General features: G+C 45.5%; 106 protein-coding genes (1 of these 106 cut by a window edge). 55 read left to right on the top strand and 51 right to left on the bottom strand.

Translation table 11 applies throughout. The features are described 5' to 3' along the window. Positions 1 to 1,002, top strand: the 3' portion of a protein-coding gene (locus tag Q0230_RS11640; RefSeq protein WP_298610236.1) for a benzoate/H(+) symporter BenE family transporter. It extends 162 nt beyond the left edge of the window; 1,002 of the gene's 1,164 nt are visible here — the last part of the coding sequence; the start codon falls outside the window, past its left edge; its stop codon occupies positions 1,000 to 1,002. A 1-nt stretch (position 1,003) separates the two neighbouring features. On the opposite strand, the gene Q0230_RS11635 is transcribed toward Q0230_RS11640, so the two are convergent. Beyond that, positions 1,004 to 2,167 carry a MalY/PatB family protein gene (locus Q0230_RS11635; protein WP_298610234.1) on the bottom strand — a complete coding sequence of 388 codons (1,164 nt, stop codon included), beginning with the start codon at positions 2,165 to 2,167 and terminating at the stop codon, positions 1,004 to 1,006. A gap of 150 nt (positions 2,168 to 2,317) precedes the next feature. Between Q0230_RS11635 and Q0230_RS11630 the strand changes: the two genes are divergently transcribed. Then, positions 2,318 to 2,539 (top strand): hypothetical protein, encoded by a 222-nt coding sequence (locus tag Q0230_RS11630; RefSeq protein ID WP_298610232.1) that lies wholly within the window; start codon positions 2,318 to 2,320, stop codon positions 2,537 to 2,539. A gap of 3 nt (positions 2,540 to 2,542) precedes the next feature. Here the strand turns inward: Q0230_RS11630 and Q0230_RS11625 are convergent, their stop codons facing one another. Genes Q0230_RS11625 through Q0230_RS11605 form a run of 5 tightly spaced genes read right to left on the bottom strand, consistent with a single transcriptional unit; the run spans position 2,543 to position 7,826 of the window. Then, positions 2,543 to 3,415 carry a DMT family transporter gene (locus tag Q0230_RS11625; protein ID WP_298610230.1) on the bottom strand — a complete coding sequence of 291 codons (873 nt, stop codon included), beginning with the start codon at positions 3,413 to 3,415 and terminating at the stop codon, positions 2,543 to 2,545. 15 nt (positions 3,416 to 3,430) lie between these two features. After that, entirely contained in the window at positions 3,431 to 4,858 is a 1,428-nt protein-coding gene (locus Q0230_RS11620) for an FAD-binding oxidoreductase (protein ID WP_298610228.1), read from the bottom strand. Between the two features lie 13 nt (positions 4,859 to 4,871). Then, complete coding sequence (choV, locus tag Q0230_RS11615) at positions 4,872 to 6,014, bottom strand: choline ABC transporter ATP-binding protein (protein WP_298610226.1); 1,143 nt, start codon at positions 6,012 to 6,014, stop codon at positions 4,872 to 4,874. Next, positions 6,015 to 6,866 carry a choline ABC transporter permease subunit gene (gene choW / locus Q0230_RS11610; protein WP_298610224.1) on the bottom strand — a complete coding sequence of 284 codons (852 nt, stop codon included), beginning with the start codon at positions 6,864 to 6,866 and terminating at the stop codon, positions 6,015 to 6,017. It lies immediately after the preceding gene. 15 nt (positions 6,867 to 6,881) lie between these two features. Further along, the gene (locus Q0230_RS11605; RefSeq protein ID WP_298610222.1) at positions 6,882 to 7,826 is read right to left on the bottom strand and encodes a choline ABC transporter substrate-binding protein; all 945 of its coding nucleotides are present in this window, start codon (positions 7,824 to 7,826) and stop codon (positions 6,882 to 6,884) included. Positions 7,827 to 7,953: 127 nt separating this feature from the next. On the opposite strand from Q0230_RS11605, the gene betB reads away from it, so the two are divergent. Then, a complete protein-coding gene (betB, locus tag Q0230_RS11600; RefSeq protein ID WP_298610220.1) occupies positions 7,954 to 9,420 on the top strand; it encodes a betaine-aldehyde dehydrogenase in 1,467 nt (488 codons plus the stop codon). A gap of 105 nt (positions 9,421 to 9,525) precedes the next feature. Here the strand turns inward: betB and Q0230_RS11595 are convergent, their stop codons facing one another. Together Q0230_RS11595 and Q0230_RS11590 are read right to left on the bottom strand one after the other, a co-directional pair. Further along, positions 9,526 to 10,983 (bottom strand): DegQ family serine endoprotease, encoded by a 1,458-nt coding sequence (locus tag Q0230_RS11595; RefSeq protein WP_298610218.1) that lies wholly within the window; start codon positions 10,981 to 10,983, stop codon positions 9,526 to 9,528. A 105-nt stretch (positions 10,984 to 11,088) separates the two neighbouring features. Beyond that, entirely contained in the window at positions 11,089 to 13,047 is a 1,959-nt protein-coding gene (locus tag Q0230_RS11590; RefSeq protein WP_298610216.1) for an alkaline phosphatase D family protein, read from the bottom strand. 109 nt (positions 13,048 to 13,156) lie between these two features. On the opposite strand from Q0230_RS11590, the gene Q0230_RS11585 reads away from it, so the two are divergent. Both Q0230_RS11585 and Q0230_RS11580 read left to right on the top strand, forming a co-directional pair. After that, positions 13,157 to 13,840 (top strand): winged helix-turn-helix domain-containing protein, encoded by a 684-nt coding sequence (locus tag Q0230_RS11585; protein ID WP_298610214.1) that lies wholly within the window; start codon positions 13,157 to 13,159, stop codon positions 13,838 to 13,840. Positions 13,841 to 13,904: 64 nt separating this feature from the next. Further along, the gene (locus Q0230_RS11580) at positions 13,905 to 15,221 is read left to right on the top strand and encodes an ATP-binding protein (protein WP_298610212.1); all 1,317 of its coding nucleotides are present in this window, start codon (positions 13,905 to 13,907) and stop codon (positions 15,219 to 15,221) included. A gap of 5 nt (positions 15,222 to 15,226) precedes the next feature. On the opposite strand, the gene Q0230_RS11575 is transcribed toward Q0230_RS11580, so the two are convergent. From Q0230_RS11575 to Q0230_RS11560, 4 genes are all read right to left on the bottom strand, one after another. Beyond that, complete coding sequence (locus Q0230_RS11575; RefSeq protein ID WP_298610210.1) at positions 15,227 to 15,490, bottom strand: helix-turn-helix transcriptional regulator; 264 nt, start codon at positions 15,488 to 15,490, stop codon at positions 15,227 to 15,229. A 117-nt stretch (positions 15,491 to 15,607) separates the two neighbouring features. After that, the gene (locus Q0230_RS11570) at positions 15,608 to 16,396 is read right to left on the bottom strand and encodes an autoinducer binding domain-containing protein (protein WP_298610208.1); all 789 of its coding nucleotides are present in this window, start codon (positions 16,394 to 16,396) and stop codon (positions 15,608 to 15,610) included. Between the two features lie 53 nt (positions 16,397 to 16,449). Continuing rightward, on the bottom strand, positions 16,450 to 17,130 hold the full coding sequence (locus tag Q0230_RS11565; RefSeq protein WP_298610206.1) for a methyltransferase domain-containing protein: 681 nt from the start codon (positions 17,128 to 17,130) through the stop codon (positions 16,450 to 16,452). A gap of 29 nt (positions 17,131 to 17,159) precedes the next feature. Next, a complete protein-coding gene (locus Q0230_RS11560; protein ID WP_298610205.1) occupies positions 17,160 to 17,723 on the bottom strand; it encodes a hypothetical protein in 564 nt (187 codons plus the stop codon). Between the two features lie 198 nt (positions 17,724 to 17,921). Between Q0230_RS11560 and Q0230_RS11555 the strand changes: the two genes are divergently transcribed. Continuing rightward, positions 17,922 to 18,320, top strand: coding sequence for a hypothetical protein (locus Q0230_RS11555; protein WP_298610203.1), 399 nt, complete (start codon positions 17,922 to 17,924; stop codon positions 18,318 to 18,320). A 1-nt stretch (position 18,321) separates the two neighbouring features. On the opposite strand, the gene Q0230_RS11550 is transcribed toward Q0230_RS11555, so the two are convergent. Then, positions 18,322 to 18,996 (bottom strand): M50 family metallopeptidase, encoded by a 675-nt coding sequence (locus Q0230_RS11550; RefSeq protein ID WP_298610201.1) that lies wholly within the window; start codon positions 18,994 to 18,996, stop codon positions 18,322 to 18,324. 182 nt (positions 18,997 to 19,178) lie between these two features. Between Q0230_RS11550 and Q0230_RS11545 the strand changes: the two genes are divergently transcribed. From Q0230_RS11545 to Q0230_RS11525, 5 genes are all read left to right on the top strand, one after another. Continuing rightward, the gene (locus tag Q0230_RS11545; RefSeq protein ID WP_298610199.1) at positions 19,179 to 19,598 is read left to right on the top strand and encodes a hypothetical protein; all 420 of its coding nucleotides are present in this window, start codon (positions 19,179 to 19,181) and stop codon (positions 19,596 to 19,598) included. Between the two features lie 29 nt (positions 19,599 to 19,627). Next, positions 19,628 to 20,764 (top strand): PHB depolymerase family esterase, encoded by a 1,137-nt coding sequence (locus Q0230_RS11540; RefSeq protein WP_298610197.1) that lies wholly within the window; start codon positions 19,628 to 19,630, stop codon positions 20,762 to 20,764. Between the two features lie 218 nt (positions 20,765 to 20,982). Next, the gene (locus Q0230_RS11535; protein WP_298610196.1) at positions 20,983 to 21,342 is read left to right on the top strand and encodes a lysozyme inhibitor LprI family protein; all 360 of its coding nucleotides are present in this window, start codon (positions 20,983 to 20,985) and stop codon (positions 21,340 to 21,342) included. Positions 21,343 to 21,507: 165 nt separating this feature from the next. After that, positions 21,508 to 23,283, top strand: a complete 1,776-nt coding sequence (locus tag Q0230_RS11530) for an N-acetylglutaminylglutamine amidotransferase (RefSeq protein ID WP_298610195.1) — start codon at positions 21,508 to 21,510, stop codon at positions 23,281 to 23,283. Between the two features lie 273 nt (positions 23,284 to 23,556). Beyond that, positions 23,557 to 24,273, top strand: a complete 717-nt coding sequence (locus Q0230_RS11525) for a hypothetical protein (RefSeq protein ID WP_298610194.1) — start codon at positions 23,557 to 23,559, stop codon at positions 24,271 to 24,273. A gap of 116 nt (positions 24,274 to 24,389) precedes the next feature. Here Q0230_RS11525 and Q0230_RS11520 read toward each other — a convergent pair whose 3' ends face one another. From Q0230_RS11520 to Q0230_RS11505, 4 genes are all read right to left on the bottom strand, one after another. Beyond that, complete coding sequence (locus tag Q0230_RS11520; RefSeq protein ID WP_298610193.1) at positions 24,390 to 24,842, bottom strand: DUF3291 domain-containing protein; 453 nt, start codon at positions 24,840 to 24,842, stop codon at positions 24,390 to 24,392. Next, positions 24,839 to 25,645, bottom strand: a complete 807-nt coding sequence (locus tag Q0230_RS11515) for an AraC family transcriptional regulator (RefSeq protein WP_298610192.1) — start codon at positions 25,643 to 25,645, stop codon at positions 24,839 to 24,841. The genes Q0230_RS11520 and Q0230_RS11515 overlap by 4 nt, the downstream gene beginning before the upstream one ends. Before the next feature lie 126 nt (positions 25,646 to 25,771). Continuing rightward, positions 25,772 to 26,572, bottom strand: a complete 801-nt coding sequence (locus Q0230_RS11510) for a TatD family hydrolase (protein ID WP_298610191.1) — start codon at positions 26,570 to 26,572, stop codon at positions 25,772 to 25,774. A gap of 316 nt (positions 26,573 to 26,888) precedes the next feature. After that, complete coding sequence (locus Q0230_RS11505; RefSeq protein WP_298610190.1) at positions 26,889 to 27,797, bottom strand: LysR family transcriptional regulator ArgP; 909 nt, start codon at positions 27,795 to 27,797, stop codon at positions 26,889 to 26,891. A 97-nt stretch (positions 27,798 to 27,894) separates the two neighbouring features. On the opposite strand from Q0230_RS11505, the gene Q0230_RS11500 reads away from it, so the two are divergent. Then, complete coding sequence (locus Q0230_RS11500; RefSeq protein ID WP_298610189.1) at positions 27,895 to 28,500, top strand: LysE/ArgO family amino acid transporter; 606 nt, start codon at positions 27,895 to 27,897, stop codon at positions 28,498 to 28,500. Between the two features lie 162 nt (positions 28,501 to 28,662). Here Q0230_RS11500 and Q0230_RS11495 read toward each other — a convergent pair whose 3' ends face one another. From Q0230_RS11495 to Q0230_RS11480, 4 genes are all read right to left on the bottom strand, one after another. Beyond that, positions 28,663 to 29,157, bottom strand: coding sequence for a hypothetical protein (locus Q0230_RS11495; protein WP_298610188.1), 495 nt, complete (start codon positions 29,155 to 29,157; stop codon positions 28,663 to 28,665). Beyond that, entirely contained in the window at positions 29,147 to 30,376 is a 1,230-nt protein-coding gene (locus Q0230_RS11490; protein ID WP_298610187.1) for a hypothetical protein, read from the bottom strand. The genes Q0230_RS11495 and Q0230_RS11490 overlap by 11 nt, the downstream gene beginning before the upstream one ends. 864 nt (positions 30,377 to 31,240) lie before the next feature. Then, positions 31,241 to 31,381, bottom strand: a complete 141-nt coding sequence (locus tag Q0230_RS11485) for a hypothetical protein (protein WP_298610185.1) — start codon at positions 31,379 to 31,381, stop codon at positions 31,241 to 31,243. Further along, positions 31,378 to 32,418, bottom strand: a complete 1,041-nt coding sequence (locus Q0230_RS11480; RefSeq protein ID WP_298610184.1) for a Mut7-C RNAse domain-containing protein — start codon at positions 32,416 to 32,418, stop codon at positions 31,378 to 31,380. Before Q0230_RS11480 ends, Q0230_RS11485 begins: the two co-directional genes overlap by 4 nt. 316 nt (positions 32,419 to 32,734) lie before the next feature. Between Q0230_RS11480 and Q0230_RS11475 the strand changes: the two genes are divergently transcribed. The 5 genes from Q0230_RS11475 to Q0230_RS11455 all read left to right on the top strand — a co-directional run bounded on the left by Q0230_RS11475 (position 32,735) and on the right by Q0230_RS11455 (position 37,208). Further along, positions 32,735 to 33,406, top strand: coding sequence for a DUF599 family protein (locus tag Q0230_RS11475; protein WP_298610182.1), 672 nt, complete (start codon positions 32,735 to 32,737; stop codon positions 33,404 to 33,406). Positions 33,407 to 33,510: 104 nt separating this feature from the next. Beyond that, complete coding sequence (gene aspA / locus Q0230_RS11470; RefSeq protein ID WP_298610180.1) at positions 33,511 to 34,911, top strand: aspartate ammonia-lyase; 1,401 nt, start codon at positions 33,511 to 33,513, stop codon at positions 34,909 to 34,911. A 154-nt stretch (positions 34,912 to 35,065) separates the two neighbouring features. Further along, complete coding sequence (locus Q0230_RS11465) at positions 35,066 to 35,428, top strand: hypothetical protein (protein WP_298610178.1); 363 nt, start codon at positions 35,066 to 35,068, stop codon at positions 35,426 to 35,428. A gap of 117 nt (positions 35,429 to 35,545) precedes the next feature. After that, complete coding sequence (locus Q0230_RS11460; RefSeq protein WP_298610176.1) at positions 35,546 to 35,875, top strand: hypothetical protein; 330 nt, start codon at positions 35,546 to 35,548, stop codon at positions 35,873 to 35,875. A gap of 133 nt (positions 35,876 to 36,008) precedes the next feature. Next, positions 36,009 to 37,208, top strand: coding sequence for an MFS transporter (locus Q0230_RS11455; RefSeq protein ID WP_298610174.1), 1,200 nt, complete (start codon positions 36,009 to 36,011; stop codon positions 37,206 to 37,208). Here the strand turns inward: Q0230_RS11455 and Q0230_RS11450 are convergent. The 3 genes from Q0230_RS11450 to Q0230_RS11440 all read right to left on the bottom strand — a co-directional run bounded on the left by Q0230_RS11450 (position 37,186) and on the right by Q0230_RS11440 (position 39,117). Continuing rightward, the gene (locus Q0230_RS11450) at positions 37,186 to 37,962 is read right to left on the bottom strand and encodes a DNA-binding domain-containing protein (RefSeq protein ID WP_298610173.1); all 777 of its coding nucleotides are present in this window, start codon (positions 37,960 to 37,962) and stop codon (positions 37,186 to 37,188) included. The genes Q0230_RS11455 and Q0230_RS11450 overlap by 23 nt on opposite strands. Next, positions 37,949 to 38,773: a DUF692 domain-containing protein gene (locus tag Q0230_RS11445; RefSeq protein ID WP_298610172.1), complete on the bottom strand. Its 825-nt coding sequence runs from the start codon at positions 38,771 to 38,773 to the stop codon at positions 37,949 to 37,951. The genes Q0230_RS11450 and Q0230_RS11445 overlap by 14 nt, the downstream gene beginning before the upstream one ends. An 86-nt stretch (positions 38,774 to 38,859) precedes the next feature. Further along, positions 38,860 to 39,117 carry a DUF2282 domain-containing protein gene (locus Q0230_RS11440; RefSeq protein WP_298610170.1) on the bottom strand — a complete coding sequence of 86 codons (258 nt, stop codon included), beginning with the start codon at positions 39,115 to 39,117 and terminating at the stop codon, positions 38,860 to 38,862. Positions 39,118 to 39,386: 269 nt separating this feature from the next. Here Q0230_RS11440 and Q0230_RS11435 point away from each other — a divergent pair, with 269 nt between their 5' ends. From Q0230_RS11435 to Q0230_RS11405, 7 genes are all read left to right on the top strand, one after another. Next, on the top strand, positions 39,387 to 41,018 hold the full coding sequence (locus Q0230_RS11435; protein ID WP_298610168.1) for an acyl-CoA synthetase: 1,632 nt from the start codon (positions 39,387 to 39,389) through the stop codon (positions 41,016 to 41,018). Positions 41,019 to 41,149: 131 nt separating this feature from the next. Beyond that, the gene (locus Q0230_RS11430) at positions 41,150 to 41,902 is read left to right on the top strand and encodes an electron transfer flavoprotein subunit beta/FixA family protein (protein WP_298610167.1); all 753 of its coding nucleotides are present in this window, start codon (positions 41,150 to 41,152) and stop codon (positions 41,900 to 41,902) included. A gap of 17 nt (positions 41,903 to 41,919) precedes the next feature. Continuing rightward, a complete protein-coding gene (locus Q0230_RS11425) occupies positions 41,920 to 42,846 on the top strand; it encodes an FAD-binding protein (RefSeq protein WP_298610166.1) in 927 nt (308 codons plus the stop codon). Between the two features lie 16 nt (positions 42,847 to 42,862). Beyond that, on the top strand, positions 42,863 to 44,527 hold the full coding sequence (locus Q0230_RS11420; RefSeq protein WP_298610165.1) for an electron transfer flavoprotein-ubiquinone oxidoreductase: 1,665 nt from the start codon (positions 42,863 to 42,865) through the stop codon (positions 44,525 to 44,527). 191 nt (positions 44,528 to 44,718) lie between these two features. Then, complete coding sequence (locus Q0230_RS11415; protein WP_298610163.1) at positions 44,719 to 46,362, top strand: long-chain-fatty-acid--CoA ligase; 1,644 nt, start codon at positions 44,719 to 44,721, stop codon at positions 46,360 to 46,362. An 18-nt stretch (positions 46,363 to 46,380) separates the two neighbouring features. Next, positions 46,381 to 48,138, top strand: a complete 1,758-nt coding sequence (locus Q0230_RS11410) for an acyl-CoA dehydrogenase (protein WP_298610162.1) — start codon at positions 46,381 to 46,383, stop codon at positions 48,136 to 48,138. Positions 48,139 to 48,147: 9 nt separating this feature from the next. Next, positions 48,148 to 48,561, top strand: coding sequence for a MaoC family dehydratase (locus Q0230_RS11405; protein ID WP_298610161.1), 414 nt, complete (start codon positions 48,148 to 48,150; stop codon positions 48,559 to 48,561). 49 nt (positions 48,562 to 48,610) lie between these two features. Here Q0230_RS11405 and Q0230_RS11400 read toward each other — a convergent pair whose 3' ends face one another. Next, on the bottom strand, positions 48,611 to 48,949 hold the full coding sequence (locus tag Q0230_RS11400) for a cystatin domain-containing protein (protein ID WP_298610160.1): 339 nt from the start codon (positions 48,947 to 48,949) through the stop codon (positions 48,611 to 48,613). 279 nt (positions 48,950 to 49,228) lie between these two features. On the opposite strand from Q0230_RS11400, the gene Q0230_RS11395 reads away from it, so the two are divergent. Then, positions 49,229 to 49,828: a Uma2 family endonuclease gene (locus Q0230_RS11395; RefSeq protein ID WP_298610159.1), complete on the top strand. Its 600-nt coding sequence runs from the start codon at positions 49,229 to 49,231 to the stop codon at positions 49,826 to 49,828. Between the two features lie 88 nt (positions 49,829 to 49,916). On the opposite strand, the gene Q0230_RS11390 is transcribed toward Q0230_RS11395, so the two are convergent. After that, positions 49,917 to 50,780: a LysR family transcriptional regulator gene (locus Q0230_RS11390; RefSeq protein WP_298610158.1), complete on the bottom strand. Its 864-nt coding sequence runs from the start codon at positions 50,778 to 50,780 to the stop codon at positions 49,917 to 49,919. 102 nt (positions 50,781 to 50,882) lie between these two features. On the opposite strand from Q0230_RS11390, the gene leuC reads away from it, so the two are divergent. The 8 genes from leuC (at position 50,883) to Q0230_RS11350 (ending at position 63,005) form a co-directional block, all read left to right on the top strand. Next, positions 50,883 to 52,286 (top strand): 3-isopropylmalate dehydratase large subunit, encoded by a 1,404-nt coding sequence (gene leuC / locus Q0230_RS11385; protein WP_298610157.1) that lies wholly within the window; start codon positions 50,883 to 50,885, stop codon positions 52,284 to 52,286. Positions 52,287 to 52,299: 13 nt separating this feature from the next. Beyond that, the gene (locus Q0230_RS11380) at positions 52,300 to 52,446 is read left to right on the top strand and encodes an entericidin A/B family lipoprotein (protein WP_298610156.1); all 147 of its coding nucleotides are present in this window, start codon (positions 52,300 to 52,302) and stop codon (positions 52,444 to 52,446) included. 11 nt (positions 52,447 to 52,457) lie between these two features. Continuing rightward, a complete protein-coding gene (gene leuD / locus Q0230_RS11375; RefSeq protein WP_298610155.1) occupies positions 52,458 to 53,096 on the top strand; it encodes a 3-isopropylmalate dehydratase small subunit in 639 nt (212 codons plus the stop codon). Positions 53,097 to 53,105: 9 nt separating this feature from the next. Then, positions 53,106 to 54,185, top strand: a complete 1,080-nt coding sequence (gene leuB / locus Q0230_RS11370) for a 3-isopropylmalate dehydrogenase (RefSeq protein ID WP_298610154.1) — start codon at positions 53,106 to 53,108, stop codon at positions 54,183 to 54,185. Between the two features lie 96 nt (positions 54,186 to 54,281). After that, positions 54,282 to 55,301 (top strand): aspartate-semialdehyde dehydrogenase, encoded by a 1,020-nt coding sequence (locus Q0230_RS11365; protein ID WP_298610153.1) that lies wholly within the window; start codon positions 54,282 to 54,284, stop codon positions 55,299 to 55,301. A 250-nt stretch (positions 55,302 to 55,551) separates the two neighbouring features. Further along, a complete protein-coding gene (locus Q0230_RS11360) occupies positions 55,552 to 59,154 on the top strand; it encodes a FimV/HubP family polar landmark protein (protein WP_298610152.1) in 3,603 nt (1,200 codons plus the stop codon). A gap of 62 nt (positions 59,155 to 59,216) precedes the next feature. After that, on the top strand, positions 59,217 to 60,002 hold the full coding sequence (truA, locus tag Q0230_RS11355; protein ID WP_298610151.1) for a tRNA pseudouridine(38-40) synthase TruA: 786 nt from the start codon (positions 59,217 to 59,219) through the stop codon (positions 60,000 to 60,002). Positions 60,003 to 60,245: 243 nt separating this feature from the next. Further along, entirely contained in the window at positions 60,246 to 63,005 is a 2,760-nt protein-coding gene (locus Q0230_RS11350) for an SdrD B-like domain-containing protein (RefSeq protein WP_298610150.1), read from the top strand. Between the two features lie 43 nt (positions 63,006 to 63,048). Here Q0230_RS11350 and Q0230_RS11345 read toward each other — a convergent pair whose 3' ends face one another. After that, complete coding sequence (locus Q0230_RS11345; protein ID WP_298610149.1) at positions 63,049 to 63,573, bottom strand: hypothetical protein; 525 nt, start codon at positions 63,571 to 63,573, stop codon at positions 63,049 to 63,051. Between the two features lie 163 nt (positions 63,574 to 63,736). Here Q0230_RS11345 and Q0230_RS11340 point away from each other — a divergent pair, with 163 nt between their 5' ends. Continuing rightward, entirely contained in the window at positions 63,737 to 64,264 is a 528-nt protein-coding gene (locus tag Q0230_RS11340; RefSeq protein ID WP_298610148.1) for an NUDIX hydrolase, read from the top strand. Positions 64,265 to 64,332: 68 nt separating this feature from the next. On the opposite strand, the gene lon is transcribed toward Q0230_RS11340, so the two are convergent. The 4 genes from lon to Q0230_RS11320 all read right to left on the bottom strand — a co-directional run bounded on the left by lon (position 64,333) and on the right by Q0230_RS11320 (position 68,809). Next, positions 64,333 to 66,708, bottom strand: coding sequence for an endopeptidase La (gene lon, locus Q0230_RS11335; protein WP_298610147.1), 2,376 nt, complete (start codon positions 66,706 to 66,708; stop codon positions 64,333 to 64,335). 3 nt (positions 66,709 to 66,711) lie between these two features. Further along, positions 66,712 to 67,116 carry an Hsp20/alpha crystallin family protein gene (locus Q0230_RS11330; RefSeq protein WP_298610146.1) on the bottom strand — a complete coding sequence of 135 codons (405 nt, stop codon included), beginning with the start codon at positions 67,114 to 67,116 and terminating at the stop codon, positions 66,712 to 66,714. A gap of 221 nt (positions 67,117 to 67,337) precedes the next feature. Then, positions 67,338 to 67,961, bottom strand: coding sequence for a hypothetical protein (locus Q0230_RS11325; RefSeq protein ID WP_298610145.1), 624 nt, complete (start codon positions 67,959 to 67,961; stop codon positions 67,338 to 67,340). Positions 67,962 to 68,323: 362 nt separating this feature from the next. Further along, complete coding sequence (locus Q0230_RS11320; RefSeq protein ID WP_298610144.1) at positions 68,324 to 68,809, bottom strand: hypothetical protein; 486 nt, start codon at positions 68,807 to 68,809, stop codon at positions 68,324 to 68,326. Between the two features lie 609 nt (positions 68,810 to 69,418). On the opposite strand from Q0230_RS11320, the gene Q0230_RS11315 reads away from it, so the two are divergent. Continuing rightward, on the top strand, positions 69,419 to 71,134 hold the full coding sequence (locus tag Q0230_RS11315; RefSeq protein WP_298610143.1) for a proline--tRNA ligase: 1,716 nt from the start codon (positions 69,419 to 69,421) through the stop codon (positions 71,132 to 71,134). Between the two features lie 19 nt (positions 71,135 to 71,153). Here Q0230_RS11315 and Q0230_RS11310 read toward each other — a convergent pair whose 3' ends face one another. Together Q0230_RS11310 and mobA are read right to left on the bottom strand one after the other, a co-directional pair. Then, positions 71,154 to 72,947, bottom strand: coding sequence for a bifunctional molybdopterin-guanine dinucleotide biosynthesis adaptor protein MobB/molybdopterin molybdotransferase MoeA (locus Q0230_RS11310; protein WP_298610142.1), 1,794 nt, complete (start codon positions 72,945 to 72,947; stop codon positions 71,154 to 71,156). Then, positions 72,944 to 73,540: a molybdenum cofactor guanylyltransferase MobA gene (gene mobA / locus Q0230_RS11305; RefSeq protein WP_298610141.1), complete on the bottom strand. Its 597-nt coding sequence runs from the start codon at positions 73,538 to 73,540 to the stop codon at positions 72,944 to 72,946. Before mobA ends, Q0230_RS11310 begins: the two co-directional genes overlap by 4 nt. Positions 73,541 to 73,741: 201 nt before the next feature. Here mobA and Q0230_RS11300 point away from each other — a divergent pair, with 201 nt between their 5' ends. From Q0230_RS11300 to Q0230_RS11250, 11 genes are all read left to right on the top strand, one after another. After that, positions 73,742 to 74,527: a BPSS1780 family membrane protein gene (locus Q0230_RS11300; RefSeq protein ID WP_298610140.1), complete on the top strand. Its 786-nt coding sequence runs from the start codon at positions 73,742 to 73,744 to the stop codon at positions 74,525 to 74,527. A gap of 165 nt (positions 74,528 to 74,692) precedes the next feature. Further along, complete coding sequence (locus tag Q0230_RS11295; protein WP_298610139.1) at positions 74,693 to 75,478, top strand: BPSS1780 family membrane protein; 786 nt, start codon at positions 74,693 to 74,695, stop codon at positions 75,476 to 75,478. 150 nt (positions 75,479 to 75,628) lie between these two features. Next, positions 75,629 to 76,090 carry a DoxX family protein gene (locus Q0230_RS11290; RefSeq protein WP_298610138.1) on the top strand — a complete coding sequence of 154 codons (462 nt, stop codon included), beginning with the start codon at positions 75,629 to 75,631 and terminating at the stop codon, positions 76,088 to 76,090. 47 nt (positions 76,091 to 76,137) lie between these two features. Beyond that, on the top strand, positions 76,138 to 76,587 hold the full coding sequence (locus Q0230_RS11285; protein ID WP_298610137.1) for a hypothetical protein: 450 nt from the start codon (positions 76,138 to 76,140) through the stop codon (positions 76,585 to 76,587). 322 nt (positions 76,588 to 76,909) lie between these two features. Next, positions 76,910 to 77,587, top strand: a complete 678-nt coding sequence (gene gfa, locus Q0230_RS11280) for an S-(hydroxymethyl)glutathione synthase (protein WP_298610136.1) — start codon at positions 76,910 to 76,912, stop codon at positions 77,585 to 77,587. Positions 77,588 to 77,814: 227 nt separating this feature from the next. Beyond that, positions 77,815 to 79,185 carry an efflux transporter outer membrane subunit gene (locus Q0230_RS11275; RefSeq protein ID WP_298610135.1) on the top strand — a complete coding sequence of 457 codons (1,371 nt, stop codon included), beginning with the start codon at positions 77,815 to 77,817 and terminating at the stop codon, positions 79,183 to 79,185. Between the two features lie 9 nt (positions 79,186 to 79,194). Then, a complete protein-coding gene (locus tag Q0230_RS11270) occupies positions 79,195 to 80,925 on the top strand; it encodes an efflux RND transporter periplasmic adaptor subunit (RefSeq protein WP_298610133.1) in 1,731 nt (576 codons plus the stop codon). Further along, a complete protein-coding gene (locus Q0230_RS11265; protein WP_298610132.1) occupies positions 80,922 to 81,644 on the top strand; it encodes an ABC transporter ATP-binding protein in 723 nt (240 codons plus the stop codon). The genes Q0230_RS11270 and Q0230_RS11265 overlap by 4 nt, the downstream gene beginning before the upstream one ends. Continuing rightward, entirely contained in the window at positions 81,631 to 82,842 is a 1,212-nt protein-coding gene (locus tag Q0230_RS11260) for an ABC transporter permease (RefSeq protein ID WP_298610131.1), read from the top strand. The genes Q0230_RS11265 and Q0230_RS11260 overlap by 14 nt, the downstream gene beginning before the upstream one ends. A gap of 271 nt (positions 82,843 to 83,113) precedes the next feature. Beyond that, on the top strand, positions 83,114 to 89,152 hold the full coding sequence (locus tag Q0230_RS11255) for an alpha-2-macroglobulin family protein (RefSeq protein ID WP_298610130.1): 6,039 nt from the start codon (positions 83,114 to 83,116) through the stop codon (positions 89,150 to 89,152). Positions 89,153 to 89,282: 130 nt separating this feature from the next. Beyond that, positions 89,283 to 89,846 carry a Uma2 family endonuclease gene (locus Q0230_RS11250; RefSeq protein ID WP_298610129.1) on the top strand — a complete coding sequence of 188 codons (564 nt, stop codon included), beginning with the start codon at positions 89,283 to 89,285 and terminating at the stop codon, positions 89,844 to 89,846. Between the two features lie 46 nt (positions 89,847 to 89,892). Here the strand turns inward: Q0230_RS11250 and Q0230_RS11245 are convergent, their stop codons facing one another. Then, complete coding sequence (locus Q0230_RS11245) at positions 89,893 to 90,435, bottom strand: hypothetical protein (RefSeq protein ID WP_298610128.1); 543 nt, start codon at positions 90,433 to 90,435, stop codon at positions 89,893 to 89,895. 43 nt (positions 90,436 to 90,478) lie between these two features. Further along, complete coding sequence (locus Q0230_RS11240; RefSeq protein ID WP_298610127.1) at positions 90,479 to 91,207, bottom strand: NUDIX domain-containing protein; 729 nt, start codon at positions 91,205 to 91,207, stop codon at positions 90,479 to 90,481. A 165-nt stretch (positions 91,208 to 91,372) separates the two neighbouring features. On the opposite strand from Q0230_RS11240, the gene Q0230_RS11235 reads away from it, so the two are divergent. Together Q0230_RS11235 and Q0230_RS11230 are read left to right on the top strand one after the other, a co-directional pair. Continuing rightward, the gene (locus tag Q0230_RS11235; RefSeq protein WP_298610126.1) at positions 91,373 to 92,383 is read left to right on the top strand and encodes an SPFH domain-containing protein; all 1,011 of its coding nucleotides are present in this window, start codon (positions 91,373 to 91,375) and stop codon (positions 92,381 to 92,383) included. A gap of 2 nt (positions 92,384 to 92,385) precedes the next feature. Further along, positions 92,386 to 93,324: a sugar kinase gene (locus Q0230_RS11230; protein ID WP_298610125.1), complete on the top strand. Its 939-nt coding sequence runs from the start codon at positions 92,386 to 92,388 to the stop codon at positions 93,322 to 93,324. Between the two features lie 33 nt (positions 93,325 to 93,357). On the opposite strand, the gene Q0230_RS11225 is transcribed toward Q0230_RS11230, so the two are convergent. Both Q0230_RS11225 and Q0230_RS11220 read right to left on the bottom strand, forming a co-directional pair. Beyond that, on the bottom strand, positions 93,358 to 93,777 hold the full coding sequence (locus tag Q0230_RS11225) for a PIN domain-containing protein (protein ID WP_298610124.1): 420 nt from the start codon (positions 93,775 to 93,777) through the stop codon (positions 93,358 to 93,360). After that, positions 93,764 to 93,985, bottom strand: coding sequence for a hypothetical protein (locus Q0230_RS11220; protein ID WP_298610123.1), 222 nt, complete (start codon positions 93,983 to 93,985; stop codon positions 93,764 to 93,766). Before Q0230_RS11220 ends, Q0230_RS11225 begins: the two co-directional genes overlap by 14 nt. A 142-nt stretch (positions 93,986 to 94,127) precedes the next feature. Here Q0230_RS11220 and Q0230_RS11215 point away from each other — a divergent pair, with 142 nt between their 5' ends. The 4 genes from Q0230_RS11215 to moaA all read left to right on the top strand — a co-directional run bounded on the left by Q0230_RS11215 (position 94,128) and on the right by moaA (position 97,380). Further along, positions 94,128 to 94,688: an NADAR family protein gene (locus tag Q0230_RS11215; protein WP_298610121.1), complete on the top strand. Its 561-nt coding sequence runs from the start codon at positions 94,128 to 94,130 to the stop codon at positions 94,686 to 94,688. After that, on the top strand, positions 94,685 to 95,302 hold the full coding sequence (gene pnuC / locus Q0230_RS11210; protein ID WP_298610120.1) for a nicotinamide riboside transporter PnuC: 618 nt from the start codon (positions 94,685 to 94,687) through the stop codon (positions 95,300 to 95,302). Before Q0230_RS11215 ends, pnuC begins: the two co-directional genes overlap by 4 nt. Next, positions 95,295 to 96,287 (top strand): AAA family ATPase, encoded by a 993-nt coding sequence (locus tag Q0230_RS11205; RefSeq protein WP_298610119.1) that lies wholly within the window; start codon positions 95,295 to 95,297, stop codon positions 96,285 to 96,287. The genes pnuC and Q0230_RS11205 overlap by 8 nt, the downstream gene beginning before the upstream one ends. Positions 96,288 to 96,384: 97 nt before the next feature. After that, positions 96,385 to 97,380, top strand: coding sequence for a GTP 3',8-cyclase MoaA (moaA, locus tag Q0230_RS11200; protein WP_298610118.1), 996 nt, complete (start codon positions 96,385 to 96,387; stop codon positions 97,378 to 97,380). Between the two features lie 20 nt (positions 97,381 to 97,400). On the opposite strand, the gene Q0230_RS11195 is transcribed toward moaA, so the two are convergent. Beyond that, a complete protein-coding gene (locus Q0230_RS11195; protein ID WP_298610117.1) occupies positions 97,401 to 97,718 on the bottom strand; it encodes a hypothetical protein in 318 nt (105 codons plus the stop codon). Between the two features lie 181 nt (positions 97,719 to 97,899). On the opposite strand from Q0230_RS11195, the gene Q0230_RS11190 reads away from it, so the two are divergent. Beyond that, the gene (locus tag Q0230_RS11190) at positions 97,900 to 98,964 is read left to right on the top strand and encodes an alkene reductase (RefSeq protein WP_298610116.1); all 1,065 of its coding nucleotides are present in this window, start codon (positions 97,900 to 97,902) and stop codon (positions 98,962 to 98,964) included. A 107-nt stretch (positions 98,965 to 99,071) separates the two neighbouring features. Here Q0230_RS11190 and Q0230_RS11185 read toward each other — a convergent pair whose 3' ends face one another. Genes Q0230_RS11185 through Q0230_RS11150 form a run of 8 tightly spaced genes read right to left on the bottom strand, consistent with a single transcriptional unit; the run spans position 99,072 to position 108,626 of the window. Continuing rightward, positions 99,072 to 99,488 carry a RidA family protein gene (locus Q0230_RS11185; RefSeq protein ID WP_298610115.1) on the bottom strand — a complete coding sequence of 139 codons (417 nt, stop codon included), beginning with the start codon at positions 99,486 to 99,488 and terminating at the stop codon, positions 99,072 to 99,074. Between the two features lie 21 nt (positions 99,489 to 99,509). Then, the gene (kynA, locus tag Q0230_RS11180) at positions 99,510 to 100,349 is read right to left on the bottom strand and encodes a tryptophan 2,3-dioxygenase (protein ID WP_298610114.1); all 840 of its coding nucleotides are present in this window, start codon (positions 100,347 to 100,349) and stop codon (positions 99,510 to 99,512) included. After that, the gene (kynU, locus tag Q0230_RS11175) at positions 100,346 to 103,165 is read right to left on the bottom strand and encodes a kynureninase (protein ID WP_298610113.1); all 2,820 of its coding nucleotides are present in this window, start codon (positions 103,163 to 103,165) and stop codon (positions 100,346 to 100,348) included. The genes kynA and kynU overlap by 4 nt, the downstream gene beginning before the upstream one ends. Further along, on the bottom strand, positions 103,165 to 104,331 hold the full coding sequence (locus Q0230_RS11170) for an acyl-CoA dehydrogenase family protein (protein ID WP_298610111.1): 1,167 nt from the start codon (positions 104,329 to 104,331) through the stop codon (positions 103,165 to 103,167). Before Q0230_RS11170 ends, kynU begins: the two co-directional genes overlap by 1 nt. Further along, entirely contained in the window at positions 104,332 to 105,144 is an 813-nt protein-coding gene (locus Q0230_RS11165; protein ID WP_298610110.1) for an enoyl-CoA hydratase family protein, read from the bottom strand. Further along, the gene (locus tag Q0230_RS11160; RefSeq protein WP_298610109.1) at positions 105,122 to 105,592 is read right to left on the bottom strand and encodes a MarR family winged helix-turn-helix transcriptional regulator; all 471 of its coding nucleotides are present in this window, start codon (positions 105,590 to 105,592) and stop codon (positions 105,122 to 105,124) included. Before Q0230_RS11160 ends, Q0230_RS11165 begins: the two co-directional genes overlap by 23 nt. Beyond that, on the bottom strand, positions 105,589 to 106,344 hold the full coding sequence (locus tag Q0230_RS11155) for an SDR family NAD(P)-dependent oxidoreductase (protein WP_298610108.1): 756 nt from the start codon (positions 106,342 to 106,344) through the stop codon (positions 105,589 to 105,591). The genes Q0230_RS11160 and Q0230_RS11155 overlap by 4 nt, the downstream gene beginning before the upstream one ends. Beyond that, entirely contained in the window at positions 106,341 to 108,626 is a 2,286-nt protein-coding gene (locus tag Q0230_RS11150; protein ID WP_298610107.1) for a bifunctional salicylyl-CoA 5-hydroxylase/oxidoreductase, read from the bottom strand. The genes Q0230_RS11155 and Q0230_RS11150 overlap by 4 nt, the downstream gene beginning before the upstream one ends. 161 nt (positions 108,627 to 108,787) lie before the next feature. Here Q0230_RS11150 and Q0230_RS11145 point away from each other — a divergent pair, with 161 nt between their 5' ends. Then, positions 108,788 to 109,594 (top strand): alpha/beta hydrolase, encoded by an 807-nt coding sequence (locus tag Q0230_RS11145; protein WP_298610106.1) that lies wholly within the window; start codon positions 108,788 to 108,790, stop codon positions 109,592 to 109,594. Here the strand turns inward: Q0230_RS11145 and Q0230_RS11140 are convergent. Both Q0230_RS11140 and Q0230_RS11135 read right to left on the bottom strand, forming a co-directional pair. Next, the gene (locus tag Q0230_RS11140) at positions 109,525 to 110,226 is read right to left on the bottom strand and encodes a class II aldolase/adducin family protein (protein ID WP_298610105.1); all 702 of its coding nucleotides are present in this window, start codon (positions 110,224 to 110,226) and stop codon (positions 109,525 to 109,527) included. The two genes, Q0230_RS11145 and Q0230_RS11140, sit on opposite strands and share 70 nt — an antisense overlap. Further along, entirely contained in the window at positions 110,216 to 110,767 is a 552-nt protein-coding gene (locus Q0230_RS11135) for a chorismate lyase (RefSeq protein WP_298610104.1), read from the bottom strand. The genes Q0230_RS11140 and Q0230_RS11135 overlap by 11 nt, the downstream gene beginning before the upstream one ends. 121 nt (positions 110,768 to 110,888) lie before the next feature. Between Q0230_RS11135 and Q0230_RS11130 the strand changes: the two genes are divergently transcribed. Then, the gene (locus Q0230_RS11130; protein WP_298610103.1) at positions 110,889 to 112,280 is read left to right on the top strand and encodes an FAD-binding oxidoreductase; all 1,392 of its coding nucleotides are present in this window, start codon (positions 110,889 to 110,891) and stop codon (positions 112,278 to 112,280) included. A 6-nt stretch (positions 112,281 to 112,286) separates the two neighbouring features. Here the strand turns inward: Q0230_RS11130 and Q0230_RS11125 are convergent, their stop codons facing one another. From Q0230_RS11125 to Q0230_RS11115, 3 genes are read right to left on the bottom strand one after another with little or no spacing between them, the layout of a single operon-like run. Continuing rightward, the gene (locus tag Q0230_RS11125) at positions 112,287 to 113,789 is read right to left on the bottom strand and encodes a DHA2 family efflux MFS transporter permease subunit (protein WP_298610102.1); all 1,503 of its coding nucleotides are present in this window, start codon (positions 113,787 to 113,789) and stop codon (positions 112,287 to 112,289) included. After that, entirely contained in the window at positions 113,786 to 114,754 is a 969-nt protein-coding gene (locus Q0230_RS11120; protein WP_298610101.1) for an HlyD family secretion protein, read from the bottom strand. The genes Q0230_RS11125 and Q0230_RS11120 overlap by 4 nt, the downstream gene beginning before the upstream one ends. Positions 114,755 to 114,778: 24 nt before the next feature. Next, a complete protein-coding gene (locus tag Q0230_RS11115) occupies positions 114,779 to 115,222 on the bottom strand; it encodes a MarR family winged helix-turn-helix transcriptional regulator (protein ID WP_298610100.1) in 444 nt (147 codons plus the stop codon). Positions 115,223 to 115,343 lie beyond the last annotated feature (121 nt).

The following is a 115,343-nucleotide window of genomic DNA, read 5'->3' as shown; positions in this document are numbered from 1 at the left end:
GTCTCAAGTATTTCGCTCTCGTTGTATTATCGAATTCCGCTGCTAACGGCTTGGTCGACACCAGGTGCAGCTTTACTGGTGACCAGCCTTGCGGGTGTCTCGCTACCCGAAGCTACGGCTGCTTTTATCCTTTGTGGTTTATTGATTGCCATCATTGGTTACGCGGGTTGGTTTGAACGCTTCATGCATTTGATTCCTTTGCCACTGGCTGCTGCCATATTGGCGGGGGTGCTGCTAAAGTTTGGTTTAAGTGCTTTCGTCTCTTTGCAACAAGAGCCATTGTTAGTGGGTGGTATGTTTGCGACTTTCTTATTAATGAAACGTCTATTGCCGCGTTATGCCATTCCCCTCACCTTACTAATGGGGATGCTCATTGCTTGGTTTAGCGGCTTGATGGATTTAAGTAAGTTGTCTTTACAATGGGCACAGCCGGTTTTTGTGATACCAGAAATTCGTTTAGAGGCTTTAATTGGCGTGGGTTTGCCGCTCTTTATTGTGACAATGGCTTCGCAGAATATTCCCGGGGTGGCAGTTTTAAAAGCCAATGGCTATGAAGCACCCTTATCCAAAACGATTGGTTTCACGGGTTTAACCACGATGATGCTTGCTCCCTTTGGTGGTTATGCCTATAACTTAGCGGCGATTACTGCAGCCATTTGTATGGGTGAAGACGTCGATAAAGATAAATCGAAGCGTTATTTGGCCAGTTTTAGTGCAGGCTTGTTTTATCTGCTAGCCGGCTTATTTGGTGCGAGTATTACCAGCTTATTTTTATCTTTTCCCCAAGCTTTGATTTTAGCCATTGCGGGCTTTGCTTTAATTGGCACGATTGCGAATAGCCTGCAGGCTGCAATGGCTGACAGTAGCGAGCGCGAAGCGGCGTTGATCGTATTTCTAGTAACTGCTTCTGGGATTAGTTTGTTGGGCTTAGGTAGTGCTTTTTGGGGTTTAGTCTTTGGGTTAATCGCACGCTTCTGGTTAGTGCAAAAGCGTGCGGCCTAAATTAGTTAAATACTGCTTTTAGGCGTTCTAAAGCTTGTTCAATTCGACTGCGTGGCGTGGCGAGATTAAAGCGTAAATAAGTTTCGCCACCGCTGCCAAAAGTAGAACCATAACTGGTAGCAATCCCTGCTTCTTTTTGCACTTTATCAATCACTTGCTGCGGGCTTAAACCCGTTTCAGCAAAGTTGACCCAAGCTAAATAAGTCGCCTCTAAATGCATCGACCTTAAGCCTCTAATCTGCTCAATCCCAGCATCAAATAAACGGCGATTTCCGTCTAGATAGTCCAATAAACCTTCAAGCCAAGTTTCGCCCTGAGCATAAGCGGCGGTTGAAACCAAGACACCAAATCGGTTCGGCGAACTACCAGCGGCTAACATGGCCTGACTAAACTGGTTACGCAGCTCTGGGTTTTCAATAATCGCATTACCGGTTAAACCACCCGCAATATTGAAGGTTTTGGTGGTTGCAGTGAGCATGATTAAACGCTCTCGAATCTGTGGGGCTGCCAATGGCATAACGGTATGTTTGTAACCTTTAAAGACTAGGTCGTGGTGAATTTCATCAGAAACTAACAGCAGGTCATGTTTTAAACAGAATTCAGCCAACTCCGCTAATTCTTCCACTGACCACACTCGCCCACCCGGATTATGCGGTGAACAGAGAATTACCATTTTTTCTTTGCCAGTGAGCTGTTGAGCTAAGCTGGTTAAATCCATGCGATATAAGCCGCTCGCATCAATCTTTAAAGGGGATTCTAGCACTTGACGTTGATTAGCTTTAATCGTGCGCGCAAAGGCATGATAAACCGGTGTAAATAAAATAATGCCATCGCCTATTTGGGTGAAGGCTTGAATACATAAAGCAGTACCTGCGACTAAGCCGTGTACTGTTTTAATCCATTCGGGATCAACTGCCCATTGGTGGCGTTTTTGCATCCAATCACTAATGGCAGTTTTGTAAGCGGATTCATCGCCGAAATAACCATGCACACCATGCTCAAGTTCCGCTTTTAACGCGGCAGTGACCGCAGGCGGCGGACGAAAGTCCATATCGGCAACCCACATCGCAAGGCCAGTGTCTGGCGAAACGCCATAGAATTGCTGCATTGAGTCCCATTTCATACAGTTCGTATGCCGGCGATCAATCACTTCATCAAAATTCATAAAAATTTCCTTAAATAGCTAAGGGTTCGGGTGCTATATTTAATTAATGAAAGCAAGATTTTAGGGAGCAAATTGATGTTATTTAGGCCTTTATGTTTAAGCATATTTCTGTTGGGAACTCTTCCCATAGTCAAGGCGGATAGTACCAACATGTTTGCGGGTGGTTCAGCCATGTGGTACGCCAATGTACAAGCCCAATCTGCCTTGTTTAATGCTCAGCAACCAGTCAACACTAACTACTATCCAGATGCCCAAATCACTTATATAGAGGAAAACCCTGTCAACGAGTATCCCACTTATATCGAGTATGACAACACTGAAGTTGCTGATGTGGAGCTGGATGAGGACGATTCTTGTGATTGCGATGAGTAGCCTTTAGCGAGATTTTTTACTCTGACCAGCGATAAAAGCACCACCCACAATAGCAAGACAAGCAAACAGAACACTTAAAGTCGGTTCGGCTTTGCCAGCTAAAATCAGCATCACGACCGAGATCAAAGGCGCTGCATACGAGAGCACACCTAGCAACTGCAAATTGCCATGCTTCACGCCATAGTCCCAAGTGAAAAAGGCGATACCGACGGGGCCTAAACCTAATCCAATGACACCCAACCATTCCACCCAATCAGCCGGCCACACGGTGGTTTCCCACAGCAAATGGCAGCTTAAGCCTAAAACTGCGGTAACACCACAAAACCACCCGACTGCATCGGTAGGCACTTGTTTTACTAAACGGCTGGCTACCGAATAGCTCGACCATAAAAAGGCACAAGCCAGTGCGGCTAAATAACCGGTTAAATAGTTAGAGCTAAACCCAGAGCTACCGCCACCAATCAATACCCAACAGCCCACTAGGGCTAACACAGCGCCGATTAAATGAAATTTGGATAATTGCTCGCCAGGGAGCAACGCTGAGAATAAAACTATCAACAGCGGCCATAAATAAGAAATTAAACTCACCTCGACCACAGGTGCATGTGCCATCGCTAGAAAATACAAGAAGTGATAGCCAAATAAACCACCTACACCTAACAACCAAGCCAGCACTGGTTGGCGAGTATATTCCAAACCCGTTTTACCCTGGCGTAACCAATTACCCAACATCAACAAAAAAGCAATCGCAAAAGTCATCGCAAGCATCTGAAAGGGGGGGATTTTGCCATTGGTGAGACTGGTTAAAAGTGCCAACATGCCCCATAAAACAATAGAAATAAAACCAATCGCGGTAGCGCGGTTGACTGAATTCATAAAAAAAACTCCGATTTAGCTACGAATGCTTTGTGGATGCTGAATGAGGTTATTAGGATCAAGCTTACGCTTTAAAGCCTGTAAGCGTGGATAAGAGTCTGCATAATAAGCTTGTGGCCAATTCTTTAAGCCAATATCAGGGTAGTTGGCATAATGTGCTTTGATGCCTGCTTGGGTGAGTTGTTGCTGCACCTGGTTGACAAAAAATTCAGCTTTAGCTGTATCACTAGAACGCTGATAGTAAACTTGAAACTCACCTAAATAGGCGTAATTTCGATGCGGATAAGCAGCACTATCCGCCCTAAAACCATCACGAATCGCACCACCTAAGGTATTGATCTGCAGCAGATTCTGTTTCAGCGGGGAAGCTTGCATTTGCATAAAAAGACTAGGCAACACAGCTTTAATATCAGTATAGCTATTGTAGTAACCTGCTGAGACATTCTTAAAATACATAGGCTCAGTGCCGCCACGAAAGCGCTGAATACCGCGTAAGAATTCGTCTTTCTGCGCGCCTTGTACGGTGGAAGCATCTTTGCCTAATTGTCGCAAAATAGTTTGTAAGGGTGGTGAAGATCGCTCCGCCATATCAGTGATCAGAATCGTGAGCTGTGTTGGCCCCAGTACCCATGAGGAATAACAAGTCGTGGGTAAATTAGGCATCAAACTAAACCAACGCTCCGCTAAAGCACTCACTTTGTTAGCGGTTAAGCTACGATATTTAAAGCGGTAATGAGTAAAGTTAGCAGGGGTCGGGTGAGTCTTAAATTGTAATTCAGTGACAATACCTAAGCTGCCATTATTGCCACCTTTACAGGCCCAGAGCAGCTCGGCATTGTCTTTAGAATCTAATAGCTTACCTTGCCCATCGACTAGTTTTACCCGCGTTAAACTGTCACAAGTTAAACCCAATTGCCGTGCAAAGAAGCCATAACCGCCACCTAAGGTTAAACCTGCTACTCCAACACCTGCGCAAGACCCTGCCGGAATTAAACGCTTAAACTGTGCCAGATAAGCATAGACATCGCCGAGTTTGGCACCGGGGCGCGTAGTAAAGGATTTGTCGGTGGTGGCATACTTAAAGCTTTTCAATAAAGATAGATCAATCAGTAAGCCATTATTATTCAGGCTATAACCTTCAAAGCAGTGTCCACCGCTTTTTACTGAAACAGGTAAATTATTCGCAGCGGCATACTGTATGGCCGTTTGTACCCCCTTATCGGATAAGCACACCGCAATCAGGCGCGGCATTAGGCCAATACGCTTATTAAAGATTTGTCGGCGCTGTGCATAGTCAGCGTCGGTGGGTTTAAGGAAATAAAGCTGTCCAGCGATTTGCGGCAAACTGCTCTCTGCAAATGCCCATTCTGCTTGCGAGGCGATGGGAATGGCTAAAGCCGTTAATAGGGTCTTTAAAGCTTCGCGTCGTGTTAGGCTGGACATACTTTCCTCCTGATTACATAGGCTGTTCAGTGCTTAAATCAGTTTGGCGTAAGAGGCTTTGCAGAATGTCTTTGTGATGGATAACCCCTACCACTTTATCCTCTTGAGTAACCAATAAAGGCTGATTGCTTTGTTGCGCTACCTCGACTACATCTTGCATCCATGTATCAAAATCAACGCTGTGCATAACATGATCTTGACCCTTTAAGCGCAAACTAACAGGATTATTGGTGGCATCAAATTGCAAAATCCAATCATCATCCAACGTGATTTGATCTTGAGTACGACTAAATTGACTGAGGGGACGCATCAACACACCCGCATAAAGTACATGCAAGGGATTGATATTCGCCACAAAGCGTCGCACGTATTCATTGGCAGGTTTGAAAATAATATCCCGCGCTGTCCCCGCCTGAATAATCCGTCCACTTTCCATAATGACGATTTGATTGCCGAGTTTGAGAGCTTCATTCAGATCGTGGCTGACGAAAATAATCGTGCGTTTGAGCTTTTTTTGTAGCTCTAAGAGTTCATCTTGCAAGCGATCACGAATCAAGGGATCAAGGGCGGAAAAGGGTTCGTCCATTAAGAGAATATCCGCATCGGTGGCAAAAGCACGCGCCAAACCCACCCGTTGCTGCATCCCGCCTGACAACTCATTCACTTGCTTGTCCGCCCAGTCCGAAAGGTTTACCAAGGCTAATTTCTCATTAGCGATGCGATTGACTTCGTCCTTAGGTACACCTTTAACCGATAAGCCAAAGCCAACATTTTCCCGCACCGTGCACCAAGGTAATAGGCCAAACTGCTGGAAAACCATCGCAATCCGATCACGGCGTAATTCGCGCAATTTACTGCTCGAAATTTTCCCCATATCCACGTTGCTACCTTGGTGCGCAATTAATAGCTCACCGCGAGTCACTGGGTTTAAGCCATTCACACAACGTAACAACGAAGATTTACCCGAACCTGATAATCCCATCAGCACACAAATCGTGCCTTCTTCGACGGTGAGGCTAGCATCTGCCACACCTAAGACTGAACCGGTTTCCGCCAGAATTTCCTGACGAGTTTTGCCTTGATCGAGTAGCGCAGCCGCCCGCTTTTGATCTTTGCCGAAAATTACATCGACATGTTTGAATTCAACCGCAGCCATTTAGTGCGCTCCTGCTGGTTGTTTAACAGGTTGCTTGAAGATGCGATCCAGTAAAATCGCTAGAATTACTATGGCTAAACCTGCCTCAAAGCCTTTCTCAATATTCACCGTATTGAGGGCGCGCACCACTGGTTTACCTAAACCATCTGCGCCCACTAAAGCGGCAATGACCACCATTGATAGCGACAGCATAATGCACTGGGTCAAACCCGCCATAATGGTAGGCATCGCATGTGGCAATTCAATCCGCCACAGCAATTGACTCTTTGAGCAGCCAAAGGATTTTCCTGCTTCAATCAAGGTATTCGGCACACTTGAAATTCCCAGCCAAGTCAGCCGCACAGGCGCGGCCAGTGCAAAAATAATCGTGGAAATCAGCCCTGGCACTACCCCTAAGCCAAACAGAATCAAGGTTGGAATCAAATAAACGAAGGTTGGAATGGTCTGCATCAAGTCCAAAATGGGACGCAAAATCGTGTAAAGCAGCGGATGATGCGCCGCTGCAATCCCGAGCGGCACACCAATCAGCATACAGAGTAAAGTTGCATATAAAACGAGCACTAAGGTTTCTATGGTTTCCTGCCAATAGCCCAAATTGACAATCAGCAGTAAAGACAACACAACAAAAACTACTAAGCCCCAACTACGATGCAACCACCAAGCTAAACTGGCAATACCTGCAATTAACAGCCATGCTGGTATCCACAGGAGTGCTGTGGTAGTGCCATTGAGGATGGTTTCCAACACCATCGACATACTATCGAAAAAGCCAGAAGCATGTTGATTCAGAAGATCAACCCCTTGGCCTAACCATTTACCAATGGGGAGTTTATGTTCTGTGAGCCAATCCATAGACACCTACCTTACTTAGAGTTCGAGCGCTTTTTTAACGGCCTCGGTCGCATCTTTACCATCTTTGGTGGTGACACCTTCTAGCCAAGGCTTGATAGCATCAGGATTCTTTTTCAACCAGTCTTTAGCGGCATCATTGGCTTCTTTTTTATCATCTAAGATTGAACCCATGATTTGATTTTCGAGCGGTAGAGTAAACTTCAGATTACTAATGAGTTTTCCCACATTCGGGCATTCAGTTAGATAACCCGCACGCACATTGGTATAAATCGTAGCGCCACCTAAATTCGGACCGAAGACTTCATCACCGCCCTCCAAATAGGCTAATTCAAATTTATTATTCATTGGGTGGGGTTCCCAACCTAAGAACAACACGCCTTCTTTGCGCTTAATCGCCCGTTCAACTTGTGCCAACATGCCTTGCTCAGAGGACTCGACCATCTTGAAGGATTTCAGGCCAAATTTGTCGCCATCAATCATGCTTTGAATGAGACGATTACCATCATTACCCGGCTCAATCCCATAGATTTCACCATTCAAGTCTTCTTTAAACTTGGCAATATCAGCGAAAGTTTTTAAACCCTTCTCATACAGATATTTAGGTACCGCGAGCGTGTATTTAGCACCCTCCAAATTCGCACCTAAGGATTCGACGGTTTTATCATCTAAGTAAGGTTGGATATCGGCTTTCATGGTCGGCATCCAGTTACCAAGGAAAACATCAATATCTTTATTTTTTAAGCTGGCATAGCTAACCGGAACAGAGAGGACTTGTGAGGAAGGTTCATAACCCAAGGCAGTAAGTAGGGTTGAGGCGAGAGCAGTAGTAGCGGTGATGTCTGTCCAGCCTACGTCGGCGAAGCGCACTTTGCTGCAAGATTCAGGTTCAGCAGCTTGGGCACTAACTCCTAAAGATGAAGCAAGGATCAAAGCAAGCGCAGTCAGTTTTTTCAAACTCATATATTCCTCCTAAGTAGACGATAATTGTTCTGCTAATGCAGGCTTTTATAAACCTAACATTCTCCTCTGGCAGCAGTTTATACTTGCCAGTACGAAAAGCAAACCTAACCACAGAGCAGGAAAATCTATGCATTATTCAAGCCCACAAGCACTGTATATCGGCGGTCAGTACCAAAATGCTACCTCGGGCGAAACCTTTGATTCAATTAATCCCGCAACGGGTGAAGTGCTAGCGAGTGTGCAGCAGGCTTCAGTGGAGGATGTGAATAAAGCGGTACAAGCCGCTGAAACAGGTTTTGCAGAATGGTCACGTTTCAGTGGGATGGAGCGGGGGCGGATTTTAAATAAAGCAGTTGCTTTGCTGCGTGAGCGCAATGCCGAATTGGCACTCTTGGAAGTCCAAGATACGGGTAAGCCGCTGCAAGAAGCGATTGCGGTTGATATTGTTACTGGTGCAGATGTGATTGAGTACTACGCAGGCTTAGCGGCGAGTATTCAAGGCAGCTATCAGGATTTAGGTAACGGTAAGTTCTTTTATACCCGCCGCGAGCCTTTAGGTGTTTGTGCAGGGATTGGTGCGTGGAATTATCCGATGCAAATTGCCTGTTGGAAATCGGCGGTGGCTTTGGCTTGTGGCAATGCGATGGTGTATAAGCCTTCAGAAGTGACACCCCTATCAACTTTGAAACTCGCTGAAATCTATACGGAAGCAGGTTTACCGAAGGGTGTTTTCAATGTGGTACAGGGGGATTATCGGGTCGGGACAGCCTTAACCCAACATCCAAAAATTGCTAAGGTTTCCTTCACTGGCTCGACGGTGACCGGTAGTAAAATTCTCACCAATGCAGCTACTACTATCAAAGATGTCACCTTAGAGCTGGGTGGCAAATCACCCTTAATTATTTTTCCTGATGCGAAATTAGACAATGCCGTACATGGTGCACTCTTAGCCAATTTTTATACTCAGGGCGAGGTGTGTACGCATGGTACGCGTGTATTTGTGCATGAAAGTATTTATGAGGAGTTCTTAGAAAAAACTGCAGCCATCACCAAGCAAATGGTCATTGGTGACCCGACCAACATGAATACACAAGTTGGGGCTTTAGTTTCAGCTACCCATCTGCAAAAGGTTTTGCACTATATCGATTTGGCTAAACAAGCAGGCGCGCGTTTGGTTTGCGGTGGCGAGCGTGAAATCAGCCAAGGTTTAGATAAAGGCTATTTCGTACAGCCGACGATTTTTGCGGATTGCAGCGATGAAATGCAGCATACACAGGATGAAATTTTTGGCCCGGTTATGTCGGTACTGAAATTCAAAGAGGAGGATGAAGTCATTCAGCGTGCTAACAAGACCAACTATGGTTTAGCCGCAGGGATTTTCACCACCGATTTATCAAGAGCGCATCGAGTGATTGCACAGCTACAAGCCGGCATTTGTTGGATTAATACTTATGGTCCATCACCTGCGGAAATGCCAGTCGGTGGTTATAAACAGTCAGGGATTGGACGCGAGAATGGCTTAGAAACGATTAAGCACTATACCCAAGTCAAGAGTGTGTTTGTGGAATTAGGTGATTTACCCAGACCTTATTAAAATTATTTTCCCTTTCCACCAAAAAGACGCCCTGTCCAAAGACAGGGCAAGCGAGGGAGTAAGGTCTATGAAAAACAACGAAAAAGCAATGAAAATCTATCTAGCTTAAGAGCGTCCAACCGCGATAAAGCGTTTTTGGTCGTCACGCTGAATCAGCATCGCTAACGGTTTATCCGTTGGTGCTTTATCAACAATCGACTTCAACTCTTCAGGTGATTTAATTCCAGCATTATTTACCGAAATAATCACATCGCCGGCCTCAAGGCCAGCACGACTGGCAGGGCTATCAGCACGGACTTCGCGGACGACCACGCCATCCGTGCCAATATTCGCTTCCTTGCGTTCTTGATCGGTTAATCCTGCAACCGCCAAGCCCAATGCGCCCGTACCCGCTGTACTGTTCTGAGCAAGTTCTTGAGTTTCACCCGCATTTTTATCTGCAAGTTTCTCAATCGTTACATTTAAGGTTTTCTCAGCTCCTGCACGCAGTACTTTCAAAGGTACTGTACTGCCGATGCCTGTGGTACCGACTAATAAAGGTAAGTGGTCAGCGGAATTCACCTCGGTATTATTGAAGCCAACAATAATATCGCCTGCTTGTACCCCCGCTTTGTCGGCTGGGCTAGCGGGTTGCACACTAGCCACCAACGCACCTTGGGGCTTTGCCATCGAGAAAGAATTCGCTAACTCTTGATCTAGGTTCTGGATTTGTACACCTAGCCAACCACGATTTACCACCCCAGCTGTTTTGAGCTGCTCAGTGATGTTCTTAACTAAGTTGACAGGAATCGCAAACGAGATGCCCATATAGCCGCCACTACGGCTATAAATCTGTGAGTTAACACCGACCACATTACCGTTTAAATCAAACAGTGGACCACCCGAGTTACCAGGATTCACCGCTACGTCAGTCTGGATAAAGGGTACATAAGTACCATCTGGCAAACTGCGGGATAAAGCGCTCACAATCCCTTGGGTTGCAGAATGATCTAAGCCAAATGGTGCACCAATAGCCACTACCCATTGACCGACTTCAAGCCCATCAGAGTCACCTAAACGCACTGTTGGTAAGCCCGTTGCCTCTACTTTCAATAAAGCGATATCGCTATATTTGTCCTTGCCAATGACTTTAGCAGTCAGCTCACGTTTGTCATTCAAAGTAACTTTGATTTTGCTGGCATTTTCTACAACATGATTGTTGGTAACAACATAACCATCTTGAGAAATAATGAAACCAGAACCCATGGCTTGGGTATCATGGGGTTGTGGCGTGCCACGTGGCATATTCCGGAAAAACTTCTCTAATTCTTTCGGTAATTCTTGCCCATCCGGTAAAGAGAAGCTCTCAGTTGCGGCATTGCTGGCGGCTTGATTATCAATTTCAACAGAGATATGCACAACAGCATCACGGTTGTCTTTAATCAGCTGAGTTAACTGTGGTAAAGCGTCCGCTTGCGCCAGCGGTGTAATAAGTGGAAAAGCTAAGGTACAAACCAAAGCACTGGCCGCTAGTACCGAAAGTTTTTTCTTGTTAAACAGTCCAACAGGCAGTAAGTTTGACATTTAGTAAATCCTCAAATGCGTTCAATATGTGGCTATCTTGCCTGCGTCAACCTTACCGTGGATTTGCCAAAAAGTTAAAAAACGGTAACCTTAAAAGGTTTATTTTCAATCCATCCAGTCACTTTCATAGCCGCGATTAAATTGAATGCATTCGTCACGAGTCGAAAGAATTTGAATGCGCTCTGGTGCCCCATTTTCATCAAAAAATACCCGCCCAATCCCACTGCCATTGTACAAACGTTGATGTGGATAGCGACCACTATGCTCACTGGGGCGGCGCTGCTGAATACGCATATGCCGCCGACGTGTTAGCCAGTTAAGTGGCGAATAGCTCGCAAACAACCAACGATTTAACCAGTCAAAGTGTTTTAAGAGCTTTTCTGGGAAGGCATTTTTGATTCCAGAGGCAGTGATTTGCCAAATATGCGGTGTTTGTTCGTGATGACGTAAGCGCACATCGTAGACAAAGGAATAATGCACATCACCGGATAGAATCGTAAAGTTATGGGGTGTGCGTCGATGGCGGAAAATATTCAAAATGACATTCGCAGACCCTGGATGTGCCATCCAGTTTTCTGCATCGACCATCAGTGAGCCGCCGAACCAAGTAAATACGCGTTGCACCACTTCGATCAGTTTCACCCCAAAAATGGGGGCAGGGGAGACTAAAATGACAGCTTTTTCATGAATCAGTTCTTGCTGTAATTCAGTGAGCATTTCCCAATCCATTAACCCCGAAGGATCAGCGGCACTTGTTTCAGAACGCCAGCGTTGGGTACGAGTATCCAGTACGACAATTTTGGGTTGAGTGGCTAAGCTATAATGCCAGCCTTCCCTTTTTAAAAGCTGGTCAATCAGTAGATCATGTAAAGCACCTTTGCCGGTGCGGAATAAGGCTTGCACTGCTTTAATTAAAGGTTCGGGAAAACGTTCTGGCGCATTGCCCCAGGCTTGGCAGAGTAAATAAGCAATTAAACAATTCCCAATAATTCGCCGCGATAGAGGGTGACCATAGGCATTTTCTTCCCAGTCCCGCGATAAATTCCAGTCATCGGTAATATCATGATCATCAAAAATCATATAGGTAGGAATACTGGCTAGTACACGTTGCACTCGAGGCAAACCTTTCGCAAATTGCTTAATAGCGGGCAGTTGTGCTTGATAACGCTCTAAAGCTTCCCCGTCTAAACCAGTTGAATCATCTAAATTCACTAGCGGCCACAAAGCAGGTGACCACACGAGCAGGTACATTCCTAACACTTCTGCAAGGGTGGCTAGATGATTATCCGCATTGGCTGAAGTGAAAATCGGTTTGCGTGCACCGCGAAAAATTTTGCGTAAGCCTTGCCCACCCGGATTTGAGGGTAACAGTTCAGGCCGCCGATAATAATGCTGGCGTTTGCCGTGGAGTTCACGGCTATGCTGTAGCTCTGTTTGATCTAGCGATTCTTCGTACAAGCCTAATTGAGTGATAACAGTGTGAATCGCATGTAACATTGGCCCTGAGACATCATCATTATAAACCTGATCACCCGTCATCATTAATAGCGAAGGCTGCTCGCTAGGTTCAGATAAAGCCCGAGCCTCAGCTAGTTGTTGATCAACGACTAAGAGGGCATCACCACCAACATAATGTGGCTTGCGGCAAGAGCCATGTAGTACCTGGGTAATGTTAGGTTTAAAGGCAAAGCGTGGGCGTTTTTCGTCTGTGTATAAAATGTGTGGAGCGGTAGTGACTAGCCACTGAATTTGATCACCCAATTGCAAACCAAGGTCATAGCTAAGCCAAGTATCCTCAGGTAAGCCTGCAGGGATATTAATAATTAATAAGTGTAAGAAAGCCTGTCTGCCCAACATGACAGAGCCTGTATGCTCAGAGCTGAAGCTTGCAGCCGCTAATAGTGTGTCACCCTGATAACAGTTAGCCTGAATAGCATAGCTTTGTGAGGTCACCAGCCACAGCACTAGTTGGTGTTTACTGACATGGCGCAAAATCGGCCCAGCTAAAATAGCAGGCAAAACTTGAGTAGTCTGATCAGGTACAGCGGCTTCAGTAGTAGTCATGCACGGCAATATAAGGATGTGAGTGTTGGTTTCAAAGTTATAGCTGTGAACTAGCACATTAACAAATGTTCATGGCAAGCCTGTTTGCAGCTCGTTATGCTTTCTCATTATGAACATATTACTCATTGAAGATGATATCCATACGGCCAGCTTTATCCAGAAAGGCTTGGCTGAAAGCGGTTATATTGTTGACCATGCTGCAGATGGTGAAGATGGACTGCATCTTGCCACAACGGGTCAATATGATGTGTTAATTGTCGATCGTATGCTACCTAAGCGTGATGGCTTGTCAGTGATTCAAGCGCTACGCACACGTGGTATTACTACACCGGCTCTGATTTTAAGTGCTTTAGGCGAAGTAGATAATCGAGTAGAGGGCTTGCGGGCTGGTGGTGACGATTATTTAGTAAAGCCTTATGCCTTCAGTGAGCTACTTGCACGCTTGCAAGCTTTAGGTCGACGTACTCAACCTTTACAAGAGCAAACTACGCTACGCTTACTTGATTTAGAAATGGATCTGATGAAGCGACAAGTTAAGCGGGCGGGCACTGTTATTAATCTGCAGCCGCGTGAGTTTACGCTGTTAGAGTATTTAATGCGCCATACCGGGCAAGTAGTCACACGTACTATGCTGTTAGAAAAGGTTTGGGATTATCATTTTGATCCACAAACCAATGTAATTGACGTACATATTAGCCGCTTACGTGGCAAGATTGATCGCGACTTCGACCCACCTTTACTGCACACCATTCGTGGAGCAGGTTATATGCTCTATGATCCGACGGCTGCTTAATACCACTGTTTTTCGCCTTTCGTTAGTTTATGCCTTGCTGTTTAGCTTAGTAGCTGGAGCAGCAATGGCCTCAATTTATTGGGTCGCTGCCGGTCAAATTCGCGAACAGACGGATGTACGCTTAGAACTCCAAAGTGATCTATTAATCAATATCGCTAAAACCAGTGGTTCTTTGCAAGCTTTGCGTAATGCTATTCAGACTCGGAATGAAGAGCACGATGAGCGTGCAGAACCTCATTTTTATGTGTATGCATTAACAACGAATACCAAACTGCCTTTCACTAAAAAATTGGAAGCAGAATATATGAGTGCAGATGCTCGGCGTATTTTTGGTACTGTAATGTTTAGCGATGTATTAGACATCATTGATGCAGACATCGTCGTGAAGCGTGATGCGTATGCACGCGTCATTATTACTCGCTTACAGGGTGGTGCACAGCTACTCGTTGCTGCGGATATGAGCGAGCAAAACAACCTATTGCTTAAGCTCTACAATAGTATGTGGCTGGCCGTCGCTTTAATGTTCTTACTGGCCGTTTTAGGTGGCTGGTTGATGGGCTACGGTGTATTACGGCGGATTGATAGTATTCGGCAAACAGCCGGGGAAATTATTAACGGTGATCTTAGTCAACGCATGGTAGTGACTCGCCGAAATGATGAATTTGATCGCCTCAGCCTAGTCCTCAATAGCATGTTGCAACGCATTGAAAACTTGATGAAAGCGACCCGTGAGGTCACTGATAATCTAGCGCATGATTTGCGTAATCCACTCAATCGCTTACGAAATCGTTTGGATACCAGTCGTTTTCAGCAATTGGATACTGAGCATTTTCAGCAGCTTAGACAAGATGCTTTGCAGGATGTCGACGACTTGATCAAAACCTTTAATGCTTTATTGAGTATTGCTCAAGCAGAGTCAGGTGTGCATCGAGATGATTGGACAGCAATTCAATTAGATCAGTTGATTAGCGATTTAGGTGAGTTGTATGAAGCTGTGGCTGAAGAGGAAGGTATTAAGTTTAGTTACAAGGCACAGCCTGGTTTAGTATTACAGGCTAATAAACACTTGATTGCTCAAGTCATTACTAACCTTTTAGATAATGCAGTGAAATACACGCCGAAAGAGGGGGCGATTCAACTGAACGCTGAGCAACAAGCTGACCAGATAGTCATTACTGTCAGTGATACTGGCCCGGGGATTCCTGCTGAAGAACGTGATCGAGTGTTTAAACGTTTTGTGCGTTTAGATAATGCCCGTAGCACACCCGGCAATGGCCTTGGCTTGAGTTTAGTCAAGGCCGTTGCGGACTTACATGGTGCTCAAGTGGAACTTGCGGATAATCAACCGGGTTTGAAGGTGATTTTACGCTTTACCATTTGAGTGCTTCACATAAACTGGCTAATGGCATAGCCTTGATTTGCTCTTTTGCGGCCTGAGTAAAAATAAATACTTAACAAATCAGGCGCAGGTGTCTCTAAAGTGCGAGCAACCCTCATTAATGTAGATAACTTGGCTTCCTGAATATCTGCACGCATGAGTTTGTGCCAGGTTTGGCGTGAAACACCTGAGCGTTCTGCTGCTGCTGTAACTGACAAGCCTAGGGCATCCATGCGCTCTTGTATATATCCAGCTAAGTCGATTCCCGACATAACGTACCCCTCATTCAACACATCTCCCGACAGTTCAGAGTGTTACCGTTTGTAAGAATTGGTTCAATATGGAAATTTCCACATTTTAAGCCAGCATTCAAGTAGCCTGCTAAGCGGTCAAATAAGGTCGAGCAAATGTAGCTGGCCGATTAGATACATGAGTTTGTCTTTGGTAATACCGCCCATGCGTGCACGTAACTCATCTAACATATTCGCTGCGTAGCGATAAGAGATGCCTTGGCCAATTTGTTTGAGAGGGTAGCCTAATGCTAGGTGTCGTAGAATTTGGATTTCTTTAGGTTTTAGGGTTTGTAAAAAGGGCTGGGCAAAAATAGAAAAGCTGCGTGAGCTACTAAAACTAATATCATGAAACACTTGGGTGCAACGAAGCAGTGTGTCTATGTTTTCTTGTTTAAGATGTTGAAAGTAAGTATCTTTTTCACTGCTAATAACACTCATACCCCCAATACCTGCTTCAGGACGCTGCGTAGGTATAGTCAATGCATTACGGATGCCATATTGCTCGCGCGCTACAAGAATTACACGATTTTCGTCTTTACTGACCAACCCTGCTTTTTCATGTTCGCGCCAATCGAGTGCCTTAGGCAGAGGACTCACTTTATCTAAACGTAAAGTGTTACCTACCCGAATCGTAAAGTCACACTCATGAAAACTAGCCTCTGCGTAATGTTTTAAAAAGGCGATGGGATATTCTTGAGTATGTAGAAAAATAGGTGAGAAAGAGTTATTGAACTCCCAGAGAACATTGGGAAAGAAGGTGTAAGTCGCCCCATCAAAACCTAAACCATTGATATAGTTTTCATAGACGTGAAAACGCTCAGGTACTGTTGTAACCTGATACAAGTCATCGATAAAATGACTAATCAAAACATGCTTCAACGGCATGAGCGTTACACCTCTACATATCACAAGTTATCTTATCTTGTGAGGATTTAACTTTATCTTTTTCTTAGTACTAAAAAATTTAAGCCGCCTTGGAAGTGTTTTTGATGACATTCCAGCACTTCAAAGCCCACTAGCTGAACTTGTTTGATTAAAGCATCCATGCTGACAAAATTAGCTTGTGGGTTGGCGGCTAATTGCAAGTTATAGTCCTGAAAAGCTTGGAAATCAGGATGAGCGACTAATTCCTTGCGTGCATCTTTTGCCAATTTGGTTAAACTTAAACTAGGATTCGGCGTCGCCAACACAAACTGTCCACCTTCGACCAGAAGGTCAGCGATATGTCGCAACGTTACCAAGGGTTCTGGCCAAGCATAATAGCTTTGGATTGAAACCGCTGAATCATAACAACCCACCGCATCTTCAATCTTACTATGCTGAATGCTGAAGCTTTCCCTTTCTAAAGTACTAACAACCCACTCGGCAGCAGTGACCATCTCTGCTGAATAATCAATTCCAGTGTAGTTGCTAACTTGTTCATTATCCGCCAAAAATGGAGCTATTTTTGCACTACCACAACCGCAGTCTACTACTTTACCATGTAAATGCAAACAGGCTTCACGATAGACTGCTAGTTGTACCGAGGTGGTGACAGCAGCAAACAAACGTGCATAGCTATTCCAATCAGACTCTGGATAGCGGTATTTTTGTTTCTCATTAATATCTAATGCTTTCATTAACAGCCCTTATTATTTAGTTATGCCTATTAGTCTTGGGAATAGATTGGATCGTTTGCTTTAATTTCCCACTCTAAAAGTGAGAATTTGTAATCAGTGCCATAGTTGTAACCGACATCTTTACAAATTAAATTTGCCCCTAAAGCACGTCGATAAAAACCAATGTTTTTATCGCGAGTGATGAATATCAGCGAATTAATGGCATTCTCACGCGCTAGCTGATAGTAAGTACGTAAATAGGTAGGTAAAATCCCTCGTGCTGCATCAGAAATAGCGAAACGACTGGGTTCAGCTACGGTTCCACGTTTTTTTCGTAATAGATTAATTTCGTGCTTTACAATTTCATCAGCTGGCAAGCCTAATACACCATCTATAACTAAACGTCCGGTACTGGTAATACCGCCCGTCTCATCTTCAGTATATAAAATGCAGGAATAATCATCATAAGCATCATTTGCTGCATCATTCATCGCGGGATAATATTTTCCATATTCGCTTTGTCTTAGCTGCCAGATTTTTTTTATATCGGTACTCTCATCGACCACTTTTAAAGGTTTGTAGATACTTTTATAGTTATAATTCTTTGTTTTCATTATGGTTGGATCTCTCAAGCCTGTCGGGATCCAAGCGCTTGGTAAAGCAATTGCATGCCTGATAATTATGCTAAATTTTAAGCAAATTTTTAAAAACTATACGATAAACGGTCAAGAATTAAATGCGCTTTTTTGTAGCCTTCAGTTAAACTCTTCGCATTTCTAGTACTCTAAATAATAATTAATTTGCGAGAGAAAATGATGAAAATTAAAGCAATTCAATCTAAAAAATTAATCTTAGTTGCCTTATTCAGTGGTAGCTTGACGAGTGCAGCTTGGGCAGATCAATGCGCCTTGATTTCAGCGGAGCAAGCAGGTAAAGCTTTAGATTTTTTAAAACCAACGGGTACCATTGTTGAGTTTTGCGAACCTTGTGGTGATAAAGACTTTTACTCAAAGCCCGAGCAAACCATTACGGATATACAAGCCAGCCAACAGGATGCTGACTGGTCAGTGAAAGTCAATGGTAAGGAGTTGGATTTAGCCTATACCTTTGTGCGTAATGCAGAAGGTTCGTATTTGAATCTATCAAAACTGGCTAATTGTCCTTCTGATGATGTATCTGTTGGTTTTCCAGTGAATACCAAAGTAAAGTAATCTAAAACGGGCGCGAGTTAGGATCATCTGAATCGCGCTCAGTCGCTATCGTTTTTTTGTAGGTTTTTTGGCTACTAAATAAACTCACTACAATGCCTAAACCATCATTGGGTGTTTCACCATCCCTTGTGACGACTCCCATCGGGATTAAGTTGATAATCGCACCTGTTAAAGCCGCGTAAGCCAGTGCTTGGCAGAGTAATTTTTTATAATTATCTTCAATCACAAAGAAATTATCCCAGCCCATCAGCAGAATAATGCTAAACGCCAATAGCAGCTCAATACCGGGGCCAGCAAAGTAGGTGAGTGCATGTTTGTAACGCATCCCACGACTATAGACTGGATTAAACTGCACAAAGCCTTCAATTGGAATCAAGCGTAATTCTAAGGGAGCACCAAAGAGTTGCCCTTGATAAATCACCCGCCCAAAACCAATCACCGTGCGTTGTATCTGCCATCCTAAAGCATTCGCTACTACAGCATGTCCGAATTCATGGACTAGGACTAAAGGTAGCCACCACAAAATGAAGAATAAGGCTGCAAGCTTACGTGGCTCGTAGTTAGTGAAAATTTCTAGCAGCATCAAGCCTAAGAACACGGCTGTCAGGCCGTAAATGAATAGGTTTTCACCTAAAGTACTCGGTTTCTTATCATAGTGACGCTGATCTATTTTCATTTTTATTGAATTATTTGCCTGATTAACATCTCTTTAGTATGGCTTAGTCAAGGGAATTTCCCAAATTCCACTGCTTAGAATGCTCATTGAAAGCTTGACAAATTATTCTAAACTTACTATAAACATCCATATGGATGGTAATTGGATTCCATTGGGATGGTAAATTTTAATAGAGATAACAAATGAGTAATGTCACACCACTACGCCCTAAAACTGGCAGCGATACGGAAAAAATTACCATTAATTTGGGATATGTCGATCTTGGGCAGATTGATTTGTTGGTGCAGGAAGGTTTTTACTCGAATCGCAGCGATTTCATACGGACTGCCATTCGTAACCAACTCACTAACCATGCCCAAGTGGTGCAACAAACCGTGGTGCGTAAGACCTTAGAACTAGGTTTGCGGCATTACAGCAAGCAAGATTTAGAAGCGGTTAAAGCCGCCGGAGAAAAATTAAATATTCAGGTAGTCGGACTAGCCACGATTGCTAGCGATGTGACACCTGAACTCGCGCTAGAGACGATAGAAGCCATTACCGTACTTGGTGCTTTGCAAGCCAGCTCAGAGGTAAAAGCCGCATTAGCTGGACGTATTCACTAAGGCGTTTAAGATTATTCAGGAGATTCGTCATGAAAGCTCGTTTTTTGAATTCTATGCAAGAAGCATTAGGGCTAGTACGCTCAGGTCAATTACAGCAAGCTACCCAATTAATTCACCAATCATTACGGCGTGATTTACGCCAAGGAGGTCGTGCAGCGAATGAAACGAATGATAATGTTATTGAAGCTCAATTCGTCCGTAAATCTAATCAGCCAGCCAGTGAGCCATTAAAACCGGCTGAAACAGCTCAGATTGCGGAGTCCTTTGAACAAGTAGCTAAGCCCAGTTTTGGGCAAGAAGCGCAGTTTTTAACGCGCAACTTTAGCAATGAACACGGTTCACGCGATTATAAGCTTTATATTCCAAGTAGCTATACTGATCAGCCTTTGCCCTTGGTAGTGATGCTGCATGGCTGTACACAAAATGCGGAAGATTTTGCTTTAGGTACAGCGATGAATCAGTTTGCCGAGCAGTATGGTGTGTTGGTGGCTTATCCCACTCAAGCCAAATCAGCCAATTCAAAAGGCTGCTGGAATTGGTACAAAGTGAAGAATCAGCAAGCTGATCGGGGCGAACCAGCCTTGATTGCGGGTTTGACGCGCGCCATTATGCAAAATCACCATGTGGACTCTAAGCGAGTTTATGTGGCTGGTTTATCCGCTGGTGGTGCGATGGCGGTAATTATGGGCGCGACTTATCCTGACTTATATGCTGCGGTGGGTGTACATTCGGGCTTGGCAGCAGGCAGTGCGACTAATGTGATTGCAGCGCTGGCTGCGATGCGTCAAGGTAGTCGGAGCATCCAAGCCACTGGGCAATACCCATCTTTTGTGCCCACAATTGTCTTTCATGGTGACCAAGATCCTATCGTCAATCTGAAGAATGCCGAACAAGTATTTGCCCAAGCTAAACAACGCTTAGAAGCCAGTAATGATACTTACTTCAATACTGAACAAGTGACAGTGAATCCTGCAGGTAGCCGTGCCTATACGCGCACCCAAATGAAGGATGAAAACGGTCAAACACAAATTGACTACTGGCTAGTACATGGCGCAGGGCACGCATGGTCTGGCGGTGAAGTACGTGGTAGCTATGTTGATCCTACGGGGCCGAAAGCTTCTGAGGAAATTTTAGGCTTTTTCTTAAAACATAGCCAAATCAGTTAAGATTTTATCAATTCACTTAGCTAGCCCCATTCCATTTTATTAGGGCTAGCAATGTCACAATTACTAAGCTCAAGTAGATTCTCAGCCTGTAACTTTAGTTGTCTTACTATAACTGAGTGTCAATTGCCCGAAAATCATGAATTTCTCATAATGCCCAAGCATGGAGGCAAAATTCTCAGCAGCTTCCTGCTCTATCCATACTTAGGAGTTGGGACAACATGAGAGTATCTTTAGCAATAACCGTACTATTACTTAGCATTAGTTATTCTACAGTGGCCAAGGATGTTGATTGCAGTCAGATTAAAGTTTTAAATTCTGCTGAAGCAATTGCTTGCTCGAAAAAGACCTATGCAGAAATGAATGCCTTGTATGAACAGTTATTCAAGCGTTTTAAAGGAGTAACCCCAGATATTTCCGAGGATTTTAAAAAGTCACAAAAAGACTGGTTGGTTTTTCGAAGCTCGTATTGCAATTTTGTTTTCAACTTAAAACCAGCCACTAATCAAGCAGATAATACCTTAAATACTTGTTTTACCATGACTAATCTAGAGCGTTTGAGTCAGTTCAAAGACTTCTAAAATCCTAGACTTATAATGACTCACTCTACATAGGTTATGTGCAGTGGTAAGACTCCTGAGTCTAACTAGCTCTTACCGTTGCCTATCCTCCTAAACCTTAGTGTTTTCGCCTTCGCGCCTAGAATATGGCAGACTATTTCCAGTAAAAATCAATAAGGAAACTCCATGTGCGGAATCAGCGGCGAATTACGGTTGGATGGTCACATTCCTGACCTGCGCAATATTAATGCCATGATGGCGAAGCTCGAAAAGCGTGGCCCCGATCACGGCGGCAGCTATTCGGATGGTCCCTTGGCATTTGGACATCGGCGTTTGGCAATTATTGATTTGTCCTATAAATCTAGCCAGCCGATGGTCGATGCTGAGCTAGGTCTTGCGCTGGTGTTTAATGGCACGATTTATAACTACCCCGAATTACGCGCGGAACTCAAAGCCAAGGGTTATCATTTTTATTCGGACGGTGATACCGAAACCATCCTCAAAGCCTATGCTGAATGGGGCGAGGATGCGCCTAAGCATTTAAACGGTATGTTTGCCTTCGCCATTTGGGACATGAAGCAAAAGACCCTGTTTCTGGCGCGCGACCGCATGGGGATTAAGCCTTTGTACTACACACAGGACGCGAAATCTTTCCGCTTTGCCTCTAATACTCAAGCGCTGCTCGCCACCCCGCATATTGATACTAGCCTTGACCCACTGGCGCTCCATAATTTGTTTACGTTGCACGCCGTTGTGCCTGCGCCGCGTACTGTGTTAAATGGCATCCGCAAAATGCCGCCTGCGCATTCGCTCACTATTCACGCCGATGGTCGCCAAACCTTAAAACGCTATTGGAATTTAGTAGCTAAACGTCCGGCTGAGCCGCGCACTGAGCAAGAATGGATTGAGGCAATTCACGAAGCCTTACGCGTGGCCGTGCGGCGGCGGAATAATATTGCTGATGTGCCCGTTGGCGTGTTGCTGTCGGGTGGTTTGGACTCCAGTTTATTGGTCGCGCTATTGGATGAAATCGGCATCAAAGACATTCGCACCTTTACGATTGGTTTTGACGACCAGCCTGAGGAAAAAGGCAGCGAATATGAATATTCCGATGCGGTGGTGGAGCGCTTTAAACCCAATCACCACAAATTCCATATTCCGAATGAGCAAACTTTAAAACGCTTGCCTGAAGCGGTAGCGAATATGGCCGAACCCATGTTTGGGCAAGATGCAATTGGCTTTTATTTGCTCTCCGAACAAGTTTCCCAACATGTCAAAGTGGTGCAATCAGGGCAAGGTGCGGATGAGGTGTTTGGTGGTTATTTCTGGTATCCGCAAACCCACGCTGACCAAAATCCTGACCGTTTAGCACGCTTCTCCCCATACTATTTCGACCGTGATCACGCTGAAATGGCGCAAATGCTGCAGCCGACACTCCACACACCCGACTATACCGGCGAATTAGTGCGCGAACTCTTAGAAACACCCTATGCCGACGAACATTTAGACGCAGTATTACGTGCTGATGTAACCACTTTCATCGTTGATGATCCGGTCAAACGCGTGGACAATATGACGATGGCCTGGGGCTTGGAAGCGCGCGTGCCATTTTTAGACCAAGAGCTGGTCGAACTGGCAGCACAAATGCCTCCCGAATTAAAACTACGCGATGGCGGCAAATATGTGTTAAAGAAAATTGCACGCGGACGGGTACCCGATAGCGTGATTGACCGCCCTAAAGGTTATTTCCCTGTGCCAGCTTTGAAGTTCGTGCGTGGTGAGTTTCTCGACATGATGCGTGACATCTTGCACTCACAAAAAGCCAAAGAACGTGGCTTATACAACCCCGCTTATATAGAAAAGGTATTGAGCAAACCGGAAGAGCATTTGACACGGATTCAGGGGAGCAAGTTGTGGCATATGGCGTTGTTGGAGATGTGGTTGGGCTTGCAAGGTTTATAAGTTACAGGATTTAGTCAGTTAAGATGTTGGCTTGGGATAATACCCGCACTGACTAGTGCTTTTACAAAAGCATTAGGGCTTGAGCATTTTTCACTGTCTTAGACAGCAAGTTAAATGGTAGATTATTGTTATGGATTAGTAAGATAGATCAGGGCGTTGCGTCTATATGCTTAATTCACAATATCGGGTCAGGTCTCTTTTACCACTTTTTTGAATAGCACTATCTTAGTTTTAATTTTTAAAAAGCAAATTTAGGTGCTGTAAGGATTAAATATGTTTGAAAATATAATGAATTACCTAGGGCATGTGAATATGTCCGATTTACCCACTATCCTATCAGTAATTATCTTATCATCCCTGCTGTCACTAGATAATAGTTTAGTTGTCGCTGCGATTGCAAATAAACTACCTGAACATCAAGAAAATAAGGCAATTATTTTTGGTTTGTCAGCAGGGATTGTATTTCGATTACTAGCCTTATTTGTAGTCGGCTTTATTGTTAAATACCCGATTGTGAAAGTGATTGGCGGTGTATATCTGGTTTACATTGCTTACAAGCATTTTTTTGTGGACAGTGACGAAACTATCCATCACGCCAAAGAGTCTTTGATCTCTGCCATCATTGCCATTACGCTTGCCGATATGGCGTTTAGTGTTGACAATGTGGTTGCAACCGTTGCCATGTCACCCAAACTGATGGTGGTGTTAATTGGTACCATAGTTGGCGGTATTGCCATGATTTTTACCACCGAGTTAGTTTTGGTTTTACTTAAACGCTATCATTTACTTGAGTCATGTGCCTATGCGATTGTAGCTTTTGTCGGTGGAGTTATTCTTCTTGAGGAGTTTCCTGCTCTATTCAAACTAGGCTTTGAAATTCATGTACCGGACTTGCTGAAGTTTGGTGTGGTCATTTGCGCAACGGTAGGTACTATTCTTTATGAAGAGTTCAGACATCGAAAAAATAATGTAGAACATTTAAAAAATTAAAAATCATGCGTATTTTTAAGTGCTTTATTTAAAATATTTATCCAGTCTAATTATTTATATCAAGGGTTTAGAAGTTTAAATAAAAACTTGCCTGTAATTAACTTACAGGCAGGTTTTTATACGGGTAGACCGTCAGCGGAAAATAGGGTTTTAAAAGTAAATGCTTCCACAGTTGCCCCGTGTTTATGTAGTAGTTCTAAACGCTGTTTCGCCTCATCAACACTCGGTTGATGCCCTTCTGGAATCCACCACAACACCATATAGGCTTCTGTCATACGTGCAAACCATTCACGGCGACGACTCATAATAGGTGCATGTGCGCTTCGATACACAAATTGATGGAGTGCCTCTACATTCTGCCAGACCGATAAATTAACGATCACATCCTCACCAAAGGGACGCAACGCGGTGGCATCACCTGCTGGAGTTTGTAACCGCCACACAAAGCCGCTTGATTGTTCAGCTAAAGCATTAATACGATCCAAATTATCCACAAAATCTTTTAGCTGTGGTGACTCCAAAGGGGTTAAGAGTTGAGCAATATTGAGTTGTGCTAATTGATAGTTCATAGGTTTTCAGCCTTGAGAAAATGTTGTTGATAAGCTTTAGGGGTGAGTGCTAAGCGTCGTTTGAAATGGCGTTGGAAATGAGCTTGGTCAGCAAAACCTAGCTCTAGTGCGATTTCACTTAAGCTTGCACCTTGACGTAGTAAGGATTTGGCTTGTTGGATGCGCCGATCCAATTGAAACGCATGCGGGGGGAGGCCATAGGCTTTCTTAAAATGACGGACTAATTGATAAGCCGTCAAACCCGCTAGTTCGCTTAATTCTTGCAACCTGAATGCTGCTTGGGCTTGTTCCTGTAACAAGTCTTTGACCCGTCGCAAGCCAGCTAATTCAATGACTTGAGCAGTTTGTGTCGGCTGTTTCCATAAAGCGGCACAGTAAGTTATTAATTGCGACTCAATGACTAACGTAGGTTCATCGTCAACTAGGCCATTGAATAATGCATTAAAGGCAAGTGTTAGTTCAGGTTCTCGCCAATAGGCTTGAGCAAAACGTAAGGACTGGGTGGTTTCTGCGCATAGCTCGTTTAAATAAGCGGCTTCAATAAATAGCATCCGATACGACCAGTGCATAGAACTGGGATTACAAGCATGTACTTCGTCTGCATTGATTGCTACTAGATCGCCAACTTGAATCACATGTGATACTTGCCCTGACTGATAAATGGCTTGACCTTCGTCAATTAGCCCCAATGAGTATTCCGTGTGAGTGTGCAAATCATAACAAGTCGAAGTGCGCCCATTGCGCCTTAGCTCAATCTGCGGAATTGAGACTGAGCGCTTCAACCATACAGAAGGCTGCTGCATGTAAACTCCAAAAACAGTTTTGCCTAAGCTTTGAGGTGTAAGGTAAGTGCTGACTAGTTTACTGAGCAAATTTGGCAAAGGATTGAATGAAATTGCGTTCAGAGCTTTGTTTTGAAGCTTAAGTTTCTAGCCCCAAAACACCCGCACACTATTCTGATAAACCTGCGGTAATAAAGCCTCCACCTCCAGACCCTTTACCTTCGCTACTTGTGCCGCAATAAACGGCAAATACTTCGGTTCATTCTTCTGCCCACGATAGGGAATAGGGGTTAAGTAGGGTGCATCGGTTTCAAATAAAATCTGCTCGACTGGGGTTAAACCAATAATCTCGCGCACATTCTCAGCCGGTTTGAAGGTGCTAATCCCATTGAAGCCTAAGCAGAAACCTTCACCTAAACAGTATTCCGCCAAAGCTTGGCCGGAAGTGAAGCTATGAATTACGCCACGCTGTTTCATTAAGCCGACAAAGTTTTTGAGAATTGCTTGAGTATCTTCATCAGCTTCACGGGTATGAATCACTACTGGCCTATTCAAATCGATGGCGATTTGTAATTGGCTTTCAAACACCTGGCGCTGCACGGCACGATCAGAATGATCGTAGTAATAATCTAAGCCAATTTCGCCAATCGCGAGCATTTTTGGGTGTTGGGCATTGGCTCGAATTTGCGCATCGACGGCGGGTGAATAATCTTTTGCATCGTGTGGATGAATGCCTTGCGTACCCCAGACTTGTTCGTGATTTTGTGCCAGTTGCATCACTGCTTCGAGATTATCGGGTGAAACACCAATGGTAATGATGCGTTCGACATTCACGGCTTTGGCTGCATTTAAAGCACCCTCCAAAGCAGCACCTTCAAGGTAATCCAAGTGGCAGTGAGTTTCGATAATCGGGTGATTAAAGATGGGGATTTCAGGTTTTTTTGACATCTTATGTTATTCATTCGCGTAAAAGTACGCGGCACATTGTAAAGCTTCAGCTGCAGATGGCAAATAAGTACCTTAAGGTCAGCCTAGTTAATTTCTGTGCAACAACTGGGTATGCTGCTAGGTTTTATCTCAAGCTACAGAAAACCTTTTACAGCAGCGCGAATGACAGTATGACCACCATGATTCATTATCCAACTTTGCCAAGCGTTATTTTGTGTTTTTAACAGGACTGCGGGTGGTGTATTGGGGACGTGATGGCGAAAGTCATACCGAATATTTCCCTGATTAACTTTCTCCAAATCGCTGAGAGCAATGGCTAAACTAGCGACTGCTCAAGGTGATGCGCCGCCAAAGCACCGGCTTGAATCGCTTGAGTGAGGCTGCGCGTGAGTTCAGTTTCCAAACCCCATTGGTGCCAGTAGAGTGGAATATCCAGTGGATAATCCGGCGTGAGTTTGAGCAATTGACCTGTCGCTAAAGATGGCTTAATTTGCGTTTCCGGCGCTAACCCAAAGCCCATCCCTAATTCAATCCAGCGCACAAAACTTTCTGCAGAAGGCATGATGTGTTGGGCGAAAGTATCGCCATCTAGATTAAAATAAGTACGCAAATAAGTATGTTGTAAATCGTCTTTGTGGTTGAAGCGTACCATTGGCGCAGCGCTGAAGCTTTCCGGCGTGACACCATGAGCAAAGTAGCGCGCCTGAAAACTAGGGCTTACCAAGCAGTGATAACGCACCTTGCCCAAAGGCAGGCAGCGGCAACCTTGATTCACTGTAGCGCGTGCACTAATGCAGGCCAGCACTTCACCCTGTTGTAATAAATGATGGGTCTGTTCTTGATCATCGACACGTACTTGCAGAATCACTTGCTGCTGCAAACACCACGGCGCTAGGCAATCCAATAACCATGTCGCGAGGGTATCCGCATTCACCGCAATCGCTAGTGGAAACCAAGCCTGCGTCTGCTTAGGTGCTAATTCTTGCTGCAATAAATAATCCAACTGGCTGAGTTGCTGGCCGTATTTTAATAAAGCCGTGCCGGCTTGTGTGGGGCGTAAGGGTGGGGTACGAATGATTAAACGTTGCCCCAAATGCTCTTCCAATAATTTCAAGCGCTGGGAAATCGCAGAGGGTGTAATGCACAATTGGCTAGCCGCTTTATCAAAACTGCCCTGCTGCAAAATAGTGAGAAATGCCGCTAAGCCTTTCGGGTCAAGTATCATGCTTAAGTAAAATTAACGAATGTTTAAAAGGTTTAAATTTACTTAATTTGGATCGCCTTGCATAGTAGCTACAGTTAATTCAGCAACGGATAGAGCAATGATAACGGCAGTATTAAAAGGTTTTGGCATGGGGGCGGGCTTGATTGTAGCGATTGGCGCACAGAATGCTTTCGTATTGAGTAGTTCCTTGCGCAATCAGCATGTAGTTGTTGTTGCTGCTTTATGTATTTTGATTGATGCAGCCTTGATTGTGGCTGGTGTATGGGGTTTGGGGGCTTTGATTCAACAGTTTCCTGCTTTATTAGAAATAGCCACTTGGGGAGGGGCATTATTTCTATGCGTGTATGGTTTTTTGGCGTTCCGGCGTGCTTGGCATCCGAGTCAATTGCATGCGAATAGTAGTACCGCACCGACCATAAAAGCTGCAGTCCTCACCACTTTAGCTTTGAGCTTGCTGAACCCACATGTGTATTTAGATACAGTAATTTTACTTGGTAGCATTGGCGGGCAACTCCCCAAACCACAGCCTGCATGGTTTGCACTCGGGGCGGCTTTAGCTTCCTTAACTTGGTTTAGTTTATTGGCCTGGGGTGGAAGACGCTTAGCGCCTTGGTTTGCGAATCCACATAGCTGGCGGGTGTTGGATCTGCTAGTAGGGGTGACTATGTGGGTGATTGCATTGAGCTTGTTGCTCAATGCTTAACACTTGTAATACTGTAAGAGTTATTTCAGTTTGTTAAGCTATGGGTTTTAGTTGTGTGGAGGCTGAAAAATAGGGCAATCCGTTTGTGTGTCCACAGCTAAACAGGAAAAAATCTGCCAATAGGGTAGGTACTTTAGGTTACTAGTAAAAGTTAAGGTTAATTTATTGTTTTTTTATTTTCGGCCAACGATAAGCCTCAACAATCGCATCGCATTTACCATGCACCTGTTGCCACAACTTAGCTTTATCTATTTGTAATTCTGATAGTTTCGGCTCTAAATTACTACACTCCATGATTTTCTTCTTTAGCTCACTGCTGCCCTTTTTAACGGAAAAACCTAGATAAATACATTTTACACATGCCCTTTCTAACTCATCTTCAAGATGTTTTACCTGTAAGTAGATTTTAAAAGTGACCTTTGAGTTTTTCAACGTGTCAATGTTATCACTAAATCTTTGAAATTCAGTTAAATTATCTGATTTATCAGTATCTACGTAAAACCACAAATCTGCCTTTCGCCCTAATGATGGTAAAAGCTTGATAATATCTTTTTGCCATATATTAAAGGGTTTGAACTCCCCGATAATATTCAAGGCCTTAAGAACCTTTTTTTCAGTTGCTCCTTCTCCAAGTAGAACTACTTTGTTATTCCGCATACACAATCTCGTCAATCAAGCTAGTATCAGGGCAAGTTCCAAATATATCATTTTTAACATATTGACTTACTTTGCGGTCGTTCTTTTTAAAGACAGTTTCCGGCTGAACCGCTTCTACTAAGAAATTATCATTACGCTTTAAAAATAAATGACTATGAATAGGTATTTCCATTTCCAATAAGTCTGCATTATGGGTTGTGTAAAATAATTGTGACGTTTTACCTAATTTCTGAATCATAACATTGAGCATTGCAGTTTCTAATTGTGTATGGACATGAGCCATGCGCTCATCTAAAAATAGAGTAGCTGATGCATCATGCTTTTTAAAATGAATAATAGTCTCAATAAAGTCAATAATGCTTAGGGCTTCAAATGTACCTTTTGATAGTCGCTTATAACCATCAGGATTTGTAAACTTTCCTGAGTCCAATGTGATGTGATTTCCATTGCTAAACTCAATTTTATAGGCTTGTGTTTTAGGAGCTTCATTACTCTTATTTTGCTCCTCACGTGCTACTAACTCTTTGATTCCAAGAATAGTTGGATCGAATGCTTTTAAAATCTTACTTGCTATATCTAAATCAACGAACTCCAAGTCAGCTAATCTTTTATCAGTTGGCTCAGATGTCTCATAAAAAATATACTTCCATAGTAATTGATTAATAGAAATATCACCACCTTCAGGCCATATTTTATTGTTTAAATATTTAGTTAAATTAATTTCTGGCGACTTCTCTAAAGACTCAAAGTTACAATCAGCTTTAGCTAATCTATTTCTAGCAATAATTGGGGTATCACTCTCTCTGATATTGATAACACGGTGCTCTATTCTAATAAGTTCTGTGCCTAGCTCTTTGTCTATTTGATTTTCTGATAATCGAAAGCCGAGAATAGCTTCGTGGAAAGTTCTATTTCTTGGAATAAGAAATTCGAGCCTCAAAGTAGCATCCACTTTTGGATCCCGAACTTTAATATAAGACATACCATTGTTTCGCCCAGCAATAAAATTTGTTGCGGCACACAATAACTTACCCAGTGAGGTTTTCCCTGTAGCATTGCCACCAGAAATTATGCAGACTCTTTTAACTTTGAATCTTGGTGCAAAACTCAAATACTCATGTTCAATAGTGGTGAACTTTAACGGTCTTGGATAGGTTAGATCAACTGTAAAATCCTCAAAACTATATAAGTTCTGAAAAGAAAATCCCGTAATTAACATAACGCACCTTTTGGATTTAAGTTCCGATTTCTGGAAATTATAGCAAAAAATTGGAAAAATGTCACTTGTCTAGTGCATTCTCCAACAAAAAGCAGATTAAAGGTCTATTTTTAATAAATTTATTAGATGCTTAAATAACCATTAACATCAATCTTATAAAGCTTAGGAGTATACTTAAGCTCGGCCGGTTACCCTAGTTTGAGTCTACAGAGCATGACTGCCTCCCTTAAGCATCCGCCATACCACTACTTCACAACCTCAAGCTAGTCCTATCCTAGATCATTGCACTTGCCGATCTGAGTCGCTTTCCATTTACATCCGCCGCGACATTTCGTTAATCGATATTTTTGTCGCTGCATGTACCTTGGCAGTGACCAGTTAGTGCCGCCAGCTGATAGCTCAGTACCTTGCAACGCTGCTTTAATTAATCCTTCAAACATCAACATTACCAAAACCAGTTATCCCGTTGGTGGTAATCTCGCCTACAAGCGCCTTAAGCTGGAGGAATACTCTTCCTAACCTCAGAATCAATTTTATCAGTGATCGTCTTTGCCCGAATCAGCAAGGCTTTTTCTTTCTCCGTTGATCCTTAGTTGGGGTTGGATAGAAATAGGGAGAATTGGCTAGCTCGAAGAAAATCACCATCCATAATCAGTAATCTCACGCCCGTATTCGTTAGGGAGCGATATGAGCTAAGATCATCAGCGCAACCCCTTCAGTGCCAAGATGCTGGGTAGCCTGTATCGTCGACTAGTTAATAACTTGAAATGGAATCGGTGGATTTTGTTGCATAGTTAGCTCTTATTTATCTTAAAAGTCGCAAGCATAATGGGACTGAGTGCTAGAGTTCTACTAGGCCTACAGCTAACTAAACGCTAGAAAAGGTGAGGCATGCAAATTACCGCACTCGTCAAAAAAAGGCTCTTTTAAACAACGTTCAGTCGTCTCTAGAAGTAAACGATCCTGTGCTATGCGTGCTTGTTTAGAAGTCATCGTGTTGATCATACGGCCTCCAACATGCTATCTAAAGCTGCTTGGACGCGTTCATAATGAGAGCCTTGCCAATAAACTTGGCGACATTGGGTACATTGCGTAAATTGCTCATGTAGGGCTAAAACTTTGGCGGGGACTTGTGCTGCAATTAAAGCTTTCTGCACGGGCTCAATGGCTGCATTGCATTTTACACAGCGTTTTCCTAGTTCAATACTCTGCTGCAATTGATAGGTATTAATAATTTCTTGCCATTGAGCTAAAACCTCAGTATGGCGTATCCAATGTCCATAACGGACTACACTCCGCTTGAGAGCACCCAAATCACGGGTCAAAAAGACCCGGTTTTCTTCAGCAGAAATCTGTGCTAAGCGCTCATCGCCTTGATCGGTGGTGCTATACCAGCAATCAAAATTGCATAAGCGCAAATACCGTGCCAAACCGCCTAAATGCACGTCTAACACAAAACGCGGCTTAGTCCCTGCATATAACGGGTAGAAAGGTGCAGCCTGTGGATAGCCAAAAACTTGTAACTGATCTTGATGATTAAGGGTGTAATCCAAGTTAACTAACTGATCATTTGCCAGAATGGTGGCAACTTCTACATGGGGTACGCCAAGTGCTTCAATGACATTTTTAATTGAAGGTTTATCATCGAAAGGATAATGAATTTGCGGCTCAGCGACAAAATCTAAACAAGCTCCAAAAAAGGTAAATTGGCAGGTATACAGGGGCGCATGGCTTGCGGGGTAATAGCGCAAAATATGCCCCCAAATCTGCAAGACTAACACTTTCGTTTGCAATTGATTCAGGTGGCTAATTTGTGCCAAACGTTGTACCCAATAAGGTAGCCACGCTTGAATTTGTGGTGCAGTTAACTCAACACTAGCTTGAATAAGGCTGGTGTTATGGTAGTGATGATGATGTTTAAACCCATATAACTGAGCTAAGTAGTCTAGTGCTTGGGTATGCTTTAGCGGGGGGCGTGACCAATGTTTAACAAGTAATTTGGCTTGCTTCTTAAATAGCGAGTGAGAGATGAGTAAGGTCATAAATTCAATCTTCAGGTTACAAGGTACTACCCGCCCACTCTGAGTACAAACACCTGTTGATTGAGTTAAAACCAGTTAACACGCTTCTTGAGACGACCTCTTTTCTTGTGGGCAGAAGGGTTAGAAGCAACCCCAATACTTTAAGGCTAGAGGATTCGGAGTCAGTTGTCTAGTGTTGCGGAGCGACGGCTGATTTTGAAGTATGAAGGTCAGTATTTCTTGTCCAAGCTAACCCTACAACACTGGCTTTTAGCTGCGAGAATGTCAAACTAACCTGCTAGTTAATTGAAGTCATTGTGATTGGAAAGGTTAAGCTATGCATTTGACAAACCTGGAATGGGTTTCTTTGCTGTGGTTTTTGGGCAGTTGGATTGGCTATGGGCGCTATTCAGGTTTGAAATCTACTCATGGCCAGCGTTTGCAGGATGCCTTGCAAATGTATATCCGCCGCTGGATAGCTCAAGTGGGGCAGCGAGATAATCGCATCGTTGATACCTCGATTATTGCCAATATTGAGCGCAATGCCACTTTCATGGCTTCCAGTAGTTTGCTGATTATTGCTGGTTTAGTCACAGCCATTGGCTCGACCGAAAAATCGTTGTCCTTATTTACTCAATTGCCCTTTGTACGCTTTGATCCGCAAACTTGGGAAGTCGGTTTGATTTGTTTGACGCTGGCGTTTGCTTATGCGTTTTTCACTTTCACTTGGTGTATTCGACAGTGGACCTTTGCTTCGATCTTAATTGGCAGCGTACCGAATGCCAATCAGCCGCATGATGAGCGCTTAGAGCAATCTTTGGGGCAAGTGATTAGTTTAGCGGTTTATCATTTTAATATGGGGTTGCGGGCTTATTATTTTAGTGTGGCTTTGTTGACTTGGTTTATTCATCCCTTGGTGTTTATGCTGGCAACTACTTGGATTGTGTTGGTATTGTATCGACGTGAATTTCATTCCCGAACTTTAAAAGCACTAGCCGCAGGTTTGTGAACTTTGCATTACTAAGTTGTTAAAAGTGCAGATATACACTTAAATTTCTGAGTCATTCAGCCATAATGCACAGCTCGTATAAACTAAAAGCATGAGCAAACAACATGAGCACCACTCGTATTGAACACGATCTACTCGGCGATAAAGCCGTGCCCGCGGATGCCTATTATGGCGTGCATACTTTACGTGCCGTCGAAAATTTTCCAATCACTGGCGTACCGATTTCGATCTACCCTGACCTAATTTTGGCACTCGCCCATATCAAGCATGCGGCGGCTTTGACTAATCATGACCTTGGCTTATTAGATGAGACCAAAACCACGGCTATTGCTAAAGCTTGTGAGCAAATCTATGCAGGCCGTTGCCATGATCAATTCGTGGTGGATGTGATTCAAGGTGGAGCAGGGACGTCCACCAATATGAATGCAAATGAAGTAATTGCCAATTTAGCGCTGGAAGTTTTAGGACAGCCTAAGGGCGCTTACCATGTATTGCATCCGAATCAGCATGTGAATATGAGCCAGTCCACCAATGACGTTTATCCGAGTGCTTTGAAAGTTGCGGGCTATTTTGGGGTGCTGAAATTATTAGATGCGATGGCTGTCTTGCGTCAATCGTTTGAGAATAAAGCCGAAGAATTTAAAGATGTCCTGAAAATGGGGCGCACTCAGTTGCAAGATGCTGTACCGATGACTTTAGGGCAAGAATTTAGCACTTATGCAGTGATGATTGGAGAAGATGAACAGCGCTTGAGTGAGGCGTTAAATTTAATTACTGAAATCAACTTGGGCGCGACGGCGATAGGTACAGGCATTAATACGTCACCGGCTTATGCGGCTTTAGTCTGTAAGCATTTGCGTGAATTAACTGGGATTCCATTAGCTACTGCACCGAATCTGATTGAGGCCACACAAGATTGCGGCAGCTTTGTGCAATTGTCAGGCGTGTTGAAGCGCATTGCTGTGAAGCTGTCTAAAGTCTGTAATGACTTACGTCTACTCTCCAGTGGCCCACGGGCTGGTCTTGGGGAAATCAATCTACCCCCGATGCAAGCCGGCTCTTCGATTATGCCAGGTAAAGTGAATCCGGTAATTCCGGAGGTGATGAATCAAGTCGCCTTTGAGGTGATTGGTAATGATGTAACGGTCACTTTCGCGGCGGAAGCAGGGCAATTACAGCTCAATGCCTTCGAGCCAATCATTGCGCATAGCCTCTACAAAAGCGTGAATCATCTACACAATGCCTGTTTAACGCTAGCGCATAAATGCGTGGATGGCATTACAGCGAACCGCGAGCATTTGCGCCGCACAGTGGAAAATTCGATTGGTATTGTCACCGCACTGAATCCGTATATTGGTTATACCAATGCGACGGAAATTGCCCAAGAAGCTTTGGTCACGGGTGGCAGTGTGTATGATTTAGTGCTGCAAAAAGGTCTGTTATCGAAAGAAAAATTGGATGATATTTTACGGCCTGAAGTATTGACGCAGCCGCGGTTGGTTTAGAGGGTTAGAAGTAGCTGGGGAATTGTCTCCAGCCACTTTTTCAGTTGTGAACTTAGTTAGAACCTACACAAATTATACAAGATCTTGCTTAATCGCTTGTTTGGTACTAAATTGGCATCTGAAAGACCTTCTTTCACTGACGCAAGGCAGTATCATGAAGTTTCAATATTTAGCTCCTTGGGCAGCTTTTGGTTTCCTATTAATCTCTTCTCCAAGCAGTTACTCAGCACCTTTACCTTATGGCGAAGTGACCTGTAAGCAGGGTTATGTGTGGCGTGAAGCTCATACCACCGATTATGTGTGCGTCACGCCAGCAGTACGTGCTCAAACCAAAGCGGATAATCAACAAGCGAATAATCGCCGTAGCCCCACAGGTGGCCCTTATGGGCGGGATACTTGTAAATCGGGCTATGTTTGGCGTGATGCTTTTCAGGGTGATCATGTTTGCGTAGTCCCAGAAACACGCTCCCAAGCAGCTGATGATAATGCGCATGCTGAAGAGCGCTTTGTACGTTGATTTTAAATTAGTTTCATACCACTAAGCGGGAACTGATTTCATTTAAAACTATCTATGCTTCTATCAACCCTTAGCAGCCAAGTCGTTTTAGCTAGACTGCTAATCTTAGGAGCAAATATGTCTAAAGTATTAAGTTTAAGCCTGTTTGTGGTCATCACTTTATTGACGCAATCAGCCCAAGCGATTGTACGACCGATGACACCTGCTGAACGCCAGTGCGCTATTAAAGTAGATGAGCAGCTCAAACAGCGTTATGGCAAAGAGGCACATTTACAGTTTTCGCAATTTAAAGAGCAGGCTAATCATAAAGTTTTAGGTCACGGTCAATTAGTCAATGAGACTAAGACTTTAGGGGAGCTAAAGTTTACTTGCCTAATTGATCCGCAAACCGAAACCATTAAACGGGTGATTTATCGGAAGTTGATTAAGCCCAAGCCAACTCACTAGTTCAAATTAAGCATAAAGGCTTAGGCAAAAGTTTGTCTCTAACTGCATCTAGTAAATTAAGTTTAATGAAGTTCTAACTTAAGCCTCGTTATAGTGAGCCGCATTGATAATCTTTAAGTGCGGTTCACTAGCCATGTCTACCACTGTCCAAACTACTTTGCCGCGTACTGTCTGGATTCTAGGCTTAGTTAGCCTATTCATGGATATGTCTTCAGAGTTTATCCATGCGATCTTACCGATTTATCTCACTACTACCTTGGGCTTAACGGTGCTGACAGTAGGCATTATCGAAGGTATTGCTGAAGCCACCGCTTCAATAATGAAAGTATTTTCAGGGGTAATTTCGGATCAGTTTCAAAAACGTAAAGCTTTGATCCTTGCAGGTTACAGCTTAGGTGCTGTAACTAAACCGATCTTCCCGCTGGCGGATTCAGTGTTTGCAGTGATTGCAGCGCGCTTTATTGATCGGGTGGGCAAGGGCATTCGTGGTGCACCGCGTGATGCCTTGGTAGCGGATGTCACACCTGCGCCTTTAATGAACGCTGCTTATGGGTTACGCCAGTCGCTCGATACGGTAGGGGCTTTTGCGGGGCCACTACTAGCGATTTTGATGCTTTATTTCTATGCACACGACTTGCGCTTAGTGATGTGGGTCGCGGTGATTCCAGCAGCGATTTGTGTAGCGTTAATTATCTGGGGGATTCAAGAACCGGCGCAGTGGAGTGCTACTAAGACTAAGCCGCGCTTACATTGGGCAGATGCAAAATTATTACCACCTACTTATTGGTGGGTAATTGCACTTACCGCAGTGATGACTTTAGCGCGCATGGCTGATGCTTTATTGGTGTTACGGGCGCAAGAAAATCAGCTAGGGATCGTATGGATTCCACTGGTTTTGGTTTTATATAGTGCTGTGTATGCTTTGAGTGCTTATCCGGCAGGGCTATTAAGTAATCGCTTGGGGCAAACTGGTTTATTAGCAGCAGGCTTATTGTGTTTGACGCTAGCGCAAGTTTTGCTAGCACTGACCTCAACAACCACTTGGTTATTTTGGCTGGGCATTGGCTTGTGGGGCTTACATATGGGGTTAAGCCAAGGGATTTTATCCGCCAAAATTGCACAGCTTGCGCCAACTCAGTTACGCGGTACTTCCTTTGGTGTATTTCATTTGACGACAGGCCTGATGCAACTGGTTGCGGGCGCAGGTTTTGGTTGGCTTTGGTATCAGTATTCAGCCGCTACCGCTTTTGCAGTAGCTAGTCTGGTGTCCATTAGTAGTTTGTTGCTTTTAGCTTTAAGTCACCAGCAGCTTAAGCCGGTGGCGTCGTCGTGAAGCTATAAATCCAGCCTTCTTGCATGGCTACACTAAATAGCCAAGGGAGTTGATCAGCGAATTGTTCAGCGAGTTCACCCATGCTGAGCTGTTGCTGGATAGCTTGCAGAAAAGCCCAATCATCAGTGCTTAAAGTTGTTTGATGTAAGCGACGTTGCTCACGGAAAAGCAGGACTTGTTGCGCTTCTTGTAGGTCAATCTTTTCAAACTGAGGCTTTTCCGGATACTCCTCTTGATGCGCTAACCAGATAGAGTGAATCGACGTATTAGAGCTAATTAAATGCGCTGAAGCAGGTAATTGGAAACGTAATTCGGCTTGCTGTGCTTCGCTCAAACCTTCTAACTGCGCAAAATCACTTGCTACTTGATTGACGGTATGCCAAGCGGCATGTCTGGCCCATTCGAGTTTAGCGACTTCTACAATCCAGAGCATCTCCTGTAGTGCTGGATGCTCTGCCAAATGGTTGACAAAGCCTGCACCATAGTCAGCTAAAAAGGGACTAGTGGGCGGGGCTTGATCAATAAAGTTATGGGCGGTACGACCAAAGAATTCAGTGCCTACTAATTCGAAGCAGACTGGATAGAGCGATTCTAAGCAGTCGAGCAGAATCCCATGCGCACTATTACGATAAATTCCTACTCGCTGTTCGCTGCTGAGGCTACCTTGGGCTTTGACCCGTTTAGCAGCTTCAGCTAATTGGTCGCGTTGGAATAGAGCGCTAATTAAGCTGTGTTGAAGTTCAAGCAAAGGCATGAATATGTGCCTCCGTGGCTTTATGAGCTTCCGCTAATAACTCTTCTAAGCTTGGAATATTGTTATCCCATTCAATTAAGGTGGGCAGTGCACCAAAGCGTTGTAAGGCTAATTTATATAAACCCCACACGGAATCGCTCACCGGATGTCCATGCGTGTCTAATAAATGCGTACCCTTATCTTCATAACCGGCTAGGTGAAATTGCTGAACGCGCTCAATCGGAATCGAATCCAGATAACGGCATGGATCGAAATCGTGATTGAAGGCACTGACATAAATGTTGTTTACATCGAGCAAAAGCTTGCAGTCTGCTTCTTCAGCGACCGCGGTAATAAACTCCCATTCAGTGAGTGCAGACTCCTGGTATTGTAAATAACTGGAGACATTTTCAATCACTAAGCGCCGCTCTAAACGGTCTTGGGCTTCACGAATGCGTTGGACGACATGCTTAATGGTTTCTTCGGTATAGGGTAAGGGTAATAAATCATGCGATACCCAACCATGTGCAGAAGTCCAGCATAAATGATCAGAAATCCAAGCAGGATGGAGCTGATCGGCTAAGGCTTTTAGGCGCTGAAAATACTCATCATTAAATGGCTCAGTAGCACCCAGTGACATACCCACGCCATGTAGTGTCACAGGATAGTGCTGCGCAATTTCAATGGCATAGTCTTGTTGGACGCTACCGGGAGTTAGATAATTATCAGAAAGAATTTCTAGCCAAGGAATCGGCGGCTTGTCAGCAAGGATTTGATCGATATGCTGAAAGCGTAAACCAATGCCACAACCAAGAATGGGGTTTGGAGTCATAGCACATTGGGCAAATTAAAAAAAAGAAGTATGCAGAAAAAAAGCGAGATAAGCACCGATTACTTATCTCGCAACCTGGAGAAACTTTACTCTTTAACTACAGTGCCGCCAGCGATTTTCTCGCAAGTACCTTTAGGTACAGTGATCCATTCGCCTGCCACACTATCTTTAGCCGCTTTGCCTGCACAACTATGGCCATTTGCCGCACAATCATTCATACCGGCTTTTACGATACCCGTGCACTTTTCAGTTTCGACTTTTTTGTCTTCTGCAGTCGCCACACTCAAAGCAGCGCTTAAGCCAATTGCCATTAAAGTAGCGGTAATGATTTGTTTGTTTTGCATGGTATATATCCTCATTCGTATTTAAAAATTAGAGCTTAGATGGATGTGAAGGTTCTTGCTATTAGTACTGATAACACTGCTATATACGTAAGGCGGTTTGAATTAGATGCAACTCATCTTCCCGTTCTTAAAAAAATAGTAAAGCGATTGTAAATGGCGATTGTAAATGGTAATTTTCTTCGCCTATGTCTTACTATTTAGAAGTGCTATTGTTTAGTAGCTAAAAGAAATGAATCAGGAATTTTAATCGGACAGGAGGAGTCTTAGCGATGTCTGATCGGAATATTTATGAGCAAGGTTTAGAGCAAGTAGCGGCGAATTATGAGCCTTTGAGTCCTTTAACCTTCTTAGAGCGTGCAGCTTCTGTACATCCTAATAAAACAGCTGTGGTGCATGGTGCAGTACGCCGTACTTGGGCAGAAACCTATAGCCGTTGCCGACAATTAGCCAGTGCTTTGCAGCAAAAAGGCATTGGGGTGGGTGATACCGTCGCTATTATGTGCCCGAATTTGCCTGAGCATTTCGAAGCGCATTTTGGCGTGCCAATGGCCGGTGCTGTGCTGAACTCCATCAATACGCGCTTAGATGCACCTGCAGTCGCTTTCATTCTCGAGCATGGCGAAGCCAAGATTCTGATTACTGAGCGTGAGATGTCGCCGATTGTGAAAGAAGCGCTCAAATTAGTCGCGAACCCACCCTTAGTCATTGACATTGATGATCCTTCTTTTGTCGGTGGCGAGCTGTTAGGTTCGATCACTTACGAAGATTTTATTGCTAAGGGTGATCCAGAGTTCATCTGGCAAGGCCCTGAAAATGAATGGAATGCGATTACTCTCAATTATACCTCGGGTACAACCGGTAACCCTAAAGGGGTGGTTTACCATCATCGGGGTGCTTATCTGAATGCAGTCAGCAATGCACTTTCATGGGGGATGCCCAGTCGTTCAGTGTATTTGTGGACGCTGCCCATGTTCCATTGCAATGGCTGGTGCTTCCCGTGGACAGTCGCTGCGGTGACTGGGGTGAATGTCTGTTTGCGCCATGTAAGGGCAGATAAAATCGTTGAGCTGATTAAGCAAGAAAAGGTCGATCATTTCTGCGGTGCGCCGATTGTTCTCAGTATGATCAGTGGCTTACCAGCTGAACAAAAAGCAGGGATTGAACACACGGTTAAAGTCATGACCGCTGGTGCTCCACCCCCCGCAGCGGTAATTCAAAGCATGGAAGAAATGGGCTTCGATGTCATTCACGTGTATGGACTGACTGAAACTTATGGCCCTTGCGTCGTTTCTGAGTGGAATGATGAATGGGATGATCGCTCAGTAGAGCAGAAAGCCCGCCTCAAAGCGCGTCAAGGTGTGCGTGCACCGATGCAAGAAGGCTTGATGGTGGCTGATGCCGAAACCTTAGAGCCAGTACCTAAGGATGGTGAAACCTTAGGTGAGGTTTTCATGCGCGGCAATATCATTATGAAAGGCTATTTGAAAAATCCGCCGACTACGGAAGAGTCGTTTGCGGGTGGCTGGTTCCATTCGGGTGACTTAGCAGTGTGGCATGCGGATGGCTATATCGAGATTAAGGATCGCTCCAAGGATATTATTATTTCAGGAGGCGAAAATATTTCTTCTATTGAAGTAGAAGACGTTTTATATAAGCATCCCAAAATCCAAGATGTTGCCGTCGTCGCTAAGCATGATGAAAAATGGGGCGAAGTGCCTTGCGCTTTCATTCGTTTGGTGAGTGATGCCGTCATGACTGAGCAAGAAGTCATCGATTATTGTCGGGAAAATATGGCACGCTTCAAAATTCCGAAGAAAGTTATCTTCGTAGATTTACCACGCACCTCGACGGGCAAGGTACAAAAGTTTATCCTCCGAAAATGGGCTGATGAAGCTAAATAAGTCGCATCCCAAAGACCAGCTCTCTAAAAAGGGTTGGTTTTGATCTGATTGTGGCAAGAGAGAGGTCGCAACCAGTTAAATGGCTTGGTCAGTTCGGATTGAAGGTCAATTAAATTTAAAGGTTAGCTAAGATGAAGATATTGGTAGCAGTCAAGCGCGTCATTGATTACAGCGTCAAAGTACGCGTGAAAGCGGACAACAGTAATGTTGATCTGACGAATGTAAAAATGTCGCTAAACCCGTTTTGCGAAATCGCTGTGGAAGAAGCATTGCGTTTACGTGAAGCTGGCAAAGCTACCGAAGTGGTCATCGTCTCTATCGGTGCTAAAGCCGCACAAGATCAAATCCGGACTGCACTAGCGATGGGTGCGGATCGTGGGATTTTCATTGATGCCGGTGATACAGATTTAAATTCTTTAGGCATTGCTAAGTTACTGGCTAAAGTGGTGCAAGATGAGCAGCCCGGTCTAGTCATTTTAGGTAAGCAAGCGATTGATTCGGACAACAACCAAACAGGTCAAATGCTGGCTGCACTTTGTGGTTATCCACAAGCGACTTTTGCCTCTAAAGTAGTGGTTGATGGTGGTAGTGCTACAGTGACTCGTGAAATCGATGGGGGTTTACAAACGCTGCAATTAACGCTGCCTGCCGTGGTAACAGCTGATTTACGTTTGAATGAACCCCGTTATGTCAAACTGCCTGATATTATGAAAGCTAAGAAAAAGCCTTTAGCGGTGACTAGCCCAGCGGAAATGGGCGTGAATGTCGCCAATACTATCACTTTAGTTCGTGTCGATGCGCCAGCTGAGCGTAGTGCAGGGATTAAAGTGGACAGTGTCGATGCCTTAATCGATGCACTGAAAAACAAAGCTAAAGTCATTTAAGGGAGAGGAGAGAGAGCATGAGTAATTTAGTTATTGCCGAACACGACAACCAGAATTTAAAAGCGTCTACTCTTAATACCATTACTGCGGCGAGTAAAATTGGTGGTGACATTGAGGTATTAGTCGTAGGTAGCAATTGCCAAGCAGTCGCGCAAGCGGCGGCGGCAGTGGCGGGTGTGTCCAAGGTACGAGTGGCCGACAATGCCGCTTATGAGCATCAATTAGCCGAAAATACAGCGCAATTGGTGGCTGCTTTAGCACCTGCCTATAGCCATTTATTAGCTCCTGCGACACCTGCAGGTAAGAACTTAATGCCACGAGTGGCAGCACTGTTGGATGTGAATCAACTCACTGACATTATGGCAGTGGTTAGCCCAGATACCTTCAAGCGTCCAATCTATGCGGGAAATGCAATTGCTACGGTGCAAAGCAGTGACAAGATTAAAGTCATGTCAGTGCGGATTACAGCTTTTGATGCAGCCTCAACCGGTGGCAGTGCTGCGATTGAAGCGGTGAATGAAGTCTTTACAGCAGACAAAACCAAATTCATCGGCGAAGAAGTTGCCAAGTCGGATCGTCCAGAATTGACCTCTGCGAAGATTGTGGTTTCCGGTGGTCGTGGTGTGGGGTCTGCAGATAATTTCAAGATTATCTATGCCTTAGCCGATAAATTGGGTGCAGCCGTAGGTGCAAGCCGTGCTGCGGTGGACGCAGGCTTTGTACCCAATGATATGCAGGTTGGCCAAACCGGTAAGGTAGTTGCACCTGAGGTGTATGTCGCTATCGGTATCTCGGGTGCGATTCAGCACTTAGCGGGCATGAAGGATTCAAAAGTGATTGTAGCGATCAACAAAGACCCAGAAGCACCGATTTTCCAAGTCGCCGATTATGGTTTAGTCGCTGATTTATTTGCGGCTGTGCCAGAAATGACTGGCAAACTCTAAGTTTAGGTAGGCATAGATGGATACTACCGAGATTGAACGCGACTCGATGGAGTTCGATGTAGTGATCGTCGGAGCGGGGCCTTCGGGTTTAGCTTCGGCCTGTCGCTTAATGCAGTTAGCCAAGGAACATCACCAAGAGCTAACGGTTTGCTTAGTGGAAAAAGGTTCTGAAGTTGGCGCACATATTCTGTCGGGCGCAGTCATTGAGAGCCGTGCGATTGAAGAGCTCTTTCCGAATTGGAAGGAGCTGGGCGCCCCGTTAAATGTGCCGGTCAAACGCGACGAGCTGTATTTGCTGCGGAGTGAAACCGCTTCGGTCAAAATCCCGAATGCTTTCATTCCTGCCACTATGCATAACGAAGGTAATTATGTCGTAAGCCTTGGCAATGTTTGCCGCTGGTTAGCGGAACAGGCTGAGAGCTTGGGCGTTGAAGTATTTCCTGGATTTACTGCTAGCCAATTGCTCTTCAATGAGGATGGTAGTGTAGCGGGGATTATTACTGGCGATATGGGTGTGGGTGTTGATGGCGAAGCCAAAGACAGCTATACGCCCGGCATGGAGCTACGGGCGAAATACACCATCTTCGCTGAAGGTTGCCGTGGTCATTTAGGCAAGCAGCTGTATAGCAAATTCCAGTTGGATGCCGATGCTGATGCGCAGCATTACGGGATTGGGATTAAAGAGCTGTGGGATATTGATCCGAGCAAACACGAAGAAGGTTTAGTTATTCATGGTTCGGGTTGGCCGTTAGGTGGTGGCACGAGTGGCGGTTTCTTCCTGTATCACAGTGAAAATAACCAAGCTGTGGTTGGCCTCATTGTCGATCTGAACTATAGCAATCCTTATGTCAGCCCCTTCGATGAATTCCAGCGCATGAAGCATAATCCACTGATTGCACAGTATTTAGAAGGTGGTAAGCGTGTGGCTTATGGCGCCCGGGCGATTGCCAAAGGCGGCTTTAATGCTTTACCCAAAATGCATTTCCCCGGCGGTTTATTAGTCGGTTGCAATGCTGGTACGCTGAACTTCGCAAAAATTAAAGGCACGCATACCGCCATGAAAAGCGGCATGTTAGCGGCTGAAGAGATTTTTGCAGCCTTGCAAACTGGGGATACCGGCGGCAAAGATTTGGCTGGCTATGACGAACGTTTCCAAAACTCTTGGGTGTATGAAGAGTTAAAAGCTAGTCGTAATTTCGGGCCTGCTTTGCATAAATTTGGTTCCTTGATCGGTGGTGCTTTTAACTTCATCGACCAGAATATTTTTGGTGGTAAGCTGCCAGTGACCTTGCGTGATGATCACCCTGATTACGCACAAATGCGTCCAGCCAGTGAGTTCTCGCGGATTGAATATCCCAAACCCGATGGCAAATTGAGCTTCGATAAATTGAGTTCAGTATTTTTATCGAATACCAATCATGATGAAGATCAGCCTTGCCATTTACGTTTAACCGATCCTTCGCTTCCGATTAGCAAAAACCTGCCTTTATACGATGAACCTGCACAGCGTTATTGCCCAGCCGGTGTGTATGAAGTCTTGGGTGAGGGTGCAGAGGCACGCTTCCAGATCAATGCGCAAAACTGCGTACACTGCAAAACCTGTGATATTAAAGACCCTTCGCAAAATATTACTTGGGTAACTCCTGAAGGTGGCGGTGGCCCGAATTATCCGAATATGTAGTCGGGTTTAGCTAAATCAGAGTGGTAGTTAAGACTGCCACTTTGAGCTAGCAAGTCCTAATCGCCTTGGCCTAGTGATGGGATAAAAACAGCAAGACGTGGATAGGTAGATAACGGAGGAGTGAAAAAGCTTAGATAACAAGCGCAGTGCATTTGCGCCCAAAAGCCCAGTTAGCTTGGAGGAGATAATTTATGTTAGGCCAAATGATGCAAAGACCCTTGCTCATCAGTTCCTTATTGGAACATGCGGAGCGTTACCACGGGGCAACCGAAATTATTTCCGTCAATACCAGTGGCGGAAAAACCAGAACACAGTGGGCAAGCGTTGGAAAACGTGCCCGTCAGTTAGCCAGCCAATTAGCACAAATGGGTATCCAAGCCGGCGAATGTTGCGCCACTTTGGCTTGGAATAATCATCGCCACTTAGAAATTTATTTTGGAGTTTCCAGCAGTGGGCGGGTTTGTCATACCATCAATCCACGTCTGTTTCCTGCACAACTTCAATATATTATTAATCATGCTCAAGATCAGGTGCTATTTTTTGATAAAACCTTCCTGCCGTTGATTGTGGGTTTGCGTGGGCAATTACCGAGTATCAAAGCCTATGTATTGCTGGATGCAGCGGATGAAGAAGTCAAAACCCAGTTACCTAATGTGTTGTTTTATGAAGAGTTGATCGGCGCAGGTGATAGTCATTACCAGTGGCCGGATTTAGATGAAAATGCTGCCTCTAGCTTATGTTATACCTCAGGGACAACAGGCGATCCGAAGGGTGTTTTGTATTCGCATCGCTCCACGGTCTTACATTCGCTAGGGGTGAGTTTGCCAGATAGTTTGAATATTTCTGCGCGCGACTGTGTGATGCCGGTTGTGCCAATGTTTCATGTGAATGCTTGGGGGATTCCCTATGCAGCTGCCTTGACGGGCGCAAGTTTGGTTATGCCGGGGCCAGGTTTAGATGGTGCGAGCTTACTGAAACTGATTGATGAAGAGCAGGTTACGGTTGCTTTAGGTGTACCCACCATTTGGCAAGGCCTGTTAGGGGCAATTGAAAAGTCGGGTTCACAAGTACCGAGTTTGAAGCGCACTGTTGTGGGAGGCGCTGCTTGCCCACCTTCGATGATGGCTAAATTCCGCGAGTATGGCGTTGAGACTATTCATGCTTGGGGCATGACGGAGTTGAGTCCAGTCGGTACAGTGAATGCACTCTTACATAAGCATGAAAGCCTGCCCGTTGAAGCGCAACAGCAACTGCGTTTGAGTCAAGGCCGCCCGGTGTTTGGGATGGAGTTACGCTTGACCAATGATGAAGGTGAAGTGCTTGAACATGATGGTAAATCCCAAGGCAATTTGCAGTGTCGTGGGCATTGGGTGGTGGACACTTATTTCCATGCCGAGCATAACGCTTTAGAGGATGGTTGGTTCTCAACGGGTGATGTTGCCACCATTGATGCGGATGGCTATATGAGTATTCGTGACCGCTCGAAAGATATAATCAAATCGGGTGGTGAATGGATCAGTACCGTAGAGCTAGAGAATATTGCGATAGCACATCCTGATTTAATAGGTGCGGCGGCGATTGCGGCTAAACATGAAAAATGGGATGAGCGTCCCTTATTAATTGCAGTACGCCGTGAAGGTCGTGAAGTGTCTGCGGCGGAAGTATTAGCCTTTTTCGATGGAAAAATAGCGAAGTGGCAAATCCCGGATGATGTGATTTTTGTGGAAGCTTTGCCACTGAATGGAACCGGTAAGTTAATGAAAAATAAGCTTAGAGAGCAGTATGGCGAGTATTTATTGCAAAAAACTGCTGATTCTAAGCCAAGTACGATGTGAAATCCTAAGGAGTTTGAAATGAGTTATACCCATCCCTATCAGGATGCTGATTTTGTCCTGCGGCATGTAGTGAAGTTTGATGAACTATGTGCGGATGCGGGGCTAGACGAAGCTAATATGGATCTGGCCGTCGCTGTGCTTGAAGAAGCGGGCAAAATGGGCAGTGAAGTGCTGGCTCCCTTAAACTGGAGTGGTGATCAGGCGGGTATAAGTCTGGGCGAAAATGGTGTGCAAGAAGCGCCGGGGTTTAAAGAGGCTTATCAGCAGTTCGCAGAAGCGGGTTGGCTTTCTTTGGGTGCAGAAGAAGAATTTGGTGGGCAAGGTCTGCCCAATGTGCTGAATACGGCGGTGAATGAGATTTGGCAGTCGGCGAATATCTCGTTTGCACTCTGCCCCATGCTGAGTATGGGCGCGATGGAAAGTATTGGACATCATGCGAGCCACGAATTGCAGTCTGCCTATTTACCTAAAATGGCGAGCGGTGAATGGACGGGAACGATGAACCTGACCGAGCCAGATGCAGGCTCTGATTTAGCAGCGGTAAAAACCCGTGCAGTACCGAATGGTGATCATTATCTGATCACGGGTCAGAAGATTTTCATTACTTGGGGTGATCATCAAATGACCGAGAATATCGTCCATTTGGTGTTAGCACGTTTACCCGATGCACCGGCTGGGGTGAAAGGGATTTCGCTATTTGTAGTACCCAAGTTCTTATTAGAGAGCAACGAACGCAATGCAGCGCACTGTTTATCGGTAGAACATAAGCTGGGTATCCATGCTAGCCCAACTTGCGTCATGGAGTTTAAAGACGCAATTGGTTATATCGTCGGTGAACCAAACAAAGGCTTATCCTATATGTTCACCATGATGAACCATGCGCGCCAAGCAGTAGGCTTACAAGGTTTGTCGATTTCTGAGCGGGCTTATCAACAAGCACGGGTATTTGCGCGCGAACGTTTGCAAGGCACCCGTCGGGATGGTTCACGGATTCCAATCATTGAGCATCCGGATGTACGCCGGATGTTGATGCTGATGCGTGCTAGCTGCGAGGCGATGCGCGCCTTAGCTTTAGTCGCAGCGGCTGAAGTGGATCGTGCTAAACATGCCTCCGATGCCGATACAAAAGCTAAACATGCAGCTCGAGTGGAATTACTCACCCCGATTGTAAAAGGCTGGTTGACGGATTTATCCCAAGAAATGACCTACCTGAATGTGCAGATTCATGGTGGGATGGGCTTCATTGAGGAAACTGGCGCAGCGCAACATTATCGGGATGCACGCATTCTGACCATCTATGAAGGTACAACAGGCATTCAAGCCCTCGACTTTATTGGGCGTAAAACCCTCAGTGACCAGGGCGCTGCTCTAGGTTTATATCTAGCAGAAATGCAAGCGACGGCCGAAGAATTACGTGCTGCTAACCATTTGCCAGCGAGTATTATTGATGGCTTAGAGTCTGCCATTGAGCGCGGTGTGATGGCGCGTGAGTGGCTGTTAAAATCAGCGCCTGCGGATGCGAATTTAGCGGGTAGTGCTAGCGTGAATTTCTTGATGCTATTTGGCTATTTAAGCGGTGGCTGGTTAATGGCGAAAGAAGCAGCGGTTGCCCAAGCTCAACTCGCAGCCGGTGAAGGTGATATTCAGTTCCTAAAGAACAAACTGATTACCGCTCAGTTCTACGCAGAGCATTTATTGCCACGTACCCAAGTTCACTTAACAGCGATGTTAGCGGGCAGTGAAACCATTATGGGCTTAGCAGAAGACGCATTTTAGGAGAGCAAGATGCATAGAACTTTTCAAGTGGGTGATAAAGCTTCGCGCAAACGCATTTTCACCGATGCTGATGTGCATCAATTTGCGGATTTAGTCGGTGACCATAATCCAGTGCATTTGGATGCAGAGTTTGCAGCAGGTACACAATTCAAAGCGCAGATTGCACACGGTATGTTGGTTGGTAGCCTATTTACCGGCGTGTTGGGCGAAGAATTGCCAGGGCCAGGTTCGATTTATATGGCACAAAATCTCAGCTTCAAAGCGCCCGTTTATTTGGGGCAAGAAGTGACGGCGACGGTGGAAGTGACCAGTATTCGTGAAGGCAAGGGTATCGTGAGTTTTGATACCACTGTGACGGATCAAGAGGGTAAGGTCTTGGTAAAAGGCGATTCGGTGATGTATGTGCCTTGGTTGAAGGCTTAATACGATAAAAGGCTACCCCTCCAAACTCCGAGGGGTAAGCCAAAAACAATTATTTCTGCGTCAAACTCATATTGCCCTGCAAATCTTTATACACCACGACTTGTGGTTTAGTGCCATCTTGTAGCTCTAGGCTCATTTTGTAATTCATCCCTGCCACCACTTGCTGTTCAGCCTTGGTTACTTTAGTCAAAATACTACCTAAAGCTTGCGCGGCGAACTGAGCGGCAGTTTGCACTTCTGCATCATTGACATCCACAGCAGAGTAGCCACCTACCATTTGTGGTGGAGCTGGAGTGCTGGGCTGTGGAGCGGCCGAGCTTGAATCTGTGTTACAAGCAGCTAATAAACAACTGGTCACAAAAATAAAACTAACAGCTAGTTTTTTCATACATTTTTCCTTGTGAGTAAAAGTCTTATCTAAGCTATAGATTTGCACACTTGTCAAGCTGCTTGGTTCTCTTTGTCCTGTGGATGATTTCTGTTATTAATGCAGCATCTGTATTGACCCAGCGCCAAGGCCGCGTAAGCCGCAGCAGGCGCGTTACGGATTAGCGCTAGCAAGCGGCTTACGCAGCCTTGGCGCTGGGAGTGCAGGGGGGGGAATCCCCCTACAAGCTGAATCTGCGGTATACTGAACAAAGAACTCTGACTTGATGTAGGCTTATTTATGCACTCCAATCTTGCCCACACACCAATAATCAGTGAAGGGGATTATCTCACTGCTGAAGCGCTTTCCACCGATAAGCACGAATACCTCAACGGCTGGGTCTACCCACTGCATTGGAATCCCATCACTAATATGGCAGGCGCAAGCGATGCACATGTCAAAGTGACTGGGAATGTGCATTACGCTTTCAAAACCCATTTGCGCGGCAAAGGTTGTGGCCTATATGCTTCCGATATGCGTGTCAAAGTGAATGCGAAAGACAAAGCTTATTTTTATCCTGATGTCATGGTGACTTGTGACCCTGCAGATCAAAGCCGCGATACCATGAAAGAAGCACCCATTCTAATTGTTGAAGTGCTCTCACCTAGTACTAAGGATTATGATAAAGGTGGCAAGTTTGATGTCTACCGCTTGCTTAGCAGTCTTCGTGAATATGTGCTGGTTGACCCCAGCGAGTATTTAGTGGAAATCTTCCGTTTGAATCAACATCAGCGTTGGGAGTTATTTAGTTTTGCGGGGGCGGCTAGTTTGGTTGAGTTTGCGAGTATTGGTTTAACTGTGCCCATGCTTGAGCTGTATGACGATGTGGTGTTTGGTTAAAGAAACAACCCCTCCCAGCCTCCCCTTGTCAGGGGAGGCTGGGAGGGGTTGAAAACAGTTTGCTGAATTTATAAAAGAAAATTTATCGTTAAGCACCCTCCAATATCCCCAACATCCCCCGCGCCGCATTAGACAGCGTGCGCTTACGATGCGTAATCACCCCTAACTCACGCTGTAATTTCAAAGGCGTGTCCACGATCACCAATTTTTCATCTAATAAAGTATGCGGCAGCAGCGACCAGCCAAAGCCTGCGCTCACTAGCATTTTTAAAGTTTCCAAATAATTGGTGCTGACATACACATTCAGTTGATTTTCCAAACTAGCTAAAGCTTGGCTAATAATTTGATAGGTGTAGGTATCTTTGCTGGGTAAAACACAGCGGTGCTGCACGAGTTCTGTCAACGAGACTTTACCCTTTTGGCTTAACGTTTGCTGTGGGCTAGTGACGATATGGAGTTGATCCGTCCAAATCACTTCGGCTTGGAGTTGTTCCGGCAGCTCATTCGGTAAGGTGGCAATCGCTAATTCTAGTTCACCGCGTTCGACCGCTTGGCAGGCTTGTTCGGAGGCGACAAAGCGTAAGTCGAGTTGTACCGCAGGATAGCGCTGGTTGAATTCACTTAAAGCAGGTGGCAAGCGGTGCAAACCAATATGATGGCTCGTGCCCATGGTCAAAGCGCCCTGTACATTGCCGGAAAGGTTGGAGGCGAGGCGACGAATATCTTCCAGCTCAGTGCGCAAGGCTTGCACACGGGGCAAGAGGGCGCGACCTGCTTCGGTTAAAGTGACTTTACGATTGATACGATTAAACAGGGTAGTACCGAGTTCTGCCTCAAGCGCGCTAATGCGTTTGCTAATCGCCGGTTGGCTAATGAATAAGGCATCAGCGGCTAGTGAAAAGGATTGGTAACGTGCCACTTCGGCGAAGGCAATCAGTGCGTGTAAGTCCATTTTTGTATTCTAATCAAGAATACATTAGATGAAAAATATGAATTTTATTTATCAAAGGGCTGATGATATTCTGCACTGCATCAACATTCCAAGGAGATCCCTGTGGCTGGAAAAACCCTCTACGATAAAGTCTGGGATGCGCATGTGGTGCGGCAAGAAGCCGACGGTACTTGTTTACTGTATATCGACCGCCACTTGGTGCATGAAGTCACCTCCCCGCAAGCCTTTGAAGGCTTGAAAATGGCCAAGCGTCAACCGTGGCGTACAGCTTCGATGGTTGCTGTACCCGATCATAATATTCCTACCAAAGATTTAGATCAGGGCATCACTGACCCCGTGTCGCGTCTGCAAGTCGAAACCTTGCATGAAAATTGCCGTGATTTTGGCGTAACCGAATTTAATATCGGTGATCCGCGCCAAGGCATTGTGCATGTGATGGGGCCAGAGCAGGGCGCGATTTTACCCGGTATGACGGTGGTTTGTGGTGATTCGCATACTTCGACGCACGGTGCGCTGGGTGCTTTAGCACATGGCATTGGTACTTCTGAAGTTGAGCACGTCATGGCGACCCAATGCTTAATTCAGAAAAAAATGAAAAACATGCGCGTCAATGTCAATGGCAAAGTGGGTAAAGGTGTCACTGCAAAAGACATCGTGCTGGCGATTATTGGCGAAATCGGTACTGCGGGCGGTACCGGTTATGCGATTGAATTTGCGGGTGAAGCGATTCGCGATCTGAGCATTGAAGGGCGCATGACGGTCTGCAATATGGCCATCGAAGGTGGCGCGCGTGCGGGCATGATTGCCGTAGATGACACGACGCTTGAGTATGTCAAAGGCCGCCCCTATGCACCTAAAGCGGAGCAATGGGAAGCAGCAGTCAGTGCATGGCGCGATTTGCATTCTGATGCGGATGCTGTGTTTGACTATGAAGTAAATTTAGATGCAGCTAGTATTAAGCCGCAAGTCACTTGGGGTACTTCACCAGAGATGGTGTTAGCGGTGGATGGTATCGTGCCTGACCCTGCCAAGGAAGCCGATCCAGTAAAAGCAAATAGTATTCGTGCCGCGCTCAAATACATGGGCTTGGAAGCAAATACGCCAATTGATCAAGTACAAGTTGATAAAGTTTTCATCGGTTCCTGTACTAATTCACGTATAGAAGACTTACGTGCAGCAGCAGAGGTAGCCAAAGGACGTAAACTAGCTTCTAATATCAAGTTGGCAATGGTCGTTCCGGGGTCGGGTTTAGTCAAACGCCAAGCTGAGCAGGAAGGTTTAGATAAAATTTTCTTGGCAGCAGGCTTTGAATGGCGTGAGCCGGGTTGCTCCATGTGCCTTGCAATGAATGCAGACCGTTTGGAGCCGGGCGAGCGTTGCGCTTCTACGTCTAATCGTAACTTTGAAGGTCGCCAAGGGCAGGGCGGTCGGACGCATTTAGTCAGTCCAGCAATGGCTGCGGCTGCGGCTGTCACTGGACATTTTGTCGATGTTCGTCAGTTATAAAAGGAGACAACTCATGAAAAAACTACTCGCTATCGCCTGCTTAATCCCGTTCTTGATGACTTTATCAGCTTGCAACACCATTGCCGGTGCTGGCAAAGACGTAGCTAAAGCCGGTAAAGCTATCGAGAAAGAAGCGAAAGACACCAAGAAAAAAATGTAATGGAGTGATTCATGGAAAAGTTTACTGTCCATACTGGGTTGGTTGTGCCCTTGGATCGGGCGAATGTCGATACCGATGCGATTATTCCGAAGCAGTATTTAAAGTCGATTAAACGCACAGGCTTTGGCCCGACCTTATTTGATGATTGGCGTTATACAGAGCCGGGTGAACCCGGAATGGATCACAGTAAACGTGCCGTGAATCAAGACTTCGTGCTCAATTTCCCGCGCTATGCGGGCGCTTCAATCCTCATAGCGCGGGAAAATTTTGGCTGCGGCTCGTCGCGCGAGCATGCAGTCTGGGCTTTAGATGATTATGGGATTCGTGCCGTTATTGCGCCGAGCTTTGCAGATATTTTCTTTAACAATAGTTTCAAAAGTGGTCTGCTGCCAATTTACTTGGATGCCTCGATTGTCGATCGTTTATTCAAAGAAGTGGAAGCCAATCAAGGTTATCAATTAACGATTGATTTAGCCGCACAACATGTCATTACACCCAGCGGTGAAAAACTCGCTTTTGAGATTGATGCCTTCCGCAAGTTCTGTTTATTGAATGGTTTGGATGATATTGGTCTGACTTTACAGCATGCCAGTGATATTCAAGCTTATGAGTCCAAGCGCAAACAAACTGCGCCTTGGTTGTTTAATTAGAGGTTTACTATGACAAAGAAAATTCTTGTTCTGCCTGGTGACGGTATTGGGCCAGAAATCGTTGCTGAAGCCATGAAAGTGCTGAAGGTATTTGCGCAAGAAGGCAGCTTAAAGATGGAGTCTGAGTACGCGAATATTGGCGGAGCAGGCTACGATGCAGAAGGTAAACCTTATCCAGAAAGTACACAAAAGCTCGCTAAAGTAGCGGATGCGATTCTGCTCGGTGCTGTCGGTGGCCCGCAATATGACACGATTGATCGTCCCTTGCGTCCAGAGCGCGGTTTATTAGCGATTCGTTCTGATTTGGGGCTATATGCGAATTTGCGCCCTGCGATTCTGTATGAAGAATTAGCTAGCGCTTCCTCCCTCAAGCCCGAGTTAGTTGCCAATCTAGACATTATGATTGTGCGCGAATTGACCGGTGATATTTACTTCGGGCAACCACGCGGCATCGAGACGTTACCCAATGGTGAGCGCCGTGGTTTTAATACGATGGTTTATACCGAGTCTGAAATCGAGCGCATTGGGCGCACGGCTTTCGATACCGCAATGAAACGTGGCAAGAAACTTTGCTCAGTGGATAAAGCCAATGTGCTGGAAGCGACTGAATTATGGCGCGAAGTGATGATTCGTATCGGTAAAGATTACCCCGAAGTCGAATTAAGCCATATGTATGTCGATAATGCAGCCATGCAATTGGTACGCGCACCGAAGCAATTCGATGTCATGGTGACGGGTAATATCTTCGGCGATATTCTTTCCGATGCAGCTGCGATGTTGACCGGCTCGATTGGCATGTTGCCATCGGCCTCGTTGAATAAATCCGGCGTAGGTATGTATGAGCCGATTCATGGTTCAGCCCCTGACATCGCAGGCAAAGGTATTGCCAATCCCTTAGCAACGATTTTATCGGTGGCCATGTTGCTGCGTTATAGCTTGAATCAGCCAGAATTAGCAGCACGCGTTGAAGCAGCAGTGAAGAAGGTCTTAGCACAAGGCTTCCGCACGGGCGATATTTATACAGAGGGTTGTGAAAAAGTTGGCACTGCGGCAATGGGCGATGCAGTTGTTGCAGCTTTACGCACCTAAATTGTAATTTTTCGCTATAATAAATATCTGTAGTAAAGCCCTCAGTCTCGTTTTTGCAACCGGCGAGCTGGGGGCGTTTTTTTTGAGGATAATGAAATGACTAAAACCTATGATATTGCTGTGGTGGGCGCGACAGGGCTGGTGGGTGAAACCCTACTAACTCTGCTGGCTGAGCGCAATTTCCCAGTAGGCCAAGTCTATGCTTTAGCCAGTGAAAATTCATTCGGTAAAGAAATTGAATTTGGGCGCAAAACTCTGGATGTTGAAGAGTTAGCCGAGTTTGATTTTTCCAAAGTGCAATTGGCATTTTTTGCAGTACCTGCTGCGATAGCGGCTGAGTACATACCGGTAGCTACTCAAGCAGGTTGTGTTGTGATTGATAATTCCACCCACTATCGGGAGGATGCCAAGGTTCCATTAGTGATTCCTGAAATCAATCCAGAAGCAATAGCAGGTTATAAAAACAAAAATATCATCGCTAGTCCGGGTAGTTCCACCATTCAGCTGTCACTGGCTTTAAAGCCTATCTTAGATGTCGTTAAGCTTACACATATTCAGGTGTTTGCTTGCGAGGCAGTATCTGAATCAGGCCGTAGAGCCGTTGATGAATTAGCAGGGCAAACTGCGAGTTTATTAAGTGGTCGACCGGTTGAATCAAAGATTTTTGCAAAACAGATGGCCTTCAATCTTTTGCCACAAGTGGGTGATGTAATAGAACAAGGCCATACTGCACAAGAAACACGCTTGCTGAAGGAAACACGTCAAGTATTAGTTAAGCCTGATTTACCCCTAAGTCCGACAGTGATTCGTGCCCCGGTGTTTTTCGGAACAGCGCTTGAAGTGTATATTGAAACGGAAGCTCCATTGCCGCTCACCCAATTAAAGTCTGTATTAGAAAATGCTAAAGGCTTAGAGGTGTTTGCGGAAGAGGGTGATTATCCTACTCCTGTAGTGGAAGCTGCTAATAATGATTCCGTGTATGTAGGTCGTCTTCGTGCTGATTTAACGCAGTCGAATGGTCTGCATTTGTGGTTAGTGAGCGATAATGTCCGTAAAGGGGCTGCACTGAATAGTGTGCAGATTGCGGAATTACTCGTGCATGCTGGTTTAAAGTGAAGCTTATCGGTTAATTCAGCACAAATTAATTCGATCCTGTAACAATAAGGCGAAACAGAAAGCTCTTACCAACTTGGTGAGGGTGCTTGCTGGCTTTGGGAAAGATTGCTTGCTGTAAAGCACTGATATATAGTTGAATGCTAACAATACCAATAAATCACTATTCATCCAGAATTCTAAATCTAAGGGCTGACGCAAACTCAGGGGATGAACAGAGATGCAACCGTTGCACTAGTAAAGGGGAATCGCAGTGAAAAAACAGGCTCTAAGTATAGCCGTGATGATCGCGGGTGCATATCCTGCGGCGTCGAACGCGCTGAGTCTTGGCGATATCGAGTCAAACTCCAACCTGAATCAACCACTGCGCGCTAAGATCGAACTACTCGCTGCTGGTGCGCAGGATGCAAAGCAGTTACAGGTTCGCTTAGCACCCGCTAGCGTGTTCAACCGTGTTGGTATTGAGCGCCCAGCTTTTTTAGATAGCCTACGCTTTTCTACCAGTGTGCAGAATGGCAAGCCTGTTATTCTTGTTAGCTCAGATAAACCTATCACTGAGCCATTTGTTAATTTCCTATTGGAGGTTAATTGGCCACAAGGGCAGTTGCTAAAAGAATATACGGTCATGTTAGATCCACCGGTTCTGATGCAACCAGGCAATACGGTTGCAGGTAATGAAGCTGCAGTCCGGGCTGAGCCGCGGGCTAATGGTACCGTGAATCGTCCAGCTCCTGTTGCACCAGTACAGCCAGAACCTGAGTTAGTGGCTGATGCCCAAGAACCTGTGCAAGCTGCAGTTCCACAAACAGCGCGTCAAGTGCGGGTGCAACAACAGCCACGTCGTGCTGCACCGAATCGTCAAGCTAGTCAACAGCGTGCAGCCGCACCTGCTCAAGCTGGCAGTCGTACTTATCGTGTACGTGCGGGTGATACGCTCTTCAAAGTTGCTAGCCAATTAAGTCAGCCTGGTACAAATATCGATCAAATGATGATGGCTTTGTATCGTGCTAATCCACAAGCCTTCATCGACGGCAATATCAATGGTTTGAAATCGGGTGTCAGTTTAAAAGCACCAGCAGCCCGTAGTGCTAAGTCGGTTAGTCGTGCTGAAGCGCGCCGCCAAGTTCGCCAGCATTATGTGGATTGGAAGAAAATCCAAACTAATGAACTAGCAAAATCAGGTGGTTCTGAAGCGCCTGCCAGAGAGCGTCCAGCGAATCGTCCAACAAATGATAATGCACGTTTAGAGGTTTTAGGCAATAAGCAGAAAGCTAATGGCAATGAGCCAGTGGTCGCTGGAGCAGGTAAAGAGCGCTTGGCAGATTTAGAAAAAGAACTGTCTTTAGCCCGTGAGTCTTTATCTAGCCAACAACGCGAAAACACCGATCTCAAGTCACGAGTTGACGAATTAGAAGCGATGTTGCGTAAGAAAAATCGTTTGATTACCTTACGTGATGAGCAATTGGCTGAGCTACAAAAATCCATGAAGGGTGGCAAACCAGTTGCAGGTCAAACACCGACGACTGAAGCTAATCTTGAGCCAAATACTGCTGAACCTAAACCTGCAGAGCCTAAGCCAGCTGAACCGATTGCGACACAACCAGAGTCAACTACGTCGACTACGCCGCTGATTAATGGGCAAGTTCCGCAGCCTCAACCGAATCCAGATTCACCAACTGCCCAAGCAAATGGTAGCGATATTCAGAATTATTTAGGTAATGCCACCAATAATAATGAAGTCGTGCGGACTAATCCTGAGCAGCAACAAGCTGGCATGCAAAATGGCCAAACTAATGCGGCTATGACGCCAGCCGAACGTGCAGCGGCGGCAGCAGCAGCGCTGAATGGTAACTTAAATCCTAATGCGCAAAACGGTAGTAATTTACCGAATGGTAATTTGCCTGATCCTACTCAGCCTAATCCGGCACAATCAGGTACAGCACTGAATCCAGCTAATCCGGTAAATCCAGCGCAGCCAGATCCACAAGCGACTGCACCGCAGCCTGTACAGCCAACACCTGCTCCACCGCCTACAGAAGTAAAACCAAAACCTGCTGAGCCTGTTAAGCCTGCTCAATCACCTTTTGTCGATGCACAAGGTGGCAATGATTTAATGAGCATGTTGACTTCGCCCTTAGCGTGGAAGATTGGTGCGGGTGCTTTACTGTCCTTATTGTTGTTAGCCTTGTTGGCAAGATTCTTGGGTAAACGTAAATCTAAGCCAGCACGCGAACCTGAGTTTAATGAAGCTCAATTTGGCTTAGATGATGATATTCCACCGGTACATGCGAAGAATAATACAGGTGGTGTTGATTTCTCTGACCTAGGTAAAGAGCTAGATAAGGCTGAACAAAAACGTCCAAGTTTTGATGAGCTAGATGATGATCCATTTGGGGTTAATTTAGGTAATACTCATCAGGGTAGTAAAGCTGAGCCGCTGAGCACTGCTGTGGCTAAAAATGATCAGTCTGAAGATGAAGACGAAGTTTTAATGGAGGCTAATGTCTATATCGCTTACGGTCTGCATCAACAAGCTGAAAGTGAGTTGAAAAAAGCTTTAGAGAAACATCCAGAGCGTTTGGAATACCGCCACAAGCTTCTAGAAAACTACTTTGCTGCCAATAATCGTGAAGCTTTTGATGAGCAAGCACAGATTTTTGCGAATAGCCGCAATGCAGATCGTCAAGGTAAGTTGTGGAAAGATGTGATGACTTGGGGTGCAAAAATTAGCCCTGACAACTCACTCTATAGCAATGGTGCTTCAAGTGGCTTAGGTAAAATAGCCGCTGGTGGTGCAGCCATCGGTGCCGCAGTTGCTGGGGTTGCAGGTTTAGCAGCGCGTGATGTCCAAGCTGATGAACAGGCAGCTGATTTGAGCTTTAATGCACCTGTGGAGGATAAGGTAAGCTTAAAAGATGATTTAGCGGCAGCGCTAAATGCTCTAGAGGATGATGAGCTTAGCAGTGATTCTAAACAGGATGACTTTGATTTCAATTTAGATGATTTCGATAATGAGTTGAATACTAAGTCAAATTTAGCAACTAGTAGCAATGATACTGGCTTTGCTAAAGCAGGGCGTCAAAATTTCCAAGAAGCGGAAACTGCGTTATTAGCGGATGATGATCTAGATTTCAACCTAGATGATTTAGTTGGTAGCTCAGCGACTGAACAAAAGCCTGCTTCAAGCCATGATCTGAATACCCAGGATGATTTGGATTTAGATGGTTTAAGCTTTGATGAGCCGCTTGATTTAGATCAGCCATTAACTGTTGCAGCTAAAGCACCAGAGCCAGCGATGGATGATCTCGATAATATGCTGGATATGGACTTTGACGAGCTGACCAAAACGGTCGATGCGCCCAAAGTCACTTCAGCGGCAGATGAGTTGGATGATGGCAATCTGCTTGATTTCGATTTAGATCAACTGACGATGGATGATGAGCCAACTTCTGCGACTGGCAAAGCAGCTTTAGCAGCAACTGGTTTGGCGGCTGCAGCTGCTACTACCACCAAAGCTGCTGATAATGTAACCAGTTTGAACCTGCATTTGGATAAAGATACGGGGATTAAGAAAATCCTACCTCAGGATACTTTCTACACAGCTCCAGACGCAGTGCCTGCTAATCCAGATGATGATTGGTTAGGTGATATTGATGAGGCTTTGTCTTTCCTCGATATGCCAGAAGAAGAGTTAGACCTGCATGAAGCACATATCAGCACGAAGTTAGATCTTGCACGTGCTTATTTAGATATGGGTGATATTGAAGGTGCGCGCTCTACCCTAGAAGAGGTCATGGTTGAAGGGAATGACAATCAGCGTCGTGAGGCTGAAACCTTGTTGCATCAAACTGGTTGAGACTTCAGTGCAGAATCGCTATAAAGGCCGACTTGTTCGGCCTTTTGCTTATTGACGTCCTAATGAAATTAGCTGCTTGTGTAGAATATGATGGAACCGCATTTTGCGGCTGGCAACGTTTAAGCCATGCGAGTACCGTCCAAACTTCGGTTGAGAAGGCCCTTTCAGAAGTGGCTAATGAAAAGATTGATGTCATCTGTGCAGGGCGTACCGATAGCGGTGTGCATGCCAATGGGCAGGTCATTCATTTTGAAACGAGTGCTGAGCGGCCTATGCGTGGCTGGTTATTTGGTTCGAATGTCAAACTACCGGATGGTATTGCTTTGCGTTGGGTGCAGCCAGTTGCAGATGATTTTCATGCCCGCTTTTCAGCAATTTCACGACGCTATCGCTATGTGATCCAAAACCGTTGGGCTAAACCTGCGATTTTAAAAAATAAGGTGGCTTGGTATCACCATGCTTTAGATGCCGACGCGATGCACTTAGCTGCTCAGGCTTTAGTCGGTGAACATGATTTTTCTAGTTTCCGTGCATCGGGCTGTCAGGCCACTCATGCGCGCCGCGAAATTCGTAGCCTGCAAGTCAGTCGCCAAGACGATTTCATTTATATCGACATTGTCGCCAATGCTTTTCTGCATCATATGGTACGGAATATTGTGGGTTCTTTGCTTGAAGTGGGGAGTGGTGAACAAAAGATCGAGTGGATGGCTGAACTATTGGTTCAGCGTGACCGCACTTTGGCTGGGATGACAGCCGCCGCCTCCGGTTTGTATTTTGTCTATGTGGAATATCCTGCGCATTTTGGTTTGCCTGCCCATTATAGCCTACCTGAGTTTGCTATAAGCTAAACGACCAGCCGTTTATAAATAGATCTAAACAGGAGTCTTAAAGTTTCATTCAGATTACATTCTAAATACACCTGTTATTTTCTTGGGCTTGGCAGCACACCCAAATAAAAATAGATAGTGGATTGCCAGCTAATACCACCCATAGGTAGGTATATTTACAAGTGTAAAGGTATAGATTGAATACTCTCTGATTTGTTTGGGCTTTTAAAAACATAAACTATTACTAGCTGCTGTTGGAAGATAATGAAAAGAAAAATAGGTTTACAGCTGATACTGGGGTATTTACTACTAGGTGGAGTTGCAGTTCAAGCAGATATTTCTGGCCAAGTTTTTACTGACTACAACTTAAATGGTAATTTAGATAAGAGCGGCACAATCCGAAACTTCGCTGATAATATGTCGATTAGCACCGCAGTCGACCAAGGTGTCAGTGGAGTGAGCGTGCAAGCAACCTGTGTTACCAGCAGTGGCTCTAGCAACTTTAGTGCAGTTAGTGATGCCCAAGGACAATTTACTATTGCCACCCCCAATGCCATAGATGGAGCACAGAACTGCTTACTGAATCTAAGTGGTCTAGCTACTGATTATACGGTAGGTTCGCAAAGTACAGGCGATGCGAATGTACTGACTCAATTCGTTAGTCCCAACGCCAGCAATGTGCAATTTACGGTTAAAAAGAGCTTAAGCTATTGCCAGAATAATCCAGACTTAGCTACCAGTCGCTATGCCTATGGGCAGCAGACACCCAATGCTCCTTATGCAGGAAATAATAGCGTCACTAATATTTTCGCCTTCCCTTACAATAGTGGTACAGCCGGTGAGCCGAAAACCCAGCCCGCTGGCTTTAATGCACCCGTGTTAGCCAATGCAGATCCTGCAATTAACGATTTAGCCTTAGCGAAGGACGTAGGGAGCATTTTTGGTTTGGGTTGGCATGCAGCTTCCAAAAGTTTATTTGCAGCAGCCTACATGAAAGCATTTACTGGCTTTGGCCCTGGTGGAACAGGGGCAATCTACCGGATTGATGTCACTGACCCTAATAATCCAAGCACCAGTATTTATGCCGATTTAAATGCTATTTTTCCGACTATACCACCGGCTATACCCACAGCAGGGGCTGATCCTTATTTAACCGGTGTCTTTAGCAGCACTGACCCCGGTTATGTCCAAATTGCTGATGGTAGTGATAGCACCAAGCCTAAAGGTTCTTATGTTTCATCTGGTAATACAGAGCGCGATGGTCAACAACCGCAAATTTCAAGTGCAGTGGGTAAGACCGCTTTTGGTGACTTAGATGTCTCAAATGATGGCAAGTGGTTATATGTTACCAATATGGCAAATCGGAAACTCTATATCCTACCCTTACGTGATACACCCCTAACTGCTGCGGATGCTAGTTTAATTAGTAGTTATGATATTCCTACGCCTGCAGGCTGCGCATGGGGAAGATATTTAGTATTTGGCTTAGGGGAATACCAAAATAATTTATATGTCGGTAGCAGTTGCAGTATTGGTGGGGATAATGCCCATAATATTTTTCGCTTTGACTTAAACACGAAGCAATTTGACTCCGCGCCTATTGTTGGCTATACCTCACTAAGCCCGACTTTACCTACTATTGATCCTATCTCAATCAATCTAGGCTATGGTTACCAGAGCCTTGCCATCTCCGATATTGTGTTTGATAGCAAAGGTAATATGACGATTGCGACTCGCGCCGTATTTCCATATGACCCGGCCTATCACACAGATAAGACACTCAGTGCTGGTTATGGACAGGTGTTTCGTGCTTGTGTGCAAGATGCTGCTACTCATACATGGACACTGGAAAACAATGGCTCCTGTGGTGGCGTTACGACTAAGGGCGCAGGTGATGGACTAGGTCTAGGCGGAGGGCGCTATTTTTATCAAGAATGGCCAGCTGATCAGAATACTTCTTATCCAAATACAAGTTTTGGGGGGGCTGCCCAAGTACCTGGTTTCTTAGAAGCTGCACATACCGTAGCTGATCCTTTTAGTCTCTATCAAGGGGGAGTAGCTTGGTTAGATGTGGGCTTAGGTGATGTTGCAACAGCAGGACAACGTAAGCGCTCTTATGGTTTGTTTGGTGGTATTGGCCCCTTTGACAGCAGCTATCCTGACAACATGCCTATTAATGGTAAAAATGCCTCTTTAGGTGATCTAGAGGTTCTATGCGATACGCCACCTGTGGAAATCGGCAACCGTGTCTGGAAAGACACGAATGGCAATGGTCTACAAGATGAAGGTGAAGAACCGTTAGCCGGTGTTAAAGTTGAACTCTTTGCTGAAAAAGTGGATATTGATACTGTTACACCCTTAGCCACAGCCATTACCGATGCACAAGGGTATTACATCTTCTCCAATGACATGCGCGGTTATCCTACTAGCGGAAATAATGCGCCCAATGATACCACAGGAGCAGATGGTGGTTTTAATGTAGCCGATATCCAAGGCGGTCGCGCCAGTAGCACCAGCCATAAATTTGGCTTAAGCTCAGTTCAGCCTAATACCAACTATCAAGTCGTGATTCGGAATGCAGAAGGGGGTTCTCAACAAGCCCCTCTACAATCAATGTTGCTGACAACTACTAAACAAAACAGCAATGTAGAGCGTGATTCTGATGCTAGCTTATTAGGTGCTCATGCGATTAGCCAAATTACTACCACTGAAAGTACAAATGATCACTCTGTGGATTTTGGCTTTAAGGCACTATCTTTGGTGGATTTAGAGTTAAGCAAAACCATTGATAAGCCGATGGCTAAGCTAGGTGAAACGGTCATCTTCACCATAACCCTAAGTAATAACTCAGGAACTACTGCTAATGCGATTCAGGTAACTGACCTTTTACCTTCTCAATTAAGTTTAGTAACAGCAACTCCGGCAGTAGGTACTTTTGTGAATGGGGTTTGGAGCATTCCGTCTTTAGGGGGAAATAGTTCAACTACTTTAACTCTAGTCACCAGCGTTATTGCTAAACCCTAATAGTTGAGATTAAGTCAATCCTAGTTAAAATCCTGGCTGCTGTTTAAGTAGTCGGGATTTTTAGCTTCTGCACCGCAGCTTGTAAAACTTGTTCAATTTGCTGAAACGATTCAGGTTTCGGCGGTGCATCTGGGCGACTGAGATAGACTAATTGCTGCTCATTCTGACCTAAACGAATATCTAGTTTTTCACTATAAGCTCGCTCTGGGCTAGCTTGGCCTTGTGCAGTTTTTAGCGCAGCAGGTACAGCTTTGGCTTCTAGCAGTTTTTGTTCATTCACTAGATTACGCAAGGCCTTTTCCGTTTCTGCATCTAAAGGTGCAGTTACGGTTTTTAAATCGGCTTGAGTCCAGCAGGGCGTGCTTTTAAACCATTGAGCACAGCGGTTCTCAGTGTCTTCAAAATAGGTATAAGTCAGTTGTCCTTGTTCTAGCTTAATATCGGTATAGCTGCCTTCAGTACTAGTGAAGTAATGCAGGGCGAACTCTTCTTCCATCGGCAAGCGCTCACAAGCTGTCAGTAATAAAGCAACGATAGTGAAGCTGAGACTGATTGGCAGAAGTTTCATGGCAACGCATACCGTGGATAAAGCTAAAGTTATTGCTTAGAGTCTGTGGCAGATTTAATAGTTCGAGACAAATGTGTCTTTAACTAATGGATTTTCTAAGGATAAAGTTAGCAAAGCTGAAAACGCGCTAAAATGCAGACTACATTGGTGTTGAGGGTTGAATATGAAATTCTGTAGCGCTTGTGGAGCTAGCGTTAGTTTAAAAATTCCTGAAGGTGAAGATCGTCTGCGTCATGTCTGCACGGCTTGTGGCACGATTCATTATCAAAATCCCAAAATTATTACTGGCGTGATTGTTACACAGGGTGAGCAGATTTTATTGTGCCGCCGTGCCATTGAGCCGCGTTATGGTTTATGGACATATCCAGCAGGCTTTATGGAAAATGCGGAAACTTCAGCCCAAGCCGCCGCTCGTGAAGCTCAAGAGGAAGCACAAGTGGAGCTAACCAATCAACGTTTGTTTAGTGTGGTGGATGTGCCGCATGCGAATCATGTGCATGTGATTTATTGTGCAGAATTAGCTAATGAGGCTTATGGTGCTGGGGTTGAGAGTTTAGAAGTGCGCTTATTTCAGGAAGCAGAAATCCCTTGGAGTGAGTTAGCTTTCCAGTCGGTACAAAGAAATTTAGAACTATTTCTAGCGGATCGTCAACAAGGCAGACAACAAGTTCATCATATCCAGTTTGCTTGAAAAAGACCCTAGCCCGCAGGCTAGGGAATTTCAGTGAGAGCAAAGCTCATGCAAATGAAATTGAGTGATTAGGCAGCAATAGAAAGCTCATTCGCTGCACAATCTAAGGCTGTGGCCATTGCATCCTCCACCTTTTCCATAAAGATAAATTGCAGTTGTTTGCGGGCATTTTCTGGCACATCTTCAATATCTTTACGGTTACGCGCAGGCAGCAATACGGTATGAATGCCTGCGCGTAAGGCGGCTAAGCATTTCTCCTTCACTCCACCAATCGGTAATACCAAACCTCGTAGGCTGATTTCACCCGTCATGGCGACATCGCTGCGCACACATCGGCCAGTTAACAGTGAAACTAAGGACGTGAACATTGCCACCCCAGCACTAGGGCCATCTTTGGGGATAGCACCAGCAGGTACGTGTAAGTGAATGTCGTGCTCATCGAATAGCTTAGAATCAATCCCTAAACTTTGTGCACGCGATTTCACTAAACTCAAGGCGGCTTGTGCACTTTCCTTCATTACCTCACCTAATTGTCCGGTAATGATCAACTTACCGTGACCAGGCATTTTGGTCGTCTCAATAAAGAGAATATCACCACCCACGGGCGTCCATGCCAAGCCAGTTGCTACCCCCGGAATACTGGTACGCATTGCCACTTCGCTTTCAAAACGCTTCGCACCCAAAATGCTGAGCACTTCTGGCTCATCAATTTGAATCGGGCTTGCAGCACCTTCAGCGATTTGCATCGCAACACGGCGCAGCAAAGCACTAATTTTTCGATCTAAGCTACGCACTCCAGCTTCGCGTGTGTAGTCACCTATCACACTGTGTAAGGCTGCGTCAGTGACAGTCACTTGTTCTGGTTTTAAGCCATTGGCCTCCAGTTGACGTTTGACCAGATAGCGCTTGGCAATTTGGACTTTTTCCTCTTCGGTATAGCCAGGTAATTCAATAATTTCCATCCGATCCCGCAAAGGCCCTGGAATCGAGTCCAATACATTGGCCGTGGCGATAAAGACCACTTGGCTTAAATCAAAGGGTTGCGCCAGATAATTATCACGGAAGGTATTGTTTTGCTCGGGGTCGAGTACTTCTAACAAAGCTGCTGAAGGATCACCGTGATAACCACCACCGCCTAATTTATCTATCTCATCCAACATAAAGACGGGATTGCGCGTACCTGCTTTGCGTAAGCCTTGAATAATATTGCCCGGCAAAGCCCCTAAGTAAGTACGCCGATGTCCACGAATTTCCGCCTCATCATGCACCCCACCGAGGCTACCACGCACAAATTTCAAGCCCATTGCATGGGCAATACTTTGCCCCATCGAGGTTTTACCCACGCCAGGAGGCCCTACAAAACATAGAATCGGGCTACGTCCTTGCGGATTCAGTTTGCGTACTGCTAAGTATTCCAAAATGCGCTGTTTGACTTTTTCTAGGCCAAAATGCTCGTCATCCAGAACCTGCCGTGCTTTAGCAATATCAATATTTTCTTCATCGACTTTGCTCCACGGTAATTGCGCAATCCAATCTAAATAGGTGCGTACCATTGAGTATTCGCCGGAGGAATCTTGCATTTGCTCTAAGCGACGTAATTCCTTGCGTGCATGTTCATCCACTTCTTTGGGGAGCTTCGCCTCCTCTAAAGCACTGCGTAATTCCTCAAGTTCAGCACTATGGTTGTCGTCTTCGCCCAATTGCTTACGAATCGCTTTCATTTGCTCACGCAACATATATTCGCGCTGACGTTCATCCATCGATGCTTTGGCTTTACTGTCGATTTCACGGGTAATTTTCAGCACTTCATGTTGTTTACGCAGTAATTCTGAAACCCTCTCTAAACGCTCGTTTAGATCAGTCACCTCTAAAAGTTGCTGTTTTTCCGCTGGAGTCATATCCATAAAATTGGCAATTAAATCTGCCAAAGCACCCGCATCACTAATATTTTGTAGGGTTTGAATCACATCGCTCGGCAATTGCGGTAATAGTTTAGCCACATCAATTGCTAAACCTTGCAAATAACGCCGCCGCGCTTCGAGTTCGAGATCATCGGATTTAGGATCGGGCATTAAACTTACCTTTGCCGTCAAATACGGCTCATCGTGGAGATAGTGCTGTACTTTAAAACGTTCTTCGCCTTGTACGACTAAATGGTGAGTACCTTCTTGAGTAGTGACATAGCGCAAGACATTGACCAGTGTTCCTACCGTATACAACTCGTCTGCGCTGGGTTCATCATCATTGGGATTGCGTTGGAGCATTAAACCAACGCGCCGATTGCTGCGCATGGCTTCTTGCACGGCACTAATCGTGGTTTCGCGTCCCAAAGTAATCGGGGCGATGATGCCAGGAAACAGTACGACATTGCGGGTTGGTAAAATCACTAATACATCTTCAGGCAGCTTAAGGCCGGCCTGTACGGCTTTTATTTCTTCAGTCATGGCTTAGGCTCCTAGTTTACGTAAATTGATTTGCAGACAACCATGCTGAAGCTGATGAGTGACGAGTTCATAGCGTCCTGCAGGCAAGATAATACGCCGTTCAAAACGCCCATAAGGCAATTCCAAACGATGAATTTGCGCGGCTCGAGCTAAAGAGGGTAAGGGGCGAAAGCCACTTACTACTAAGCTGCCGCCATTGAGATAGACCTCAATGCGCTGCGCATCAACACCTGGCAAAGCAATAGTTAGATACAAGGCTTCCGGTGTTTCAAATAAATCAATTGGTGGCTCCCAACTCGGCTGACGCACGGCATTAATGGGTCGAAAGAATTGCCGCTGTAAACGTTCAGCTTCGGAGAGCAGTTCACAAGCCTCGACCCACATCAAATGAATAGGACGGGATGACATTACTGGTTCTCACTGTAAGTATTATGTGGAGCTACCCGCTGTAACTCCTACTGATTTAGTCAAGTAATATGGGCAAGCTTGGGAATTTCAAGAGCAAACATTGATTAGAAGAATGGAACTGCTGGGTATGTTCGCGATAGAAAAAATAAGGTGAACTCTAAGGTAGCCGCTGCTAAAACTCTGCTACCGCCGGAGATGGTACAAACTTTGGAGCAAGATGTTTAATACTTGCCCTTTAAACTTTGGCAAAGGTCAACCAAGGGTCTAGCCTCATGCTTCACTAAGACATCAAATAAGCGCTGAAAGTTAGCCATTTGTACTGGATCACCCGCCGTTTTAGCTTCTTCAAATTCTTTCGCATAGAGATCATAAACACTCTTGGCTTTTTCGTCTTTACCAGAGCAGGCAATTTTCAGAATTTTACCTCGATCTTGAGTCGCATAATTACGTTGATCATCGGTGATATAAATCGTGTTAGGATCAGCGCCATGATCAAGGAGGCTTTGCAAAATATGATCTAAAGGCATTGTTGGTGTAGGGGGATACTCCAAGTCGGGGGGGAGTCCTAAACCAGAGTAGTTGCGACCACTACAGATGTTGAGGATGGGGAAATATTCTTCCCCTTTAGTTTTAAGGTTGGGGTTCGCTCCATATTTGAGGAGTATATCTAACATACTGGCATCACAAGCTTCATTAGCTTCCGCAATAGGGTAGCTACCCGCTGCATCGCGTTCGAGGTCTTTCTTGCCTTCATTGGGATTAGCGCCTGCTTGTAAAAGTCGTTCTAAGACTTGATTGCGTTTAGCCTCGCTTTGAACGCGGCAATGGGTAAGAAAACCAAGCATATTGGCGTGTCCTTCCTGAGTGTAGCATTTTAGAGAAAGCCCATGATTAAGATAGAGATTAATATTTTCGAAATCACACATGCCGATTGCATAGACTAGAATAGCCGGATCAATTTTTTCAATGGGTGTTGTATCTAATAATTCTATTAGATATTGTCGGCTTTGCTCACGGCTAAGAGGGAATGGATAATGTTTTTCTGTTTCTAAATGTCTCGTATAGGTTTGTAACTCAACAACCTTTTGAGTGGGAGTATTGTATTCATAAGGGTATCGAGTGGTTAATACCTGAATAGATGAACATTGAGATGAAGCAGATATCGAATTGCTTATTAATAGCAATGTCAATAAAACAATAAGTTTAATCATTTTTCGAGCTTCTTGATTTTTATATCCATTTGTTTTGAAAATTTTCTGTTGTCAGTATCAACTGTTGTTAACGTGTTTTTTGTTTTTTCTGCGTCAATCATTGAATAATGCTGCGCATTAATCGCAAAATCATGACCATTCTCAATGGTGTTATTAACAATCGACACGGGTATCGGTTGCTTGTCTTTAGGCGCTTTAGGGGATACGTTTCGATAAGGACTATCCGCTTCATGATGTACATTAATCGCCTGATACCAAGTACCATTACCTATTCTTAGATCATTATCACGAATGCTGCCACCTTTCGCATTCGTGACTTGGATACCATCTGCATGTTGGGCTAAGGTACCATCAGGCAAGGTAACTGCTGCATCAGGTGCATTGCTGGTCTTTGTTAGTTTCTCATAAGGGATGGGTTCATAGTTTGGGTGAATACTATGAATATGGTTGCTACTAATCGTGTACTGACCAATATTTTTCAAGATAATCCCATCACGCTGGATATTTTCAATCGTATTATTATCGATATTAATTTTTTGATTCGGAGTCTGCTCTAAAGGTTTATGGCTACTAATGCTAATACCATCGGCTACACCGGATAGGTGGGTGTTGGTGATGTTTATACTACCAGCAGCATTATCAATTTTTGCCTATAGCTCGGCAGTCGCATCTGAAGCTTCAACCGATTTTATCGTAGCATCGAGTAAGGGCTTTATAATACTTTCCACTGGTTTTTGTAAAAAGCTAGTGAAATTGTCAACCAGTGATTGTTGGGGGGGGGCAGTCCCTTAGTGGGATATATATCCTTCTTCGTAGAAATTCCAGCTAGTTGCATGGTTATAGTGCCTATTTTTTTAAATCCCTTGGTTTTTAAGCTTAGCTAATTAAATTAGCTTTAAATTTATCTGTAGAGCGGGTGTATGAAAAATCTGGATAGGCGGTAGGGGTCGCTAAGATCAGCGTTTTGGGTTTTTGGCTGGAATCCAAGGTCTACGCGCTGACAGCTCACCGATTCCGCGCTATTATGTTTCCACTCCAACCGCCTTCTGCGGTTTTGTTTTTTGCTGCATTTAATAACGGATTTTAAGTCGATGCGTGTATCTCAATTTCCTTTGTCCACTCTACGTGAGACGCCTGCTGATGCTGAAGTCATTAGCCATCAACTGATGCTGCGTGCTGGCCTGATTCGGCGCACGGCTTCTGGGCTTTATACTTGGATGCCGTATGGCTTACGGGTCTTGCGTAAGGTCGAAGCGATTGTGCGTGAGGAGATGGATAATGCCGGAGCTATTGAAGTCTTGATGCCAGCCATCCAACCGGCCGAGCTTTGGCAAGAATCGGGTCGTTGGGAGCAATATGGCCCTGAATTATTGCGGGTTAAAGATCGGCATGATCGTGAGTTCTGTGTGGGGCCAACCCATGAAGAAATCATTACTGATTTAATGCGTAAAGAGTTGAATAGTTATAAGCAACTACCGGTCAATTATTACCAAATTCAAACTAAATTCCGTGACGAAATCCGCCCACGTTTTGGGGTGATGCGTTCGCGTGAATTTATTATGAAGGATGCCTATTCCTTCCACTTGACCCAAGAATCTTTACAAGAAACTTATGACAAAATGTATGCGGCCTATTGCCGTATTTTTGAACGTTTAGGTTTAAGTTTCCGCCCAGTCGCTGCGGATAATGGTTCAATCGGTGGCAGCGGCTCGCATGAGTTCCATGTACTAGCATCTTCTGGTGAAGATGATATTGTGTTTTCAGATGGTAGTGATTACGCCGCCAATATTGAAAAGGCTGAGGCTTTAGCCCCTGCTGGTGTGCGTCCTGCACCGAGTCAAGAGATGCATCAAGTACATACCCCGAATACCAAAACGATTCAGGCGCTGGTGGATAATTTCAAGTTACCCGTTGAGAAGACCATTAAAACTTTAATCGTCGAAGCCTCTGCAGAAAGCGGTGCCAAGTTTGTCGCTTTATTGGTTCGTGGCGATCACGAATTGAATGAAATTAAAGCCGAGCAACAGCCCGAAGTTGCCGCACCTTTGCGTATGGCAACGGAAGAGGAAGTCCGCTCCATCATGGGTGCAGGCCCCGGTTCTTTAGGCCCAGTGAATTGCCCGATTCCAGTGATTGCGGATCGTACCGTAGCTGCAATGAGTGATTTTGGCGCAGGTGCGAATATCGAGGATTATCACTTTTTTGGGGTGAATTGGGGGCGTGATTTACCACTGCCACGTGTTGCCGATTTGCGGAATGTAAAAGCAGGCGACCCAAGTCCTGATGGTAAAGGTACTTTGTCGATTGTGCGCGGGATTGAAGTGGGGCATGTGTTCCAACTCGGCAAGAAATATTCTGAGACCATGAATGCCACTGTGCTGGATGAAAATGGCAAAGCACAAACCATGATTATGGGTTGCTATGGCATTGGGGTCACGCGCGTAGTGGCTGCTGCGATTGAGCAAAACTACGACGAAGCAGGGATTCTCTGGCCAAAAGCGATGGCACCTTTCCAAGTGTCAATTGTGCCCTTGAATATGCGTAAATCCGAAGCAGTCGCGCAAGCTGCCGAAGCTTTACATACTCAATTGCAGGCAGCAGGGATTGAAGTACTGCTCGATGATCGTGATATGCGCCCTGGTGCGATGTTTGCTGATCATGAGTTAATGGGGATTCCGCATCGCGTGGTGATTTCTGATCGTGGTTTGCAAGCAGGCAGCTTAGAGTACAAAGCGCGTAAAGGCGGTGAGGCTGAGCAAGTGCCAAGCGCTGAGATTCTTAGTTTCTTACAAGCTAAACTCGCTTAAGTGCTTAAAGTGCAGTCTTTTAAGATCTAAAAGGCTGCACTTTTACCCAGTCCCCTTGCTCCACGCCCGCATTTGCTTCATCCAAAATAATGTAGCAATTAGCTCGACTCATCGACATCAAAATGCCCGAGCCTTGTGCCCCAGTTGTGCGTACCGTCAGTCCACCAGCTGGATCTTGCTCGTAAATAGCTCGTAAGAACTCAGTGCGCCCTGGTTTCTTTTTAAGCTTTTGTGCGGAGCGTGCTTGTACAACCAAAGGTTGATACTCGGTTTCTCCGGCTAAATACAGTAAAGCTGGTTGCACAATTTGCTGGAAGGTCACCATCACCGCGACTGGATTGCCAGGCAAACCAAAAAACAGCGTTTCACCTAAGCGACCAAAGGCGAGGGGTCGACCGGGTTTAATCGCTATTTTCCAAAAACTAATTTCGCCTAATTGATCGAGAATATGTTTGGTATAGTCCGCTTCTCCCACCGAAACGCCCCCTGAAGTAATCACTACATCAGCACTCTCAGCCGCCATTTTGAAGGCAGCTTGTAAAGCTTCCGGTTCATCCTTGACCACGCCTAAATCCACTACATCTAGGCCTAAGTTTTTGAGCATCCCAAACAAGGTGTAGCGATTACTGTCATACACGCAGCCTTTATCTAAAGATTCGCCAATGGAACGCAACTCATCGCCAGTTGAGAAAAAGGCCACACGAGGGGTTCGATAGACTTTAACTTCAGCGATCCCTAAGGAGGCGAGCAAGCCTAAATCTGCTGGAATTAAACGTCGACCTGCTTCCAGAATAGCTTGGCCTTGAGCAATATCCTCACCTTCATACCGCACATTTTGGCCTTGCTGGTGTCCAGTACCGATTCGTACCATGTACTCGTTCACCAGTTCAGTATGTTCTTGCATGACTACCGTATCCGTACCCAAGGGCATGGGTGCCCCCGTCATAATGCGGATGCAAGAACCCGCAGGGCATTCAGCTTCAAAGGGATGACCCGCGAAGGCCGTCCCTGCAATGGGCAAGCTCTTGATGGCATTGGTTGGCAAAGCAGAACTCGCCAGCGCATAACCATCCATAGCAGAGTTCGTATGAGCTGGTACATTGATAGGGGAAATCACGTTTTCAGCCAGTATTTGGCCTAAGGCTAAACGCAGAGATTGCTTGATCACGGTTTTGATGGGTGTCATCGCTGCCATAATGCGGGCTTGTGCTTCCACCAAGGAAAGGCTTGATGGCTCACGCGCATCGGCACAGCTTGGGGCAGTACGTAGCTCAGTAACAGGTAAAGAGTGATGCCTGACCATCCTTTCCAAAATAAACTGTGCAATCATCGCGGGCTGCTGCAAATCGAGTTGGGTGATGCGCTCATTTTCTAGTTCAAGCGGAGTATCACTCGCAATCGCAATAATTTGTGGATCATTTGGAAAGAGTAACGGGTTACCAAGGGCAGGGCGGTGAAGTTCAATTTTCGGTAGAGTTTCGTGTTTGAAGCCTTCCACTAGAATCAGATCAATAGCGTTTTGATTGACCAGCGCTAAAGCAGATTTTAAGGAAACTTCAGTGGCTTCACTCTGTTCAAAGAGCACTGCCCGCGTTTTCTGAGAGGCTAAAATGACTTGCTCAGCACCAGCGGTTTGAAAACGAAAGGTATCTTTGCCAGGTTGGTCAAGTTCAACTGTATGATGCGCATGTTTGATGACTGCCACGCGTAAACCTTGAGCGCGTAACAACGGAATGAGCGTCGTAATCAAAGTGGTTTTGCCTGTGCCGCTCCATGCGCAAATACCAAGAATCGGAATAGATTTTGAACTCATAGGCGGCCTTCTTGTAGTGCTTGATAGTGGACAGGCGTATTTATATTCTTAAACATGATAGCAATATCACTACAGTTGACGGTAGCCATGCGCTGTTCTGCATACCAAGCGCGTAATTTACGCTCACCCCGTGCCAAAAAAGCCTCCAAGTTTGATAGCAAAGTGATAGGAACTAAAGCATAAGTAGGCTGTAGTTGCTCACCATCATGTGCAATGACTAATTCTGCTTGTGTGGTGTTCAAAACCTGCAACATACGCGCCGCAAAATCAGGTGCAAGATAAAAACTATCGCAGGGAATCGTGAGAATATATAGCGTTTTTACAGTATGCATAGCGGCTGCTAGACCGGCTAAAGGGCCTTGATAATCAGGGGCTTGGTCACTAATAACTGGAAAACCATAGCTTTGATAAATCGCCTGATTGCGATTGGCATTGATGATGATAGCGTCCACTTGTGCTTGCAATGCAGCAAGCAGATGTTCAATGAATGGCCGACCTTGCCATTCGATTAGCCCCTTATCTACGCCACCCATACGCCTACCTTGTCCGCCTGCGAGAATGACGCCAGTGACTTGTGTTTGCTTGATACTCATGCTTTGTAATCTAAACTAAATAAGTGCTTGAGCTTTAGTTTAACGGAAGCTAAGCAACGAAAACCTTATCACTCAACAGTGATCCCTAAATAAAAAATTAAATTTTGGATACTTAATGGTTGTATCTTGTCTAAGTTTATTAGGAATACCAGCTCGTTGAAGTTGGAGGGCTAATCACCTTACAGAACAGAGGTTATCACCATGAATGAAAACACCAACCCCTATGCACCACCGCAAGCCAATGTGAAATTAGCTAAACCTCTCGTAGTGGGGGAGTTATTAGCAACACCACGTTCTGTATCGGTGGGGGCAGGTATGGGTTGGTTGCTGCAGAGTTGGCCTTTGGTGAAAAAGGATTTAGGTATTTGGGTTTTAATTACCTTAACTTTATTGGCCTTTGAGTTGATAGCAGTTTTTATTCCTTTAGTGGGGAGTTTGATCCTGGGTATTCTAATGCCCGTTTTTACAGGTGGATTGTTACTTGGTATACAAGCCGCTGAAAAAGGGCAGCCTCTAGCTTTCGAAAGTTTGTTTGCAGGCTTTCAAACTAAACTTTCCCCATTAGCTATTTTAGGGCTACTGAACTTTGTAATTTTTCTTGCCTTGGTCATCGTGTTTATGTCGAGTGCAGTGGTAGTTGCAGTGGTGACTGGTGCTAGCCCCAACCCTGAAGATCAGTATGCCGGTTTATTGATCGTATTTTTATTCATTGCGGGTTTCTTGCTCTTTCTCGCCTTCTTCATTCTAACTTTTTTAATTTGGTTAGCTATCCCTTTAGTCACCCTCCACCATTTGCCGATTGCCGAAGCTTTAAAATTAAGCTGGACAGCTTCCCTACGTAATTTTTTCAGTTTATTCGTATTCGCCATCTTCGCGGCTATTTTAATTTTTTTAGGGGCTGTGCCTTTATTTTTGGGTTTATTAATCGTTGTGCCGCTGTTATATGTGAGTCTGTATAAGAGTTACCAAGCGTTGTTTTTGCAATAAGATTTTGACTATCTGCTATGCATTTTAAGTAACAAATAGGCGGCACTGGGTTAGCTACTCCTTCTATCTAGACTTCCTTTCAGCCTAAGTCCGATTTTTTGTAAGCTATAGAGGCGTTTATAAAAAATAAAACCTCTGTATAACAATATAATAAGGATTTTAAAAATGAGTGAAGCTGTCAATCCCTACTCCCCCCCCAGTTCCAATGTGAGAATGCCTGAGCAGCCAAAGTCTTCGGGGCAGTTAATGGCAGAACCACGTGCAGTTGGAGCGGGTTCTAGTATTACTTGGCTAGTGCAAGGCTGGCGTTTGGTTAAGGAGGATTTTGGTATCTGGGTCTTAATGATTCTAGCTGCGCTAGGTATTAACATTGTCCTAGGTTTTATTCCTATCATAGGTTCATTAGCATCTAGTCTATTGTCGAGTGTTTTTTTGGCTGGTTTCTTTATAGCAGGACGGGCTGCTGAGAATGGACGGTCTGTTGAATTCACCATGCTGTTTGAAGGTTTTAAAACTAATTTTGCACCTCTAGTAGGCATAAGTGCTTTGAGTCTCGCTCTCGGTGCAGTGGGTGGATTTGCTATAGGAATTGGCATGTATTTTCTCATTGCTAACCTAGCGTCTATTGATCCTACCCAAATTGAACAGCTTTATTCGAATACTTATTTCTGGGGAATGGTAATTATCGGTGCTATCTACTTTGCTTGGGTAGTGATGCTATTGTGGTTTGCTACGCCTTTAGTAGCCTTAAATAATGTGCCAGTTTTTAAGGCAATGGGTATGAGCCAAAAAGCCTGTTTTTATAATATCCTGCCTTTACTACTCTGCAGTATAATGGCCATAATTTTGTTCGCGATAGGTGCATTGGCCTTGTTAGTTGGTTTACTAGTCGTTTTACCGGTGTTAATGGGCGCTTACTACAAGTCTTATCAGCAAATTTTCTTGAAATAATTTCTCCTTAAATCTCTACAAAAAAGGCTCTATTTCAGAGCTTTTTTTGATATAGCCTCGCAGCCAACCAAACAATCTTTTGCATCCAAACCAAAGTTTTACGCGTATTAGTGCAGTAAGCAACACAACACTAATAAAGCGAGACAAGTTATGAAACCGATTACTCTAGCGGGATTTTTAATGGCCGATTGTTGGCCGCTAGATTTGCTCCTAAAGCCTTTCACCCTGTTAGCCTTGCGTTTGTATGTCGCTTGGATGTTTTTTGAGTCGGGTCGAGTCAAAATTGAAAGCTGGTTTAGTACACTGTCCTTGTTTGAAACGGAGTATCACGTTCCTCTATTATCACCAGAACTAGCTGCTTATTTGGCAACTGGTGCTGAGCTTGCGTTGCCGGTTTTGCTAGTACTGGGTTTGTTAACGCGCCCCGCTGCCTTAGGTTTATTTATCTTAAATCTAGTGGCTGTTATTTCTTATCCCTATTTATGGTCAATTGAGGGGGCAGGTGGCTTTTGGCAGCATGTGACTTGGGGTACGATGCTCTGGGTGATTTTTATCTTTGGGCCAGCTCAATGGTCGTTGGATGCGGTGATCAGTCGGTGCTGGTTTAAATAAATTTAGACTTGACGAGCAGGGCAGAGAGTATAGATTAACTCCCTGCCATGAAAACCCATTATTTAAAATCTTTCTTCACTGCAGTTACAGGTCTCTTAGCTCTTACTTCATTTGTGATGGCTTTATCAAGTTACACACGCTATTCCACGCTCGGGATTGATAATGAGCAGGTGTTTGGTGAACAGGTGAATTATCGCTATTATCGTATGTGGTGGCCGGGTAATGGTGCTTTGTTAATAGGATGGGGTGAAAGCTTTCAGACCTATGACCCAAAACGAAGCTACGATGTATTTGACCCAGCAGGTACCTTCTTTCGCAGTCCCCATAAACAACCACAAATCCAATCCAGCTGGAATCGTATTGGTTTTTGGTGGATTAATTCCCTTAACCCTCGTCAGATTTGGGTCGGTGTTCCGGCGATCTTGCCTGCTTTATTTTTGCTTGGTTTGTGGTGGGGGCTATTGAGAGTTTCTGCTAAGACTAAACCTCCAACATAAACTTAGGGTTAAAGTTTAAATTGGGGCGGTCTGGATAGCCGCGTGGATTACTTAAAACGCGACAGCGACCTAAGTGTTAATGGGTAATGGGCATGTTGCTAATTTTACTTGAAAAGTTGTTTTGTCCTTAAGCAAAATTTCTAGTGGCTAGCCTGAGCTGTTGAGGTTGTTTTAAAACTATACGCAAACCATCGCTTATTTTTCTAATGAAATGAATGTTCATTCTAAATTAGGTCTATACTCTATTCTAATCAAAGGTGCTCACCTTTGAGGTTCTATTGCTTGAGTAAGGGTTTTATTCAATCCGGGAGGAGAGTGAATCATGAGTTATTTCAGCAATTTATTAGCCGCTTTAGCTGGGCAAGCTCCAGAAGCGCCACCTGCGCCAGCTAGTACTTACAACCCACCACCTAGCACTCCCACGATTCGTTATAGTCATGTGAAACTACATCCACAAGTGGATAATGGAGTCACCAAAGCAGCCGCTGGTTTTAGTGGTGGTACTTTGAAATGTTTGTGTCCCACTAACAAAGTTGAAGTGCAGGTTTCCGCACAATCAGCTCACAATCATATTTGTGGTTGTACTCAATGCTGGAAACCTGACGGGGTTTTATTTTCACAAGTTGCGGTAGTTAGCAAAGATAAGCTTAAAGTCACTGCGAATGAGTCCAAACTGAGTATTGTTGACCCGAGTCAAACGATTCAGCGCTATGCCTGTCAAGACTGTGGCACACACATGTATGGACGCATTGAAGATACCAGCCATCCGTTTTATGGCTTAGATTTTATTCATACTGAGTTATCCGATCAAAAGGGTTGGGATCCGGTGAATTTCGCAGCCTTTGTGTCGTCCTTGATTGAAGCAGGTACTAACCCAGCGGAGATGGGAAGCATTCGTGGACGTATTCACGAACTAGGCTTAGAGTCTTATGATTGTTTGTCACCTGCTTTGATGGATGCGATTGCCACGCATGTAGCTAAGAGTAAACACCAAGCTTAAGCCCTGCCCAAAGTTTCTTAACCTTCAGCCTAGTAAATTATTGGGCTGGGGGCGTTTTTGCCAAAAATAATGAACATAAGCATGGCTGCTAACGACCCGCTTTAGCCATTTAAAATAATTTTAGGCAGATACATCTTTACATACTTTTACATTCCTCTAACCCACCTTTACAGCAATCTCAGGCAGACTAAGCCTCATTAAAAACTAGTTTAATGGCGGTTAAGTTTATGAGTTTGCGACTTCGTCCAGTGGTGCTAATAGTGTCAGTATGTTTGGCTTTAGCGGCTTGTGCGCCGATGACTGAAACCAACAAGACACCTGATGCAGCCGTACAAACCGCTAATAAGCAATTAACTACGGCAACAACCCATCGTGCCCCAATTCAAGCGGCGTGGTGGCAAAAATTTAATGACCCATTAATGACGGCTTTGATTCAAGAAGCTTGGCAAGCGAACCCTGATTTAGCTTCCGCCCAAGCGAGTGTGAAAGCGGCTCGCGCACAAGGTGTCATTGCGGGGGCAAGTTTATTCCCTAGTCTTTCTTCTAGTGGTTCAGCACGCACCGCTAACGGTTCAGGAACTAGCCTCTCGGCAGGGATGGATGCGAGTTGGGAATTAGATTTCTTTGGTGCGAATCGTCTAGCGAATTCAGCCGCACAAAGCGACGTGAAAGCCGCCGAAGCCAGTTATGAAGATGTGAAAGCCTCTTTAGCTGCCGAAGTCGCCAGTGCTTATGTGAATTTGCGTTTAGCACAAGCCCGTTTAGGCGTTGCTCAGCAAAATAGCAAATCGCGCAAAGAAACAGTCAATCTGACCAATTTACGCCAGCAAGCTGGTTTAACCAGTGGCTTAGAAGTCGAGCAATCCAAACTGAGTTTAGGCCAGACTCAAGCACAGATTCCAGCGCTTGAAGGGGCAGTTTCCCGTTCTAAATATGCCTTGGCTGTTCTCACTGGCAAAACCCCAGAGGCTTTAGACCAACGTTTAAAAGTGGCGAAACCAATTCCAAATGCTACTGGGCGTTTAAGTGCAGAAATTCCAGCCAATGCGTTACGTCAACGTCCGGATATTCGAGCCGCTGAATATCGAGTCGCAGCAGCAGGGGCGCGCGTAGGTGAGGCAAAAGCGAATCTCAACCCGAGCTTTAATTTAGGTGGTTCTTTAAGTCTGAGCGGCAAAAATCTAGGCGATTTATTGGATATTAATAGCTTAGCGCGTTCGCTATTGGCCTCGATCAGTGCGCCACTATTTGATGGTGGGCGCTTAAAGCAACAAGTGGTCGTGCGAGATGCGGCCTATGAGCAAGCCGTTGCTGCGTATCAAAAGACCGTACTCAGTGCTTTACAAGATGTGGCGAATAACTTTGCCACCCTTGCGGCCTTGCAAAAGCAACAACCGATTTTAGCGCAAAACCTGCAATTAGCGCGCAGTGCAGAGAATTTAGCACGTTTGAGCTACAACGCAGGGACGGCAGATTTCCAAAATGTTTTAGATGCACAGCGCTCGGTGTTGAGCGCGCAGGAAAGCTTATTGTCGGCACAGGCTGATTATAGTTTGGCGCTGATTAGCTTATATAAAGCCGTGGGAGGCTCTTGGTAGTTAATAATCATGACAAATACAACATCCACCAATGATTCAGTTAAAGCAGTCTTGGGCAAGCCTGCGGGTAAAAAGGGCGGTTTTGGCAAGACGTTAGTGACGCTCGCGATTCTTGCAGCCTTAGGAGGCGGTGGCTATTGGTATTCTCAACAATATCAAGCCAATGGCGGCGTAAAAACTGAAGCACCGGCTTATCAAACTGAAGCAGTCAAGCGTGGTGATTTGAATATCACTGTGACCGCGACTGGCAATTTACAGCCTATGAATCAGGTGGATATTGGTACTGAGCAATCGGGTACAGTGTCTGAAGTATTGGTTGATGCGAATGCGACTGTCACCAAAGGCCAAGTACTCGCTAAGCTCAATACTGATCAGTTGGAAGATAATATTACCAAGGCAGAAGCGGCACTAATCACCGCTGAATCTAAAGTTGCTCAGGCGAAAGCTCAAGTGACGCAAGCGGATGCGAATATTCTGAAAGCAGAAGCGAGTATTCAGCAGGCACAAGCGGGTGAGCGTCAATCTAGTGCGCAGATTCAGCAGGTGGGGGCACAAGTCCAGCAGAATAATGCGCAGCTCCAACAAGCGAATGCACAAATTCAAAGTGCAGAAGCCCAGCTGGCGCAAGCTAAAGCTAGTACAGCTGAAGCGCGGGCGAATCTCGGGCGTTTACAAGCTTTATACAAAAGCAGTGGTGGCAAATTACCGTCTAAAGCTGAATTAGATACCGCCCAAGCTGCCTTACAGCGTACTCAAGCGGCTGAACAAGCAGCTAAATCTAGCGCAGATTCTTCACGGGCAAATGCGGCAGCAGCTCGGGCAAGTATTTCTGCTTCACAAGCGAATGTCGAATCTGCGAAAGCTGGCTCAGGGGCTTCCAGTGCGAATGTATCAGGTTTGAAAGCCAGTGCCGCTGCGACTAAAGCTGAAAAGTTAAGTGCCCAAGCCGCACTTGAAGCTGCACAAGCAGGTGTGAAAGAAGCACAAGCGAATTTACGTTCTGCCCAAAGTGATTTAGCCAAAGCAACAATTACTTCACCGATTGATGGTGTGGTCTTAACGCGCTCTGTGGAGCCGGGACAAACGGTTGCTGCTTCTTTGTCTGCACCTACGCTATTTGTACTGGCAGAAGACTTAAAGCAGATGGAGCTGCAGGTCAGCGTGGATGAAGCTAATGTAGGGCAGGTCAAAGAAGGTCAGGAAGCAGAGTTCACTGTGGACGCTTGGCCGGGGCGGAAATATAAAGGCACGATAACTTTAGTCAGTTTAGGCTCAACCTTGACGGATAACGTGGTGTCTTATCTCACTAAGTTAAATGTAGAAAATGCTGATTTAACTTTGCGTCCGGGTATGACTGCGAATGCAACGATTAGTACGCAATCGCGTAAAGATGTGTTGTTAGTGCCAACAGCAGCTTTACGTTATAAACCGGCTAGCCCGGAAGATAGTGCTAAATCAGCAGGTACGGGTCAGCAATCCGGTGGCTTAGTCGCGCAATTAATGCCACGCCCACCGATGCAACAAACTCGGCAACGTAGCCAAGGACAGGGTCAAGGTTCAGGACGTGGTCAGGGGCGTCGAGGTGGTATGGGCGAGATTTGGATACTCAAAGACGGTCAGCCCACCGCGGTAAAAGTGAAAATTGGTTTAAGCGATAGCAAATCGACTGAAGTTTCGGGCGATGAGCTGACTGAAGGGGCTTTAGTCATCACTGGTACCAGCACAGGGAATAAACCATGACTAGTGTTGCTGAAAGGCTAATTGAGCTACGTGGCATTACGAAAACCTATGGTCAGGGGCAAGCACAATTCCAAGCTTTAAAAGGCATTGATCTGAGTATTGATGCGGGCGACTTTGTTGCGGTGATGGGGCCAAGTGGCTCGGGTAAGTCCACCGCAATGAATATTCTGGGCTGTTTAGATGTGCCGAGTAGCGGTGAATACCATTTTCGGGATGTGCAAGTCGAGCAACTGGATCGTAATCAACGGGCGCTGTTACGTCGCCACTATTTTGGTTTCGTGTTTCAGGGCTTCAATTTATTAGCGCGTACTTCAGCGCAGGAAAATGTGGAATTACCCCTGCTATATCGGGGTGAGTCTACTAAAAATCGACATCTGGCAGCGCGTGCTGCTTTAGATAAAGTGGGTTTAACCACTTGGGCTGATCACACGCCAGCGGAATTGTCCGGTGGGCAACAACAACGGGTAGCGATTGCCCGCGCGATTGTAACCAATCCTGTTTTGCTGCTAGCGGATGAGCCAACTGGTAACTTAGATACTAAACGCAGCCATGAAATCATGGAATTACTGGTTTCCCTCAATCGTGATCAAGGCATTACTGTTTTAATGGTCACGCATGAGCCGGAAATGGCGGATTATGCTAAACGTGTGGTGACGTTCGTGGATGGCAATGTCGCTGCAGATAAGCGGCAAGCGGGGATTGGCTATGTTTTGGAATAGTTTGCTACTCGCCATGCGTGAGATTCGCCGTAATTTATTACGCTCGTTTTTGACGATTTTAGGGATTGTGATTGGGGTTTCAGCGGTTATCACTATGGTGACGCTGGGTAATGGCGCTACCCAATCAGTGAAAGATCAAGTCTCCAGTTTAGGCAGTAATTTGTTACAGATTCGTACAGGTCAACGCATGATGGGGCCACCGGGCGGTGGTGGCGGTGCGCCAGCTTTTAAATTAGAGGATGTTGAAGCAATTCGGCACAATGTCTCTGGCTTAAGTGGAGTTGCTCCGCAAGTGAGTCGCACCGCGACGGTGGTTTCAATGGCTAATAACTGGTCAACCAGTGTGACAGGCTCAACCAATGACTTCTTCACGGTTGGTAATTGGAAATTAGCCTCTGGGCGGAGTTTCACCGAGCAAGAAGAGCAGGTGGGAGCCTCAGTCTGTATTTTGGGCGCGACGCTGTATAAGCAATTGTATGGCACACAAGATTCTTTAGGTGAAATGCTGCGGGTAAAAAACTTCTCTTGTGAAGTCATTGGCGTGTTAGCCGCTAAAGGTCAAGCCGCGATGGGGCGCGATCAAGACGATACCTTAGTCATGCCTTTACGCACGGTGCAAAGACGCTTAACGGGGAATCAGGATATTTCCACGATTCAAGTTTCAGTGCAGAACGAAAGTGACATCACCAGTGCTCAAGAGCAAATTGTGCAGCTCTTACGCGAACGTCGGCGGATTAATGAGGGCATGGATGATAACTTCAATGTAATGGATACCCGTCAGCTTGCCGATACTTTGTCTAGCACCACTAAAATTATGACCACACTCTTAGGTGCGGTCGCTTCAGTGAGTTTATTAGTCGGTGGCATTGGGATTATGAATATCATGCTGGTGTCGGTCACTGAACGCACCCGTGAAATTGGGATTCGCTTAGCGATTGGTGCTTTGGAGCGTGAAGTGCTAATGCAGTTTTTGACCGAAGCCGTGATGCTATCAGCCTTAGGCGGCTTGATTGGGATTATCTTAGCGACGCTAGCTTCGTACTTTCTATCTGGTTTAATGCAAGTGCCGTATACCTTCAATGCACCGATTAACTTAGGCTCTTTCTTCTTCTCAGCGGGGATTGGCGTCTTGTTCGGCTATATGCCGGCTAAGCGCGCCGCACGTTTAGACCCGATTCAAGCTTTGCGTCACGAATAGTCGCTGCAAATAGGCCACATAAAGCGCCCTGCAAGATTCAGGGCGTTTTTCTTTTCGAGCATATAATTTCTTATCAATAGTTTTTCCAAAAAAGTTTCGAATGAATAACTATCTGAACTTATTAAACCCAGTTATATTCTAAGTTAGCAAGTGCGAGCTGTTTGTGGTGCTAAGATCGTTTAGTGCCAATGTATCTCAATAAATAATATTAAAGGCAGATTGATTCATGTCCTTGCTGAAGAAAATAAACTTTATAGCGACTTGTATCCTCATGAGCATCACTAATTTACCCGCAGCGGAATTAGAGCCTATTCAAGGTAGTCCGAGCTTAACGGAGTTTCCCGCCCGTATTACTGAAGAACCCAGTAGTGCTAGCAGTACGGAGGACACCATACCTGTAGTCGAGGCAAAGCCACTCACGGATGCAGAAACTAGAAAACTCTTGGGTCGTCTACCGCCTTTACCAACGACTGCGGATGAAAGGCCCTTTGCCTTACGTCCTAGTAGTGAGCCACCCCCTAAGGTAGGAGAGACGCTTCAGCAAAGTTTCCCTCCTGCAGCAAATGCAGAAACAGCTCCTCCAACTCCCACGAAGGCTGGCCCTTTAACTGTGACACGCTATGCGCCACAGGGGGCAGTAAAAACAGTTCAGCAAATCAGCCTGTCTTTTGATCGCCCAATGGTTGCAGTATCCACGCAGAATCAGACAGTTGCTGAGTCAGTGCCTGTGAAAATGACGCCGACCATTGAGGGAACTTGGCGTTGGGCGGGTACACAAACTTTGCTGTTTGAGGCTAAAGGTGGCGTGCGTTTACCGATGGCGACTGAGTTTAAATTGACCGTTCCTGCTGAAACTCAGGCTACGGACGGGACTCGTTTAACTAAACCATTGGAGTGGAGCTTCAAGACGCCAACTTTGCAGCTTGAGCAAAGCTATCCAAGCGGTGATACCGTGGGGCTTACGCCAAATTTATTTTTAAGCTTCAACCAACGCATTGATCCAAAAGCTTTATTGCCCTTTATTCGAGCAGAGGCCAATGGCACACCAGTCAAGCTACGCTTAGCCGCCGTTGATGAAATTAAAGCGGCAACTGAGCTAGACGATCTAGTGAAAAATGCTACACCTGAACAGTATCTAGTCTTAAAGTTAGCGCAGCCTCTCTCACCAAAAACTAAAGTGACCGTGAAACTAGCAGCCCAAGCGCCTTCTGCGGAAGGGCCACGCTTAGCACCTGCTCAAACGCTCTATAGTTTCAGCACTTATGCGCCTTTACAGGTAGTAGAAAAAACCTGTGGCTATGAAGGTCGCTGCACTCGCTATGATCTGATTACCGTACAGTTTAATAATGAACTAGCACCAGAACAGGATTTAAGCAAACTCATCGAGGTTAGCCCGCAACCTGGTAAGTCCGTGCAAGCGAATGGTAATAGTTTATGGATTCAAGGGCCTTGGCAAGCCGATAGCACCTACACGATTAGCCTACCAGCTGAGTTAAGAGATACTCACGGTCAAACCTTAGGTAAGAAGCAAAGCTTTAACATCAAAATTTCCAAAAGCCCTGCCACCTTAAGTTTGGTGAGCAAAAATCTAGTGACGCTAGATCCAAGTCTGCCAGCACAATTGCCACTCTACACGACCAACTATCAAACCGTTAAGGTGACCATTCAAAAGGTAGAGCCTAGTGATTGGCCTGCTTATACTAATTTATTGCAAGCAATGAATAGTCGGCAAATTACGCCGCCTTTTAAGCTGCCCGGCCAGACGGTCAGTACGCAGCAATTAACTATCAAAGATCAAACCGATCACTTTGTCGTTACCCCGCTTGAATTAGGACAGTGGCTGAAGGCTGGTAAATTAGGTCATCTAGTTGTGTTGGTAGAGCCGGGTAAACCGAGTATTAAGCCGCGGCCGATTGATGGTGAACCACAACCCCAACTAGTTTGGGTGCAAGGTACACAGATCGGTTTAGATGCTTATGCTTATCCCGATCAATTACTTGCTTGGGCGGGTGAACTGCTTAGCGGTAAAGCCTTAGATAAAGTTGCTTTAAGCTTGCATAGCTCAGAGAGTAGCGAGGCGAATCAACAAGAAACCGATGCTCAAGGGTTAGCGAAACTCAAGTATTTAACTCCCGCCAGCAATATACCTGCGGTGAATTCAGTTATTCCAGATGGTAATAGCCCGACTCGCTGGTTAGAAGCAAAAGCCGGTGATGATGTCGCGCTCCTACCCGAGAGTGAATACGCTTGGGCAACTAATGTATGGCAACCTACCGCGCTAACGAATCAATGGCTTTGGTATGTGCTGGATGATCGGCATTTATATCGTCCGAATGAACAAGTGCATCTCAAAGGCTGGTTACGGATGCGTGATTCTAGCCCAGCTAGCCCTTTGACTCTGCCTAAAGACTTTGCAAAATTAAACTATGAAGTTCTAGATAGTGCCGGTAATAAAATAGCTAGTGGTGAAACGGTATTTACCGGTTTAGGGGGCTTTAATTTAGATTTTAACCTACCGGATACTCCGAGTTTAGGGACTGCTACGCTTAATTTGAGCGTGCCTAATCAGGCGGAATCGATAGTTTATAACCATAATTTCGAGATTCAAGAATTCCGGACTCCAGAATTTGAAGTCAAAACGGAGCTAACTAATGCGGAGCCTTATATTGGTAATGCCGCCATTCATTTAGCCGCGAATGCCAACTACTACGCAGGTGGTGGCTTGGCAGCAGCACCTGTGAATTGGAGTTTAAATGCTAGTTTACAAACGTATACTCCACCGAATCGGGATGAGTGGGCGTTTGGTTTGGTGCAGCCGTATTGGATGCGTTGGTGGATGCCACCCAATTCGAATGTTTCCGCTAATTTCCAAAGTAAAACCAATAGTGAAGGTCGCCAGCAATTACTGATTCAGCCTGAGTTGTCTAAATACGCTTTGCCCGTGTCGATGACCGCAGAAGCACGGGTTAGTGATGTGAATCGGCAGGAATGGGTGTCTTCTAGTACATGGCTGATCCATCCTAGTACGGCTTATGTCGGCTTGAAAACCGAGAGCTATTTTGTTGAGCAAAATCAGCCATTGAAGATTCAACTCTTAACGACCGATATTGAAGGTAAAGAGCTTGCCAATCTGCCGGTAGTGCTGGAGGCTGGCATCGCTGATTTTGCTAAAGACCCGAATGGTTCAGCTTTAAAAAATCCACAGCGTTGCGTGATAAAAACCGATGCCAAAGGCCTAGCTGAATGTGAGTTTAAAATGGCGGCTGCGGGGCAATATCTAATTACTGCAACCACTATGGATCAAGCAGGGCGGCGGAATATGAGCCGTATTACGCGCTGGGTTAGTGGTGAAACGGAAGTCGAAACTCCAACTGCAACCACGGTAGAAGCTCAACAGGTACAGATAATTGCAGACAAAGAAGCTTATGCACCGAACGAAACCGCAAAGCTGTTAATCCAAGCACCTTTCAAGGATGCTGAAGGTTTATTACTCGTCAATCATAATGGTTTATTAGCTGAACAACGTTTTAGCATCAAGGGGAATAGCCATATTTTAGAATTACCCTTGAAGTCTGAGTGGCTACCCAATGTGCAATTGCAGGTTGAGTTAACGGGTAAAGCGCCTCGTTTTGATAGCGATAAAACTAAGCCACTCCCAGAACGCCCGGCTTTTGCTACAGGTAATCTCAGTTTAAAAATTTCTAAAGCGGAACGAGTTCTTAAGGTAGAAGTTAGCCCAGAAAAAGAAACTTTAGCCCCTGCGGAAGAAACAGCGATTAATCTGAGTATTCAAAACCAACAAGGCCAGCCGGTTGCGAATGCCGAGCTTGCTTTAATCGTAGTGGATGAGGCAATTTTAGCTGCGGGTAATTATAAATTGGTTGATCCTTTGGATATTTTTTATCCGCTGGCTGAGGCTTATCCACAACCACAGTCTTTACGTTCTTCAGTTTTATTACCCAGTTTAAGCGAACTGAACACAGATAAGATGGATGCTATGATGCAAGCTGAACAAGCCAATGGTGGGGCTAGATTGGCAGCAGCTCCTGTAGTTCCGCTAGTAAAGGCTAAGGGTGCGTATCGAGGCCGACAACCGGTTGAGGCCAAAATGGTCATGTATGCCGCAGCTGATGCGGCAGCAAGCCCTGCATCCAGCGCGAATGCGGCCATTAATTTACGCACGAATTTTAATCCACTCGCTGCGTTTGTCCCGAGCTTGCAAACGGATGCTAATGGCAAAGTCAGTACCACGATTAAATTGCCTGATAATTTAACCCGCTATCGCATTATGGCTATAGCAGTGCAAGATGCGATTTATTATGGCAAAGGGGAAGCGCATTTAACGGCACGTAAACCGTTGATGATACGTCCAAGTGCGCCGCGCTTCTTGAATTATGGGGACAGCTTTGAGTTCCCTGTAGTGTTGCAAAACCAAACTGATCAAGCGCTACCCGTGCAAATTGCCTTGGATACCAGCAATTTAGAGTTGACTGCAGCCCAAGGGTATCAGCTTGACCTGCCTGCTAATCAGCGCGTAGAAGTACGTTTCCCCGCTAGAACTTTAAAAGCAGGGCAAGCGCATTATCAAATTGCCGCCGCAGCGAATGATTTGAGTGATGCAGCCAATGGCAGTTTGCCGGTTTGGACCCCTGCGACTACAGAAGCTTTTGCTACTTACGGTGTCTTAGATCAAGGCGCGCTTAGCCAACCGATTGAAGCACCTAAGGACGTGATTTCAGAATTTGGTCAATTGGAAATTACTACTAGTTCGACTGCTTTACAGTCGTTAACTGATGCTTATATTTATCTGCAAAATTATCCTTTCAGTTGTAGTGAGCAAGTTGCATCCCGTGTCTTAAGCACTAGTGCTTTAAAGGATGTCTTACAAGCTTTCCAAACTAAAGATTTACCTAGCCCGGAAGCGATTCAACAAAGTATGCAACGTGATTTAGCTTTGTTGGTACAACGACAAACGTCCGAAGGTGGTTTTAGCTTGTGGGATCGTGGGCAAGATTGGCCTTATGTTACCGCCCATGTGGTGCATGCACTGCTACGTGCGAAGGCTAAAGGCTATGCAGTGAATGAGCAGGCTTTAGCAGCGGGCTTGAACTATCTCCGTGAGTTAGATCAGCATTTTCCTAATGAATATTCCAAAGAGGTACGCGAATATATCACTGCGTATAGCTTATATGTGCGTGAATTGGCTGGTGATCATGATCGGGTTGGAGCTATTGCGTTACTTAACAAAGCGGGGGGTGCAGCTAAATTACCGAGTGAAGCCTTAGGTTGGTTATTAACGGTATTAGCAGGCGACACTACAGCTAATCAACAACGCCAAGCGCTCATGCGTGAATTAATGAATCGTACTACTGAAACGGCGGCAGGTGCTGCGATTAAGAGTGACTTGAATGCGGGTGGCTATTGGGTCATGCATGCTGAGCGTGCAGCCAATGGTATTGTGCTTGAGGCCTTAATTAAGGATCAGCCGCAGTCTGATTTGATTCCTAAATTAGTTAAGGCTTTGCAGTCTAAACGTACTCAAGGTCATTGGGGTTCAACCCAAGATAATGTGTTTGTGTTATTAGCTTTGGATAAATACTTTCAAACCTATGAAGAGCAAACCCCTGATTTTGTGGCAAAAGCTTGGCTAGGTAAGGATTTTGCAGGTGAACATAGTTTCAAGGGTCGTTCAACGGATAGCCAGCAAACGGCTATTCCTATGGATTGGCTGCTGAAAGGTGAGGCGCGTCGCGATTTAGTACTTGACAAACAAGGCCAAGGGCGCTTGTACTATCGCTTGGGTCTGAATTATGCACCGCAAGACTTAGAGCTGAAGCCTGCTGAACATGGCTTTACCGTTTCACGCAGCTATCGTGGCTTAGATAAGCCAGACGATGTGAAGCAAAATGCGGATGGCTCATGGCAGATTAAGGCCGGTAGTCGCGTGGAAGTTACTTTGACCATGCAAGCAAATGCTGAACGCTATCATGTGGCTTTAGTTGATCCACTACCTGCCGGTTTGGAGGCAGTGAATCCGGCCTTAGCAGTGAGTTCGCAGCAAGCCCCTGAAGAGCCTGAGCTTGCACCGATGCACTTTAGTTGGCTAAGCACTTGGTATGAACAGCAAAACTTACGGGATGAGCGCGTGGAAGCGTTCACTTCGGTTTTGCCAGAGGGTGTTTATACCTATCGCTATGTTGCCAAAGCCACGACGCCGGGCAGCTTCATCGTACCTCCGACTAAGGCGGAGGAAATGTATGCGCCAGAAACTTTTGGGCGCAGCGCTTCAACTAAAGTGGTGGTTGAATAGCCTTAAATAATATTTTGCTGCTTGGGTGAGGTTTGAGAGCCTCACCCTAAGTTGTGCCGGTTACTAGGGCAGTTGCAACTAGTTCTCTGTGCTACTATAAAGCCAATAAGCTTTTACCCCGAGTTATTCGATGAATACTGCACTAACAGCCTCCAATCGATTGATCAGTGAAGCTGACTATTTGGCGGGCGAACTCTTGGCTAACGAGCGTCACGAATATATGAATGGGCGTATCTATGCGATGGCAGGCGCGAGTAAGCGCCATAATCGAATTGCAGGCAATATTTATCGTGCTGTGATGGCAACAGGCTCAGCTTGTACGGCGTATATCAGTGATATGAAAGTACATTCAGATAAATATCACAGTTATTACTATCCCGATGTCGTAGTCGGTTGCGATCCTAACGAAACAGATGAGTATGTATTAGAAAAACCTTGTTTAATTGTCGAAGTCACTTCTGATTCAACTTTACGCAAAGATTATTTAGAAAAATCTTTGGCGTATCAGGCGATTCCTTCAGTGCAAGTTTATTTGATTGTGGCTCAGGACAAAGTGCAGGTAGATATGCTGACGCGAGCGAGTGATGGCGCTTGGGAATTACAGCAGTTTAATGACTTGGGGGCGGAGTTGAGTTTGCTTTGTCCTACGATGATTTTAAATACTAAAGAAATTTATGATGGGATGAACTTTTAGCCCACCATTTTTGCTATACAAACTTTAAGACTATTTCTTATTCGCTTTAATTGCCTGAATCAATTTCTTTGTTATAAAAGTAAAATTGATTTCGATCATCATCGTGTTTTATAGAAAGTTGATGAGCATATTGTGGAGTTAAGCCTGAGGCTCGATTATATAGATATTCAAGGCTATACATTAAAGCAGCATTGCCATCAGGATAATCTGTAGCACCTATATAGCAGTTTGCCCCATGATCGAGAAACGCCTGAGCTAATGCGGGTGTGCCACCTTTGCAAGATAGATTAAGTACCTCATTATCGTTCAAGCGAAGGAAGTTGTGAAAATCCTCTGGTTTAAGTTGATTACGATAAGGGTAAGTTGTCGTTATATCTTCGGCAAGATTTGGCAAGTAAATCCCATTTTCATCGCCATGCGCCGATAAAATAATTATCTTGTTTGGTGGCGATGAGTGAAGGAATTCAACAACTTGATCAGGGTGACCCACCCAAGTGATAGAAACTTTGTACTCCCAATGTTCAGCAGCTGCTCGAATAGCATGAGCTTCATTGCCGGTTTCAATGGCAAGGATATGTAAATTCAACATACAATTATTCAACCTTTGAAACTTTCTAATAAACTATTCATGGTCACTCCGCCAAATTCCTAACAAATGTATACCCTCCCGACCCTTCTTTCATCCGATACAACACCGCAGGCCGCCCATTCCCATCCGAACGCTTTTCTCCCGTATCTATCAGCAATTCCGCGTCCTCAATTCGCCGTCGAAAGGATTTCTTTTGTAGGGCTTTTCCCAATAAAACTTCATGCAAATGCTGTAATTCCGGCAAGGTAAATTTCTCTGGCAAAGCGTAAGCCGGAACAATGGAATACAGGGCTTTTTGGCGTAAGCGTTCGCGAGCGAATTCAATAATCTGGCGGTGATCAAAAGCTAGCGGCAAGTTATTTAAGTGATCCAGCGGCTGCCATTTCGCATCGCTGACCGTTTCAATATGTGCAGCACATTCTTGATAAGCCATCAAGGCGGTATAGGCCACGGTCACAGACCAACCGCGTTTGTCGCGGGTATTCGAGCCGAAGCTATACAGTTGCTCCAAATAGGGCGGGGTAACGCTGGTTTTTTCTCGCAGTTTGCGTTGTGCGGTTGCTTCTAAATTTTGGTCGCTTGCCATATCGACAAAGCCACCCGGCAAGCCCCATAAGCCGCGTTCGGGATAAGCCGAACGTTCAACTAATAGCACTTTCAGTTGTGCTTCGTGATAGGTGAAAAGCACAGGGTCGACGGTGAGCAAGGGGGCATCAAACTCGCGGCGGTTGTAGTGAGCTAAAAAACTAACTTCATCAGTGTATTCGGTCATGTTTTCAGCAAATTCTGGAACAAGAACCTCACCTTAATACGCTTGGTCGGCCAGTTCAAGCTTTTTATTGTCTTTAAGACACTTACTCATTGACACATTAGAGTCAATAAGACACTATGTAAAGCATAAAGTGACTATAAGACATAAAAGGAGAAAAGCTCATGTTTGGCATTCAATATTACAAAGCGGACGCATCCACATACGCGATCAAAACTAATAAAGGCAAGGCAGCAACATGGTCGCGGTTTAAGCTTTTTCTATAATGCGGTCAATAGTTCGATTGCGGCGGTGCCAGTGAATGTGCAAGAAGCTCCCTTTATTTTTAACTTACAAACCAAGGACTTTCAGGCTTTAACCGTGCAAGGGCAGATCAGTTATCAGATTGTTGATGCTTTGAAAATGGCAGGGATGTTGAACTTCACTTTGGTAAAAAATGGCACGAATTATGTTTCAGAAGACCCTTTGAAGTTATCAGATCGCGTCTTGCGTGTGGTACAAGCGTCGATTCAAAGCCAGATTCAAGCCACTGATTTGCGCAGTGCTTTAACCATAAGCCAAGCTTTAACGCACTATGTCCACGATCAAGCGCGCAGTGACGCAACTTTGCAAGCGATGGGGATTGAATTATTAGAGGTATCGATTAGTGCGATTTTGCCTACGCCGGAAACAACCCGCGCTTTGGAAGCAGAAGCGCGCGAAATGATTCTGAAAGAAGCCGATGATGCAATTTATGCGCGGCGTAAATCGGCGGTGGAACAAGAACGCACGATTCGCGAGGCCGAATTAAATACTGCGCTATTAGTACAGCAAAAAGAGCAGGAAATTGAAGAGTCGCGCATTGAAAATGAGCGGGCTTTATTGCGTGCTCAAGCCGAAACCGAGCGCGAACGTTTGCAAGCACGGATTGCGGAAGAAACTCAGCGCAAAGACTTGGTGAATACACAAATGGAAAATCGCCAAAAAGAGGCCGATGCGGAGGCTTATGCGGTGTCGACCAAAATGAATGCTTTCAAGCAATTGCCGGTTGAGCATTTAAAAGCGATGGCCTTAGCGCAAATGCAACCCGAGCAATTAATGGCGTTGGCGTTTGAAGGTTTGGCACAGAATGCGAATAAGATTGGCGAGTTAAATATTAGTCCTGATTTGTTCGGCCAATTAATGAAGCGAGCTAAATAACCATGGGTTTGAGTAGCATTAGCCAGCAACGCTTTCGTTTTATCCTAATCACGCGTAAAACCCGTTTACAAGAATTAGTGGAGCGTTTTAATACTTGGCCGCAAGCTAAATTTTATTTAGAGCATAATCAGATTGATGCTCAGGATTATTTAACTGAACATGATTTATACCAGCAGCGCTTGCGTGAAGCTGAGCAGATTTTAAAACCTTTAGGGCGCTTTCAAAGTTTGGAACGCTCTTTATTGCCAAGTTATCAGTTTGGTTCGTCGGATATTATTATCGTGATTGGCCAAGATGGTTTAGTAGCGAATACCTTGAAGTATTTGCAAGGTCAACCAGTGATTGCGATTAATCCTGATCCTAAGCGCTGGGATGGTAAATTACTGCCTTTTGAAATCGGTGATTTAAATCAAGCCTTAATAAAAACAATGACAAAAACAGCGGTTACTAAAACTATTACCTTTGCCGAGGCGAAAACCAATGATGGTCAGCGCTTATTAGCCGTGAATGATGTGTTCCTTGGCCCAAAAACGCATACTTCAGCGCGTTATGCCTTGGAATGGGAAAGGCAGCGTGAACTGCAATCGTCTTCAGGGATTATTGTCTCGACGGGCTTTGGTTCGAGTGGCTGGTTTCGCTCGATTTTAGCCGGTGCTTTAGGTGTAACCCATCAACACAAACATGAGTTGTTGGAGGGATTTGCTTGGGATGCTCCCCGTTTACAATTCACCGTGCGCGAACCCTTCCCGAGTAAAACTACAGGGGTGAAATTAGTGTTTGGTGGGATCACTCAGCACACACCTTTACGCATTGAATCGCAAATGCCAGAAAATGGTGTGGTCTTTTCTGATGGGATTGAAGCGGATTATTTAGCGTTTAATTCAGGGACAGTGGTAACAGTCGGGGTAGCACCAACTCAAGGTTGTTTGGTCTGTCAATGAGGGATAGCAGCATTACGCCGCTATCCCAACAGATTAACTCTGAAAGGGATTGACGATTTCTAGACCTGCCAAGGTACGTTGAGGCTGGATGACATCGGAATAGAGGATCGTGCAATCACTTTTCTGGGCCATGCGAATAATGAGTGCTTCCCAGAAACTAAAGCCCTGCGATTTATTGATTTCAATGGCTTTAAGAATGTCATCGGAGTCGATACTCATGACTTCCATTTGACTCGCCATTAGCTCGATTTTGCGCTGAGCAAGGTCAATGGGTAAACCTAATTTTTGCGTCGCTGCCGAGAAGTATTCACGCAGGACTTGAGTAGAAATCACCGCATTACCGCTCGCCCAGCCCGCTTGTAACAAGGCTAAAGCTTTAGCTTGTTTTGTGGGGGCTTGTGAGTCATCGGTGTATAGCAAAATGCTGGTATCGAGAAAACTACGTTCTTTCATGTAGTTCGTCTCGATTAAAAGACCAAGTGTGTTGTTTGCTCTGACCGCTGAGGAAAGCAAATTCAGCAAAGCTAGAGGCAGATTTTTGTTCGTGAATCATGGTTTCTAAATAGTTGTTCACCAATTGATTGAGGTTTTTGCCCATGACAGTAGCAGCAATACGCGCTTCAGCAACTAATTTATCGTCGACAATCAGTGGGGGGTGCATACAACGGCCTCCTTGTGAATAGTTAGCATAAAAATTAAGGATGCTTAGAGCGATTTCAAGCCCGGAAAATCAGACTAGTTTTCGAGCCAGTCTGTTTGTTTTCCTAATGATTTAGTTTATGTTTAATAAAAAGGCAAATTATATGGTTAATTTACTGACTAATCGGCAGCAGCTGCTTGAGTATCTCCGCCAAGGTCACAGCGTGCAGTATCTGCATTTTTGGGGGCATACGCAAAAGGCAGAAACTATTGATAAAAGCTGTTTAAGCCAATGGTTTCCTGCCAGTTTTATGCTAGATGAGCTGCATTATCCAAGCGCCGAACATTACATGATGGCGCAAAAAGCACGGCTATTTTCTGATGAGGAAACCTTTGCAGCCATCCTCGCAAGTGCCTCGCCACAAGCAGCAAAACAGCTTGGGCGTCAGGTAAAAAATTTTGATGAAGAACGATGGCAACAATATTGTTTTGACTATGTCGTGCGAGGCAACTTGGGCAAGTTTAGTCAGAATTTAGCCTTGCGTGAGTTTCTATTGAACACGGGTGAGCAAGTGATCGTAGAGGCCAGTCCCTATGATCGCATTTGGGGGATTGGTATGGAGGCGAATAACCCTAATGCCAATCATCCAGAGCATTGGCGTGGACAGAATTTATTGGGATTTGCTTTGATGCAAGTGCGCACACAGTTAAGGGGAGCCGTATGAGTTTAACCGATTGGCTATTGGGTTTTGCTGGTGCTTCGCCGATTGAGTGGGCGGGGACGATTTTGGGCTTTATCTGTGTGGCATTGTATATCCAGCGCAGCATTTGGGCTTGGCCAGTAGGTTTAGTTCAGGTGATTCTGTATGTGTATATCTTTGGGCAAGCCAAGCTCTATTCAGATATGGGCTTGAATATTATTTATATCTTTATGCAGGCCTATGGTTGGTGGGCTTGGTTGCAGCATCAGGATCAACAAGAGGAATTAGTCGTAGACTTGGGTATCTCTTGGCAGTATGCCCTCTGGGCTTTGGCTGCTTTATTAGGTGCTTTTGGGATGGGCTGGCTATTGACGCATACCGATGCGAGCCTGCCGTATGCGGATTCCTTTGTAGCAAGCACCAGTCTAGTCGCGCAATGGCTTTTGACTCAACGCAAATTGTTTAGCTGGGCGTTTTGGATTGCGGTCGATGCGGTAGCAATTTGGGTGTATTTCCAAAAAGGCTTATCACCGACCACCCTGCTATATAGCTGCTTCTTCGTAATGGCTAGCATCGGTCAATACAGTTGGTGGAAGCGTTATCAAGCCCAAATCAAGGCTGAGCTTAGCTATGTATAAGGTTGGTTTAACTCTGGGTAAGTTTGCCCCTTTGCATCAAGGCCATCAGTTCATGCTTGAGACGGCCTTGGCGCAGGTCGATCATTTAATCGTGATTATCTATGCCTGTGATGAGTTGCCTTTAGTGCGTTTGGCAGAGCGGGTGCACTGGTTACAGGCGCTGTATCCACAAATTGAAGTGTTACCCGCACCCGATGGCCCCAAAGAAACAGGCTATACGGCTGCAATTATGCGCGCACAAGAAAACTATATTTTGCAAATTTTGGCAGGGCGTAAAGTTACGCATTTTTTTAGTAGCGAACCTTACGGAGAGCATGTCAGTAAAGCGCTGGGTGCTATTGATGTGCGGGTGGATATGCCAAGGCAGATTGTGCCGATCAGTGCCACCCGTATTCGCCAAGATTGGAATTTAGCGCAGCAGTATTTAAACCCTATTGTGTATCAGAGCCTAGTGCAAAAAATCGTCCTACTCGGTGCCCCTTCTGCAGGAAAAACCACTTTAGCTCAAGCTTTGGCTGAGGCTTTGCAGACCGAATGGATGGAGGAATACGGGCGCACCTATTGGGAACAACATCAACAAGATCGGCGTTTGCAATCTGAGGAGTTATTACTGATCGCACAAACTCATCTGCAACTAGAAGATCAAGCTGCGCTCAAAGCCAAGCGCTATTTAATCTGTGACACTAATGCTTTCACCACTTGGCATTTTGCACATTATTATCACGGCTTTGCTTTGCCGGAGTTAACGCAGCTGGCTGAACAAGGTTGGCAGCGTTATGCGCAAGTATGGGTCTGTGATATTGATTTCCCGTATGCAGATACTTGGGAACGTTCGGGCGAAACCAATCAACGTGAATTCCAAGCTTTTATTTTGCAGCAGCTCAAAGAGCGGCAGATTCCTTATCGGATGGTGTCAGGTTCGGTGGAGGAGCGGGTTAGAACGGTATTGAGTCAGTTGCCAGCGGATAGGCTGTTGAGCTGTTAGTTAAATACATACGTTAATACAGCAAACTCCCCGCTAAGCTTAAAAGGGCGTAAAATAAATTTGTAAACTAGCCAGACTAAATCCGTAGGAGGAAATCATGTCCGAGCGACAGCTGATCGACCGTTTTGGGCGGCGTATTCATTATGTGCGCTTATCAGTGACCGATCGCTGCGATTTTCGTTGTGTCTATTGCATGGCCGAGGATATGGTGTTTGTTCCACGTGAGCAGCTACTGACTTTAGAGGAAATGAGCCGGATTGGGCGCGCTTTTGTACATTATGGTGTTAGCAAAATTCGCCTCACGGGTGGCGAGCCACTGACCCGACGTAATGTGCTCCAACTCTGTGAAGATTTAGGCCAGCTTGAAGGTTTGCGCGATTTCACTATCACCACTAATGGTAGCCAGCTACCTAAATATGCTGCTGCTTTAAAGCAAGCTGGCATTACCCGCATTAATATCAGCCTTGATACCCTAAAACCAGATCGGTTTAAAATACTCACCCGCACGGGTGAAATTGAGCAGACTTTAAAAGGGATTGACGCAGCTTTAACCCAAGGCTTCAAACGGATTAAGCTGAATGCAGTCATTTTGAAACATCGCAATCATGATGAAGTAATTGATTTAGTCGAGTTTGCGCGTGCTAAAGGCTGTGATATTTCCTTCATTGAAGAGATGCCACTGGGAGTTATCGGCGAGCATGATCGTGCTGAGGCTTATTATTCCAGTGATGAAATTTTACGGGATTTGCGCACCCGCTTTGATTTGCAACCGATTGCTGAGCAAACGGGGGGACCTTCGAAATATTATGCTTTTCCTGATCATACAAGTCGAGTGGGCTTTATCTCGCCGCATAGTCATAATTTCTGTGGGGATTGTAATCGGGTGCGGGTTACTGCAGAAGGGCGTTTATTGCTCTGCTTAGGGCAGGAGCATTCAGTCGATTTACGGCGGGTGCTGCGTGCTTATCCTTTAGATGATCAACCGCTGTACGAGGCTTTGGAAAAGGCTATGCAGATTAAACCACAAGGACACGAGTTTAATCTGCAAGCCAAACCAGTCTTATTCAGGCACATGAATGCGACTGGTGGTTGAGTGAACAGTTCAGGGTTTAGTTAGCAATCGTGAGCAGGTTCACTATCAATCTCGTGAACTTTGCCATTGCGTAGTTTTACTTTGGCACAGACGCCTACTTGTAAACGGCCATCCAGTTGATCAAATTGAGTACCTGCATGAGTGCGCACGGTTTTACCCGCAATTCGCCAAGTACCATGTAAGCCGCCGAGCGGTTTACTTTGCACGATGCCTTGGAAAACCACCCGATCACCCTGACGATCATCGTCACCCTTTTTAGCCTGAGTCACAGGAGCTAAACTAGTAAGTAGTAGCGTACTGCTAGCGGTGATAAGGAGCTTTTTGAGATGCGCATTCATAAGTTCTTCTCTGCCTATCATTCTTTTCTTTAAAGATAGTTTAAGTGCTTACCAACAGTATTAACCTATAGTTATGACTATTTTAACTTCTCTGCTAACCCTACGAAAATTCTAGCCTTTTGGCAGGCATCAAGGCTCAGTCTATGCTTTGGGCACAGAAAATAACCAAGAAAGGATAAATATGAAGCTTTTTGAACCACTGCAACTCGGCTCACTGACGATTCCTAATCGTATGATTATGGCGCCATTAACCCGCACCCGAGCGGGAGTCGAGCATATGCCCAATGCATTAATGGCTGAATATTATGCGCAACGTGCGAGTGCTGGTCTGATCATTAGCGAATGCACCATGATTCTGCCGAACACTTCAGCGTTCATTGCGGAGCCTGGCATTTATTCAGATGAGCAAGTCGCAGCTTGGAAACAAGTGACTCAAGCAGTACATGCCAAGGGGGGTAAAATTTTCCTACAAATTTGGCATGCAGGGCGGGCAGCCCATCCAAATATGTGTAATGGTCAACAACCCATCTCAGCCAGTGCAATTGCCATTGAAGGTGATACGCATACACCACAAGGTAAAGCTGATTATGTGATTCCACGTGCGGTGCAAGTTGATGAAATCCCCAGTTTAGTCAAAGCCTTTGTCCACGCAGCACGCAATGCTATCCATGCAGGTTTCGATGGTGTGGAAGTGCATGGTGCAAATGGCTATTTGATCGACCAATTCCTACGTGATGGTTCGAATAAACGTACAGATAACTATGGTGGCTCGGTTGAAAATCGCGCGCGCTTCTTATTTGAAGTACTCAACGCAGTTTCTGCTGAAATTGGTAGCGAGCGGGTAGGTTTACGTCTATCCCTGTTAAATAGCTATAACAGCATGATGGATAGCAATCCAGTGATATTAGCTAATTTCTTGGCAGAGCAGTTGAACGCCTTTAATCTAGCTTATGTGCATATCATGCGTGCGGATTTCTTTGCGGCACAAACAGGGGATGTATTAACGCCATTCCACGCAAAATACCAAGGTACGATCATCGCGAATATGGGTTACAGCGCTGAAGAAGCCGAGCAAGCTATTCAAGCAGGTAAAGTCGATGCTGTGGCATTTGGTACAGGTTTCTTAGCCAACCCCGATTTACCAGAACGCATTCGGGTAGGGGCTGCTTGGAACGCACCCAATCCTAAAACTTTCTATACACCAGGTGCTGAGGGGTATACGGATTATCCGTTTTTGGCTGATTAGGCTTAAGCTAGCTTGTAATTCTTGAAAAAAGAGTGAGTTTGCTCTTTTGATTATAAGTAGATAAACCCACCGCTCTTCCAACAAGAGCGGTGGTCATTCCAGCGATTTTATTCTGGCAATACTGCCGTCGCCTCAATTTCCACTTTTGCCCGATCTTCAATTAAAGCAACTACTTGTACCATTGCCATCGCGGGGAAATGCGCGCCTAAAATCCGTTTATAGACACGGCCAATTTCACGCAAATTGGCTAAATATTCGCGCTTGTCAGTGATATACCAAGTCATACGTACAATATGCTCAGGTTTGGCATTGGCTTCTTGCAAAACCTCGACAATATTTTTTAAGGTTTGCTCGATTTGCTCAACAAAATCATCCGTTTCAAATTCTTGTTGGCCATTCCAGCCAATATGTCCACCCAAAAATACCATGCGGCCTTTAGCAGCGACCCCATTGGCATAGCCAATCGCAGGTTTCCAATGTTTAGGGTGTAAAAATTCGTGCGGTGTTTCGTTCGTTTGACTCATGTTTTTATCTCAGCGCGAAATTTATAAAATGGTACGGACATGCCAAAGTTCAGGAAACAATTCGACCTCAAGCATACGCCGCAAATACGAAACTCCACCTGTACCGCCGGTGCCACGCTTGAAGCCAATAATACGCTCTACAGTCGTGACATGATTAAAGCGCCAGCGTCGGAAGTAATCTTCAAAATCCACTAGTTTTTCAGCCATTTGGTATAAGTCCCAATAGCGCTCGGTGTTTTGATAAACCACTTTCCATGCTTGCATGACGGTATCATTCGCTTGATGCGGTAGACGTAAATTACGCCCCAATACGTCCTGTGGAATCGAGATACCCGCTGCAGCCACTAGGCGTAAAGCTTCATCGTATAAACTGGGTTGTGCGAGTTCCTTTTCTAAAAGCTGTAAAACATCAGGATGATGTGCGTGGGGGCGCAGCATCGCCTCATTGCGATTACCTAGAATGTATTCAATTTGGCGATATTGATGTGATTGAAAACCCGAACTTTGCCCCAACTGCTCACGAAATTGAGTGTATTCGCTGGGGGTCATGGTACGCAGTACATCCCAAGCGTTATTCAACTGTTCAAAAATCCTCGCTACCCGTGCCAGCATCTTAAAAGCATTGGGTAAACGGCCATCCCGCAAAGCTTGGCGTGCAGCGGTTAGCTCATGAACTGCCAGCCGCATCCATAACTCTGAAGTCTGATGCTGGATAATAAACAGCATCTCATCATGTTTATCGGTCAGCGGCTGTTGGGCATTGAGGAGCGTATCGATTTGTAAGTAATCGCCATACGACATACGCCCATCAAAAGACATCTGTGCACCGTCTTGTGCTGGATCATATGGGCTATTACTCATGTTACTGCAGCCTTTTGCTGATATTCAGGTTTATCCCACAAACGCTCATGCATGACTTTAGCTAAGACCTCAACGGCTTGTTTTACATCCGTTTCATCAATATAAAGTGGGGTAAAGCCAAAGCGAATCGAGTCAGGTGCGCGGAAATCACCTATCACACCCTGTGCAATTAAAGCTTGCATCACCGCATAAGCCTGTTCAAAACGGAAGGAAACCTGTGAGCCGCGCTCTTCGGGATTACGTGGGCTAGCAAGGGTGAGCATTGGGCATTTTTCTTCCACTAGCTTGATAAACAGCTCGCTCAAAGTGATCGATTTGCCCCGCACTTCTGGCATGGTCACTTCGTCCCAAACATCCAAGGCTGCTTCTAAAGCAGACAAGGCGAGCACTGGCGGTGTGCCTACCCGCATCCGTTGAATTCCTTCTGCAGGCTGATAATTCAAATTGAACTCAAATGGGGCAGCATGTCCCATCCAGCCGGATAAAGCAGGTAAGGCAATCTCGGCATGTTTAGGCGCAACATAAATGAAAGCAGGAGAGCCTGGGCCACCATTTAAGTACTTGTAAGTGCAACCGATGGCAAAGTCGGCTTTAGCTTCGGTTAAATCTACTGGCACGGCACCGGCAGAATGGGCTAAATCCCAAATCACAATAATGCCCTGTGCATGCGCTTTAGCAGTTAAGCGTTTCATGTCGTGCATGCGCCCAGTTCGATAATCGACATGTGTGAGCATCAATACGGCCACACTCTCATCAATCAAACCTTCAACGGCTTCAGGTTCGGGTGTTTTGAGGACATGACCTTGACCCAGCGATTTCAGTAAACCTTCTGCTATGTATAAATCAGTCGGGAAATTGCCGCTATCCGATAAAACGACTTTACGTTCTGGATTGAGTGCTAGCGCCGCAGCTAAAGCTTGATAGACCTTGATGGATAAAGTATCGCCCATCACAACTGTGTTATCGGCTGCTCCTAACAGTTTAGCAATGCGATTACCAACGCGGCGTGGTTGCTCAAACCAACCAGCGGTGTTCCAACCGCGAATTAGTTGTTCGCCCCATTCTTGTTCGACCACTTTATCCAAATGGGCTTTCACACTGGTTGGTAAAGGGCCTAAGGAGTTACCGTCCAGATAAATCACACCTGCGGGCAGATGGAAATATGTTTTTGTTTTTACAAAATCAGTGGTGCTTGCAGCAGCTTGTGGGCGCAATTTAAAGCGTTGAATCTTGCCCGTTGCGGTTTTGGGTAAGGCATCCGTGAAGACAATCGAACGCGGATATTTATAGGGCGCAATGCTTTGCTTCACATAGTCTTGAAGTGTTTTGATGGTGGTTGAGTCAGCTGCCACATTGGCTTCCAGCACGACATGCGCTTGTACAATGAAACCACGATCCACATCCGGCGCACCCACCACAGCACACTCCACTACATAAGGATGGGCAAGCAAGGCAGTTTCTACTTCAGGCCCCGCAATATTGTAGCCAGATGAGACAATCATATCGTCATTGCGGGCAGCGAAATGGAAGAAGCCTTGCTCATCCTGAATGAAGGTATCGCCGGTCACATTCCAGCCGGCTTTCACATAATTGGCTTGACGTTTATCCGCCAAATAGCGGCAACCCGTCGGGCCACGTACTGCTAAATGTCCGGGTTCGCCACGTGGCATTTCATCCATATTGTGATCAACAATCTTAGCCTCATAACCTGTGACCGGATAGCCAGTTGAACCTGCTTGTGCAGACTCAAAGCGATTGCTGATAAAAATATGCAGCATCTCGGTTGAGCCAATTCCATCAAGCATAGGCTTGCCAGTTTTCTGCTGCCATTCATCAAATACGGGGGCTGGCAAGGTTTCACCGGCTGAGACGGCACAGCGTAAAGAAGATAAATCAGCCCCTTGATCCATCGCACGCATCATGGCTCGATAAGCTGTGGGTGAGGTAAAGCAGATGGTCGCTTTGTAAGTCTCAATAATATTGATCATATTAGGCGGCGATGCCGTTTCGAGCAAAGTGGCAGTCGCCCCATAGCGTAAAGGGAATACCGCTAAGCCACCTAAACCAAAAGTAAAAGCCAAAGGTGGTGAGCCAACAAAAATATCATCAGAGGTTACGCCTAAGACTTCTTTGGCATAGCCATCGGCAATAATCAGTAAATCACGATGGAAATGCATCGTGGCTTTAGGATCACCGGTTGTACCTGAAGTAAAACCTAGTAGGGCGACATCATCACGGCCAGTCTTAACCGCTTCAAAAGTATCAGGCTTAGCTAAAGCAGCACGATCCAATTCAGCATCATGATGTGCGGTGCCGTCAAAGCCAACGACATATTTTAAGTGCTCACTGGTTTTTGCACAGTCGATCAGCTCATCCATCAAGCGCGTGTCACATAGAGCATGGGTGATCTGGGCTTTATCAATGATCTTTTTCAGCTCACCTGCACGCAACATGGGCATAGTATTCACCACCACTGCGCCAGCTTTAGTCGCTGCTAACCAACAAGCAACTAGGGCAGGGTTATTCGCTGAGCGAATCAGAATGCGATTGCCGGGTTTAACGCCCAAGTCATCGACTAACACATTGGCTAATTTATTCGTCCATGTAGCGAGTTCTTGATAACTGCGTTGGCGGCCATTGCCGATCAGAGCGATTTTATCGCCAAAGCCTTGCTCGACCATTTTATCTGTGAGTTCTACGCCCACATTCACATAATCGGGATATTGAAACTGATCGAGTAAAAAACTGGGTTGTTGATCTTCGGGCGGCAAATTGTCGCGGGTGAAGGTATCTATATGGCCTGTCGGTCCGAGCATCACGATTCTCCTTGCTCAAAATTAAGCAATGTTTGGCGAGCTATGACTGTTTTTTGTACGTCTGATGCGCCTTCATAGATACGCAGGGCGCGAATTTCTCGATAAAGGCTTTCGACAATCGTGCCCTTGCGCACACCATCGCCACCGTGTAATTGCACTGCCATGTCAATCACTTGTTGAGCTGTTTCGGTGGCAAAGAGTTTGGCCATTGCAGCTTCACGGGTAACCCGAGCGGCACCTTGATCCTTAGTCCAAGCAGCGCGATAAATCAATAAAGCGGCTGCATCAATATTCAAGGCCATGTCGGCAATATGGCCTTGTACCATCTGCAAATCAAATAGCGGTGCGCCAAATAATTGCCGCTGCTGGCTACGTGCTAAAGTTTCATCTAAAGCACGCCGTGCAAAGCCTAAAGCAGCAGCACCAACGGTGGAGCGGAAAACATCGAGCACTGACATGGCAATCTTAAAACCATCACCACGCTTGCCAATCAAACTCGTTGCTGGTAAACGAATTTGATTGAAGCGCAAGCGTGCTAATGGGTGAGGTGCAATCGTTTCAATCCGTTCAACCACCTCGAAACCTTCACGGTCAGCCGGCAAAATAAAAGCCGAAATACCCCGCGCACCGGCTGCCTGTTCAGGGCTTTCGCTACGGGCAAAGACCACATAGACATCCGCAATGCCGCCATTGGAAATATACGTTTTCTCACCGCTAAGAATGAAGTTTTCGCCATCCCAGTGTGCAGCGGTAGTCATGCTGGCTACATCTGAGCCTGAGGCCGGCTCAGTGAGGGCAAAGCCGGCAATCGCTTGACCTTTGCGAGTTTTATCCAGCCATTGTTGCTGTTCTGCAGTACCAAACAGACTAATGGCGCCCATGCCTAAGCCTTGCATCGCAAAGGAAAAATCGGCTAAACCATCGTGACGGGCTAGGGTTTCACGAATTAAACAAAGGGTGCGAACATCCAGCGTTTCGCCCGTCTTAGCACCGGTATATTCTAAAAAGCCCGCAGCACCCAGACTTTGCACTAAAGCTTGGCAGGCAGCATCTGTATGGTGGTGATCTACGGGCAAAGCTTGTTGACACCAAGTCTCTAAGCGCGCTGCTAGCTCTTGGTGCTTGGGTTCAAAAAAAGGCCAGTGCAGGAAGCTTTTATCTGCCATTTAATTACCCTCGAAAACGGGTTTTCCCTTATTCACGAAGGCATGATAAGCGCGCTCAAAATCCTGAGTTTGCATGCAAATCGCTTGCGCTTGTGCCTCGGCTTCAATCGCTTGTTCTGGCGACATATTCCACTCATGCGCTAGTTGGGTTTTGGTAATGCCATTTGCAAAGGTAGGGCCAGCCGCAATGCGTTGTGCTAATTGCAAAGCTTGTGCTTCTACTTCACTGGCGGGATGTAGTGAGTTAAAAAAGCCCCATTGATAGCCTTCTTCCGCGCTCATCATCCGTCCGGTATAGAGCAAGTCAGCCGCACGACCTTGGCCAATAATTCTCGGCAGAATCGCACAAGCTCCCATATCACAGCCGGCTAAACCCACGCGGGTAAACAGAAAGCCAGTCTTAGTTTCTGGTGTGCCTAAACGTAGATCAGATGCCATCGCGATAATCGCACCCGCACCCACACAAATACCTTCCACCGCAGCAATGATAGGCTTATGGCAATGCAGCATGGCTTTGACTAGATCGCCAGTCATGCGGGTAAAGGCTAATAAGCCTTTCATATCCATTTGCACTAAGGGGCCAATGATTTCGTGTACGTCGCCACCTGAGCAGAAGTTACCGCCATTTGAGGCAAACACGACCGCATCCACATCTTCCGCATAAGCCATCGCCCGGAAGGTGTCGCGTAATTCAGCATAGCTGTCGAAGGTGAGTGGGTTTTTCCGCTCAGGTCGATCTAAGCGAATAACCGCGACTCGACCTTGCATCTGCCAACGAAAATATTTAGGTTCAAGCGAGGCCATGCTCTTCATGGGCAGTCTCCTTGTGTGCATGTGCTTTTAATAGACTGAGCAATTGCTCAATATCGTGTGAGCTAAAGTCTGCGAATAATTCATTGACTTTGGCCTCGTGCGCTTTAGCCATTGCTGCAAATTGTTGCTGGCCTAGCTCAGTTAAGAACACTCGTAAGCTCCGTCGATCATTGGCTTGTTGCTCGCGTAAGGCCATACCATCTTGCACTAATCGATCCACAACAGTGGTGACATTGCCATTTGAGACTAACAGATAGCGGGATAGCTCGGTCATGGTGAGACCTTTCGGTGCCCGATCTAAAGCAGCCATTACATCAAAGCGTGGCAAAGTCGTGTCGTACTCAACCCGTAAGAACTCTCTAAGTTCAGACTCAGTGCTGCGCGTGGTGCGTAAGAGCTTTAACCATAAGCGTAAGCGCTGTTTGGAGCTGGAGTCGTCCTTATTCATACTTCTCCTCCGGCAATGGCCAGTGCCTGCCCATTGATGCCTTCTGAACCCGCTGCACACAACCACAAAGCGGCACTAGAGACTTCAGAAGGCTGAATTAAGCGCTGTTGTGGATTGCCTGACGCTAAAGCAGCCAGTGCTTGTTCGCGGCTTCGTCCAGTTTTCTGCATAATATTCGCAATACTGCGCTCGGTCATTTCAGTATCCAGAAACCCAGGGCAGAGCGCATTTACCGTAATGCCTTTAGTCGCTACTTCCAAAGCCAAAGAGCGCACTAAGCCAATAGTGCCATGTTTAGCGGCTGCATAGGGTGCAACATAAGCATAACCCTTTAAACCAGCGGTGGAGGCAACCACAATCAAACGTCCCCAATGACGCTCTTGCATTTGCTTCAAGCCTTCGCGTAGGGTCAAAAATACCCCAGTTAAATTCACCGCCAGCATATTCTGCCAAGTCGCTAACGAGGTCTTAGCTAAAGGCGCTGATTCAGCGGCCCCTGCATTCGCAATCACAATATCGACCAAACCTGCCTGTGCAAATAAGCTTTGCACACTAGCTTCATCGGTCACATCCGCTGCAATCGCACGAATAGCATTATGTTGAGCGGCGACTTGCTCTAAAGCGTGCAAACGCCGCCCGGTGATAATGACTTCAGCGCCGGCTTGGGCAAAGGCTAAGGCCATATTGGCTCCTACACCGGAGCCTCCGCCCGTAATCAGTACACGTTTGCCTGCTAAGCTTGGAGTGCTCATGCGTGAATCGTATCCTTAGGCCGATCTTTAATCCGTAATAACTGATCGCGGCCACCACGATAAGGAGCAGGCCACTGCTCTTCGGTATCATTAATTTGAATCGCTGCATGTAGCGTCCAATAGGGATCAGCTAAATGCGGACGCGCTAAGCATACTAAATCCGCCCGACCCGCCATCAAAATCGAGTTCACATGATCAGGCTCGTAGATATTGCCCACAGTCATGGTCTTAATGCCGGTATCATTACGAATCCGATCTGAGAAGGGTGTTTGGAACATCCGCCCATAAACCGGCTTCTCTTCTTTGGTCACTTGGCCGGCAGAGACGTCAATAATGTCAGCACCTGCCGCATGGAACAGTCGGGCAATCTCGACGGCATCTTCTGGGGTAATACCGGCTTCACCCACCCAGTCATTTGCAGAAATCCGCACCGACATCGGCTTGTTTTCTGGCCACACTGCACGCATCGCTTTAAACACTTCTAGCGGATAGCGCATGCGATTGTCTAAGCTGCCACCGTATTCATCGGTGCGCGTGTTCGTCATTGGCGAAATAAAGGAAGAGAGCAGATAGCCGTGGGCAGCGTGCATCTCAATCATATCGAAGCCAGCATGCTCAGCCATTTGTGCGGCGGCTACAAATTGATCACGCACTGCATCCATATCTGCCCGATCCATCGCTTTGGGCACTTGGTTGTCAGGCGTTAATGGAATGGCTGAAGCGGAAATCAGCGGCCAATTACCTGAGTCTAACGGCGCATCAATCTTTTCCCAACCAAGCTTAGTCGAACCTTTGCGTCCAGAATGGCCGATCTGTGAGCAGATTTTTGCATCGGTTTCTTGATGGACGAAATCGACTAAGCGTTTCCATGCGGCCTCATGTTCGGGGGCGTATAAACCGGGGCAACCCAGTGTGATGCGTCCACTGGGGCTAACGCAGGTCATTTCGGTATAAACCAAGCCAGCACCACCTTTAGCCCGCTCTGCATAATGCACAAAATGCCAATCAGTGGGGCAGCCATCGACGGCTTTGTATTGCGCCATCGGTGAAACAACGACACGATTTTTTAACTGCATATCGCGTAATTGGAAGGGCGCAAACATCGGTGCGCGCTTAGAGCCGGGATTGCCTGCCTGTGTTTGGAACCAACGCTCGGCGCTTTCTACCCAGTTAGGATCACGTAAGCGCAAGTTTTCGTGACTAATCCGCTGCGAGCGCGTCAGCAAAGAATAGTTGAATTGCACCGGATCAAGATCCAGATAGCGCTCGACCTGTTCAAACCATTCCATTGAGTTACGTGCGGCAGATTGTAAGCGTAATACTTCCAGACGGCGCTCTTCTTGGTAGCGCTCGAAAGCTTGCTCCATGCTGGTTTCGCTGTGTAAGAGATTGGCTAGAGCAATGGCGGATTCAATCCCCAATTTACTGCCCGAACCAATCGAAAAGTGTGCTGTTGCTGAGGCATCACCTAATAGCACAATATTTTTATAATGCCATTTTTCACAAAGGACGCGAGGGAAATTCAACCAAGCTGAACCACGCAAATGGCGTGCATTGCTAATCAGGCTATGACCACCTAAATAGTTTTTAAAGATACGTTCACAGGTGGCAATACTTTCATCTTGGGTCATGTCGCCAAAGCCGAACTTATTCCAAGTTTCTTCGCGGCATTCGACAATGAAAGTGGCGGTATCTGCATCAAACTGATAAGCGTGCGCCCACACCCAGCCATGTTCAGTATTTTCAAAAATGAAGGTGAAGGCATCGTCAAATTTTTGATGTGTACCCAGCCAGACGAATTTGCACAAACGTACATCAATATTGGGTTGGAAATGCTCAGCTAAATTAGTACGGGTTTTAGAATTTAAGCCATCGGAAGCCACGACTAGGTCATAGTCATGCATGTAATGATCAGCGCTTTCGGCTTCAGTGGAAAAGTTGATTTTGACGCCCAGCTGCAGAGCGCGAGCTTGTAAATCTAAGAGGAATTGTTTGCGCCCAATGCCACAGAAACCATGTCCTGAAGAAACAGTTCTGACACCCCCATGATAGACTGCAATATCATCCCAATAAGCGAAGTGGGAGCGAATCACCTCTTCACTCACGGGATCATTAGCACGAAGATTATCAAGGGTTTCATCAGAGAGAACCACGCCCCAACCGAAGGTGTCATCCGACTTATTACGTTCAATTACCGTAATATCGTGGGAGGCATCCCGAAGCTTCATACTAATGGCAAAATATAAACCGGACGGGCCACCACCAAGAACTAGAATCTTCATTGCTCCAACCTCTTCTCCAAGTTGATAGCTATAAGCATGGCATTCATTGAAAATAATTTCAAGTTTAAAATATTTATATTTGAAATAAATTCTACAGCCTTGACTTGAGGCAGCTATCCGCCTAACTATAAGCAAATAGCTCAGAGTAGGGGAGTGGCAACATGATTAATGACTGGGACGATGCCTATAGTAATGGTGCTTATATTGAGCATGCTGAGACTTATCCTAAATTTTGGGCAGATTCAGCAGCCCAATTTCGTTCAACTGCACGAGCTGAGTTAGATATAGCTTATGGAGCAGGGGAGCGTGAACGCCTCGATGTGTTTTATCCAGAGGGTAATCCTAAAGGTTTAGCTATCTTTGTGCATGGCGGCTATTGGTTAGCTTTTGATAAGTCTTCATGGTCGCATTTAGCAGCCGGTGCAGTCGCCCAAGGTTATGCGGTGGCTTTGCCGAGTTATCCGCTTGCACCACAGGCTTCTATTCCAGAAATGACGCAGAAAATTAGCCAAGCGATTACACAAGCAGCTCAACTAGTGAATGGTGCGATTCACTTAGCAGGTCATTCGGCAGGCGGACATTTAGTCACACGTATGATTTGTAAGGATTCAACTCTTCCTGAAGCAGTGCAGGCACGCATCAAAAACGTTTTATCCATTAGCGGCTTGCATGATCTACGCCCTTTAATGCGCACAGCCATGAATAAAAAATGGCAATTAACACCTGAAAGCGCCGTACAAGAAAGCCCTGCTTTGCACGCGCCCTTAGCGAATATTCCAGTGACCTGTTGGGTAGGTGCTTTGGAACGTCCTGAGTTCTTACGCCAAAATGATTTGCTCGCGAATATTTGGACAGGCTTTGGGATTGCTATTCGTGCACATCGGGAAGCAGGGCGACATCATTTTAATGTAGTCGCGGATTTGGTGGATGCAGATTCGGGGTTAGTGAGTGCTTGGTTGAGTCCATAATTCGCTAATTTCGCCTGTACCTCGGCCATTTGCTCATCGCTTAAAATCACAGCACCACCTAATTGCAAAGCGTGATAATACTGCTCTGCCAACGTCTCCAATTCACTTGCTAGCCACATCGCTTTAGCCAAGGTTTCGCCAGCGACTAGCATGCCATGATTCGCGAGTAAGCAAGCTTTGCGATCTTGCATTGCAACTAACACATGATTGGATAAGGCTTGCGTGCCATAAGTCGCATAGTCTGCGCAGCGCACGTCATTACCACCAAATAAAGCAATCATATAATGTACAGCGGGAATCGAGCGGCGGGTGATAGCTAAGCTCGTGGCATAAGTCGAATGCGTATGTACAATCGCGCCAATCTCAGGGCGGGCGCGCATCAAATCATAATGAAAGCGCCATTCGCTAGACGGTTGATGCGAGCCTTGCCACTCAGCCTGATCATCTAAAGAAATAGTCGCCAGCATTTCTGGGCGCATCGCTTCATAAGCCATTGCAGTGGGGGTAATAATTAGCTGGTTTTTATAACGAGCCGAAATATTCCCTGAGTTGCCCTGATTCAAACCCTTAGCGTTCATCCACAAGCATTGATCAATAATCGCTTGGCGTAATTGATATTCTTCAAGCTCCACACTGTTCTCCCGAATGTGCTTGTAAAGCAGGCAAGAAAAACTCACTAACTAATAAAGGCTTATCTGCACCAACAAATAAAGTCTTCCGCCCTAATAAACGGGTTTCTGTTGGTAGATTTAAGTTTTGAAATAGCCTTGCTCGGCTAGACAATTCTGCGAAGAGCATGATTTGGCGTTTTAAAACCGGCTCAGAAAAAATCCAATGCCCGAGTGGACGGCTGCCTAGTTCCCTTAATTCTTGATAGCGCCCATGTAAGGCTGCTTCGGGCAAGAGAGAGTAGGCAAACACTAACGGCTCCTCACCATCACACAGCAAAACTTCACGTTGTAATACTTGCTGTTTGGGTTGGATCACTAAATCTTCACAGATAAATTCAGGTGCAGGGATGAATTCATGTTTGAGCACTTCTACTTTAAATACCTGTTGACAAACTTGCTGCAAGCGCTGGGTAAGAGAGCCAGGTGCCAGTAACCAAGGTAGTTGCCAACTAGCTGTTGCAGGAGGAATAGCTTGCCAATTAGAGATGAATAAGTCTTGCATTAGTAGCCTAGGGCTTGAAGTAATGGCGCTTATTCTGCCTGTAACTAAGAAACCTGCCAATATTCGGCAGCCGCTAAGCGATTTATACTCATGTTACATTTTCATTAGATGGTAGCTCGATATGTTCAATCCAGACATTCTCAACCAACTCCACAACCTGCTTGGCGATGAAGGCTTACGTACTGATGCTGCAAGCCTTCAAACCTACGGGCGCGATTGGACAAAAATTTATGAGCCAGCACCTTCAGCCATAGCCCTGCCTCATTCGACTGGGCAAGTGCAAGCTATCGTTCAATTAGCCAATCAAGCAGGTTTTAAAATTGTGCCTTCCGGTGGACGCACGGGTTTAAGTGGCGGTGCAGTCGCAGCACAGGGCGAACTGGTGGTATCGCTTGAGCGCATGAATAAAATTATCGAATTTAATGCTCAAGATCGCAGTATAACTTGTGAAGCAGGGGTGATTACGGCGCAGATTCAGCAATATGCGGCTGAGCAGAATTTGTTTTATCCCGTTGATTTTGCTTCAGCCGGTTCTAGTCAAATCGGCGGCAATATCGCGACTAATGCAGGCGGCATAAAAGTAATTCGCTATGGTTTGACCCGCCAACAAGTTCTAGGTTTGGAGCTTGTGACCGGCAAAGCTGAGCTATTGAAACTCAATCATGGCCTAGTTAAAAACGCAACCGGCTATGATTTACGCCATTTATTTATTGGCTCAGAAGGCACGCTGGGCATTATTACCCAAGCCACTTTACAGTTAATTCGTGCACCAGAAAATCTTACCGTTTTGGTTTTAGGCGTACCTGAGTTTGCTGCGTTGATGCAAGTGCTGACACGCTTTCAAGCCAGCTTAGATTTAAGCGCGTTTGAGTTTTTCTCAGATCGGGCTTTGCATTATGTGGTACACGATAAAGGTTTGCCTAAACCCTTCGACACGCCCACCCCATATTACGCCTTGCTGGAATTTGAAAATGACAGTGCGGGGCGTGAACAGGCGGCTTTGCAAGCGTTTCAGGATTGTTTAGAACAAGGCATTATTCTGGATGGGGTAATGAGCCAGCACCAAACCCAAGCCAAAGCTTTATGGCGTTTGCGCGAAATGATTTCGGAAACGATTTCAGTATATACCCCTTACAAAAATGATTTGTCGGTGCGCGTCTCGCAAGTGGCGGAGTTTTTACAAGCGGTTGATCAGATTGTTGCCGAGCGTTATGCGGCCTTCGAAGTGATTTGGTATGGGCATATTGGCGATGGGAATTTGCATTTGAATATTCTCAAGCCTGCCCATATGGAAAAAGCAGAATTTTTCGAACATTGTACTGCGGTTAATGAGCAAGTATTTGCTTTGACTAAAAGTTTAAATGGCAGTATTTCCGCTGAGCACGGTGTGGGTTTATTAAAACGCGACTATTTACCTTATAGCCGCAGCCCTGAAGAAATTGCTTATATGCGTGCGCTAAAAGCTTTGTTTGACCCGAATCAAATCTTGAATCCGGGTAAATTACTTAACTGAGCTTAGTTAAGCTTTCTTTTTCGGTGGCGCTTTCAAGAAAAATATTAAGGGAATGGCTGCCATCGTGACCCACATCATTAGGCGGAAATCTTGTAAATACGCCAAGGTCAAGGCTTGTGCATTTACTTGATTATTTAAGGCTGTTAAACCTTGTGGGGTCTTTAGATTAAATACGCCCTGCTGGATAGCTTCATTCAAGGCGAGATTGAAGGGCGTTATATATTCAGAAAAAATAGCATGATTGATTTGAGTACGTTGTGCTAAGTAGGTAATTACAATTGAAATACCAATACTACTACCAATATTCCGCAGCAAACTAAATAAGGAAGTCGCTTCATTACGATATTTTGGGTTGAGAGTGGCAAAACTAATCGCTGATAAGGGCACAAAAATAAAGCCTAAACCAAGACCTTGAATCATTCCTACTGAGACAATTTCAAAAGGTGTGGCATCAACGGTGTAATGGGTCATCTGCCATAAAGAGAATACAGTGAGCACCAAGCCTAAAAAGATTTCCTTGCGTGGATCAACTTTGCCCGATAATTTTCCGACGGTGATCATAGCTGCCATTGTACCGATACCACGCGGTGCTAAGAGATTACCAACATCCAGCACGGGATAACCCATTAAACCTTGCATAAACGGTGGCAATAAAGCCATCGTAGCTAAGAGAATAATGCCAATAATAAAAATAAAAATTAACCCAATACTAAAATTACGATCTGCAAAAATTAAGGGGTCAATAAAAGGTTTTTCGCTAGTGAAAATATGGGCGATAAATAAATAAAATCCAGCTCCTGCCAGAATGGCTTCCAGTATGACTTCGGGGCTATGAAACCAATCCAGTGACTCACCGCGATCTAGCATCATTTGCAAAGCACCAATTGCGATACTCAGCATTAAAAAGCCAAATAAATCAAAGCGTCGCGTTGAATCAATCGGTGTTTCTTTGACATAGGCCATCAAGCCAAACCAGGCTAATAAGCCGAAGGGTAAGTTAATATAAAACACCCAGCGCCAGCTATAATACTCGGTCAACCAGCCACCTAATGAAGGACCTAAGACAGGTCCAATCATCACACCCACACCCCACATCGCCATTGCGGAGCCATGTTGCTCTTTGGGATAGGTATCTAATAAAACGGATTGTGATAAGGGCACAAGGCTCGCGCCGAAAATGCCTTGCATGAGTCGAAATAATACGATTTGCTCAAGATTTTGCGCCGCGCCACACAGCATGGAGGTCACGGTAAAACCCACCACCGACCAGCTGAAAATACGCTTACGTCCCAAGCGTACCGTCAAAATACCGGTGAGTGGCATCCATATTGCGGCTGCCACAATATACGAAGTCAGTACCCACGAAATCTGATCTTGAGTCGCACCCATCGAGCCTTGCATATGTGGCAAGGCCACATTGGCAATCGTGGTATCGAGAGCTTGCATAATGGTGGTCAACATCACCGATAAGGTAATGAAACCGCGATGTTCGACCGCTGCGTTACTCATGGATTTTTCTGAATAGCGCTAACGTCTTGTGTCTGTAAGGCGCTCAAGCTGATGCCATTAATCTGGCGCTCGTGCTTGGTATCAATACTAATCGTGGTACTCAAACCCGCTTGCAGCGGTGGCTGACCCTGCTCTGGATTAATTTTAATCCGTACTGGCAAACGCTGGGCAATCTTGACCCAATTACCCGTCGCGTTTTGCGCTGGAATCACAGAAAACTCCGCACCGGTGGCAGGGCTAATACTTTCCACCTCGCCTGACCAAGTTTGCTTAGGATAAGTATCCACTTTGATTTCCACCGGCTGCCCGACTTGTACATAAGTGAGGTCAGTTTCTGGAATATTGGCCTCGATCCACATCCGCGTATCTGCCACCAAAACTAAAGCCGTGCTGCCTGCTGTAATATATTGCCCTTGTTGCGGTGGCTGATAAACCGTGCCAGCTTCAGGCGCGACAATGACCGAGCGGGCAATATTCAATTTAGCCGCGTCCAAAGCCGCTTGAGCGAGTAAATAACTGGGATGTTCTTCGGTCGGCGTATTCACACTACCGCCCAAGGCTGCCGCGGTTTGAGCGGAAGGTTGCATCGAATAAGCCGCACGCAAGGTTGCCAACTCATTCCGCACTTGAGCTAACTGTGCTTCGGCTTTGTGTAAATCCACTTGATAGGACGCATCATCAATCGTAAACAGCGTATCCCCTTGCTTAACAAGCTGATTATTTTTAACCAATACCTTGGTAATCACGCCGGATAAAGGCGTACTAACCGGAATTTTATCGGTTTTAATATAGGCATTTTCTGTCTCAACATAACGCCCGCTTTTAAGATAAAAATAACCACCAATCGTTAGCGCAATTAAAGGAATCACGACCAACAAAATCAGTCGCTTAGTTTTATTTTTTCTTGCTGGTTTAGGCGCAATTGGCGCAGTAGCATCAGAAGTTGGTTGTGCTGGTTCACTCATGGAAAGCAATAAGCCCCGTAGCTTTTATTGTTGACGAGTCGTTAATAAATTGCCGCGTACTTGAATCAGTGTTTGTTTCAACTGCTCATAATCCTGATCCGATAAATTCTGACGCATTTCACTGCGCACTTGCTCCAATGCCACTTGAATCCGCTCTAATACCGGCTGCGCGGCTTCGGTGGGTTTAATCTGATAAGCACGCCGATCTAAAGGGTCAGGGTGACGCTTGACTAAACCGGCTTGCACTAATTGATCAATTAAGCGCACCAAATTCATCGGCTGCACTTCGAGTAATTCCGCCAATTCGATCTGCCGAAAGCTTTCATTGCGCGCCACATACAAGAGTACGCGGGCTTGTGCCAAGGTGAGATTGGTACCTTCTAAACGCCGCTGAAAAGCTTGACGCATTAAGCGCGACACATCAGTCAGCAGAAACCCCACGGTTTCCATCGAAGGTTTCACTATCATGAATTTATAGTCATAGCAATTAATAACGTGACGTTATTATATACCTATGCAAAAGCTTGTAAAGGATGATTTTACAAGCCTTATAACGGATAAGCTCTGATGGAAGTGTTTAAAGTCTAAG

This window comes from uncultured Thiothrix sp. (assembly GCF_937876535.1).
Classification (GTDB): domain Bacteria; phylum Pseudomonadota; class Gammaproteobacteria; order Thiotrichales; family Thiotrichaceae; genus Thiolinea.
Note: the sequence above shows the minus strand (reverse complement) of the source record. Positions and strands in the feature narration are given on the sequence as shown.

Coding starts and splice junctions, on each gene's coding strand:
- Q0230_RS11380 (WP_298610156.1), top strand. CDS start 52,300: ATGAAAAAACTACTCGCTATCGCCTGCTTAATCCCGTTCTTGATGACT.
- Q0230_RS11635 (WP_298610234.1), bottom strand. CDS start 2,167: ATGAATTTTGATGAAGTGATTGATCGCCGGCATACGAACTGTATGAAA.
- Q0230_RS11350 (WP_298610150.1), top strand. CDS start 60,246: ATGAAAAGAAAAATAGGTTTACAGCTGATACTGGGGTATTTACTACTA.
- Q0230_RS11245 (WP_298610128.1), bottom strand. CDS start 90,435: ATGTTGAATTTACATATCCTTGCCATTGAAACCGGCAATGAAGCTCAT.
- Q0230_RS11625 (WP_298610230.1), bottom strand. CDS start 3,415: ATGAATTCAGTCAACCGCGCTACCGCGATTGGTTTTATTTCTATTGTT.
- Q0230_RS11555 (WP_298610203.1), top strand. CDS start 17,922: ATGATGAAAATTAAAGCAATTCAATCTAAAAAATTAATCTTAGTTGCC.
- Q0230_RS11185 (WP_298610115.1), bottom strand. CDS start 99,488: ATGAGTCAAACGAACGAAACACCGCACGAATTTTTACACCCTAAACAT.
- Q0230_RS11410 (WP_298610162.1), top strand. CDS start 46,381: ATGAGTTATACCCATCCCTATCAGGATGCTGATTTTGTCCTGCGGCAT.
- Q0230_RS11165 (WP_298610110.1), bottom strand. CDS start 105,144: ATGAAGAGCATGGCCTCGCTTGAACCTAAATATTTTCGTTGGCAGATG.
- Q0230_RS11135 (WP_298610104.1), bottom strand. CDS start 110,767: ATGCAAGACTTATTCATCTCTAATTGGCAAGCTATTCCTCCTGCAACA.
- Q0230_RS11250 (WP_298610129.1), top strand. CDS start 89,283: ATGAATACTGCACTAACAGCCTCCAATCGATTGATCAGTGAAGCTGAC.
- Q0230_RS11220 (WP_298610123.1), bottom strand. CDS start 93,985: ATGCACCCCCCACTGATTGTCGACGATAAATTAGTTGCTGAAGCGCGT.
- Q0230_RS11205 (WP_298610119.1), top strand. CDS start 95,295: ATGTATAAGGTTGGTTTAACTCTGGGTAAGTTTGCCCCTTTGCATCAA.
- Q0230_RS11455 (WP_298610174.1), top strand. CDS start 36,009: ATGTCTACCACTGTCCAAACTACTTTGCCGCGTACTGTCTGGATTCTA.
- Q0230_RS11420 (WP_298610165.1), top strand. CDS start 42,863: ATGGATACTACCGAGATTGAACGCGACTCGATGGAGTTCGATGTAGTG.
- Q0230_RS11520 (WP_298610193.1), bottom strand. CDS start 24,842: ATGAACTATCAATTAGCACAACTCAATATTGCTCAACTCTTAACCCCT.
- Q0230_RS11160 (WP_298610109.1), bottom strand. CDS start 105,592: ATGAATAAGGACGACTCCAGCTCCAAACAGCGCTTACGCTTATGGTTA.
- Q0230_RS11620 (WP_298610228.1), bottom strand. CDS start 4,858: ATGTCCAGCCTAACACGACGCGAAGCTTTAAAGACCCTATTAACGGCT.
- gfa (WP_298610136.1), top strand. CDS start 76,910: ATGAGTTATTTCAGCAATTTATTAGCCGCTTTAGCTGGGCAAGCTCCA.
- Q0230_RS11150 (WP_298610107.1), bottom strand. CDS start 108,626: ATGAAGATTCTAGTTCTTGGTGGTGGCCCGTCCGGTTTATATTTTGCC.
- Q0230_RS11260 (WP_298610131.1), top strand. CDS start 81,631: ATGTTTTGGAATAGTTTGCTACTCGCCATGCGTGAGATTCGCCGTAAT.
- Q0230_RS11510 (WP_298610191.1), bottom strand. CDS start 26,572: ATGTCAAAAAAACCTGAAATCCCCATCTTTAATCACCCGATTATCGAA.
- Q0230_RS11295 (WP_298610139.1), top strand. CDS start 74,693: ATGAGTGAAGCTGTCAATCCCTACTCCCCCCCCAGTTCCAATGTGAGA.
- Q0230_RS11500 (WP_298610189.1), top strand. CDS start 27,895: ATGATAACGGCAGTATTAAAAGGTTTTGGCATGGGGGCGGGCTTGATT.
- Q0230_RS11460 (WP_298610176.1), top strand. CDS start 35,546: ATGTCTAAAGTATTAAGTTTAAGCCTGTTTGTGGTCATCACTTTATTG.
- Q0230_RS11145 (WP_298610106.1), top strand. CDS start 108,788: ATGATTAATGACTGGGACGATGCCTATAGTAATGGTGCTTATATTGAG.
- leuB (WP_298610154.1), top strand. CDS start 53,106: ATGACAAAGAAAATTCTTGTTCTGCCTGGTGACGGTATTGGGCCAGAA.
- Q0230_RS11425 (WP_298610166.1), top strand. CDS start 41,920: ATGAGTAATTTAGTTATTGCCGAACACGACAACCAGAATTTAAAAGCG.
- Q0230_RS11575 (WP_298610210.1), bottom strand. CDS start 15,490: ATGTCGGGAATCGACTTAGCTGGATATATACAAGAGCGCATGGATGCC.
- Q0230_RS11215 (WP_298610121.1), top strand. CDS start 94,128: ATGGTTAATTTACTGACTAATCGGCAGCAGCTGCTTGAGTATCTCCGC.
- Q0230_RS11430 (WP_298610167.1), top strand. CDS start 41,150: ATGAAGATATTGGTAGCAGTCAAGCGCGTCATTGATTACAGCGTCAAA.
- Q0230_RS11290 (WP_298610138.1), top strand. CDS start 75,629: ATGAAACCGATTACTCTAGCGGGATTTTTAATGGCCGATTGTTGGCCG.
- Q0230_RS11395 (WP_298610159.1), top strand. CDS start 49,229: ATGCACTCCAATCTTGCCCACACACCAATAATCAGTGAAGGGGATTAT.
- Q0230_RS11170 (WP_298610111.1), bottom strand. CDS start 104,331: ATGGCAGATAAAAGCTTCCTGCACTGGCCTTTTTTTGAACCCAAGCAC.
- Q0230_RS11270 (WP_298610133.1), top strand. CDS start 79,195: ATGACAAATACAACATCCACCAATGATTCAGTTAAAGCAGTCTTGGGC.
- Q0230_RS11275 (WP_298610135.1), top strand. CDS start 77,815: ATGAGTTTGCGACTTCGTCCAGTGGTGCTAATAGTGTCAGTATGTTTG.
- Q0230_RS11340 (WP_298610148.1), top strand. CDS start 63,737: ATGAAATTCTGTAGCGCTTGTGGAGCTAGCGTTAGTTTAAAAATTCCT.
- kynA (WP_298610114.1), bottom strand. CDS start 100,349: ATGAGTAATAGCCCATATGATCCAGCACAAGACGGTGCACAGATGTCT.
- Q0230_RS11130 (WP_298610103.1), top strand. CDS start 110,889: ATGTTCAATCCAGACATTCTCAACCAACTCCACAACCTGCTTGGCGAT.
- Q0230_RS11570 (WP_298610208.1), bottom strand. CDS start 16,396: ATGCCGTTGAAGCATGTTTTGATTAGTCATTTTATCGATGACTTGTAT.
- Q0230_RS11545 (WP_298610199.1), top strand. CDS start 19,179: ATGAGTAATGTCACACCACTACGCCCTAAAACTGGCAGCGATACGGAA.
- choV (WP_298610226.1), bottom strand. CDS start 6,014: ATGGCTGCGGTTGAATTCAAACATGTCGATGTAATTTTCGGCAAAGAT.
- Q0230_RS11560 (WP_298610205.1), bottom strand. CDS start 17,723: ATGAAAACAAAGAATTATAACTATAAAAGTATCTACAAACCTTTAAAA.
- pnuC (WP_298610120.1), top strand. CDS start 94,685: ATGAGTTTAACCGATTGGCTATTGGGTTTTGCTGGTGCTTCGCCGATT.
- Q0230_RS11390 (WP_298610158.1), bottom strand. CDS start 50,780: ATGGACTTACACGCACTGATTGCCTTCGCCGAAGTGGCACGTTACCAA.
- Q0230_RS11400 (WP_298610160.1), bottom strand. CDS start 48,949: ATGAAAAAACTAGCTGTTAGTTTTATTTTTGTGACCAGTTGTTTATTA.
- Q0230_RS11580 (WP_298610212.1), top strand. CDS start 13,905: ATGGCCTCAATTTATTGGGTCGCTGCCGGTCAAATTCGCGAACAGACG.
- Q0230_RS11540 (WP_298610197.1), top strand. CDS start 19,628: ATGAAAGCTCGTTTTTTGAATTCTATGCAAGAAGCATTAGGGCTAGTA.
- Q0230_RS11190 (WP_298610116.1), top strand. CDS start 97,900: ATGAAGCTTTTTGAACCACTGCAACTCGGCTCACTGACGATTCCTAAT.
- Q0230_RS11225 (WP_298610124.1), bottom strand. CDS start 93,777: ATGAAAGAACGTAGTTTTCTCGATACCAGCATTTTGCTATACACCGAT.
- Q0230_RS11535 (WP_298610196.1), top strand. CDS start 20,983: ATGAGAGTATCTTTAGCAATAACCGTACTATTACTTAGCATTAGTTAT.
- Q0230_RS11345 (WP_298610149.1), bottom strand. CDS start 63,573: ATGAAACTTCTGCCAATCAGTCTCAGCTTCACTATCGTTGCTTTATTA.
- truA (WP_298610151.1), top strand. CDS start 59,217: ATGAAATTAGCTGCTTGTGTAGAATATGATGGAACCGCATTTTGCGGC.
- Q0230_RS11465 (WP_298610178.1), top strand. CDS start 35,066: ATGAAGTTTCAATATTTAGCTCCTTGGGCAGCTTTTGGTTTCCTATTA.
- Q0230_RS11115 (WP_298610100.1), bottom strand. CDS start 115,222: ATGATAGTGAAACCTTCGATGGAAACCGTGGGGTTTCTGCTGACTGAT.
- Q0230_RS11445 (WP_298610172.1), bottom strand. CDS start 38,773: ATGACTCCAAACCCCATTCTTGGTTGTGGCATTGGTTTACGCTTTCAG.
- Q0230_RS11415 (WP_298610163.1), top strand. CDS start 44,719: ATGTTAGGCCAAATGATGCAAAGACCCTTGCTCATCAGTTCCTTATTG.
- Q0230_RS11530 (WP_298610195.1), top strand. CDS start 21,508: ATGTGCGGAATCAGCGGCGAATTACGGTTGGATGGTCACATTCCTGAC.
- aspA (WP_298610180.1), top strand. CDS start 33,511: ATGAGCACCACTCGTATTGAACACGATCTACTCGGCGATAAAGCCGTG.
- Q0230_RS11325 (WP_298610145.1), bottom strand. CDS start 67,961: ATGCTTGGTTTTCTTACCCATTGCCGCGTTCAAAGCGAGGCTAAACGC.
- Q0230_RS11605 (WP_298610222.1), bottom strand. CDS start 7,826: ATGAGTTTGAAAAAACTGACTGCGCTTGCTTTGATCCTTGCTTCATCT.
- Q0230_RS11310 (WP_298610142.1), bottom strand. CDS start 72,947: ATGAGTTCAAAATCTATTCCGATTCTTGGTATTTGCGCATGGAGCGGC.
- Q0230_RS11450 (WP_298610173.1), bottom strand. CDS start 37,962: ATGCCTTTGCTTGAACTTCAACACAGCTTAATTAGCGCTCTATTCCAA.
- Q0230_RS11230 (WP_298610125.1), top strand. CDS start 92,386: ATGGGTTTGAGTAGCATTAGCCAGCAACGCTTTCGTTTTATCCTAATC.
- Q0230_RS11255 (WP_298610130.1), top strand. CDS start 83,114: ATGAGCATCACTAATTTACCCGCAGCGGAATTAGAGCCTATTCAAGGT.
- moaA (WP_298610118.1), top strand. CDS start 96,385: ATGTCCGAGCGACAGCTGATCGACCGTTTTGGGCGGCGTATTCATTAT.
- Q0230_RS11315 (WP_298610143.1), top strand. CDS start 69,419: ATGCGTGTATCTCAATTTCCTTTGTCCACTCTACGTGAGACGCCTGCT.
- Q0230_RS11490 (WP_298610187.1), bottom strand. CDS start 30,376: ATGTTAATTACGGGATTTTCTTTTCAGAACTTATATAGTTTTGAGGAT.
- Q0230_RS11265 (WP_298610132.1), top strand. CDS start 80,922: ATGACTAGTGTTGCTGAAAGGCTAATTGAGCTACGTGGCATTACGAAA.
- Q0230_RS11285 (WP_298610137.1), top strand. CDS start 76,138: ATGAAAACCCATTATTTAAAATCTTTCTTCACTGCAGTTACAGGTCTC.
- Q0230_RS11125 (WP_298610102.1), bottom strand. CDS start 113,789: ATGAGTAACGCAGCGGTCGAACATCGCGGTTTCATTACCTTATCGGTG.
- Q0230_RS11405 (WP_298610161.1), top strand. CDS start 48,148: ATGCATAGAACTTTTCAAGTGGGTGATAAAGCTTCGCGCAAACGCATT.
- mobA (WP_298610141.1), bottom strand. CDS start 73,540: ATGAGTATCAAGCAAACACAAGTCACTGGCGTCATTCTCGCAGGCGGA.
- Q0230_RS11590 (WP_298610216.1), bottom strand. CDS start 13,047: ATGACTACTACTGAAGCCGCTGTACCTGATCAGACTACTCAAGTTTTG.
- leuD (WP_298610155.1), top strand. CDS start 52,458: ATGGAAAAGTTTACTGTCCATACTGGGTTGGTTGTGCCCTTGGATCGG.
- Q0230_RS11485 (WP_298610185.1), bottom strand. CDS start 31,381: ATGATCAACACGATGACTTCTAAACAAGCACGCATAGCACAGGATCGT.
- Q0230_RS11195 (WP_298610117.1), bottom strand. CDS start 97,718: ATGAATGCGCATCTCAAAAAGCTCCTTATCACCGCTAGCAGTACGCTA.
- kynU (WP_298610113.1), bottom strand. CDS start 103,165: ATGCTCGGACCGACAGGCCATATAGATACCTTCACCCGCGACAATTTG.
- Q0230_RS11495 (WP_298610188.1), bottom strand. CDS start 29,157: ATGCGGAATAACAAAGTAGTTCTACTTGGAGAAGGAGCAACTGAAAAA.
- betB (WP_298610220.1), top strand. CDS start 7,954: ATGCATTATTCAAGCCCACAAGCACTGTATATCGGCGGTCAGTACCAA.
- Q0230_RS11440 (WP_298610170.1), bottom strand. CDS start 39,117: ATGCAAAACAAACAAATCATTACCGCTACTTTAATGGCAATTGGCTTA.
- Q0230_RS11550 (WP_298610201.1), bottom strand. CDS start 18,996: ATGAAAATAGATCAGCGTCACTATGATAAGAAACCGAGTACTTTAGGT.
- Q0230_RS11595 (WP_298610218.1), bottom strand. CDS start 10,983: ATGTCAAACTTACTGCCTGTTGGACTGTTTAACAAGAAAAAACTTTCG.
- Q0230_RS11565 (WP_298610206.1), bottom strand. CDS start 17,130: ATGAAAGCATTAGATATTAATGAGAAACAAAAATACCGCTATCCAGAG.
- Q0230_RS11515 (WP_298610192.1), bottom strand. CDS start 25,645: ATGCAGCAGCCTTCTGTATGGTTGAAGCGCTCAGTCTCAATTCCGCAG.
- Q0230_RS11300 (WP_298610140.1), top strand. CDS start 73,742: ATGAATGAAAACACCAACCCCTATGCACCACCGCAAGCCAATGTGAAA.
- Q0230_RS11435 (WP_298610168.1), top strand. CDS start 39,387: ATGTCTGATCGGAATATTTATGAGCAAGGTTTAGAGCAAGTAGCGGCG.
- Q0230_RS11505 (WP_298610190.1), bottom strand. CDS start 27,797: ATGATACTTGACCCGAAAGGCTTAGCGGCATTTCTCACTATTTTGCAG.
- Q0230_RS11120 (WP_298610101.1), bottom strand. CDS start 114,754: ATGAGTGAACCAGCACAACCAACTTCTGATGCTACTGCGCCAATTGCG.
- Q0230_RS11630 (WP_298610232.1), top strand. CDS start 2,318: ATGTTTGCGGGTGGTTCAGCCATGTGGTACGCCAATGTACAAGCCCAA.
- Q0230_RS11240 (WP_298610127.1), bottom strand. CDS start 91,207: ATGACCGAATACACTGATGAAGTTAGTTTTTTAGCTCACTACAACCGC.
- Q0230_RS11475 (WP_298610182.1), top strand. CDS start 32,735: ATGCATTTGACAAACCTGGAATGGGTTTCTTTGCTGTGGTTTTTGGGC.
- Q0230_RS11155 (WP_298610108.1), bottom strand. CDS start 106,344: ATGAGCACTCCAAGCTTAGCAGGCAAACGTGTACTGATTACGGGCGGA.
- Q0230_RS11365 (WP_298610153.1), top strand. CDS start 54,282: ATGACTAAAACCTATGATATTGCTGTGGTGGGCGCGACAGGGCTGGTG.
- choW (WP_298610224.1), bottom strand. CDS start 6,866: ATGGATTGGCTCACAGAACATAAACTCCCCATTGGTAAATGGTTAGGC.
- lon (WP_298610147.1), bottom strand. CDS start 66,708: ATGACTGAAGAAATAAAAGCCGTACAGGCCGGCCTTAAGCTGCCTGAA.
- Q0230_RS11585 (WP_298610214.1), top strand. CDS start 13,157: ATGAACATATTACTCATTGAAGATGATATCCATACGGCCAGCTTTATC.
- Q0230_RS11525 (WP_298610194.1), top strand. CDS start 23,557: ATGTTTGAAAATATAATGAATTACCTAGGGCATGTGAATATGTCCGAT.
- Q0230_RS11480 (WP_298610184.1), bottom strand. CDS start 32,418: ATGACCTTACTCATCTCTCACTCGCTATTTAAGAAGCAAGCCAAATTA.
- Q0230_RS11330 (WP_298610146.1), bottom strand. CDS start 67,116: ATGTCATCCCGTCCTATTCATTTGATGTGGGTCGAGGCTTGTGAACTG.